The following is a 112,549-nucleotide window of genomic DNA, read 5'->3' as shown; positions in this document are numbered from 1 at the left end:
CCGCGCTGCGCCGCGTGCTGACCGACCGCGGCATCGCCTGGACCGAGGACCCGTCGAACGCCGACCCGACGTTCGAGCGGGTGCGGGCGCGGCAGGTGCTGGACCAGCTCGCGCCCCTGGGCATCTCGGCCACCGGGCTGTCGGCGGTGGCACATCACCTGGCCGGCGCGCGGGATGCCCTCTACGCCTGTTTGCGCGAGGCTGCACACGATATCGTGACCTTCCAGTCCGGTGACATGCTGGTTGCACGTGACGGCCTTGCCCGTCTGCATGACGAACTTGCCCGCAGGTTGCTTCAGGCGGGCCTGAGGTGGGTCGCCGGCCCGGGCCACGGTGCACGTGGCGTGGCCTTGGGTCGTTTGCTGGATGCGGCGCGCACCGGGCAGGGGATGACGCTGCAGGGTGCCCTCGTCACGCCGGAGCGCGACCGGTTGCGCATTGCGCGCGAACATGCCGCGGTCGCCGAAACTTCCGCGGCGCCCGGTGCACTTTGGGACGGGCGATGGCGGGTGACGGGCCCCGACAGCACCGGCGTGGAGATCCGGGCGCTGGGGCCCACGGGCCTGCAGGAGTGCCCGGGCTGGCGCGAGACGGGCCTGCCGGCAGCCTCGCTCACGGCGTCGCCGGCCGTCTGGCGCGGGCGACGACTCGTCGCGGCGCCGCTTGCGGGATGCCCGAACGGCTGGGAAGCCGCGCTCGAGCGGCCCCCCGACACGCTTTTCAGCAAGCTATTATCGCATTGAAGAGTGATGTATGATCTCTATTTAGAACCCGTGGGCCGCGTGATAGATGCGGACCACCGGAGAATTGAGGAGAGTTTCCTTGGGCAACGCTAGAAATATCGCCTTCTGGGTCGTGCTGTTCCTGCTGATCCTGGCGCTGTTCAACCTGTTCAGCGGGTCGGGCAATACGCTGCAAAGCCAGAGTATCAGCTATTCGGAATTCATCACGCAGCTCGAGGAAGGCAACGTCAGCCAGGTGACCCTGGACGGCGAGAACGTGCGCTTCCGTGGGGCCGACGGCAACAACTACACCACGATCAAGCCCGAAGACGCCGAGATCACCCAGCGTCTCATCGACCAGGGCATCGAGGTCAATGCCGAAAGCCAGGAGCAGTCAGGGTTCCAGACCTTCCTGATCTCGCTTCTACCGTTCCTGCTGCTGATCGGTGTCTGGATCTACTTCATGAACCGCATGCAGGGCGGTGGCAAGGGCGGCGCAATGGGCTTCGGCAAGTCCAAGGCCAAGATGCTCACCGAAAAGCAGGGGCGTGTCACCTTCGACGACGTGGCCGGCATCGACGAGGCCAAGGAGGAGCTCGAGGAGATCGTCGAGTTCCTGCGCAACCCCCAGAAGTTCAGCCGCCTGGGCGGACAGATCCCCAAGGGGGCGCTTCTGGTCGGCCCGCCGGGCACCGGCAAGACGCTTCTTGCGCGCGCCATTGCCGGCGAGGCGGGCGTGCCGTTCTTCACCATCTCGGGGTCCGACTTCGTCGAGATGTTCGTGGGCGTCGGCGCCAGCCGCGTGCGCGACATGTTCGAACAGGCCAAGAAGAACGCGCCGTGCATCGTGTTCATCGACGAGATCGACGCCGTGGGCCGCGCCCGCGGCGCCGGCTACGGCGGCGGCAACGACGAGCGCGAGCAGACGCTGAACCAGCTGCTGGTCGAGATGGACGGTTTCGAGGCCAACGAGGGCGTGATCATCGTGGCCGCCACCAACCGCAAGGACGTGCTCGACCCCGCGCTGTTGCGCCCGGGCCGGTTCGACCGCGAGATCAACGTGCCCAACCCCGACATCAAGGGCCGCGAGAAGATCCTGAACGTGCACGCCCGCAAGACGCCGCTGGGCCCCGACGTGGACCTGCGCATCGTCGCGCGCGGCACCCCCGGCTTTTCCGGGGCGGATCTTGCCAACCTTGTCAACGAGGCGGCGCTGGGTGCCGCGCGCGTCGGCCGCCGTTTCGTGACGATGGATGATTTCGAGGCCGCCAAGGACAAGGTCATGATGGGCTCCGAGCGCCGGTCGATGGTGCTCACCCCCGAGCAGAAGGAAAAGACGGCCTACCACGAGGCCGGGCACGCCATCGTCGGGATGGAGCTGGAAAAGTGCGACCCGGTCTACAAGGCCACGATCATCCCGCGCGGTGGCGCACTGGGCATGGTGGTGAGCCTGCCGGAGATCGACCGTCTGAACTGGCACAAGGACGAGTGCGAACAGAAGCTGGCCATGACCATGGCCGGCAAGGCCGCCGAGATCATCCATTACGGCCCCGAGCACATCTCGAACGGGCCGGCCGGTGATATCCAGCAAGCCAGCGGTCTGGCGCGCGCGATGGTCCTGCGCTGGGGGATGTCGGACAAGGTGGGCAACGTCGACTACGAACAGGCGCACGAAGGCTACATGGGCAACGCCGCTGGCGGCCTGTCGGTGTCGGCGCACACCAAGGAGCTGATCGAACAGGAGGTCAAGCGCTTCATCGACGAGGCCTACCAGCGCGCCCACGCCATCCTCATGGACAAGAAGGAGGAATGGGAGCGCCTGGCGCAGGGCCTGCTCGAATACGAGACCCTCACCGGCGAAGAGATCAACCGTGTGATCCGTGGCGAGCCCCCTGATTCGGGAGCCGATGCCGCCGAGTCGGCCGAAGAAAAACCGTCGGTCGCGGCGATCCCGAAAACCAAGCCGAAGTCGCCGCCGCGCGACGATGGCGGAATGGAACCCGAACCGACGTGAAGCGCCCGCCGCGAGACGATTGGAATCCCGGAGCCTACGCAAGGTTCCGGGATTTACGTTTGCGACCCGCACTCGATCTGCTTGCGGCCGTGGAACGCATGGGCGGGGGCGACGTGATCGACCTGGGCTGCGGAAGCGGCGCGATGGGCGGTGCATTGGCGGCCCGCGCGCCGGGCCACCGGGTGATCGGCGTGGATTCCTCGCCCGCGATGCTCGAGAAGGCGCGGCACGCCGCCGGCTACGATACGCTGCAGCAGGCCGACATTTCCGATTGGTACCCCTTGCGTGCGCCGGGGCTCGTCTTTGCCAATGCCTCGCTGCACTGGATAGGCGACCATGCAACCCTGATGCCGCGACTGGCAGAGATGCTGGGCCAGGGCGGCACACTGGCGGTGCAACTGCCGAACCAGAACAACGCACCGTCGCATCGCGTCTGGCTGAGCCTGGCCGAGGAATACTTCCCCGGCCGCGTCGACCGGGCGGGCACGCCCGCGATCCTGCCGCCCGTGACCTACGAGGAATTGCTGTCACCGCTGGGCGCTTTCCGGATGTGGGAAACGGAATATTACCAGCGCCTGAGCGCCGAGGGCGACGGCCACCCCGTGCGCCGTTTCACCGAAAGCACCTTCGCGCGGCCCGTCCTCGAGGCGCTGGCGCCCGACGAGCGCGCGCAGCTGATCGAAGCCTACGAGGCCGCGATGGCGCGGGCCTATCCGGTGCGCGCCGATGGCTCCGTTCTGTTCCCGTTCCGCCGGCTGTTCTTCACGCTCTCGCGTTAGCCCCTGCCACGTTTCGCGGGCGCCCTGCGGTCTCTCGTTTCCGATCCGAAACCGCGCTGCGGCATCCCGCCGCAAGCAAATCCGGAAATGTCGGAAACACGATCTGCCGCGCGTGACCGAGCAGCTATAGGGCGTGACAACATCACCCGTCTCCCGGTCAGCACGAGGATAGACCATGAGTTTCAAGTCCGACATCGAAATTGCGCGCGACGCCAAGAAGCAGCCGATCCAGCGGGTCGGAGACAAGCTGGGCATCCCGTCCGATCACCTTCTGCCCTTCGGCCACGACAAGGCGAAGGTCGACCAGGAGTTCATCGACAGCCTCCGGGAACGAGAGGATGGCAAGCTGATCCTCGTGACCGCGATCAACCCGACCCCGGCGGGCGAGGGCAAGACCACGACCACCGTGGGGTTGGGTGACGGGCTCAACCGTATCGGCAAGAACGCCGCGATCTGCATCCGCGAGGCCAGCCTCGGCCCCTGTTTCGGCATGAAGGGCGGCGCCGCGGGCGGCGGATATGCGCAGGTGGTGCCGATGGAGGACATGAACCTTCACTTCACCGGGGATTTCCACGCGATCACCAGCGCAAACAACCTGCTGGCGGCGATGATCGACAACCACATCTACTGGGGCAACGACCAGGACATCGACGAACGCCGCGTCGCCTGGCGCCGGGTGATGGACATGAACGACCGCGCGCTGCGCGACATCGTCGTGTCGCTGGGCGGGGTCGCCAACGGCTTCCCCAGGCAGGGTGGCTTCGACATCACCGTGGCCTCGGAGGTCATGGCGATCCTGTGCCTCGCGACCGATCTGGAGGACCTGCAGCGCCGGCTGGGCGACATCATCGTGGCCTACCGCCGCGACCGCACGGCGGTGACCTGCCGTGACATCAAGGCCGACGGCGCGATGACCGTGCTGCTGAAGGACGCGATGCAGCCCAACCTCGTGCAGACACTGGAGAACAACCCCGCCTTCGTGCACGGCGGGCCGTTCGCCAACATCGCGCACGGCTGCAACTCGGTCATGGCCACCAAGACGGCGCTCAAGCTGGCCGATTACGTGGTGACCGAAGCGGGCTTCGGCGCGGACCTGGGCGCCGAGAAGTTCATGAACATCAAGTGCCGCAAGGCGGGGCTGGCGCCCGATGCCGTCGTGCTGGTGGCCACCGTGCGCGCGATGAAAATGAACGGCGGCGTGGCCAAGGGCGACCTGGGCGAGGAGAACGTCGAGGCGGTCGAACAGGGCTGCGCCAACCTTGGCCGGCACATCGGCAACCTCAAGTCCTTCGGCGTGCCCGTGGTCGTGGCGATCAACCATTTCGCCGGCGACACCGACGCCGAGATCCAGGCGGTGCTTGATTACGTCGAAACCCAGGGCTCCGAGGCGATCCTGTGCAAGCACTGGGCCGAGGGCTCGGCGGGCACCGAGGAGCTGGCCCGGCGCGTGGCCGAGATCGCCGACAGCGGGGTCTCGCAGTTCTCGCCGCTCTATCGCGACGACCTGCCGCTGTTCGAGAAGATCGACCGCATCGCCAAGTCGATCTACCGCGCCGACGAGGTGATCGCCGACAAGAAGGTGCGCGATCAGCTCAAGGCGTGGGAAGACGCGGGCTTTGGCGATCTGCCGGTCTGCATGGCCAAGACGCAGTATTCCTTCAGCACCGATCCGAACCTGCGCGGCGCCCCCGCCGGGCACACCCTGCCCATCCGCGAGGTCCGGCTGAGCGCCGGGGCGGGGTTCGTCGTGGTCATCTGCGGCGAGATCATGACGATGCCCGGGCTGCCCAGCAAACCGGCCGCCGAGTCGATCCGCCTCAACGAGACCGGCGAGGTCGAGGGGCTGTTCTGACCGGCCCCGGCCGGGTTGCACCCCCGCCATGGCCGTGTTTGACCGTGGCGGGGGCGCGAAGCGGGATCTGCGAGGAAGGATTGAGATGACTGCGGAACTCATCGACGGCAAGGCCTTCGCGGCCACCGTCCGCGAAAAGGTGGCGCATCACGTCGCGCGGCTGAAGGAAGACCACCGGATCACGCCCGGGCTTGCCGTGGTGCTGGTGGGCGAGGACCCGGCCAGCCAGGTCTACGTGCGCAACAAGGGCAGGCAGACCGTCGAGGTCGGGATGGAGTCCTACGAACACCGGCTTGACGCCGATACGCCACAGGCTGATCTGCTGGCATTGATCGAGCGGCTGAACAACGACCCTTCGGTGCACGGCATCCTCGTGCAGCTGCCCTTGCCCGATCACATCGACGCCGATCTGGTCATCAACGCCATCGACCCGGCCAAGGACGTCGACGGCTTTCACATCTCCAACGTCGGGCTGCTTGCCACGGGCCAGAAGGCCATGGTGCCCTGCACGCCGCTGGGCTGCCTGATGATGCTGCGCGACCGGCTCGGCAACCTGTCGGGACAGGAGGCCGTGGTCGTCGGCCGCTCCAACATCGTGGGCAAGCCGATGGCACAGCTGTTGCTGCGCGACAGCTGCACGGTGACGATCGCGCACAGCCGCACCCGCGACATCGGCGAGGTCGTGCGCCGCGCGGACATCGTGGTGGCCGCGGTGGGCCGGCCGGGCATGGTCCCGGGCGACTGGATCAAGCCGGGCGCGACGGTGATCGACGTCGGGATCAACCGGGTCGAGGCACCTGAAAAGGGCATGAACGAGGACGGCACGCCCAAGACGCGGTTGGTGGGTGACGTTGATTTCGACAGCGCGGCCCAGGTTGCCGGGGCGATCACCCCCGTTCCCGGCGGCGTGGGGCCGATGACCATCGCCTGCCTGCTGGCCAACACCGTGACCGCCTGCTGCCGCGCCAACGGTCTGTCAGAGCCCGAGGGGCTGACGGCCTGAGACCATTTCGGCGCGGGCCGGTCGCGGGTCCGCGCCCTCAGCCGCCGGTCAGCACGGCGTGCATCACCCGTCCCGGCAGCAGCGTGAAAGCGCCTGCGCCGATAAGCGCGAACCAGACCAGTTGCAGCATTGTTCGCCGGTGATCGCGCACGCGGCGGCGGCGGGCCGCGTAAACGCCGTAGGCCAGCCCCGCCAGCGTGACCGCCGACAGCCCGTGAATCAGGCTGAACGGCCCGAACTGTCCGATGGTGTGGATACGGAAACTGCTGACGGCGATCACACCCATCGCGATCACCCATGTCCAGCCCAGGATGCGGTGCGCCCGCCGGCCGCGGGGCACTGCGAATATTGCCCCGGTCAACGCGAGCGCGCCGAGCGCGGTGAAGGCGTGAAGCTGGATCGCGGCCGTGCTATTGAGAAGCGGATCGAGTGTCATGGCGTGTCATCCCCTGTGCGCGTTCGGGTTGGGTTGGTGCCGTCATGGACCGGTCGCTTCGAAGCGCGCCAGACCGGTTGCGCGAAACGGAAACCGGCTACGTGGGTGACGCGGCATGCAATCTGCGCTTCGTGAACTGCACCGCTGGCGACTGCCGCTGGGAATTTGGGCGATCCTGAGCGTGCTCGCGGGGGTGGCGGGGCCCTTCGGCACCCTCGAGGCGCTCGCGCCTGTGCCGCGACTGGCCTACTGGACCGGGATCGTGGGGCTGTCGGTGTGTCTGGGCGTGCTGGCGGTGCGGCTTTCGTCCGGGCTTTCGGGGTGGCGGGGCGCGGTGGCGCGCCTCGGCTTCTCCTTCGTGCTCGCGCTCGCGATCCACGGTATCAACGCGGCCGTCTTCCTCGGCTGGGGCGGGTGGCGTGACCTGGCCTACATCGTCGGGCTGGTCGCCCTTGTCACGGTGCTTGTCGAGGCGGCGGCGCGGCTGTTGCAGCCCGTGCGGGCGCCGCGGGAAACGACCGCCCCGCCGCCATCGCCCGCGGACGCGTTCCAGCGCCGTCTGCCGCTCGACAAGCGGGGGCCGCTGATCCGCATCGAGGCGCAGGATCACTACCTTCTGGTCGTGACAGAGGCCGGGCAGGCCCTGATCCTGCTGCGACTGGCCGACGCCGAATCGGAACTGGAGGGGGCCGGCGGTCTGCGTGTCCACCGCTCGCACTGGATCTCGATCCGGCACGCCCGGGGGCACAGGCGCAACGGCAGCCGCGACCTGATCGAGATGTCGGACGGGGCCGCGATTCCGGTCAGCCGCTCATGCAAGCCCGCCGCGCGGGCGGCCGGCCTGCTCTAGCCCGTCTCGACCGGGATCATCGTGCCCGTCAGCAGCGCCACCTGGCGTTCGGCCCCGTCGTCGGGCCGCGCATGTACCTCCGCCTGCACCACGACCAGCCGCCGGCCCGGCTTGATCACACGGCCGCGCGCAACAAGCACCGGGCCGGCGGCGGGGGTGAGCAGGTTGATCTTCATCTCGGCGGTCAGCACTTCGCAATCGGGCGGCATTACCGTCAGCGCGGCATAGCCCGCCGCGCTGTCGCCGATCGCGAAGGTCAATCCGGCATGGGCATAGCCCTGCTGCTGGCGGCTGCCGGGCAGGATCGGCGCCTCGATCTGCGCGGTGCCCTGACCAAGCCCGGTCAGACGTGCGCCCAGCGTCTGCATCATGGACTGCGCCTCGAAGCTGGCGCGGATGCGTCCCTCGTCATCGGGGGTCATCTGCCGCGTCTCCCTGTTATTGCCTGCGGCCCCGATCACACAACATCGCGTTGCGTCGCGCCAGCGCTATATTATTATGCACGAACGAGATTTTGGTATTGCAAGTTTATGGTGTGGAGTTTCGAGTGCAGATTTCGCTTTGGAAAAGAATTCGCGCGTCCCTGTCGGACACCTTCCAGACGATCCTGTCGCCGCTGACGGTTTTCTTTTGGGGGATCCTGATCGTCATCGCCGTGCTGGCCCAGCCATTCGGCACCGACTGGCTGATGGCGCCGGTTGCGCGCGTGGCGTACTGGGCGATCATCGTCACGAGCGGGATCCTGCTCGGCTATGCCGTGCGGTCCGTGACAGCGGCGCTTGTGTCGCAGACCCGGCCGCTTCTCTTCGACGTGACGGCGATCGTGATGATGACCACGGTTTTCACCCCCTGGGCCTGGATCTGCAAGCGCTTGTTCATGCTGCCCGGGTTGGAGCAGGGGGGCGGCATCTGGCGCACGCTGTTGCATGTCGCGGTGCTGTCGCTGGCCGTCTTCGTGGGGCGTCGGCTGATCCCCGGGCTTGAACCGGGCAGCTACCTCAACCCCGTTGCCGCATCGGATACGCCGCGCGAACCGCGGCTGCATCGCCGACTCAGGCACGAGAGCCGCGGCCCCGTGCTGCGCCTGGCGGCGGACGGGCATTTCGTCGAGGTCGTGACCGAGGCGGGCACCGATCGGTTGCGCATGCGGCTTGCCGACGCCATCGAGGAGATGGAGCCCGTCGACGGCCTGCGCACCCACCGGTCGCACTGGGTGGCGGTGAGCGCCGTGGTTGCACTGGAACACGACGACAACGGCCGTCCAACGGCGGTTCTGCACAACGGCGACCGGGTGCCCGTCAGCCGGCGGTACCATGCCCAGGTCACCGAGATCGCCGGGTCCGGATGATCACCGCCGCATCGGGATGGGGCATGGCACCGGACCGGTGAGGACCGCCAGGGCCTCGTCGCGCATCAGGTCCGTCAATACCGCGTCATCGCTTCTCAGGCCGCCGGTATAGGTGCCGTAGGCCGGCATCACCACCCGGTCACCGTCGATCAGGAAAGCCCGCCGCGTGATGCGACCGCCCCTCAGGGTCAGCGTGACCTTGGGGTGATAGTGCCCCGAAAGTTCGCCGCTCGCGCCCGGCTGGGCGACGTGGCGGAAGGTCAACGGCGGCATGGGCATCTCGGCAATGTGGGTGCCGCCCAGGTCCACCGGGCCGGGGTCGTGGTTGCCTTCGATCCAGACCCACCTGCGGCCGGCCTGCAGCGACGCGATCCAGAGCTTCTCGTCCTCCGACAGTGCCGCGGCGGCGGCGCTGTCATCGAAACTGTCGCCCAGGCAGATGACGGTGCCCGCCCCGGTGCCGCGCAGGTCCGCCTCCAGCCGGGCCAGCGTGTCGCGGGTCTCGTAGGGCGGCAGCGGAGGCTCGCCCCGGCGTGCGCGGCGTTCGGATTTGCCCAGGTGCAGGTCCGAGACGCACAGCAACCCGCGGGCGGGCCAGTGCAGCGCCCCCGACCCCAACGCCACCAGACGCGCGCCTGCAAGGGTGAAATCGTAACCGTTCATGCTGCGTTCTTGTCGCGCGGTGCGCGCGGCGATGCAAGCCCGGCGTGGCCCGTGGGCGCGCGCGTCGCCGGTCTCAGGGCGCCAAGCCGGCCTCGGCCATCAGCTTTCGGGCTTCCTCGGTCAGAAGCCGTTCGGTCCCCGCGCCCTCCACCGGGGTGCGGCCGGCCTCCAGAAGCAGTGGCGCGGCCAGCGGCGTGACGCGCGGCAATGTTGCGTGGTCGATCCGGCCGGCAACCCGTGCCAGCATCTCCTCGATGCGCCCGAAATCGACGAGACCGCGCATCGCCTCGGTGCGGGTGACGCGCATCAGCAGGTGGTCCGGGTCGTATTTCGCCAGAGTGTCGTACAGGATGTCCGAGGAAAACGTCGCCTGGCGCCCCGACTTGCGCGTGCCGGGCGCGTTGCGCTGGATCAGCCCGGCGATGGTGGCCGAGGCGCGGAAGGTGCGTTTCATCACCGCGTTGCCCTGCAGCCACCGCTCCAACCCCTCGCGCAGCGCGTCAGGCTCCACCAGCGGGGCGGGATCGGTGACCTGTTCCAGCCCCCAGATCAGCGTGGCATAGTCTGTGGCGACGAACCCGAGCGGCGCGAGCCCGGTTTCCTCCATCCGCTTGGTCAGCAACAGCCCCAGTGTCTGTTGCGCGTTGCGCCCGGCGAAGCCGTAGACGCAGGTGTGCGCGCGGCCCGCGTGCGGGAAGCTTTCGACCAGCAGGCGGCCCCGGCGCGGCAGGTGCGACAACTCCCTTTGCAGCGCGAGCCAGTCGCGCGTGTGGGCCGGCAGATCCGGCCAGTCGTCCTGCGCCAGCTTGTCAAGAATCCGGTCGGACAGCTGCGTCGAGGTGGCGAACTTCGTGCCCATGAAGGTCGCGATCCTGGGCGGGCGGCCCCGGTCGCGGCTGACTTCGACCGTCATCTCGCGCAGGCTTTCGAAGCGCACCGTCTGGCCGCCGATCAGGAAGGTGTCGCCGGGGGTCAGCGTGGCCGCGAAGCCTTCCTCGACCTCGCCCAACGGTCGTCCGCCGCGGCTGCGCTTCATGCGCACCGCCACCGTGTCACTGTCCTGGATCGTGCCGATGTTCATCCTGATCAGCCGCGCCGCGCGCGGGTCACGCAGATGCCAGCGGCCGTCGCCGCCCTGTTTCAGCCGCCGCCACTGATCGTAGGCCCGCAACGCGTAGCCCCCCGTGGCGCAAAAATCGAGGCAGGCGTCGAAATCGGCGCGCGAGAGGCCGGCATAGGGGCCGGCGGTGGTGACCTCGTCGAAAAGCGTGTCGGCATCGAACGGCCCGGCGCAGGCGGCGATCAGGATGTGCTGGCACAGCACGTCGAGCGGCCCCGGCCCGCGCGGGGCGCCATCGAGCGCGCGGGCGCGGACGGCCTGCAAGGCGGCGTGACACTCGACAACCTCGAAGCGGTTGGCCGGCACCAGCAGCGCCCTGGACGGGGCGTTGTAGCGGTGGTTGGCCCGCCCGATCCGCTGCACCAGCCGCTTGACGTTCTTGGGCGCGCCCACCTGGATCACCAGATCGACGTCGCCCCAGTCGATGCCGAGGTCCAGGCTGCCGGTGCAGACGATGGCGCGCAGGTCACCACGGGCCATCGCGGCCTCGACGCGCGCGCGCTGGTCGCGATCAAGGCTGCCGTGATGGATTCCGATGGGCAGGCCCGCGTCGTTGGCCAGCCACAGATTGTGGAAGAAGATCTCGGCCTGTGCGCGGGTGTTGTGGAAAACCAGCGTCGTCCGGTGCGATTTTATCTGCTGCAGCACGGCATCGACGGCATGCGCCGCGCCGCCACCCGCCCAGGGCGGGGCGGCGTCGGTTTCCAGCATGGCGATGTCGGGCGCCGGGCCGGGATCGGCCTCGACCACGGCGCATCGGTTCGGCGCGCGGGCCAGCAGGCGTGCGACGTCCTGCGGATCCTCGACGGTGGCCGACAGCCCCACCCGGCGCAGCCCGGGGCACAGCGCGTCCAGCCGCGCCAGCGCCAGCGCCAGCTGGTCGCCGCGCTTTGATTCCGCCATTGCGTGGATTTCGTCGATCACCACCCGTTCGAGCCCCGCGAAGATGCGTGGCGCGTCGGGGTAGCTTGTCATGAGCGCGAGGCTTTCGGGCGTCGTCAGCAGGATCTGTGGCGGATCAGCCCGCTGGCGCCGCTTTGCCGAAGACGGCGTGTCGCCGGTGCGGTCCTCCACCCGGATCGGCAGCCCGGCCTCGGAGATGGGGGTTTCGAGGTTGCGGCGAATGTCCGCTGTCAGCGCCTTGAGTGGCGAGACGTAGAGCGTGTGCAGGCCCTGTCGGGGCGCTTCCGCCAGCTCGGCCAGCGTGGGCAGGAACCCCGCCAGCGTCTTGCCACCGCCGGTGGGCGCGATCAGCAGAAGCGCCGGTTCGCCCGCCCGCGCGAGCATCTCGCGCTGGTGGGGGTGCAACGCCCAGCCGCGCGCGGCGAGCCAGTCGGAGAGGGAATCGGGCAACCGGTCCATCCCGGTGATGTAGGCACCGGAAACGGATTTTCACAAAGTTCCTGGCCGGGCCTTGCGACGGGACGTGCGCGCAGCGGCGGGCGATGCGTTACTTCACGATCGTCTCGTCGCGGACGAACATGTTGCCCCAGGCCCGGTCGATCAGTTCCGGTGTCATCTGATAGGGGATTCCCTCGAACTCGCAGATGGCGATCATCTGGTCGATCAGGAAAACCGGCTGGTAATTGGCATAGACGTTGCCGATCTCGGGATACCTGTTCTGGAGCAAGTGCAACAGCGCCTTTTCGTCCAGCGGAATCTTCTTCTTGCGGGCCACCAGCGCGAAGATCTTGAGGAAATCCTCCTGGCAGGGGCCGTCGATCTTGATCTTGTAGAAGATCCGGCGCAGCGCGGCCTGGTCGAAAATCTCGTTGGGATGAAAGTTGGTGGAGAAGATCGCCAGCGTGTCGAAGGGCACCTCGAACTTCTCGCCCGATTGCAGGGCCAGGATGTCCTTGCTTTCTTCCAGCGGCACGATCCAACGGTTGACCAGGTTCTGCGGCGGCTCCGTCTGGCGGCCGAGGTCGTCGACGATGAAGATGCCGCCCGTCGATTTCAGCTGCAGCGGCGCCTGATAGGTCCGCGCCGTCGGATTGTAGACCAGGTCGAGCATGTCGAGCGTCAATTCGCCCCCCGTCACCACGGTTGGCCGTTCGCAGCGCACATAGCGTGCGTCGAAGGTGCGGCGCCGGCGCAGGGCGTTGGGGTCGTCGCCGCCCTGGTCCACCGCGGTGTGCACGATCGGGTCGTAAACCGTTATCACCTGCCCGGAGTACTCGATCGCGCGCGGCACGTAGATGTGATCGCCGATCGCGTCGCGGATGCCGTTGGAGATCGACGACTTGCCGTTGCCCGGGGGGCCGTACATCAGGATCGAACGGCCGGCGCCGACGGCCGGACCGAGATTGTCGAGCAGGTCCTTGGGCAGCACCAGATGGCCCATTGCCTGCTGCAGCTGTTCGCGCGTGATCTTGTTGTCGCGGATCGACTGGCGCTTGACCTGCACCGCGTAGTCGGACAGCGGCACCGGCATGGCCCCGAAGTATTCCGATTGCGAAAGCGCATCCAGCGCGCGCGATTTGCCGGCATCGGTGAGGTCATAGCCCATCTCGTTGCCCGAGTTGGCATTGAGCGTGCCCGTCGCCTGCAGCAACTGCTGGCCGCGCGCCATGTCGATGAGTTCCTGCGTGACCGCCGTCGGCAGGCAGATGGTCGCGGCGATGTCGGTGACGGTATCGACGTTCTTGCGGAAGATCGTCTTGAGCAGGATGTCGCGCATCATGACCGGCGGCAGGTTTATGTCCTGCAGCGTGGCGGGCGTCGGGGGCGGCTGCACGCCGCCTTTGGGCGCTTGCATGTTCATTGCCGTGGAACTCTCCGGTCGAGCTTGTTCGGTAAGGCGGCCTTGCCGGGGCTACCCGTAGCGGAAGGATCGCGGCGAAAGATGCAGAAATTATGGTTGCATGCGGGCGATCAAGCGGCGCGCTGCCTCAGCTGCCGTAGGCCGCGCCAAGGCCGAGGTAGATCGCCAGTGTGCCCGCCAGCGCCAGCCCCATCGGGAAGTCCCGGCCGCGTGACCAGCTCTCCCAGTCCGGCGCCAGCCGCCGCAGCGCGGTGTGCTTGGCCAGGCGGTGCGTGGCGAACGCGGCGAGAAGGCTCGCGGTGAAGATGATGCAAAGCAGCACGACGTCGCCCAAGGCGATGAAGGGGGCGGCGGCGGCGGCGAACTTGGCATCCCCTGCGCCCATCAGCCCCGCGGCGTTGGCGATGATGCCTGCCGCGAGAACCACGGCCAGATGCAAAAGCCGCCACGGATAGTCCGACAGCGGTATCGCCAGAAGCCCCACGGCGACGAAAACGCCGACCAGCGCCAGCACCGCCTTGTTGGGAATGCGCATGCGGCTCAGGTCGCTCCAGGCGACCCAGAAACAGATGGGCAGGACGAAGGGCAGGAACCAGAGCGCCTCGGTGCCGGTGATCTGCAGGGCCATGCGTGCGCTCCGAACCTCAGGCGCTTCAGGACTGCTCGAGCGCGCGCAGGCTGCGCACGGCGGCTTCGAAGTGTTGCGGGTGGGTTTCGATCGCGTCGCGCATGAGTCCCTTGCCGATCTCCGTGTCGCCCTGTTTCACGGCGGACAGCCCCATCGTGTAAAGCAGTTGCGCGCGTTCGGTCTGGTCGATCGGCAGGACCGGCATGGCGTATTTCTTCTGGGCCGCGCGCGCGAGGATCAGGTTGTTCTTGGCGGTGAAGATCGAATCGTCCTGGCGGATGGCATCGGCAAAGAGCTTCTCGGCCTCGGCGTAGTCGCCGCGGGTCAGCTTGGAATACCCCCAGTTGTTGAGGACGCCGGCCGGTTTCGTGGTCAGTCCGACGGCGGTTTCGTAGAAGCTGTCGGCCTTGTCCCATTCCTTGTTGCTGTCGGCGACCATCGCCTCCAGCCGGTAGCGCTTGTACGTCTCGAACGTCGGCGGCACCTCGTCGAGAACCGCGTCCGCCTTGTCCCAGTCATTGTTTCGGATCAGCGCGTCGGCCAGGTCCACCTTGTCCTCGTGCGTGGCGTCCTCGTGCGCGTTGACCTTTTTCCAGGCGGAAATGGCCTCGGCATGGCGCTTGGCGCGGACGAGGGATTTGGCCAGCCCGCGCCGCAGGTCGATGCGATCGGGCTGTTCCTTGCTGGCGCGCTGGAAATAGGTGACGGCCTCGTTGGGGTCGGCCACCTCGAGCATGACGTCGTTCAGGTTCGTTTCATCGACCACGTTGACGTTCTGGAACGCGCGGTCCACGTCGTTGCCGCCGGGTTTCTGGCAGGCGGACAGGGCAAGCGTGCCCGCCACACACAGGGTCAGGAGGATGGAGTGGCGCATTTCGCGTCCTTTGCTGCTCTCGCCTCGTCACGGTATCTGGCGGATCAGGAAGTCGCTGCTGCCCCGCCGTACCAGTTTGTATTCTTGTTCGCTGTCGTCATCATAATAGGAATTTTCGTTTTTTTCGAGGGCCAAGCGCAAATTATCGCGAATCGCCGTGCTCGCGCCGTTGTCGAGGGCGAAGGCGCGGCGGAACACCTCTGCCGCCTCGGCGGTCTCTCCCTTTTCCATCAGCACGACGCCGAGGTTGTTCCAGGCCTGGGGTGCCGTGTCGTCGCGTTCGATCGCGCGGCGCAACAGCCGCTCGGCTTCGCCCAGCCGGCCAAGACCGATGTTGGCGCTGCCCATTGCCGTCAACACGTCGTGCGTCATGCCGCGATCCACGGCGGCGCGTTCGAAGGCATCGAGCGCCGCCTCGTGCTCGCCCGCGCGCACCAGGCGGTGCCCCACCACCATCGGGTCCACCGTTTGTCCGCTGCGGGCCACGCCGGGGGCGAAGGGGCCGCTTTTGTCAGGCGGTGCCGGTGCCGCGTCGCATGCAGCGAGCGCGGCGGCGGCGGACAGAACGGCGGCGAACCTGCGTGCCATGCGTTTCCCGGGCCTACTTGGACATCTCCATCAGCTCCATGATGCCCAGCACCGACGGGCCGACCAGGATGATCAGCAATGGCGGCACTGTAAACATCATCGTTGCCAGTGTCATCTTCGTGGGCACCTTGTTGGCCTTTTCCTCGGCGCGCATGACGCGCTTGTCGCGCATTTCGCCGGCGTAGACGCGCAGCGCCTCCGCGATCGAGGTTCCGAAGGTCTGCGACTGGACCAGCACGGTGACGAAACTCGAGACGTCCTGCACCCCGCATCGTTCCGACAACTCGCCCAGCACGGCCGGTTTGTCGCGCCCGGCCTTGATCTGGTAGGCGACGATCTCGAATTCCTCCGACAACGCTGGGAAGGAGTTGCGGATTTCGCGCGCCACGCGGATGATCGCCTGGTCCATGGACTGCCCCGCCTCGACGCAGACAAGCATCATGTCCAGCGCGTCCGGAAAGCCGTTGGTGATTTCCTCCTGCCGCTCCTGCTGGCGCTTGGTGACCCAGTATTTCGGCAGGTAATATCCCACGCCCGCCGGGCCGAGGATGTAGAGGATCATCTGCTGCGTCGATGTCTCGCCCCCGGACTTGAACAGCAGGTAGTAGGTCACGCCGGCGACAAGGAGCCCCAACCCGAGGGCGAACTGCGCGAAGTGGAAATAACGCACCGCGTCGCGGTGACGGTAACCCGCCTGCATCAGCGTGGTGCGGATTGCCGAAAGCTGCTGTTCATCCTGCGGCTCGAGGAAGCTGGCGTATTTGTCCAGCTTGTCGTTGCGTCCCGACGCGCGCAGCCTCTGCTGGTCGCCGGAGGTCTTCCTGTCGGGTTCCTGTGATTTCTTCAGTTTTTCGAGCGGGTCATTCCGCCCGTTCAGCAGGTACGGCAGGGTCAGCAGGATCATCAGCACGCCCAGCGTGCCCACTGCGATCAGCGGTCCGAACGGGCCAAGCATGTCGGTCAGGATCTGCATCATGGTTCCGCGTGCCCCCTAGACCTTGATGTTGGTGAGAATGCGCATCGCCACCAGATTGGCGACGAGGAAAACACCCACGACGAGGCAGGCCGGCACGAAAAAGGGGTGCTCCATCGCTTCATCGTAGTAGTGCGGGTCGAGGATGTTGATGCCCACGAGCGCCACGAAGGGGAACCCCGAAAGGAACTTGCCCGACCATGCTGCCTCGGCCGTGAGGGCCTTGACCCTTCGGAACAGCCGGAAGCGCGCGCGGATCACCCGGGCCAGTCCGGCCAGGATCTCGGCAAGGTTCCCGCCCGATTGCTGCTGGATCGTGACCGCCACGGCAAGGAATCGCAGGTCCTGCAAGTCGAGCCTTTCGGCCATGTCCTTGAGCGCGTCACCCATCTCGCGGCCATAGGCGGCCTCATCGGCGATGATGCCGAACTCGGTCGCCAGCGGATCGGCGACTTCCTTGGCGACGATGCTGATTGCCGAGGAGAACGGATGGCCCACCCGCAGGCTTCGCACCATCAGTTCGATCGCGTCGGGCAGCTGCTCCTCGATCAGGCCCATGCGCTTCTTGGCCTTCGAGCTGACCCACATGAAAACACCGCCCACGCCCATGGCCACCGAGACCAGAAGGCGGACGGGCAGGGCGGTGCCGGTACCCAGCGTCAGCCCGATGAAGGCCACCACGCTAAGCGCGGCCATGATCATGACCAGTTGCTTGGGAGAAAAGGCGATCGCGGCCTTCTGCGCCTTTACCGACAGGATCGAGTAGAGCGGCACGCGTTGCGACTTGAGGTGCTGGCGCATCTCCTTGCGCAGTTGCTCCATCACCTCTTCGCGCCGGCCGCCCTTCTCGAGCATCTCCAGCCGGCGGTTCACGCGGTTGTTCAGGCTGATCGACCGGCCGAAGACGGTCAGGTACAGCCCTTCCACGAGGACGAGCACGCCCACGAAGATGAGCCCGTAGATAATCGGTTCCGCACCAAGCGTCATTTCCGCATCACTCCGGCGAGACCTGTTCGTAGATATCGGGTGGCAGGTCGTAGCCCCACAGCCTGAACCGCTCCGTGTAATTCGAGCGTACGCCGTTGCCGGTGAAGTGGCCCACGATCTTGTTTTCCGGTGTCATGCCGGTGCGCTGGAAGCGGAAGATCTCCTGCATCGAGATCACGTCGCCCTCCATGCCGGTGATCTCGGTGATCGAGGTCATCCGGCGCGAGCCGTCCTGCAGGCGGCTGGCCTGCACGATCAGGTTGACGGCGCTGGCGATCTGGCTGCGCACCGCCTTGATCGGCATCTCGATTCCGGCCATGGCCACCATGTTTTCGAGGCGGCTGATGGCGTCGCGGGCGTTGTTCGCGTGGATCGTGGTCATCGAGCCGTCGTGGCCGGTGTTCATGGCCTGCAGCATGTCGATCACCTCTTCGCCGCGTGTCTCGCCGACGATGATGCGGTCGGGGCGCATCCGCAGGGCGTTCTTGATACAGTCGCGTGCCGTGACCTCGCCCTTGCCCTCGACGTTGGGGGGACGCGTTTCCATCCGTCCGACGTGAACCTGCTGAAGCTGCAGTTCCGCCGTATCCTCGATGGTCAGGATCCGTTCGGAATGGTCGATGAAGCTCGACAGCGCGTTGAGCGTCGTGGTCTTGCCCGAACCCGTGCCGCCCGAGACGATCACGTTGAGCCGGCAGGCCACCGCCGCCTGAAGGTAGGCGGCCATCTCTTCGGAAAAGGCACCGAAACGCACGAGGTCGTCGATACCCAGCTTGTCCTTCTTGAACTTGCGGATCGACACGAGGCTGCCATCGACCGCGACGGGCGGCACCATGGCGTTGAAACGCGAACCGTCGGCCAGGCGCGCGTCGACATAGGGGTTGGATTCGTCGACGCGGCGCCCCACCGCCGAGACGATCTTGTCGATGATGCGCAGCAGGTGCTTTTCATCCTTGAAGGTGACATCGCTGAGTTCCAGCTTGCCGTCCCGCTCGATGAAGATCTGTTGCGGCCCGTTGACCAGGATATCCGAGACCGTATCGTCGTTGAGCAGTGTCTGCAGCGGGCCCAGCCCGCGCACCTCGTCATAGAGTTCCTGCGTGAGCTGACCGCGATCCTCGCGGTTCAGCACGATGCCCTTCTCCTCGAGCACCTCGTTGGCGATCGACCCGATCTCGGCGCGCAGATCGGCTTCGCTGGCGGTTTCGATCGCCGACAGGTTCAGGTTGTCGAGCAGGGAGCGGTGAAGCTCCAGCTTGATTTCGGCCAGGCGCTCCTTGCGCTTGCGTTCCTTGTCTTGCGGCGCGGGCTTCGCGGGCTGCGCCTGGGGAGGACGGCGCAGGATCTGACGTGGCGCCTCCTGCACCGTGGACGCCGAGGCTTCGGCCGGCGGCCCTTCGGCGGCTTTCGTCGCCGGCTTTGCCCCGGTTTGCGCGGCCTTCTTGTAGCGTGAGAACATGCCGGGCGTCCTTTCTATGCGGCGTCGGCGTCATCGCGGCCCAGCGCGTGCAACGACTGGGCCAATTTCGCGATCTCGCGGCGCAGCGGGTTCTTGGGCGCGGACTCGCCCAGCGGTTTGCCGTGGTCCGCGCATTGCGCGACTGTCCGGCCGCCATCGGGCAACTGCAACTCGATCCCGATCTCGAGGCTTTCCGCCATGCGTTTGACGCGTGCCTTGCCGTTAAGGTCGGTGAACTTGGGCGCGCGATTGAGGCAATAGCGCAGCTTGTCGAACGGCAGATCCTCGGATTGAAGTGCGCGCTTGAGCCGGAGCGTGTTCTGGGCCGATCGCATCTCGAGTTCGAGCGTCGCGAAATAGACATGTGCCGAGGTCAGAACCGTTTCGCTCCACTGCACCAGCGTCGTGGGCACGTCCACGAGCACGTAGTCGAAGCTCGCACGGGCCATTTCGAGCACACGGCCGACGTCCTCGGGCGTGATGAAGTCCAGCGGCAGGATGTCCGCCGGAGCCGTGAGCACCCACATGCGCTCCTCATAGGAGGACAGCGCCTGGCGGAACACGTCTTCATCGACCGACTCCATGTCCGACCACATCTCGTAGACGGCGTCGCGCCGGGGCAGGTCCAGGTAGGTGGCGACGGATCCGAACTGAAGGTCGAGGTCGATGATGCAAACCCGGGGCGGGTCCGATTTCTCGATGGTCGCCAGTTCCCAGCCGAGGTTCACCGCCAGCGTCGTGGCGCCGGTGCCGCCGGCCAGCCCGTGCACCGCCATGAGAACGCCGTCGCGGTTGTCGCCGCCGGGCGCTTGCTGCGCGGTCGTCGGTGCGGGCTCCTGCGGCGGGGCTGCGGGGGCCCGCAGGCGGTCTATGGCTGCCTGCAGTTCGTTCTCGGGAAGAGGGTAGGGAACGAATTCGTCCGCCCCCTGCCGCAGAAGCTGGTGCAGGGCCGCCGGGCTGACATCCTCGGCGATGAGGATGACCTTGATGTTCTTGGCCTTCGCGGCGGTGATGATCTCGCCCAGCATCAGCAGGTCGGCCTCGTCGGTCTCATCGACGGCCAGCGCAACGAATTCGAGGGCGTCGGCCTCCGGCTGCTTGAAAAAGGCCAGCGACTCGGAAAACCCCAGATCCCCCCAGGAATCGCCGAGCGCGGTTTCCATGTCCTCGATCAGCAGATCAAAGTTCTGCACGTCACGGCTGATCGTGCACGCGGTGATCGGATCCGGATCGTGGTGCTGCATGGCGCTACTCGTCAAATCCTTTCGGCCCGGCGGGCCTTTCACACGTCTGCCGCGCTTCCGCGACCGCCGAGCGCCATGGCAGCGCTGACGACGGTGGCGTTGGCGATTGCATCGGTCTGGGCCGGACTCACTCTTCGTTATGTCCAGAAAGTCGCTGACAATCTGGGCAACATTTGGGCTAAAAAACCGAAATTGTGCGAAGTGTCGGGACGATGGATGCCACTGTTCGGGCGTGCGCACACATCTCTTGCCGGTGCGGTTACTGCGCCGCCTCGCCCCCTGCGTCGTCACCCACCATCATCAGTTCAGATGCCGGTGCGGCACTCTTGACGTACTCGCGGTAGACGACCTCCGCGTAGCGGCCGTCCATGACGGTTGGGTGTGACCTGACGAAACCCGAGACCTCCGTCACGGTGCGGCGGTTGCGCCGCTCGCGCCCCTGGGCCACGATCAGCGGCTGCGTTTCGCCGTAGGAAACGACGGCCTCGAGCCGGTCCCTGCTGATGCCCTGGCTGCCCAGGAAGCGCACCACGGCCTGTGCACGGCGAAGCCCCAGCCGCTTGTTGTAGGCCGCGCTGCCCACCGCGTCGGTGTGGCCGTAGACCCGGAACCGCACCTCGGGGAACTGACGGATCCAGTGCGCCTGCTCGCGCAGGGTGTCGCGGGCGCCGGCATCCAGCTGCGCGGAGTTGAAGGCGAAGTTCACCGTGCTCATCACCTCGTTGGCGAACCGAGACGACAGGTCGAGCACGTACTGTTTCTCGCCGGTCATGAACTGTGTGTTGTTCATGTTCGCGGTGCCGAAACTGCCCCCGTCAACGAGCGACCCCGCCTCGGAATAGGAACGGTAGACATCGCCGGTGCCGCAACCGGCTACCGCGGCGACGGCGGCGAGTGACAGGAGATGTTTCATGGGCACCTGCATCGGGTCAGTCCATCACGTAGCCGTAGGAGCCGTCGAAATCCTGCTTGGCGACTTCGCCGGCGGGCCCGCCCTGCGGGGCGGCCTCGCGCGCGACCCGGCCGTTGAGGAACAGGTCGGCCTCCGAGGGCGGCCTGACGCGGTCGGTGGGCAGCGTCAGCGCCTCGCCGCGCGTGGGTGTCACGAGGTGCGCTGAAACGATGATCACCAATTCCGTCTGCGCGCGCTGGTAGTCGGCGCTGCGGAACAGCGCGCCCAGAACGGGCACGTCGCCCACCCAGGGCACCTGGCCGCTGCTGTCGCGGAAATCGTCCTTGAGCAGCCCGGCGATGGCAAAGCTCTCGCCGTCGCGCATCTCGACGGTGGTCGAGGTCTCGCGGCGCGTGAAGCCCTGGATCGAAAGCCCGTTTGCAAGCTGGATCGAGTTGGCGGCGTTGTTGTCGAGTTCGGAAACGGCGGCCGCGAGTTCGAGGTTGATCACGCCGTCCCCCACGACGCGGGGCACGAAGTCGAGTTCCACGCCGAAGGGTTTGAATTCCACGGTGATTTCGTCGCCTTCCTGTGCGACCGGGACCGGGTACTCGGCGCCGGCCAGGAACCGTGCCTCCTGTCCCGACAGGGCGGTCAGGTTGGGTTCGGCCAGTGTGCGCACCACGCCCTTTTCTTCCAGCGCCTGAAGCAGGATGCCCACCTGCGCCGCGCCCGCGTCGAGGCCGAAGAACGCCGCCCCGGTGTTGCTTCCCGGCGAGATGCTGGCCCCCCGCCCGGCGGTGGACAGGTTGTTGGTGGCCAGGCCGGCACCGCTGTCGGACTGCGTCGAGAACCCGTCGATCGCCAGGGATGTCGAGAACTTCTTGGACACGCTGCGCTGCATCTCCGCGAAGCGGACCTTGAGCATGACCTGCTGAACCCCGGCCACCGACATCAGGTTCGACACGCGCTCGGGCGCGTAGCGTTCGGCAAGGTCGAGCGCGCTTTGCATGTTGGACTTGCTTGAGACGGTGCCCGACAGCACGATGCCGTCGTTGGCCGTGCGGACCTCGATCTTTTCATCGGGAAGGATCTGGCGCAGGCGTTCCTTGAACTCGGAGACATCCGCGGACACGCGTACCGTGACATGGGTGATCAGCTGGCCCTGCGCGTCCAGCAGCGTCAGTGTCGTTCGGCCGGGCGCCTTGCCCAGGACGTAGATCGTGCGATCCGAAAGGGTGGAAAAATCGGCGATCGAGGGGTTGGCGATGCTCAGTTCCGCGAAAGGCACATCGCTTTCGACGACGACCGCTCGGTTCATCGGAACGCTCAGGTCACGCGCGGTTCCCTTGCGCACGACGTGCAGCGTCTCTGCGCCCGCGGGCACGGCAAGCGGCCCGGCACACAGGCACGCAAGCGCCAAGGCCTTGAAAAGTTTCCGCAATTTCATGTGACCTGCCTCTCGATCACGCCTCGTTGTCCGGGTCTTGCCGCCCGGTATTTTCATCATCATGCGGCAATTTCGGATTTTTTTCAAGAATCAATGGCTTTTGGGCCATTCTTTTGTCGCCGGCCGGAAACATGGCGCCGCCCGGCGGTCATTCGGCCGGGCGGCGATGCGGTGTCAGTTGGTGCAGGGAATCGGCATCTCGATCACTTCCGAGCCGCGGCGGGTGCGGATCGTGCACTCTTCCTTTTCGGGGGCGGGTTCGGGCGCGTCGCGCGCGATGCCGAGAAGCTTGCGCTGGTCCACCTGGATCGCCTCGGCGACGGTGTCGTCATTGGCCCCGACGAGTGACAGCGACAGCCGGCCGGTGGACTGGGCCTGCGCCAGCGCGGCCACCTGCTGGGGCGTGGCGGCCACCGTGACCGTGCGGGCGATGATCGCGCCGGTGGTGTCGTCGTCGGCGACCTGATCCACCGCGATCAGCTTCACGCCGGTCTCGATCAGTTTCGTGACGTCCTCGTCGGCGGCCTCGGCGAGCCCGCGGAGCTCACCCGTCCAGTAGATGTCCACGCGGTCACCGGGCCGCAGGAAGCCCGAAACGCCGCTGGAGACGTCGACCTTGATCGCGAAGGCGCGCATGCCCTTGTCGAGCCGCGAGGTGAGCCCCGCCTCCTGGCCGGGCTCGGTGATCTTGACGCGGCTGAGCGCCTCGTTCTTCTCGATCGTGCGCAGGACGACCCGGCGTTCGTTCCCGCTCTCGGGGAACAGGGTGTCCTTCTTCCGGAACACGCCCTCGGGCAGCGCCTGTTTGGGAAACAGGACCTGGCGAACGTCCTCCGGGGTGAGAGGCTGGCCATACTTGAGCGTGCGGTTCGCCACGAAGACCTGCACCGTCTCGACCTGTTTGTTCTGGGCGCGTTCGCGCGCCAGCTGTGTCTGGTAGCTGTCAATGTAGTTCTTCGCCATGTAGACGGCGAAACCCGCCAGCCCGAGGCCGACGACAAGAACCAGTCCGAAAACCATGCGCATTGTCGCGCTCCTTTCCGTTCCCCTGCGGTGTGGCCCCTGAGGGCGCCACGGCTCGGGCAACCTGCCACGCGATTGTGGCGAAACATGGGTGCCCGTGTGATCGGATTACGCATATCCCGCCGCTTGGGCGGCGCCCGGTCCGGCCCCGGGGCAGGGCCGTGCTATTGTTGCGGCGCGTTGGCCACTTCCGCCTTGATCGTCCCCGCCGCGTTTTCCGCGGACGTGGACACGAGATGCACGCTGGTCGCGGCGAGCGCGATGGCCGAGGCGCTGAGAACGATCCAGTCGACGGAAACCGTTCCGTCATCGTTCCGAATGCGCGTGGCGAGGCGGGCTGTCAGAAACCGGTTCATGGCGATGCTGTCCTTGTCTGGCGTGCGGCTGTGCAACGGGCCGAACAGCACCTTCTGTGCACCGGAAACCGCCACCGCCTGTTCAAGGCGCCGTCGCTTCGGCGGTCCTGGCAAGGCAAATGGCCGCAGATCCGGTGATCTGCGGCCAGATGCGATTTCGTCAGGCGGAGGGGCTATCAGTAGCCGCCGTCCTCGGTCGAGCTGCCGACGCCCGAGCCGCTCACGTTGCTCGAGATGGTGCTGCCCAGACCGGCAACGCCCGACTGCACGCTGGCCACGCCGGCGACGCCCAGGCCCACAACGGCTGCGGTCAGCACGACCCAGTCAACCGTGACAGCGCCGTCTTCGTCCTTGCGGAATTTGTTGATAAACTTCATCATGGTTTGGTCCCTCCAAAGGATCAGTCACTCAGGTTTGCATCCGCTCCGCCGGGGGTGGTGGCCGCCTCTCTCGTTTCGGCCGTCCAGCGTTGCGATGGGTATGATATAGCCAGCGAAATCGGGCAGGAATCGGGCACGTTTGGTGCGATTTCCGTTCGTTTCGATTTTTTCAGATCAGGCTATGATAACCAATTGGAAATAAATGATTAAATCTGCTTTGCGGCGCTCCGAGAATTGCCCGCAAGCCAGTTTTGCGTCAGATTCAGCGGGTGATTTCGCACATTACTGGCAATTGTCGCTGTTCGTTTGACCCGGTATTTGCGATACTGCCGGAAACCACCCGAGGCAGAGCAGGCACCGGGATGAAGCATTCGATATGGCCGGTCACCGGGTTGGCGGTTTTATTCGCGTTTTCTGCGCGGGCGGAGGATCCGCCGCCCTTCCCCGATTTCACCTTCAAGATGGGCAAGCCGCCGGCGGCGGACGCGAAAAAGCGGATCGACGTCCAGATCGAGCCGGCGGGCCCACAGGACGGACCGGCGGAGCAGCCCGGGCCGGCTGCGGCCTTGTCCGATCCCGCGCCATCGCGGCACGCATGGTTCTGGGCCGATGTGCCCGACGGCATGGAGACGGGCGCTGCACGTCGCCTCAAGGCGGCGCTCTCGCGTCTCTCGGCCGCTGCGCCGGGCAAGATCGCGCAGCCCCGCCTCGAGTCGTTGCGCGGGATCGCGCGCGAACAGGGGGCGCATGTGCTGCGCGCGACGATCGGCACGCGCGTTTCGCCCGCGCTCGCGCTCGCGGTGATCGCGGTGGAATCCGGCGGTGACCCCGCCGCGCGGAGCGAGAAGGGGGCGTTGGGCCTGATGCAGCTGATGCCGGATACCGCGGACCGCTTCGGTGTGACGGATCGGCGCGCGCCGGCCGACAGCATCGCGGGCGGCGTGGCTTACCTGGACTGGCTGATCGACGAATTTGACGGCGACGCGATACTGGCGCTGGCAGGCTACAACGCGGGAGAATCGGCGGTGCGCGCGCACGGCGGGGTGCCACCCTTCGCCGAAACGCGCGACTACGTTCCCAAGGTGCTGGCCGCCTATCGCGTCGCCGCCGCCCTGTGCCAGACACCGCCGGAATTGATCACCGACGGCTGTGCGCTCGCGGTGGCGCTCAAGTAGGCCACCGCGCGACCCGGGTCACACGATCGCCGCCTCGGTCTTCTCGATGATCTCGTCTCGGCTGACGCCGGGCGCGCATTCCTGGATGTGCAGCCCCTTGTGCGTGACATCGAGCACGCCGAGGTTGGTGATGATCCGGTCGACCACGCCCGTGCCGGTCAGCGGCAGCGTGCATTTCTTCAGCAGCTTCGATTCGCCGGCCTTGTTGGTGTGATCCATCACCACCACCACGCGGCCCACGCCGGCCACGAGGTCCATCGCGCCGCCCATGCCCTTCACCAGCTTGCCCGGGATCATCCAGTTCGCGAGGTCGCCGTTCTCGGCCACCTCCATCGCGCCGAGAATCGCCATGGCGATCTTGCCGCCGCGGATCATGCCGAAGCTGGTGGCGGAGTCGAAATACGAGGTATAGGGCAGCTCGGTGATTGTCTGTTTGCCGGCATTGATGAGGTCGGGGTCGGCTTCATCCTCGGTCGGGAAGGGGCCCATGCCCAGCATCCCGTTCTCGGATTGCAGCGTCACCTCGACGCCCTCGGGGATGAAATTGGGCACCAGCGTCGGGATGCCGATGCCGAGGTTGACATAGGTGCCGTCCTCGAGCTCCTGCGCCGCGCGTGCGGCCATTTCGTTGCGGTCCCAGGGCATGGGTTCACTCCTCCGTGTGACGTTTCGGGGCGTTTCGGGGCATTCTACGGCCCCGCGGTGGCGGTGCGCCAGCCCGACGTCTCGATGAGCGGGCTGCGAACGCATTCGGCAATCTCGTCGGCCAGGGCATCGCGCAGCCGCGCGACTTCGGCCGGCCGGATCGGGCGGGGCAGGGCACGGGCGCTGTGCGTGGCCTCGTGGGCGCGATGGCGCAGGGCCTTGGGTATCAACCGTCGCGCGACAGCCCTTAGCGCGGGGCTGGACCAGATCGCCTGCACCAGCCGGTTGCGCGGCAACACGGACTGGTTCTGCCGTTCGGGCGCCTGCAGCGGTCGTTCCGGCAGGTCAAGGAAACGGGCCACACGTGCCAATACGGCGTCGGGGTCAGAAAGCTCGTCATGATCGACGATCATGAGGGAATCGCCGAACCGGTCCGCGTAGCGGTGCAGGTCAGCGGCGACACGGCTGCGCCGGACATGCCAGAAAAGCGGCTGCCAGCCCGCGGCGATCCGGCCCGCCTCGGCGTCCAGCGCGGCCTCCAGCGATTCGTCGGCACCGTCGCGCAGCGTGTGACGGTATTGCGAGATCGCCCGGTCGACGGGATCCCGCGTGATGCACAGGAGGCGGACAGGGTGACGTTCGGCCAGCGCCGCGATGCGGTCGGGCGAGGCCGGGCACCACAAGTAGTCGGTCGAGGCATCCACCGCCCAGACCGCTTCGGGCTTGTTGTCGAAATTGGCCAGCCATCCCGCCTCGTCGGTGATCATCGTGGCGCGGAAGCGCTCGGCCCCCGGGCCGTGCCAGTCGCGTTCGGCCAGGTCCGACAGGAAGCGCGGCTCCTTCACCCGCCCTAGCACGACATCCTCGCGCGCACCCAGCCACGCGGACAGCGCGGAGGTGCCCGCCTTGGCGGTGCCGATGACGATCAGGAAGCCGCGCGCGTCGGTCATCCGGGCCTCAGCTTTCGCGCGTCGTCAGCTTCTCGATGCGCTTTTCGTGCTCGCCCTGGATCAGCCGGTGCACGTAGATGCCCGGCAGGTGGATGCAGTCGGGGTCAAGTTCACCGGGCTCGACGATCTCCTCGACCTCCATCACGCAGGTGCGCCCGCACATCGCCGCCGGCGGGTTGAAGTTGCGCGCGGTCTTGCGGAAGATCGCGTTGCCGGTGGTGTCGGCCTTCCACGCCTTGACGATGGACAGGTCGGCGAAGATGCCGCGTTCGAGGATGTAGGGTTCGCCGTCGAACTCCTTGACCTCCTTGCCCTCGCCGATCTGTGTGCCGTAGCCCGTCTTGGTGTAGAACCCGGGGATGCCGGCGCCTCCGGCGCGCATCCGTTCGGCCAACGTGCCCTGCGGGTTGAATTCCAGTTCGAGCTCACCGCTGAGGTATTGCTGCATGAAGGTGTCGTTCTCGCCCACGTAGGACGACATCATCTTCTTCACCTGCCGCGTCTGCAGAAGGATGCCGATGCCGAAGTCGTCCACGCCGGCGTTGTTCGATGCAAAGGTCAGATCCTTGACGCCGGCATCGCGGATGGCCGCCAGCAGCAGTTCGGGTATGCCGCAGAGCCCGAAGCCGCCCGCGGCGATCAGCATGTTGTCGTGCAACAGCCCATCAAGCGCCTCGGCGGCCGAACCATAGACCTTTTTCATGGAAAACTCCCCCTCGCGTTCATGGTTGGCGCAAGTTGTGGCCCGCGGCCTGCCCGGAGTCAAACGGAATGCTGCGGCGCGGCAGGGGAGCGCTGCCCGCGACGCCCCTGGCCCCGGGTGTCATCAGCCCTTGGCCGCCTTCTTGCCGCGCGACGGGGTCTTGCGGCCCTTGCCCTTCTTCGCCGCCTTCTGCGCGATCAGTTCCATGGCCATGTCCATGGTGACATCCGCGGGGTCCGTGCCCTTGGGAAGGGTGGCATTGATCTTGTCCCATTTGACGTAGGGGCCGTACTTGCCGTCCATCACGTTGACCGGGCCGCCCGATTCGGGATGTTCGCCCAGTTCCCTGAGCGGCTTGGCGGCGGCGCCGCGCCCGCCCCGCCCCGGGTTGGCGCGCTTCTCGGCCAGAAGCTCGACCGCCCGGTTCATGCCGATCTCGAACACGTCCGACGGATCCTTGAGGTTGGCATAGACCGGTTTCGCCTCCTCCGGGGCCTGGTGCATCACGTATGGCCCGTAGCGGCCGAAGTTGGCTTTCACCGTTCCACCTTCCGGGTGTTCGCCGATCTCGCGCGGCAGAGACAGCAGCCTGAGCGCCTTTTCCAGGTCCATCTCGGCCGGCGCCCACCCCTTCGGCAACGACGCGCGCGGCGGCTTGGGCACTTCGTCGGTCGCCTCGCCGCGCTGGACGTAGGGCCCGTAGCGCCCCGAGCGCAGCAGGATCTGCTCACCCTGGTCCTCGCCGAGGACACGGTCCCCGGCATCGTTCTCCCCACCACCCATCGGGCGCGTGTAACGGCACTCGGGGTAGCGCGAGCACCCGACGAAGCCGCCGGTGCGCGAGGTTTTCAGGTGCAGCCGCCCCTCGCCGCAGCGGGGGCAGATCCGCGGGTCGGTGCCGTCCTCGCGCGGGGGATAGAGGGTGGGTGCCAGCGCTTCGTCGAGGACATCGAGCACCTGCGAGATCCGCAGCTCCGAGGTTTCCTCGATCGCGGCGGAGAAATCGCGCCAGAACTGCGCGAGAACCTTCTGGTAGTCCAGCTCGCCCGCGCTGATCCGGTCAAGCTCCTCTTCCAGCTCGGCGGTGAACTCGTAGCCGACGTAGCGGCGAAAGAAATTGAGCAGGAACACGGTGACGATCCGGCCCTTGTCCTCGGGGATCAGCCGGTTCTTTTCCTTGCGGACGTATTCGCGCTCCTGGATCGTGGTGACGATGCTGGCGTAGGTCGAGGGCCGGCCGATGCCCAGCTCCTCCATCTTCTTGACCAGCGTCGCCTCTGTGTAGCGCGGTGGCGGCTGGGTGAAGTGCTGCTCGGGCGTGACGTCGCTCTTCTCGGTCGCCTCGCCCTCGGCCATCTGGGGCAGGCGCTTGTCGTCGTCGTCGCCGGCGGGCTCGTCGCGGCCCTCTTCGTAAACCCGCAGGAAACCGTCGAACAGCACCACCTGCCCTGTGGCGCGCAGGGCGACCTGCCCGTCCGCGCTGCCGATGTCGACGGTGGTGCGCTCGAGCCGCGCGGCTTCCATCTGGCAGGCCAGCGTGCGTTTCCAGATCAGGTCGTAGAGCTTGCGCTGGTCGGGCTCCACCCCTTTGAGCGCGCCGGCGTCGCGCGTCATGTCGGTCGGGCGGATGCACTCGTGCGCTTCCTGTGCGTTCTTGGCCTTGTTCTTGTACATGCGCGGCGACTTGGGCACGTAGTCCGGGCCGTAGCGGTCACGGATCGCGTCGCGAGCGGCGTGCACCGCCTCCGGTGCCATGTCGATGCCGTCGGTGCGCATGTAGGTGATGTAGCCGGCCTCGTAGAGGCGCTGGGCGGTCGACATGCACTGGCGCGCGCCCATGCCGAACTTGCGGCTGGCCTCCTGCTGGAGCGTCGAGGTCATGAAGGGCGCGGCCGGGTTGCGGTTGGCGGGCTTCGCTTCGACCGACGTGACCGACAGGTCGCGGCTGCGGATCGCCTGCACGGCCATCTCGGCCTGCGTTTCGTTTTCCAGATCGTACTTGTCGAGCTTCTTGCCGGCCAGAGCGGTCAGGCGCGCCTCGAACGCCTGCCCGCGCGGTGTCGTCAGCTGTGCCTTGACCGACCAGTACTCGCGCGGCTGGAACGCCTCGATCTCCATTTCCCTTTCGACGATCAGGCGCAGGCAGACCGATTGAACCCGGCCCGCCGATTTCGCGCCGGGCAGCTTGCGCCACAGGACGGGGCTGAGGTTGAACCCCACGAGGTAATCGAGCGCCCGGCGCGCGAGGTAGGCCTCGACCAGGTCGGAATCGATGTCGCGGGGGTTCTTCATCGCCTCGGTCACGGCCGATTCCGTGATCGCGTTGAAGACGACCCGGCTGACTTCGGTGTCCTTGCGGATCGCGCGGCGCTTGCGCAGGGCTTCCTCGAGGTGCCAGCTGATCGCCTCGCCCTCGCGGTCGGGGTCGGTGGCGAGGATGAGCTGGGGGTCGTCCCTGAGCGCGTCGGCGATCGCCTTGACGTGTTTGCGGCTGTCCGCGTCGACCTCCCACGTCATGTCGAAGCCGTTGTCGGGATCGACCGAGCCGTCCTTCGCCGGCAGGTCGCGCACGTGACCGTAGGACGCCAGAACCGTGTAATCGTTGCCGAGATACTTGTTGATGGTCTTGGCCTTGGCCGGGGATTCGACAACGACGACTGGCATGGACACTCCTTGCGACTCGGCCCGCGGGCCGTGGCGGCGCAACATGTGGGCCTGCGTGGCGGATTGTCAATGCACGTCGCATGGGGTGTCGCCGCCAGTGCGGCCACAAGTGCCCGGGGCTCGGTCAGCCGGTGCGCGACAGGAGGCCGCCGGGCCGGCGTTCGATCCGGCCGTCGAGTTCAAGGTCCACGAGCACCGGGGAAACGCTTTGCGCCGGTCGTCCCAGGTCACGGATCAGCTGGTCCTCGGCCAGCGGGCTGGGGCCGAGCCGGTCGAGGATCTCGGTGTGCAGCGCCGCCGTTTCGCGCAGGCCGCGGTTGCCCTTCGGCGAGGCCGGCGCGGAGGTCACCGCGGGCGCGGCGGCGGGGGCCTGCGCCGGTTCGGGCAGGGCGAGTTCCGGTGCCGTCTCCGACGGCTCGGCGACCGGGGGCAGGGCTGCGGCCACATCCTCGGCATTGCGCACGAGGGTGGCACCGTCACGGATGAGCATGTTGCAGCCCGCCGCGCGGGCGTCGAAGGGGTGGCCGGGTACGGCGAAGACCTCGCGCCCCTGGTCGAGGGCTGTGCGCGCGGTGATGAGGCTGCCGGACTTCGCGGCGGCCTCGACCACGACCACGGCTCGTGACAGCCCGCTGATCAGCCGGTTGCGCGCGGGGAAATGGCGTGCCCGCGGTGCCATGCCCACCGGCTGCTCGGACAATGCCAGCCCCGACGCGAAGATCGACTCCGCGAGCCGCGTGTTCTCGGCCGGGTAGATGACGTCGATGCCTCCGGCCATGACCGCCAGGGGCCCGGTGTCCAGGGTCGCGGCATGCGCGGCCGCGTCGACGCCGCGTGCCAGGCCGGAGACGACAGCAAGACCGCGTGCACCCAGATCGGCGGCCAGGGCCCGCGCCATCCGCGTGCCCAGCGAGGAGGCGTTGCGTGCGCCGACGAGCGCCACCGCCGGGCGGCGCAGCAGGGAAAGGTCGCCGCGCGCCCAGAGCAACGGCGGCGGGTCGGGGATGTCCAGAAGCTGCGGGGGAAACCCCGTTTCGCCGACGCACAGCAGCTGCGCGCCGGCAGCGCGCCCCTTGTCGAGTTCGGCGCGCGCGGATGCCTCTGGGCAGGGGGTGTAATTCTCAACGCCCGCGGCGCGGGCGACGCCGGGCAGCGCCGCCAGGGCGGCCTGCGCGCTGCCGTGTTCGGCCATCAGACGGTAGAATGTGGAGTTTCCGACGCGGTAGGATCGCAGCAGCCGAAGCCACGACACCCGGTCATCTTCCGTGGTGGGTGGGAGTGGGGGGTGAGTGGAAGGATGGGTATCCCCGGGCATCGTGACTCCGCTGCTTGCGGAATCATTGGTACGCGCGGCTGGTTAATCGCGGGTAAACCGAGCCAGACCACGCGCGAAATTCGTCACGATGCCCCGGGAACGGACGGCATTTCCCGCCGCGTCAGGCCGCCGCGCCACCCACCGTGAGCCCGCCGATCATGACGGTGGGCTGGCCCACGCCCACCGGCACCCACTGGCCCGCCTTGCCGCAGTTGCCCATGCCGGGATCCAGCGCCATGTCGTTGCCCAGCGCGCGGATCTTCTGCAGGGCGGTCGCACCGTCGCCGATCAGCGTGGCGCCCTTGACCGGCGCGCCGACCTTGCCGTTCCGGACCCGGTAAGCCTCGGTGCAGGAGAAGACGAACTTGCCGTTGGTGATGTCCACCTGGCCGCCGCCGAAGCCCACGGCGTAGATCCCGTCATCCAGATCGGCCAGTATGTCCGCCGGGTCGCTGTCGCCGCCCAGCATGAGCGTGTTGGTCATCCGCGGCATCGGCACGTGGGCGTAGTTTTCGCGCCGTCCGTTGCCGGTGGCCTCGACCCCCATCAGGCGGGCGTTCTGCCGGTCCTGCATGAAACCTGTCAGGACGCCGTCCTCGATCAGCGTGTTGCGGCGGCTCGGCGTGCCCTCGTCGTCGATGGTGATGGAGCCGCGCCTGTCGGGCATCGTGCCGTCATCGACAACCGTCACGCCCGGCGCGGCGATCCGCTGTCCCATCAGCCCGGCGAAGGCCGAGGTGCCCTTGCGGTTGAAATCGCCCTCGAGCCCGTGGCCCACGGCCTCGTGCAGCAGGATACCGGGCCACCCCGGGCCAAGGACGACGTCCATCACCCCGGCCGGCGCGGGCTCTGCGCGCAGGTTGACCTGCGCGATGCGCAGCGCCTCGCGCGTCCTGGCCTGCCAGTCGGCCGGATCCAGCAGCCCGTCGAGACCGAGGCGCCCGCCCCCGCCCGCGGTTCCGGATTCGCGCCGGCCGTCCTGTTCCACGGTGACCGAGACGTTCAGACGGGTCATCGGGCGCACGTCCCGCAGGTGGGTGCCGTCGGCGCGCAGGATCTCGACCTCCTGGCAACTGGCGGCGATGGTCGCCGAAACCTGGACCACGCGCGCGTCGAGGTCGCGGGCGAAGGCGTCGATCTCGCGCAGGGTGTCGATCTTGACGGGGAACGTCGCCCCGGCGATCGGGTCGGCATCGGTGTAAAGGCGCCGGTTCGTCGGGGCAGGGGCATCTGCCATGTGGCCGCCACCCTCGCCCACGGCCAGGCGAGCGGTATCCACGGCGCGTGCCAGCGCGGGCTCGGAGATGTCGGAGGAATGCGCGTATCCCGCGACCTCGCCGCGCACGGCGCGCAGACCGAACCCTTCGGCGGCATCGTAGGAGGCCGTCTTGACGCGGCCATCCTCGAACACCAGCGCTTCCGCCCGCCGGCGCTCGAGGAAGAGTTCGCCATCGTCGGCACCGGCCGTGGCCTCGCGCAGCTTCGCCAGCGCGCCGTCACGGTCCAGCGCCGTCTCGAAGGGGCGGAAAACCTCGTCTGACATGTGGGTCCTTTCCTTCTTTGCGCGGCGGCCGAATTTGATCTAGATCAAAAAAAGCGTCCGTTTGCCGCAACCCTCTTTCTTGTCTGGATGACCAGAATATGGTTTCTAGCGGTTCAAAGACAACGGACCTACCGCCCCGCACGCGGGTTGGCGCCGCAACAAGACCAAGCAACGTTACAACCGATCAGGGTACACAATGCGACTACTTTCCAGCCTGCTGGCCGCCATGGCCGCCTTTTCCGCCCTTCCCGCGCAGGCGCAGGAGGGTCTTGAGAGCATCGGCAAGCCGGAGCAGGGCGGCATGGGCTTCCAGCCGGCGGCGACCGAACTGGCCCGTGACCTGCAGTGGCTCGACGGCATGATCCTGGTGATCATCACCGCCATCACTCTTTTCGTCCTGCTGCTGCTGGCCATCGTGATCCTGCGCTACAACCGCCGTGCCAATGCCACGCCGGCCCGGTTCACGCACAATTCGCCGCTCGAGATCGCGTGGACCGTGATACCGATCGTCATCCTGGTATTCATCGGGGCGTTCTCGCTGCCGGTGCTGTTCAAGCAGCAGGAAATCCCCGAGGGCGACATCAATATCAAGGTGACCGGCTATCAGTGGTACTGGGGTTACGAGTACACCGACCACGATTTCGACTTCCAGAGCTTCATGCTGTCGCGCGACGAACTGGAGGAATACGGTTACAGCCAGGACGAATACCTTCTGGCCACCAACACCGCTGTCGTGGTGCCGAAGGGCAAGACCGTCGTGATGACGGTGACAGGGGCCGACGTCATTCACAGCTGGACGATCCCGGCCTTCGGCGTGAAACAGGATGCGGTGCCGGGGCGACTGGCGGAACTTTGGTTCACGCCTGAAAAGGAGGGCGTCTACTTCGGCCAGTGCTCGGAACTGTGTGGCAAGGATCACGCCTACATGCCGATCACCGTGAAGGTCGTCAGCCAGGACGAATACGAAAAATGGCTTGACGGCGCGATCGAGGAGTACGCGGGCACGCCGCGTGACGTCGAGGTCGCCTCGGCCGAGTAAGACCGCGGTGCCGGGCCTTGGAACCCGGCCCGCGACAACGCCGTAAGGCGGGGGACACCCGCCGTGCTTGGGAAATGACATGAGCGACGCGAGCTTCGACAGCACCAGCGCAGCGGTGACGCCCGGCGACGCGGGCTTCAGCGACTATTTCGCGCTGCTCAAACCCCGCGTGATGTCGCTGGTGGTCTTCACGGCGTTCGTGGGGCTGCTGGCCGCGCCGGGCAGCGTTCACCCCGTCGTGGGGTTGGCGGCGATCCTTTTCATCGCGCTCGGCGCGGGGGCCTCGGGCGCGTTGAACATGTGGTGGGATGCGGACATCGATCGCGTGATGAAGCGCACGCGGGGCCGTCCCGTCCCGTCGGGCCGCGTCACCCCGGGCGAGGCGTTCGGCTTCGGCATGACGCTGTCGGTGATGGCGGTGGTGATGCTGGCGCTGGCCAGCAATTTCGTGGCCGCAGGGCTGCTGGCGTTCACCATATTCTTCTACGTCGTGATCTACTCGATGTTCCTGAAGCGCTCGACGCCGCAGAACATCGTGATCGGTGGCGCGGCAGGGGCATTCCCGCCGATGATCGGTTGGGCCGTCGCCACGGGCGGCGTGGCGCCGGAGTCGCTGCTCATGTTCGCTTTGATCTTCATGTGGACGCCGCCGCATTTCTGGGCGCTCGCGCTGTTCATGAAGGGCGATTACGAAAGCGCGGGCGTGCCCATGCTGACCGTGACCCACGGGCGGCGGGCGACGCGGGCCCATATTCTTGTCTATACCATTCTTCTCGCACCGGTTGCCGTCGGTGCCGCGTTCACGTCGCTTGGCGGCCCAGTCTACCTCGCCACGGCGATCGTGCTCAACGTGCTGTTCCTGCGGCAGGCCGTTGCCGTGTGGCGGCGCGACGAAGCAACCGCGGCGGCCGATGGCTACCGCGGTGAAAAGAAGATGTTCGGCCTTTCGCTGACCTATCTCTTCGCGCATTTCGGTGCGATCCTTGTGCAGCAGGCGCTCGCACCGCTCGGACTTGGCCTGGGGGGCTGGTAGAATGGGCCTCGGGCGGCAGCACGAGTTGCACAAGCGCCGGTTCGGCCGGAACCTGGGCCTCGGCCTGGTGCTGGCGGGGTTTGTCGCGCTTGTCTTCGGGTTGACGGTGGCGAAGGTTGGCGACGACGGCTTTTCGATGCAGACGCAAAGTGGAGCGGAGAACTGATGGCGATGGATGGCAACACCAGGACGGTGACGAAACTGGCCGGCGTCGTCCTGCTCATGGGCGGGCTGGCGTGGGCGTCGGTCCCCTTCTACGACTGGTTCTGCCGGGTCACAGGGTTCGGCGGCACCACCGGCACCGCCGGGGCCGGGGCCGAGACGGTTCTGGACGAGACCATCACGGTGCGGTTCGACGCGTCCAAGGCGCGTGACATGCCGTGGGAATTCAAGCCGGTCGAGCGCGAGATGGACATCAAGATCGGCGAGACGGGTCTGGCCTTCTACGAAGCCTACAACCCCACCGACCGGCCCGTGGCGGGACGGGCGAACTACAACGTCACGCCCTACCAGGCCGGCGGATTCTTCACGAAGATCGACTGCTTCTGCTTCACCGAGCAGGTGCTGCAGCCCGGCGAACGCGTGGAAATGCCGGTGACGTTCTACGTCGACCCGGACATCGTGGACGACCGCGAGGGCCAGTACATCCATCGCATCACGCTGTCCTACACGTTTCACGAGATCGACCTGCCCGAGGAACAGCAGGCCGCCCTGGACTCCGGCGAGCCGGAAACCGGCGTGAACTGACACCGAAAAAGATAACAAGCCTTCCAATGAGGGACGCAACATGGCGCACGAGAAAAACCACGACTACCACATCCTGAACCCTTCGCTCTGGCCCTTCCTGGGCGCTCTGGCGGCGTTCATCATGCTGTTCGGGGCCGTCCTGTTGATGCACAACGAAGGGCCGTGGATGTTCCTGATCGGCTTCGTCGGCGTGCTCTACGTCATGTTCGGCTGGTGGTCCGACACGGTGAGCGAGAACCAGGCCGGCGATCACACGCCGGTGGTGCGCATCGGCCTGCGCTACGGCTTCATCCTGTTCATCATGTCCGAGGTGATGTTCTTCGCCGCGTGGTTCTGGAGCTTCTTCAAGCACGCCATGTACCCGCTGGGCGGCGACGCGCCGGGCTATGCCGACGGTCAGTGGCCGCCGGCCGGGATCGAGACCTTCGACCCCTGGCACCTTCCGCTGATCAACACGCTGATCCTGCTGTGTTCGGGCGCGGCAGCCACCTGGGCGCACCACGCGCTGGTGCACGAGGACAACCGCGAAGACGTGAAATGGGGGCTGACGATCGCCGTTGTCCTGGGTGTGCTGTTCACCATCCTGCAGGCGTATGAATACAGCCACGCCGCCTTCGGCTTCGCCGGCAACATCTACGGTGCCAACTTCTTCATGGCCACGGGGTTCCACGGGGCGCACGTCATCATCGGGACGATCTTCCTTTTCGTCTGCCTGATCCGGGTCATGCGCGGGCATTTCACGCCCGCGAACCACATCGGATTCGAGGCGGCCGCGTGGTACTGGCATTTCGTCGACGTGGTCTGGCTGTTCCTGTTCGCCGCCGTCTACATCTGGGGCGGCTGACCGTGTGTGAAGCGCGCTCGTCGCCGGGCGCGCTTGAAAACGGCCGGGCGATACGGATAAAGCAAAGCGCGCGGGTTCGCGCGCTTTTCCTTTTGAAAGGAGCCTGCATTGCGGCGTGTCATCATCCCCCTGCTGTTCGGCATCCTCGGCACCGCGGTGCTGGTCGCGCTGGGTGTATGGCAGGTTCAGCGCCTGGCCTGGAAGGAGGGGCTGCTCGCCGACATCGAGGCCCGGATCGCGGCAACGCCCGTCGCGCTGCCCGCCGAGCCGGACCCGGAACGCCACGCTTTCCTTCCCGTGGAGGTGACCGGCACGATGGAAAACCGCGCCCTGCGGGTCCTTGTCAGTCGCAAGTCCGCCGGTGCGGGATACAGGCTCGTGTCGCCGTTCGAGATCGATGGCCGTCGCATCCTTCTCGACCGGGGGTTCATCAGGGTATCGAAGGATATCCCCGCCCCGCCCGACGGGCGGGTCGCCATCATCGGCAACTTGCGCTGGCCCGATGACCGGAATGCATCGACGCCGGAAAACGATGTGGCGGGCAACACGTGGTTCGCGCGCGACCTGGGGGCCATGGCGGCGGAGCTCGGGACCGAGCCCGTGCTGGTCGTCGCGCGCGAGACGTCGTATTCCGACGGTCCCGTGACGCCGCTGCCGGTCGACACCTCGCACATTCCGAACGATCATTTGGGCTATGCCATCACCTGGTTCGGGCTCGCGGCGATCTGGGTGGTCATGACCGGGTATTTCCTCTGGCGCGGGCGCCGGACAGACAAGGGGACGACGCCGTGAAATATATCTCGACGCGGGGGCAGGCCCCCGAGCTGACCTTCGAGGACGCGATGCTGACCGGGCTGGCCCGGGACGGTGGCCTTTATCTGCCGCAGGCCATTCCGCAGATGACGCACGCGCAGATCGCCGGCCTAGAGGGACTCGCGTACGAGGACGCAGCGTTTCGCGTGATGCGTCCCTTCGTGGACGATGCGTTCACCGATTCGGAGTTCGAGGCGATCATCGCCCGCGCCTACGCGGGCTTCGGCCATGTGGCGCGCGCGCCGCTCAAGCAGCTGGCGCCGGGGCATTTCCTGCTGGAACTCTTCCACGGCCCCACGCTGGCGTTCAAGGACTTCGCGATGCAGCTGATCGGCCAGCTGTTCGAAGCGTCGCTTAAACGCTCGGGCCGCCGGGTGACGATCGTCGGAGCGACCTCGGGCGACACCGGATCGGCCGCGATCGAGGCATTCCGGGGGCTCGATTCGGTCGATGTCTTCATCCTTTTCCCCGACGGGCGCATCAGCGAGGTGCAGCGCCGCCAGATGACCACCCCGGTCGAGGACAACGTGCACGCGCTGGCCATCGACGGGCATTTCGACGATGCCCAGGCGCGCGTGAAGGACATGTTCAACGATTTCGATTTCCGCGATGCCGTGAACCTCGCCGCCGTGAACTCGATCAACTGGGCCCGCGTGCTCGCGCAGGTGGTCTATTACTTCACCGCCGCCGTCAGCCTGGGCGCGCCGCATCGCCCGGTCAGCTTCACGGTGCCCACCGGAAATTTCGGCGATATCTTCGCCGGCTACATCGCGCGGCGCATGGGCCTGCCGATCGAGCGGCTGGTGGTGGCCACGAACCAGAATGATATCCTGCATCGCTGCCTTGGCGCGGGAGAGTACCGGCCCGAGGGCGTGGCGCCCTCGATCAGCCCGTCGATGGACATCCAGGTCAGTTCCAATTTCGAGCGCGCGCTCTACTACGCCTACGGGCAGGACGGCACGGCGATTGCCCGTTTGATGGAGGAGTTGCAGGAGGGCGGCTTTTCCCTCAGCCAGGGCGCGCTGGAGTCGCTGCGCGAAACCTATGACAGCGGCCGCTGCGACGAGGATGAAACGCGTGCCACCATCCGCCGCGTGCTGGGCGAAAGTGGCGAGCTTCTTTGTCCGCACAGCGCGGTGGGCGTGGCCGTGGCCGACGCGCACCGCCGGCCGGGCACGCCGATGGTCACGCTGGCCACCGCCCACCCGGCGAAGTTTCCCGACGCGGTCGAGGCGGCCTCGGGCCGCCATCCGGCCTTGCCCGCGCGCCTGTCGGACCTGTATGAGCGGCCGGAGCGGGCGACGCAGGTGCCCAACGAACTTGCCGCCATCGAGACACTCATCAAGCAACGGACCCATCATTGACCGTCAACCTGACCACGCTGCCCAACGGATTCCGGATCGTCACCGAACACATGCCCGGCCTCGAGTCGGCCGCCGTGGGTGTCTGGGTGCTGGCCGGTGCGCGCAACGAGACGGCGCCGCAAAACGGCATCGCGCATTTCCTGGAACACATGGCGTTCAAGGGCACGCGGCGGCGCAGCGCGCTGCAGATCGCCGAGGCAATCGAGGACGTGGGCGGCTACATCAACGCCTATACCAGCCGCGAGGCCACGGCGTATTACGCGCGGGTCCTCAAGGCTGATGTGCCATTGGCGCTGGACGTGGTCGCCGACATCCTGCGCGAGCCCGTCTTCGACCCGCGCGAGATCGAGGTCGAGCGCGGCGTCATCCTTCAGGAGATCGGGCAGGCGCTGGACACGCCCGATGACATCATATTCGACTGGCTGCAGGAGCAGGCCTATCCCGACCACCCGCTGGGCCGCACGATCCTCGGCGCCGAGGAGCGGGTCAGTGCCTTTGGCCGCGACGACCTCATGGGGTTCGTCGACAGCCACTATCGCCCCGGGCAGATGGTTCTGGCCGCCGCCGGTGCGGTGGACCACGATGCGCTGGTGGCCGAGGCCGAACGCCACTTCGGGGACATGACGCCGGCGGCGCCAGTGGCGTTTGATACCGCACGGTTCCAGGGCGGCGAAAGCCGGCGGGTCAAGCCCCTCGAACAGGCGCACATGGCGCTGGCCTTCGAAAGCCCGGATTACGCCGACCCGCGGATCTACGCCGCGCAGATCTATGCGCTGGCGCTGGGGGGCAGCATGTCGTCGCGTCTCTTCCAGGAGGTCCGCGAACGTCGCGGGCTGTGCTACACGATCTTCGCGCAGGCCGGCGCGTATTCCGATACCGGCATGACCACAATCTACGCCGGCACCTCGGCGGACCAGGTGGACGCACTGGCCGGGATCACGATCGACGAGATGAAGCGCGCCGCCGACGACCTGAGCCGCGAGGAGGTGGAACGCGCCCGCGCCCAGATGAAGGCCGGTTTGCTCATGGGCCTTGAAAGCCCGTCGAACCGGGCCGAGCGCATGGCGCGCATGCTTCAGATCTGGGGGCGCGTGCCGCCGCTGGAGGAGGTGGTGGAGTGCATCGAGGCCGTGACCCTGCCGCAGGTGCGCGACCTCGCGGCCGAGATCGCCACCCGCGCGCCCTCGGCCATGGCGCTTTACGGCCCGGTGGAGGCCGCCCCCACGCTCCAGGCGCTTCAGGACAGGCGTGCGGCCTGATGGTCTTCCCGCGCCGGAAGTTCCGGATCGAGACCGAACGGCTCACCCTGCGCCTGCCCGCCCTGAGCGATTTCCGCGACTGGTCGTCACTGCGTCGCCAGAGCGCCGAGTTCCTCGTCCCTTGGGAACCCACCTGGGCGCCCGATCACCTGACGCGCAAGGCCTTCACGAACCGTGTCTACTGGGCGCAGCGGGCGATCACGCAGGGCACCGCCATGCCGCTGTTCCTGATCCGTCGGGACGACAACGTCCTGCTGGGCGCGATCACGCTCGACAACATCCGCCGCGGACCGGCGCAGTCGGGCACGCTGGGCTACTGGATCGGGGCGCCTCACGCCCGGCGGGGCTACATGCGCGAGACGATCCGGGCCGTGGTGCATTACGCCTTCACCCGGCTGGATCTCAGCCGCGTCGAGGCAGCCTGTTTGCCCGAGAACACGGCCTCGCGCGGGTTGCTCGAGAAGAGCGGCTTCAAGTACGAGGGCGTCGCCCAGAGCTATCTTCAGATCAACGGGCGCTGGCGCACGCATGTGCTTTACGCCGCGTTGCGCGCCGACCGCCGCGGCCGGGTCGAGGCCGGTTGGCAGGAGATTTCCTGACGGCCGCCCAGGGGGCTCCGCCCCCGTCGCGCTGGCGCGCGACTCCCCCGGAGTATTTCGGGGCAAGATGAAGGCAGGGCGCCGGGGATGACTTGCGGCGCACCCGCGCTATACCCTTTCCGAAAGAGGAGGGTGCCGCGATGATCCGTCTTGTCCTGATTTTCATCCTGCTTGCCGTGCCCGCCACCGCGCAGGAGCGCCGGCCCAGCCATTGCATCGCCCTGGCCGAGGGCGTGCCGGGCGTCCGTTACCTGCACAGGGCATCCTACCGGGAGCCGGTGGCAGAGCACACGGTGCGCATCCGCTACATCGCGCATGCCTCGTTCCTGATCCGGACCTCGGACGACGTGTCGGCGGTCACCGATTTTACCGGATTCGTCGGGAACGCCGATTTCATCCCCGACGCGGTGACGATGAACCACGCCCATTCCACCCACTGGACGGCCCACCCCGACCCGGCGATCGACCACGTGCTGCGCGGCTGGAGCGACGCGCCCGGCGGCGCGGCGCATCACCTCGACCTGGGCGGCATGCTGATCCGTAACGTGCCCACCGACATCCGGCGCGGCGCGGGCCGCGAGGAGAACGGCAACTCGATCTTCATCTTCGAGGCGGCGGGGCTTTGCATCGCGCACCTGGGTCACCTGCACCACGAGCCAACCCGCGCGCAATACGCGGCCATCGGGCGCGTGGACGTGGTGATGGCCCCGGTCGACGGCGGCTACACCATGCCGCTACCGGCGATGATACGGGTTCTCAAGCGTTTGCGCGCCTCGGTCGTGATCCCGATGCACTGGTTCACCGGGCGCACCTTGCGCGCCTTCGTGGACGGCATGCGCGACGATTTCGCGGTGGTGGACGAAGGCGCGCACCGGCTGGACGTGAGCCTGCGGTCGCTTCCGTCGCGGCCCACCATCGTGGTGCTGCGCCCGCGTTACCTGCGCGACCCCTAGACGGGGCGGTGCAGCATGCTAGACCGGTGTGCATGGATCTGAATCCCGCCGACGCCGCCTTCGTCGATCGACTCAAGGCGCGGCTGCCGCCGGCCGCGTTCCGGGCTCCGGAGCCGCGGTATTTCGAGGAACCGCGCGGCCGGTGGACGGGGCGCGCGGGTGCCGTTGTCGCCCCCGGCGATGTTGACGAGGCCGCGCGGATCGTGCGGTCGGCCGCCGAGGCGCGCGTGCCGGTGGTGCCCTATGGCGGCGGGACCGGGCTTGTGGGCGGGCAGGTCTGTCCCGAGGGGCCCGCGCCGTTGCTGGTCAGCCTCGAGCGGATGACGGCCATTCGCAAGCTCTACCCTGACGAGAACCTGATGGTGGCCGAGGCGGGCGCGATCCTGTCGGACATCCACGCCGCGGCCGAGGGGGGCGACCGGCTGTTCCCCTTGTCGATCGCGTCGAAGGGCAGCGCGCGGCTGGGCGGGCTGCTGGCAACCAACGCGGGCGGGGTGAACGTGCTGCGCCATGGCAACGCACGCGACCTGTGTCTCGGCCTCGAGGCGGTGCTGCCCGACGGGCAGGTCTGGCACGGTCTCAAGCGGCTGCGCAAGGACAACGCGGGATACGACCTGCGCGACCTGCTGATCGGCGCCGAGGGCACGCTGGGGCTCATCACGGCGGCGACGCTGCGGCTCGCGCCGCGGCCGGCGGGCGAGGGAACGGCGCTGATGGTCGTCGACGGCCCCGCTGCCGCGCTCAAACTGCTGGGGCTGGCGCGCGACCACATGGCCGAGGGCGTCAGCGCCTTCGAACTGATGCACCGGCAAGCGCTGGACTTCCTGTCAGAGACGCTGCCGGAGCTGCGCCAGCCCTTCGAGACCCCGCCCGACTGGTTCGTGCTGATCGATGTCGGGCTGGCGCGTGGTCTGGACCCGGCCGGCGCGTTGGAGACGCTTTTCGCCGAGGCTGCAGAGGCCGGGCTCGTCCACGACGGGATGATCGCGCAAAGCGAGGCGCAGCGCCGCGATTTCTGGGAGCTGCGCGAACAGATCCCGGAGGCCAACCGGCGGATCGGGGCGGTGAGTTCGCACGACATCTCGTTGCCGCTGGGCGCGGTCCCCGGGTTCATCGAGAAGGGCGCGGAAACCGTCGCGCGGTTGGGCAACTACCGCGTCAACTGCTTCGGGCACCTGGGCGACGGCAACCTGCACTACAACGTGTTCCCGCAACCCGGCCAGAGCCGCGACGACCACCTGGAGGCGCGGGCGGCGATCAAGCGCGCCGTGCACGACCTGGTGGACGAGATGGGCGGCTCGGTCAGTGCCGAGCACGGGATCGGGCGACTCAAGGTGGAGGACCTCGAACGCTATGGCGACCCGGCCAAGCTGTCGGCGATGCGCGCGATCAAGCGCGCGCTCGATCCGGCGGGGATCATGAACCCCGGTGCTGTCCTGCGTTGAAGTCCGGTACGGCGGACGCCCCGCCCCCGCGGGACGCAGGAGCGGGGGCCCTTCGCGATCTGGAGGGATCACTTGCAAGCAGGACCGCGATGCGGCCGCCCCTGTGGTAACCCGGGAAGGGTTGCCGAAGCGTTTACGCGCCCTCGAAATCGCAGACGCTGTGCACGGGCAGGCCCATCGCCTCGAGCCGGGCGCGACCGCCGAGATCGGGCAGGTCGACGATGAAGGCGCAGCCGGGAATCTCGCCGCCCAGCCGTTCGATCAGCTTGATGCGGGCCACGGCGGTGCCGCCCGTGGCGAGCAGGTCATCGACCAGAAGGACCGTTTCGCCCGGCTGCAGGGCGTCATCGTGCACCTCGACGATGGCCGCGCCGTATTCCAGCTCGTACTCTTCGGAAATCACCGGGCCGGGCAGCTTGCCCTTCTTGCGGATCGGCACGAAGCCCACGCTCAGCTGATGCGCCACGGCCCCGCCGAGGATGAAGCCCCGCGCCTCGAGCCCGGCGACCTTGTCGATCCGCGTGCCGGCGAAGCTGTGCACCATCTGGTCGACGGCCATGCGGAAGCCGCGCGCATCGTTGAAAAGCGTGGTCACATCGCGAAACATCACGCCTTCGCGCGGGAAATCGGCGATCGTTCGGATATAATCCTTGACGGTCCGGGGGTCGGGCATCGGCCATCCTTGTCTTGATCCGGGGCTGTCCCGGTTTGGCCGATGCGCACGCCCGGTGCAAGGGCCGGGCGGATCGAGCGGGGCCGAGTGGCCCCGTTCCTCAGTGCTTGGCCTGTGAGAAAAAGCGGTAGAAGCGGTTGGGAATCCAGCGCAGGTGCGGCTTGGTCCAGTCCATCCGGTCGCGCATGAGGAATCGTTGTGCAGTGTAGAGTGTCATTTCCGGCTTTCCCTTTTCGGTGCTTTTTCGTTATTGTGACAAGAGAAGGTATATGCAACGTATATACATCGCATATGCGGTCTTTTCAAGGTCCGGCGGGGAAGTCTCGTGAGCACGAAGGACGACAAGGCGGACAAGAAGAAATCCGGCAAGAAGAACAGCCAGTTGATCCTGCGCCTCGACAAGTCTGAACGCGACGATTTCATCGCGTTGTGCAAGCAGATGGACACCTCGGCCGCGCGCGAGATCCGTGCTTTCATCCGGGACTTCGTGCGCAGGCACGGCCGCGAATGAGCGGCGATGCCCGTCAGTTCGGTGTCGCGCCGAAACGATACTGTGCGATGGCCTCGACCAGCCGGTCCAGCGCCCAGATCACCGCCATGAAGGCTGCCATGCACAGCGCGTAGTTCACCAGCGTCTGTGTGATGCGTTTCCACCGTGCATCGCGGTGGGCAAAGATCGGCACTTCCGGGCGCAGCAGGAAGCGCGACGCGAGGTAGCCGAACAGCAGACCGGCCAGCACCCAGTAGATCACCTCGAACCAAATCGAGGACGCCTGTTGCGCGACATAGCGGGCGAACCCCACCAGAACCGTCCAGCGCAGCACGTTGAACGCCTCGTCGGTCAGTGCCTCGACGCGCTGGCCAAGTTGGGTGCGGAAGGATTCCTCGGACAGTCTTTCCAGCCAGTGGACCATGCCGTCACACCAGCATCGCCGCGCCAGCGTTGTCCAGCATGGCGCGCATCGCTCGCGCAACCGTGGTCGCTCGTGAGGTGCAGGATGGCGCCCGACCCGCTCAAAGCACCCGGCCGGCGATCGCGTCGAGCTTGGCCACCAGCGCGGGGTCACGTTTTTCCGGCGCCGTCAGGATCGCGTGGTCGAGCGCGCGGTCGCACCCCTGCGCGCAGGGGGCACGGTCGGCGCCCAGCCGGGCGGGCAGGCCGCGCACGGTGTCGCGGCCCTTTTCCGCGTTGCCCAGCAGCGTGGCGATGATCTGCGTGACGTCCACTTCGCCATGGTGCGCGTGCCAGCTGTCGTAGTCGGTGATCATGGCCACGGTGGCGTAGCAAAGCTCGGCCTCGCGGGCGAGCTTGGCCTCGGGCATGGCCGTCATGCCGATCACGTCGCAGCCCCATTGCTCGCGGTAGAGCTTCGACTCCGCGAGGGTCGAGAACTGCGGCCCTTCCATCGCGAGGTAGGTGCCGCCGCGGTGCACCGTGACGCCGCCCGCCGCGGCGGCCGCCGCGCAAGCCTCTCCGAGCCGCGAACAGGCCGGGTGGGCCATGCTGACATGGCCAACGCAGCCCGCGCCGAAGAAGCTGCCGGCGCGATGCCGGGTACGGTCGATGAACTGGTCGACGACCACGAAATCCCCGGGGGCCATCCCCTCGCGGAACGACCCGCAGGCCGACACGCTGACCACGTCGGTCACCCCAAGCCGCTTGAGCGCGTCGATGTTGGCGCGGTAGGGCACGTCCGAGGGGGAATGAACATGCCCGCGGCCATGCCGCGGCAGGAAAGCCATGGGCACGCCATCCAACCGGCCCGTCAGCAATTCGTCCGAGGGCGGCCCCCACGGCGTCTCCACCGCGCGCCATTCGGCATCTTCGAGCCCTTCCATGTCATAGATGCCCGATCCGCCGATCACGCCGATCATGGTGTCCGTCATGCTGTTCCCTTTCGTGCTGGCCGTCGCCGTCTTGCCCCGAGTGATACGGCGTCAGGTCGCGTTTGGGAACGGGTCATGGTCGTCAGGGCCATCGCCTTGCTGTTTTGGGCGCCCCGGGGCGGCGTGCCAACCGGCCCGATCCGGTTTGTGAAATGAAAACAGGCCCATTCGTGGACATCCCGCATCGTACCGACTCGAATCCGAAACCCGGTCAGTCGTCGGGCCGTGACAGCGTGAAGACGTCGCGAACGGTGGTGTAATCGCGATAACCCAGCCGTGCCAAGGGGTTGAAGCGGGTCACGTCGAAGCGGCCCTCGACAATGCAGTCGTCACGCAAATGAACGCCCGTAACCTCCCCGAAAACAACGAAATTGTCGTCTCCCTTCAGTTCGTGGATGTGGGTCGTGCGGCACTCCAGCGCGGCCGGCGCACCGGCCACCCGCGCGCAGGCAATGGTTGCGCATTCCTCGCGCTCCACCCCGGCGTGGTCGAACTCGTCCACGTCAATCGGCAGCGTCTTCGAGGTCGCGTTCATCGCGTCGCGCATGGCATTGGCCACGACGTTGACGCAGAACACAGCCGTCTCGCGAATATTGTGCAGGCTGTCCTTGCGCCCGGTCGAGGCGAACATGACTTGCGGCGGCACATAGGCGACCCCGTTGAAGAATGAATAGGGCGCAAGGTTGTTGACGCCGTCATTGCCGCGCGACGAGATCCAGCCGATGGGGCGCGGGGTGACGATGGCGTTGAACGGGTTGTGCGGCAGCCCGTGGCCGTCCTTGGGTACGTAGAACATCTGCCCTCGAATTGTCCGGGAAGCTTTGCGGTTTGTGCCCGACATAGCGCCGTGCTACGCGCGAATCCACCCGGAGGTTTAAGGATGCGCGGCCGGTGTTCAATCTTGTCCCGGAGACCGATGACGACTGGTGGGAGGTCGAGGCGCTCTACGACCTGTGTTTCGCGCCGGGGCGCGAGGCCCTGTCGTCCTATCGCCTGCGCGACGGGGTTGCGCCCGCTCGGGGGCTGAGCCTCGTGGCGCGCGACGCGGAGGGTATCCTGGCCGGCGCGATCCGCTACTGGCCCGTGCGCGTGGGCGAGTACCGGGCGCTGCTGCTGGGGCCTGTGGCCGTGCACCCGACGCGGCAGGGCGAGGGTTTGGGCGCCATGCTGATCCGCGAAAGCCTGCGCCGCGCCGCCCGCCTGGGCTGGAGCCGCGTGCTGCTGGTGGGCGATCTGCCCTACTACGGCCGCTTCGGCTTCGACCGGCTGGAGGGGGTGGAGATGCCGCCGCCCACCAACCCCGCACGGGTGCTCGGAAGGGCGCTCAGGCCCGGCGCCTGGACCGGCGTCCGCGGCCGCGTCGAAAAGGCGGCTTGAAAGCGGCGCGCGCCGTGCAGATCCTTGACACGGGTCAACGCACCGCGCGGAGGTCATGAATGGAATTGCTGGGCGCACCCCTGGACGACGACGCCGTCGAGGCACGGCTGGCCGAACTCGCGCGGCGTCATGCGCGCGCGGGCCACATCGGGGTCGAGATCCTAAATCTGCTGGGCGGGCAGGCCGAGGATCTGCTGGGGCGCCTGCCGCCTCAGGTACGCGCGCGGTTGGACGACGCGAGCGAGCGGGCGCTGAGGGCCGCGATCGACACCGCGCACCGGTCGCGCGGGGTGACGGGCGAGGCGCCCGGCTGGATGAGCCGGGCGGTGGGCACCGCGATGGGCGCGGCAGGTGGCTTCGGCGGTCTGCCCACGGCGATGGCCGAATTGCCGGTCACGACGACCCTGCTGCTGCGCACGATCCAGGACGCGGCGGTCGATTGCGGTTTCGACCCGGACGAGGCGGCGGTGCGCCACGACTGCGTGCAGGTGTTCTCGGCCGCCGGGCCGCTCACAGATGACGACGGCGCCGACCTCGGGTTTCTCGCCGCGCGCATGACGGTCACCGGGCCGACCGTGCAGGCCCTGATCGCGCGGGTCGCACCCCGGTTGGCGACGGTACTGGGACAGAAGCTCGCGGCGCAGACCGTGCCGGTGCTCGGCGCGGCGGCCGGGGCGGCCACGAATTACGTCTACACCCGCTACTACGGCGAGATGGGGCAGGTGCATTTCGGCCTGCGCCGCCTCGCAATCGACGCCGACCGCGACCACGCACAGCTGGTCGAGACATTCCGCAGGCGGCTGCGCTGAGCGCGGCCATCTTCACCTTGGGCCAAATACTCCGGGGGTGAAGGCCGAAGGCCGAGGGGGCAGCGCCCCCTGCGTCCGCGAAACGAGCGCGCCGAAGGCGCACCGCCGGGTCAGAGCTTGCCGCGCAGGTAGTCCATCACGGCGGGGCGGACAGACTGATCGCCGCGGTCGCGGGCGTCGGTGATGATGCCCCGCAACTCGTCGAGGTTGATGCGCCGAAGGATCGACTTCACCGGCCCGATCGAGGCCGGGCGCATCGACAGCGTGCTCAGCCCGATCGCCGCGAGGCAGGCCGCCTCGACCGGCCGACCGGCATCCTCGCCACAGAAGCTGAGCGGCGTGCCGGTCTTTTCGCAGCGATTCACGATGCGTTCCAGAAAGGTCAGGAAACTGACGTTGAGCGTGTCGTAACGCCGGCGCACGAGCTCGTTCTCGCGGTCGGCGGCGAAGAAGAACTGCTTGAGATCGTTGCCGCCGATGGACAGGAATCCGACCTCCTCGAAGAACTTGTCGGGCGCGAAGGCGAGGCTGGGTGTTTCCAGCATCGCGCCCAGCTCGACCGTCCCGGGCAGGGGATGGCCCAGGATCCGCTCGCGCGCGATGGCCTTGTCCATTTCCGCGCAGGCGGCCGCGTACTCCTCGCGCTGGGCAACGAACGGGAACATCACGGTCAACGGCCGGCCCGCCGCGGCGCGGATCAGTGCCTGCAGCTGCATGCGCATGACGCCGGGCTTGTCGAGGCCCACGCGCACCGCGCGCCAGCCCAGCGCCGGGTTGGGCTCGTCCGTGGGCTTCATGTAGGGCAGCACCTTGTCCGAGCCGATGTCGAGGGTGCGGAAGACCACGCGCTTGCCCTTGGCGGCGTCCATCACCCGCGCGTAAAGTTCCGACAACTCGGCGCGCTTGGGCATGTGGTTGCGCACCAGGAACTGCAACTCGGTGCGGAACAGGCCCACCGCATCGGCGCCGGAGCTTTCCAGACTGGGCAGATCGGCCATCAGCCCCGCGTTCATCTGCAGCGCGATCCGACGGCCGCACAAAGTCTCGGCCGGCTTGTCACGTATCGAGGCATAGCGCTCCTGCGCCTGTGCCTGCATCGCCATCTTGTCACGGAAGGCGGTGACGACCGTGTCGTCGGGCCGCAGGTGCACGACAGCGTTGTCGCCGTCCACGAGGATGTGGTCGCCGTTGAGTGCCTCGGTGGTGATGCGCTCGGCATGGATGACCAGAGGGATGGCGAGCGCGCGGGCAACGATGGCGGCGTGGCTGCCCACGGCCCCCTCCTCCAGCACGATGCCCTTGAGCCGGCGGCCATAGTCCAGCAGTTCCCCGGGGCCGATGTTGCGTGCCACCAGGATCGGGTCGGCCGGCATTTCGGCACCGGTTTCCTGCCCCTGTCCGGTCAGGATGCGGAGCAACCGGTTGCTCAGATCATCAAGGTCGTGCAGCCGCCCGCGCAGGTAGGCGTCGGTGACCTGGCCCATGCGCGCCCGCGCGGTGGATTGCTCTTTCTCGACGGCCGCTTCGGCGGACAGGCCGCGGCCGATGTCCTCCTCCATCCGCCGCAGCCACCCCTTGGAGTTCGCGAACATCCGGTAGGCTTCGAGCACTTCCAGCTGTTCGGCGTCGCCCGTGGCGGCGTTCGACAGCATCCGGTCCACGCTGACGCGCAGATCGTCGACGGCTGTGCGCAGGCGCTCCAGTTCGCTTTGCGGGTCCTCGGCGATCGGGTTCGTGACGACGACGCGCGGTTCGTGCAGCCAGACGTGGCCCTGCGCCGCGCCCTCCTGGCCGGTGGTGCCGCGGAACAGCACCGCCTGCTGGTGGCGCGCGGACATCGCCGCGCCTTCGCCGACGAACACGCCGAGTTCCGTCATCTCGGCGAGCACCATGGCCACGACCTCGAGCGCGTAGACCTCCTCCTCGGAGTAGAGCCGCGCCTCCTTCGACTGGACGACGAGCACGCCCAGCATCTCGCCGAGCCGCTGGATCGGCACGCCGGCGAAGGTCGAGAATGCCTCCTCCCCCGTCTCGGGCATGTAGCGGAAGCCCTTGGCACTGGGCGCGTCGTCGGTGTTGATGATCTTTCCGTTCCGGGCGACCCGGCCGACCAGACCCTCTCCCAGCTTCATCCGCGTCTCATGCACCGCGTCGGGGTTCAGACCCTGCGTGGCGCACAGTTCCAGCGTGTCCTCGTCGCGGAAAAGGTAGATCGAGCAGACCTCGGTCTGCATCTCGTCGGCGATCAACCGGACGATCTGGTCGAGCCGCGCCTGTCCGGCGGCATCCTCGGCCATGACCGCGCGCAGGCGGCCCAGCATCTGCCGGCTGTCTGTATCGTGCTGTGCGCTCATGCTGTTTTCGCTCTTCGCGCCGCTCGCGTGTACCGCGTGGCCGGGACGCCGGCCCGCGGGGGCCGGCGATCAGGCCGCGCCCTCCAGTTCGAAGGCATCATGCAGGGACTGGACGGCGAGTTCCATGTATTTCCGGTCGATCAGAACGGAAATCTTGATCTCGGAGGTTGCGATCACCTTGATGTTTATTCCTTCGTCGGAAAGTGTCCGGAACATCTTCGAGGCCACGCCTGACTGGCTGCGCATGCCGATTCCCACGGCCGAGACCTTGGCCACATCCGTGTCCGCGATGAGGTCGTGATAGTTGATCTGGCCCGCCGCCTTCGCGTCCTGCAGCGCCTTCTCGGCCCGCGCCACTTGGTTGGTCGGGCAGGAAAACGTCATGTCGGTGCGCCCCTCTTCCGAGATGTTCTGCACGATCATGTCCACGTTGACGCCCGCGTCCGACAATGGCCCGAAGATGGCGGCGGCGATACCGGGGCGGTCGGCGACCGATACCAGCGTCATCTTCGCCTCGTCGCGGGAATAGGCGATCCCGTTCACGACGTTCGATTCCATGATTTCCTCCTCGCTGCAGACCAGCGTGCCGGCCGCGTCCGACTGTTCCTCGAAGCTCGACAGAACCCGCAGCTTCACATTGTAACGCATCGCCAGTTCGACGGACCGGGTCTGAAGAACCTTCGCCCCGAGGCTGGCGAGCTCGAGCATCTCCTCGAAGGCGATGCGGTCAAGCTTGCGGGCCTTGTCGGCGATTCGCGGGTCGGTTGTATAGATCCCGTCCACATCGGTGTAGATGTCGCAGCGTTCCGCGCCGAAGGCGGCGGCGAAGGCCACCGCGGTCGTGTCGGACCCGCCGCGGCCCAGCGTGGTGATCCGGCCCTCGGGGCTTATCCCCTGGAAGCCGGCGACGACGGCCACGCGCATGCCTTCCGCGAACTTCGCGTTGATGTTGTCCGGCGGAATATCCTCGATACGGGCGGCGGAATGGGCGGAACTGGTGCGCAACGGCACCTGCCAGCCCTGCCAGCTGCGCGCGGGCACGTCCATTTCCTGCAGGGTCAGCGCCATCAGCCCGGCGGTCACGTTCTCGCCGGAACTCACGACGGCATCGTATTCGCGCGCGTCGAACAGCGGCGAGGTTTCCTCGACCAGGTTGACCAGCTCGTTCGTCTTTCCGGACATGGCGCTGACGATGACGATCACGTCGTAGCCCTTGGCCACCTCGACGCCGACCCGTTTGGCGGCGCGGCGGATGCGGTCCAGCGTGGCGACGGAAGTGCCGCCGAATTTCATCACGAGAACGGGCATGGCCGTGTCCCTGCCGGTTGAATCGGGCGGGGTTTACGCCCGCTGACGCCCGAGGGCAAGACGCGCGGCCCGCGCGAACGGCGATTTGTTGACGCCACGTCGGGAAACCGCGTGACCTGCCGTCCGGACGAGATCAGAACGGCAGGTCGCGGCCGTCCCAGGACTGGAAGCAACCGGCGGTTTCCGGGCCCAGCGCCGCGAACCTCTCGACCAGGCCCGCCGCGGACTCCTCCACGCCGATCTCTCCCGACGGGCCGCCCATGTCGGTGCGCACCCAGCCGGGGTGATAGACACCGACGGAGATGCCGCGGGGCGCCAGGTCCACGGCGAGGTTGCGCCCGAGGTTGAGTGCCGCGGCCTTGGAGGCGCGGTAGGCATAGCTGCCACCCTCGGCCATCGCCTGGCTGCCAAGCCGGCTGGACAGGATCGCGACTTTCGCGGCGCCCGCACGTTCCAGGTTGGGCAGCAGGGTCTGGACGGTCAGGAAAACGCCGGTCACGTTGGTGGCGAAGGTCTCTGCCCATATCGAGGCGGGAAACCCACCTTCAAGCGGCTGGCCCTTGTCGGGATAGATGCCGGCGTTGCAGATCAGCAGGTCGATCGGTCGCTCTTCGAGCCGGTTGGCCAGTGCCGCGTGGCTGGACGGGTCCGTCACGTCAAGCGGCGCCAACGCGCCCCCGCCAACCCGGGATGTGCCGGTTACCGTGTGACCGGCCTCGGCGTAGCGTTCGCTCAATTCCCGACCTATGCCGCGGCTGGCTCCGGTGATCACGACATGCATCGGACGGCTCCTCCGGTCAGTTGGACTTGCGGCGCGGCGTGAACGGAAGGGGGGCCACGGGCAGGCCGTCGTCGATCAGCTTTTTCGCTTCGTCGGCTCGGGCCTCGCCGTGAATCGACCGTTCCGGTGCCGCGCCCTCGTGGATCCGCCGGGCCTCCGTCACGAAATCGCGGCCCACATCCTCGGAATTCTCCTCGACATGACGGCGCAGCCGCGCCAGGGCCTGTTCGGCCGCACCGGAAGGTTGCGAAAGCGCGCGCTCGTCGGGCTGCGCGGCAGGGTCACGCCCGCCCTGCACATGCGGTGCCATCATCGCCTTCTCAACCTGCGTGGAACCGCATACGGCGCAGGCCACCTTGCCGCTGGAAACCAGTTTGTCGAACGCTTCGGTCGACCGGAACCAGCTTTCGAAGCGGTGATCTTCAGCGCATTTCAGAGTGAACTTGATCATGTCGAATACCTGAACCGAAACGTGACCATAGCCGCCCGGCGGGAGAATTCAAGCGCGGCCACGCGTGCGAGCGCGGCATCAGCCCTTGAGCAACTTCGGGTCGAAACGGCGCAGGATCTCGGCCAGTTCCGGTTCCTCGACACGCTCGGCCGCCTTGCGCGGGCGGAACCACTTGCGCCGGCGTTGACCGCGTTCGGGAAAATCGGCTGCCAGCCCCTTGACCTTGACGGGGTAGACCATCGCGACGCAGGGCACGCCCTGTTCCGGGCCGATGGCCTTGTGATAGGAAAACAGTCCCAGGCAAAGGTCGCGGGTGCGGCCGCGGACGCCGGCTTCTTCCCATGCTTCCTGCAATGCGCATTGACAGGGTGTCTTGCCATCCATCGGCCAGCCCTTGGGCACGATCCACCGGCGGGACGTGCGGCTGGTGATCAGCAGAACCTCCGGCTTGTCACGGGTGATGCGATAGCACAGCGCGGCGAACTGCGTCCGCACGTCCGTCTTGCGCGCTGCCTGCAATGACAACGGCAGCTGTTTGATCGACTGAAGGGTCATGCGTGCCCTGTGCCCGCCCTGCTGCTCTCGATTGCGCCTGTTGCTTGATGATAGCGCATCCAGGCCCCGTCAGGCCAGACACGAGTGGCGTGTCACGCCGAAAACGGGTTTCCGCTGCGGCCGTTTCACCACTTTCGGCGGGTGGACCCGGGTTATTGCCTATCAGTCAGGCAGTTGCCGGGGCCATTTCACATTCGGCGTGAACCGTCTTCATCCGCCGGGCGGTGGTAGACGCGTGGTGCGAGGTTGCTGCACGCAATCTGCGCGGTGGAGTCCCGATGCGTGCGCATATTCGCAATCGGGCGTCGAAAACTTGCGAAAACCCGATCAAACGCGAAGTCATCCACAGGAAGCCTGAGCGGTATTGAGCGGAAGGTGGCCCGGCAGTCGGATGTGACGAAGAAAAGGTGATGGAAAGAATCGGAATTGACGAATAAAAGTATTTCTGTCAGGAATAACTTGCCAAGCTACCGCGACACGGCCAGCCCGGCATGAAAACGACACATGAACCCAGGAGGTGGATGATGCGGGTCCTTTTCCCGAGCGCGGTCGATGGGCCGCCGGCCCGGCGCATGCCGGTCGAAAACGAGGCATGGCGCCGCGATGTCGTCGATGCTGCCCTGCAGGGCACGTTCCCTGTCGAGAGCCGGCTGGAAGCGTTGCTTGATCGTCTGGAGGGGCGGTCATGATTGCCGCGCGGTTCGCCTCGGACGCCAGCCCCGTCTCTGCGGCGGGCCAGGACGGTGCGGCCTGCCACGATGCGCGCGCGCTGACGGGCGGCGCGCAGACGGCGAATATCGTTCTGGACGGGCAGGTCTACACGCTGCGCATCACACGCGCGGGCAAGCTGATCCTGACGAAATGAAACATGTCCGCGACATGACCGGCGCCGCGCCCGTGGCCGTTATGGATGCGTTGCCGCAGACCGAACAGGCCCTGGTGCTGGCCCTGCGCGCCTGGCGCACTCAGGCAGGCCGGCCCGCACGCCCCGTGCCGGCGCTGTCTGGCGCTCCGGTCGCCGCCCTGGGCGAGATCCTGGAGATCCTCGACCGGTACGGGCGCCGCGCGCTGGCGTGTCATGCCCCGGGCTGCCGCCGTGTCGGGGGTGACGAAGCGTTGTTCGCGCATTTCGTGACGACCGCCGCCACCGGCGACCGCGAGGATGCCATGATGCTGGGCGCGCTGCTCGTGGATGCGGCAATGCTCTTGCCGTTGATGCACGCGGCACAGCAGCTGGGGCTTCAATTCGCACGCGCCATGCCGGGCGTCCACCGGGCCGCGTGCCGCCGCGATGCGGCCGCCATTCATTGACCCGTGTCAAGGACACGCACGCCCCGCGGTGCCACCCGGGCGCTGACGGTCAGCAGAAGGACGAGACAGAATGATCGTGTGCCATTGCAATTCGATCACGGACAAGGAGATCGAGGCTGCCGTCGAATGGATGCGCGCGGCCGATCCCGACACGATCATCACGCCGGGCCGCGTCTATCATGCCCTCGGCAAGAAGGTGGATTGCGGCGGCTGCCTGCCGCAATTGATTGACACGATGCGCCAAAACGACAAGTTTGCGGTACCCAGGGAACTGCGCGGCCTTCGCCGCGCGACATTGGAGGGAGACGCAAATGAAGGGCGACGATAAGGTCATAGAATACCTCAACAAGGCGCTCCGGAGCGAACTCACGGCGATCAATCAATACTGGTTGCACTATCGTCTCCAGGATGACTGGGGTTATGGGCGGATCGCGGCGAAGTCGCGCGCAGAGAGCATCGAGGAGATGCATCACGCCGACAAGCTGGTCGAGCGCATCATCTTCCTGGGCGGCCATCCCAACCTCCAAAAGCTCGATTCGCTGCGGATCGGCGAGACGCTGCGCGAAACGCTGGACGCGGATCTCGCCGCCGAGCACGAGGCGCGCACGCTTTACATCGAGGCGCGCGACCACTGCGAGAGCGTGAACGATTACGTCTCCAAGAACCTTTTCGAGGAGCTGATCGCGGACGAGGAAGGGCACATCGATTTCCTCGAGACGCAGATCGAACTCTACGACAGCCTCGGCGCCGAGCGGTACGGGCTGCTCAACGCCAGCCCGGCCGACGACGGCGACGACTGATCGGCACCCGCGGCAGGAGGGGCACGACCCTGCGGATCACTCCGCGAAATGGCAGGCGGCCTGCGTGCCATTCGGCAGGGTGCGCAGCGCGGGCCGTTCGGCGCGGCAGCGGTCCTCGGCCATCGGGCAGCGCGGCGCGAAGGGGCAGCCGGGCGGCATGTTGACGGGGTCGGGTAGTTCGCCCGGCTGGCGCGGCTTGTCGAAGGATCCGCCCTCGAGCTTGGGAATCGCATCCAGCAGCAGCTGCGTGTAGGGATGTTTCGGCGCCGAGAACAGCGTCTCGGTGTCGGCCAGTTCCATCACCCGGCCCAGATACATCACGGCGACCCGCGTGCCGAAATGTTCCACCACGCTCAGGTCGTGGGTGATGAAAAGGTAGGTCAGCCCGCGCTCGGCCTGCAGGTCGTTCATCAGGTTGAGTATCTGCGCCTGGATCGACACGTCGAGCGCCGAGATCGGCTCGTCCGCGACGATGAAGGCGGGGTTCGTGACCAGCGCGCGGGCGATCGCGATGCGCTGGCGCTGGCCGCCCGAGAACTCGTGCGGCAGGCGGCGCTGCCAGCTCTGGTCGCAGCCGGTGGCGTCCAGAACGGCCTCCACCTGGGCGCGTACGTCCTTGGCGGACTTCTCGGGCATCAGGTGCTGTACCGGCTCGGCCAGGGTGTCGAAGACCGTGCGCCGCGGGTTGAGCGAGGCGTAGGGGTTCTGGAACACCATCTGCATCTGCGCGCGGATGGGCTTGCGCGTGGCGTCGTCCATCGTGTCGATGCGCGCGCCCTTGAACCGGATCTCGCCGGCCGAGGGGGACAACAGGCCCATTATGGCCCGGCCGAGCGTGGTCTTGCCGCAGCCCGATTCGCCCACGACGCAAAAGGTTTCGCCCGGTTCGATCCCGACGTCCACGGTATTGAGCGCGTGCAGCACGGGCTTCTCGCGGCTCAGGAAGTGCGTGGGCAGCGGGAAACGGACCTCGATGCCCTTCGTCTCGACAATGGGGTCGCTCATGACGCTGCCTCGTCCTGGTCAAGCGGGTGAAAGCAGGCGACGCCGTTTTCCAGCGGCGGGATCGTCCGCTTGCACTCTGCCGTCGCGCGCGCGCAGCGCGGGTGATAGGCGCAGCCCGGCGGCAGGGCGGTGATCGGCGGCATCGAGCCGGGAATCTGGTAAAGCTTCGTGCCCCGCCCGGCGTGTTGTGGCAGCGCGCGCAGCAGGCCGTCGGAATAGGGGTGCGACGGCGCCTCGATGATGCGCTTGGTCGGCCCGTCCTCCACGCACAGGCCGGCGTACATGATCATGATGCGTTCGGTCACCTCGGCCACGACGCCGAGGTCGTGGGTGATCAGGATCAGGGCGACATCGTTTTCCCGGCACAGCTTGAGAATGAGCGCCATGATCTCGGCCTGGATCGTGACATCGAGCGCGGTCGTGGGCTCGTCGGCGATGATGACCTCGGGGTCGGTCAGAAGCGCGATGGCGATCACCACCCGCTGGCGCAGCCCGCCCGACAACTCGTGTGGATAGGCCGCCAGGCGCGACTCGGCCGACGGGATCGCCACCTGCTTGAGCTTGGCGATGCACAGCTTGCGGGCATCGGCGTCCGAGATGTTGCGGTGCGCCTTCAGGGTCTCCATCATCTGGGTGCCGATGGTCAGCACCGGGTTGAGCGTGACCATCGGGTCCTGGAAGATCATCGAGATGCGATTGCCGCGGATGCCGCGGATGTCGCGTTCGCTGAGGTCCAGCAGGTTCTCGCCGTGGAACATCACCTCGCCGTGGCTGACCCGCCCGGGCTCGGCGATCAGGTTGAGGATGGCGAAGGCCAGCATCGACTTTCCGGCACCGGATTCGCCCACCACGCCAAGGCGTTCGCCCTTTTCCAGGGTCAGGTTCACCCCGCGCAGCGCCTCGACCTCGTTCCGCTTGCCCTGCGGGAAGGCCACGTGCAGGTCGCGCACTTCGAGCATGGCCATCAGTCCTCTCCCCGCCGGAGTTTCGGATTGAGCACGTCGCGCAGCCAGTCGCCCAGAAGATTGAGCGCGAGGATCAGCACCACCAGCACGATCGCCGGGTAGAGGGTGATCCACCACGACCCGGAGAAGATGAACTCGAACCCCGAGCGGATCAGCGACCCCAGCGAAGGCCTGTCCGTGGGCATCCCCAGCCCGAGGAAGGACAGCGACGCCTCGATCATGATCGCCTCGGCCACCTGTATGGTGGAGATCACCAGCACCGGCGTCAGCGTGTTGGGCAGGATGTGCCCCCACATGATCTTGCGCGGGGGCAGGCCGATCACGCGGGCCGCGTCGACGTATTCCTTCTTCTTCTCGCCCAGCACCGAGGAGCGCACGGTCCGCGCGAACTTGGGCCACTCGGCCACGCCGATCACGAGGATCAGCATGATGATCGCGTAGTCGGCATAGGTGTTGGCATCGAAGGCCGCGTTGAACAGCGCCAGCGCGATGATCGCCATCATCAGGGTGGACAGCGACAGCTGGATGTCGGCCAGGCGCATCAGGAAGCTGTCGATCCAGCCGCCCTTGTAGCCGGCGATCAGCCCCAGCGTGATGCCCAACATCCCCTGCACGATCACCGCGCCCAGCCCGATCAGCAGCGAGATCCCGGTGCCGTACATGATCGTGCTGAGCACCCCGCGCCCCTGGGCGTCGGTGCCCAGCAGGAACCTGTCGTCGCCCCCGGGGTGCCACGCGGGCGGCATTTCGCTGTCCATGATCGACAGCTGCATCAGGTCATAGGGGTTCTGCGGCGCGATGATCGGCGCAAGCACGGCCATCAGCACCAGTATCAGCAGCACGACGCCGGCGCCGATGGCCACCGGGTCGGACAGGAAGCGTTTGAGAAAGGCGGAGAACGAGATCATGTCAGCCCTTGGCCCCTGGCAGTTTCACCATCGGGTTGATGAGCGTGTAGACGAAATCGACGATGGTGTTGACGATCACGAAGATCAGGCCGACGACGATGATGTAGGCAATGATAAGCGGTGTATCGACGCGGTTGACCGCCTCGAGGAACAAGAACCCCATGCCTGGCCACTGGAATACGGTTTCCGTCAGGATTGTGTAGGCGATCAGCGTCCCGATCATCAGCCCGCCGACGGTGACCACCGGCAGCAGCGTGTTGCGGAAGGCATGAACATAACGCACCCGGCGCTGGCTCAGCCCCTTGGCGCGCGCGAAGCGGACGTAATCGGTGCTCATGGCTTCCAGCATCTCGGCGCGGATCAGCCGGATGAACAGCGGCAGCATGATCGAGCTCAGCGTGATCGACGGCAGGATCAGGTGGCTCAGCCCGTCGAGTGTGAGAAAGCCCGTCTCCCAGCCCCAGGGCAGTTCGACCGTGTCGCCGCGGCCGAAGGCTGGCAGCCAGCCCAGTTCGACCCCGAAAAGCCAGACGGCCGCGATGGCGGTCAGGAACACGGGGATCGAGATGCCGACGATCGATCCGGTCATGATGATCCGCGTGAGCCAGGAATCGCGGTTGATCGCGCAATAGATGCCGGCGGGGATCGACAGTGACAGGAAGATGAACACGGCCCCGATCACCAGTTCGAAGGTGGCCGGGAACTTGTCCATGATGACGTCGACCGCGGGGCGCTTGAAGAAGTACGAGGTGCCCAGGTCGCCCTGGACGGCGTTGCCCAGAAACCGGACGTACTGGACGAGGAACGGGTCGTTGAGGCCCATCTCCTCGCGCAGGGCATCGCGTTCCTCCTCGGAAACGGACTGGCCCACGAGTTCGCGAAGCGGGTCGCCGAGATTGTCCTGGATCGAGAAACCGATCACCGAGATGACCAGCATCACGATCACGGCCTGCACGGCGCGGCGTATGAGGAAAGCGAGAATATGCATGGGGGGCGTGTGGGTCAGGCGGGCCGGTGAAACAACCGGCCCGCCTTTATCACATCACTGCTTGATGACAAGGTCGCCCAGGTAGGGGAAGTTCATCACGTTGACGACATCCTCGATCATCACGCCCTTGCGCGCGCCATAGGCCAGATCCTGCCAGTGGAAGGGGATGAAGGCCGCTTCTTCATAGAGGATCCGCTCCACCTCCTGCAGCATCTCGGCACGCTTATCCTGGTCCGTCTCGGTGAGCGACGCCAGCGTGAGCTCGTCCACCCGTTCGTTGGAGTAGTTGCCCGAGTTGTACTGGCCGCGGCCCGTTTCCGGGTTCGGCGTCATGGTCAGGAACTCGTTGAAGTTGGCCGAGTCCTCGGTGTCCGAATGCCAGCCGATCATCATGATGTCGGCCGCGCGCTCGTCGAACTTGGGCCAGTACTGCGCCTTGGGCATGGTCGTCAGGTCGATCTCGATACCGATCTTCGCGAGCATCGCGGCGGACGCCTCGCAGATCTTGAAATCGTTCACGTACCGGTTGTTGGGGCACATCATCGTGGCCTCGAACCCGTCGGGGTAGCCGGCTTCCGCCATGAGCTGCTTGGCCTTTTCGAGGTCGTAGCGGGGCTCGAGGTTCGGGTTGTGACCGACGTAGCCCTCGGGCGATTGCTGGGCGGCAACGGTGCCGAAACCCTTCATGATCTTCTCGACGATGCCCTCGTTGTTGATCGCATAGGCCATCGCCCGGCGCACCTTGGTATTGGCCAGCGCCTCGTGGCGCTCCTGGTTCATCTGCAGCGTGATGACCCGCGTGCCGGTCATCGTCACGAGCTTGGTGTTCTCGTTCTCGCGGACGCGATCCAGGTCGGTGGGCGGCACCGGCGCGATGAAGTCCACGTCGCCGGCCAGAAGCGCGGCCACCCGGGTGGGCGCCTCCTTGATCGGGGTCAGGATCGCGGTCTGAACGTCGCCGGGGCTGTCCTCGTCCCAGTAGGTCTCGTTGCGTTCGAACACCACGCGCACGCCCTGTTCACGCTCGGCGATGGTGAACGGGCCCGTCCCCGAGACGTTCTGGCTGGCGAAACTGTCGCCGTGCTTGGCGATCTCGGCGCCGCCTTCCTCGTAGAACTTCTTGTCCATCGGGAAGACGTAGGTGGCGGTGTGCAGCATCAGCGGGCTGGGGCCGTCCGTCTTGACCTCGACGGTGTGGGCGTCGATCGCCTCGGCCGAGACCCAGCCGTTGAAGATGCCCTTGAAGTCGGGCGAGGATTTCAGCCGCTCGATCGTCCAGACGACGTCCTCGGCCGTCATCTCGTTGCCCGAGTGGAACTGCACGCCCTCGCGGAGGTTGAACCGCATGGTGGTTTCATTCACCCGCTCCCAGCTCTTGGCGATGCGCGCGTCGAAACCGAGGTCCTGGTTCCAGCGCACCAGCGGGTCGAAGACCATGTGCGACAGTTGCAGCGTGCCGCCCGAAAGCTGCTCGTGCGGATCGAGCGACACGGGGTCGGCGTCGTAGGCGAATTTCAGCGTCTGAGCGGCGCCGACGCCGGCAGTTGCCAGCATCACCGCGCCAGCGGCTGCCAGGTTTCGTAGAAGTCTCATGATTTTCTCCCTGTAGGCTTGGGACACGCGGCCGCGCCCGAAGGGCGGCCGGTCCCGGACATGACGGGCAGCCTGTTCCGATTCTGCGCGACTGTAAACCCTTGCCGCGGCGTTTTGCCGCCCCGCCTTCCTTGACGTCATTGCGATGAAAACGGCGAATCGCGAGGCGCGAGATTTCTTACGAAATTTGTCTGAAATAGTTGACTTGCCGCGGGAGTGAATTTATCGACAAAAACTGTAGGAATTGCGACAGGGAGACCTCCTATGACCGATGACCAGAAAAAACCGCGCCGCGTCGTGGCCGCGCGCCGGACGCTGACGCTCAGCACCATCGCCGCCACCTCGCTGGCTGGCACCCTCACCGAAGCCGCCCCCAGCGTGGCCAAGCCGGGTGACGCGCCGGAGTGGGTGCAACTGGCCTCGGCCGAAGGCGAGGGTGAAGGCGAAGGTGAAGGTGAGGCCGCGTCAGGCGAGGGCGAAGGCGAAGGCGAAGGTGAAGGCGAAGCCGCGTCCGGTGAGGGCGAAGGCGAAGGTGAAGGTGAGGGCGAAGGTGAAGGTGAAGGTGAAGGTGAAGGTGAAGGTGAAGGTGAAGGCGAGGGGGCCTCGCTGCACCCGGATGCCGGCCTTATCCGTGACCTCGGCTTCATGCAGGGCCACCTGCGGGCGGGGCTGGCGCTCTACGAGGCCGGCGACCTCGACGCCGCCAAGACCCACATGGGGCACCCGATCGAGGAGAAATACGACGCCGTCGCGGGCGCGATGGAGGAGCTTGGGCTGGGCCGGCTCGAGGACCAGCTGAAATCGCTCGCGCAAGCGGCCGAGGACGAGGTGTCGATGGACGAGATCACCCCGCTTCACGGTGCCGTTGTGGCCACCCTCGAGAAGGCCCGCAGCGATGTGCCGATGGTTCGGCGCCTCGAAGGGCTGATCGCGCTGACCCGGGTTGCGGGCGACGAATACACCGTCGCCACAGAGGGCGGCGAGGTTTCCAACCTGCATGAGTATCAGGACAGCTGGGGCTTCCTGCAGGTCGTGGACGATCAGCTGGTGGAAATGGCCAAGGACGCGGACGAGACCACAGGCGCGGCCATCGGCAAGATGCGCCGGGCCCTGGAGGCCACCGAGGCCGTCTTTGGCGATATCCAGGGCGAGGGCGCGTTCGAGATGGATCCCGGCGTGATCTACGGCGCGGCGGCGCGGATGGAACTGTCCATGGCGGGGCTGTGACCGCATGTTCCTCGTCATAGGTAACGTCATGGACAAGCACGAGGTGGCGGCCCTGCGGGAGGCCGCCGCCGAGTTCGAGTACACCGACGGCAAGTCCACCGCCGGGCGCTATGCCCGCGACGTGAAGGCGAACCTGCAGGCGAAACCGTCGAAGGAGCTCGACGCGCTGTTCGAGACGGTGCGCCGCAAGCTCATGGCGCACGAGCTGTTCAAGTCGGCGGCGCGACCGCGCAAGTTCGCACGGATGCTGCTGTCGCGCTACCGCTCGGGGATGGAGTACGGGCTGCATGTCGACGACCCGATCATGAAGGGGTCGCGAACGGATTTGTCGTTCACCCTGCCTCTGAGCGACCCGGAAAGCTATGAGGGCGGCGGGCTGGTGATCGACGACCCGATGGAGGAGCGCGTGATCCGCCTCGGTGCGGGCGACATGGTGCTTTATCCCACCTCGGCGCTGCACCGGGTCGAGCCGGTGAGCGAGGGCGAGCGCGTGGCGATCGTGGGCTGGGTCACGAGCTGGGTGCGCGACCCGGCACGGCGCGAGGTGCTGCACGATCTTGACGTGGCCACGCGCGCGGTCTTCGACGATCACGGCAAGACGGCGACATTCGACCGGCTGTTCAAGGCGAAAAGCAACCTCTACCGGATGTGGGCCGACGACTGAGCCGGCGCCGTTTCGGCTGGACCCTGCCGCCGGGTTGTGGCAGCCATGCGCGCCGATGTCCCGAAGTCCGCGAGTGACGTAGATGAGCGAGCGCGTCCTGCAAAACCTGGCCTGGGTGGTCGTTGCCGTCTGCCTGGCCCCGATCCTTGCCGCGGCACTGGCCGCGTTCGCCGGGGACATGCAGACGTGGCGCGAGGTTCTGTCGTCGGTCCTGCCGCGTTATACCCGCACGACGCTGACGCTTGTGGCGATCGTCGGGGTCGGGACGGCGGTGATCGGGACGGCGACCGCCTGGCTGGTGACCGTCTACCGTTTCCCGGGTGTGCGGTGGCTCGAGATCGCGCTGGCGCTGCCGCTGGCCTTCCCGGCGTATGTGCTGGCCTATGCCTATACCCATCTGCTGGATCATCCCGGCCCGGTGCAGACGCTGCTGCGCGATGTCACCGGCTGGGGCGCGCGCGATTACTGGTTCCCCGAGATCCGCTCGCTCGGCGGGGCGGCGGTGATGCTGACGGTGGTGCTCTACCCTTACGTCTACCTGCTGGCGCGCGCCTCGTTCCGGCAGCAATCGTCGAATGCCTACCTCGTGGCGCGCACGCTGGGGCAATCGCCCTTCGGCGCGTTCTGGCGGGTGGCCTTGCCGCTGGCGCGCCCGGCGATCGCGGGCGGCGCGTTGCTGGCGGTCATGGAAACCATCGCGGATTTCGGCACCGTCGCCTTTTTCAACGTGCAGACCTTCGCCACCGGCATCTATCAGGCGTGGTTCAGCCTGGGCGACCGGGCGGCGGCCGCGCAGCTTTCGCTGTGCCTGCTGGCCTTCGCGTTGCTGCTGGCGGGGCTGGAGCGCGCGCAGCGCGGCAAGAGCCGCACCGCCGGGCAGGGCGCGCGCTTCGAGGCGCAGGAAAAGCCGGAATTGCGCGGGCTGCGGGGTTGGCTGGCCATGCTGGTGTGCCTGGCGCCCGTGCTCGTCGGCTTCCTGATCCCCGTCGTCATGCTGGGCGTCATGGCGCTGGGCTCGGGTCAGAGCCTGCTGGATCCGCGCTACATCGGTTTCATGAGCAACTCGGTCACCGTGGCCGCGGTGGCGGCCGGGTTCACGGTGCTGGGGGCGGTGCTGATCGGGTTCCGTGCGCGCACGCGGCCCGGAAGGCTGTCGCGCGGCCTCGTCGTGGGGGCCGGGCTGGGGTACGCGGTGCCCGGCGGGGTGATCGCGGTGGGGCTGATGGTGCCCTTCGCCGCGCTCGACAACGCCATCGACGCGTTCATGGAATCGCGCTTCGGCATCGACACGGGGCTTCTTATCACGGGCTCCATATGGCTGATGGTGCTGGCCTACGTCGCGCGGTTCATGGCCGCGGCGCTCAATGCCTATGACAGCGGGATGGCCACCGTGCCGATGCACTACGACGCGGTCGCGCGGTCGCTGGGCCAGTCGGCGCCCCGGCTGCTGTGGCGGGTGCACCTGCCGGTGGCGCGGACCAGCGTGATGACGGCGCTTCTGATCGTCTTCGTGGACGTGATGAAGGAGCTGCCGGCCACCCTGATCCTGCACCCCTTCGATTTCCAGACGCTGGCGGTGCAGGCCCACCGCCTCGCGGCCGACGAACGGCTTGGCGAGGCGGCGGTGCCCTCGCTCACGCTGGTGGCCTTCGGGCTGCTGCCGGTGATCCTGCTGTGCCGCACCATCGGGCGCGAGGGCGCCGCGCGCGCCTCGGCGCGCATGGGCCGGGCGATCAGCGTGGAATGACGCCCCGCTTGCCCTAGGTTTTCCCGCTCAGGGCGCGGGCAGGGGGACACGAATGCCAGAAAGCAACGACACGGGCCGGGCGGTGCCGCGCGGACGGCTGGCCAGGCTGGGCCGTCTGGGCGGCGTGGCAGGCGGGATCGCGGGCAGCGCGGCGCTGCGCGGCGCGGGCGACCTGGCCCGCGGGCGCCGGCCGGGCCTGTCGGACCTCGTGCTGACGCCTGCCAACGCGGCGCGCGTCGCGTCCGAGCTGGCGCGGATGCGCGGGGCCGCGATGAAGCTGGGCCAGCTTCTGTCTATGGAAGCCGGCGACATCCTGCCGCCCGAGATCGCCGCGGTGTTCGACCGGCTGCGCGATCAGGCGGACTTCATGCCGCCGCGGCAGCTCGACCGCGTGCTGGCGGCCAACTGGGGGGCGGACTGGCGCGGCCGTTTCGCCCGGTTCGAGGTGCGCCCCGTCGCCGCCGCCTCGATCGGGCAGGTGCACCGGGCGCGCACCCGCGACGGGCGCGACCTGGCGGTCAAGGTCCAGTACCCGGGCGTGCGCGACAGCATCGGCAGCGACCTGCGCAACCTCGGCGCGCTGATCCGCGTGGCGCGCGTTCTGCCCGAAGGCGTGGACCTCGACATCCTGCTGGACGAGGCGCGCGCGCAGCTTCTGGCCGAGGCCGACTACGAGGCCGAGGCCGAAAACCTGCGGCAGATGGGCACGCTGCTGGCCGACGATCCGGGCTTTGCCGTGCCGCGGGTGCACGCCGATCTGACGACGCGCGACGTGCTGGCGATGGATTTCATGCCCGGCACGCCGCTGGAGGCGCTGGCCGGTGACGCACCCCAGTCGCTGCGCGACGACCTGGCCGGGCGCTTGCTGCGGCTGGCCTGCCACGAGGTGTTCGGGTTCGAGCTCGTTCAGACCGACCCCAATTTCGCCAACTACCGCTTCGATCCCGAAACCGGCGCCATCGTGCTGCTGGATTTCGGCGCCACGCAGCGGTTCACGCCCGAGCGGGTGGCGGTGTTCCGGCAGCTTCTGCAGGCGGCGCGTGACGGCGGGCGCGATCGGCTGGCCGCGGCGATGCGTGCCGCCGGCTACCTTTCGGACGGCACGCCGGACGCACTGCGTGAAACGCTGATCGACATGGCACGGATGGCGAGCGCCCCGTTGCGCGCCACCGGATCGTTCGACTTCGCGCGCAGCGACCTGATCGCGCGGATGCATCGCGCCGGGCTGGCGCTGGGGCGCACGCCGCAGGGTGCGCCGGTGCCGCCAACCGACGCCCTGCTGCTGCAGCGCAAGGCCGCGGGGCTTTACCTGCTGGCCTGCCGGCTGGGCGCGCGCGTGGACCTTGACGCGATCATGGCGCCCTACGCGATGCCCGACGACCCGCGGGCTTGCGCCCCCGCGCCGCGTGGTGTCTGAAAGGCGCGGCAGACCACGGGGGGCAACATGCAGGCGGCACTGGCGGGATTCGCGTTGGGGTTCTCGCTGATCCTGGCCATCGGGGCGCAGAATGCCTTTGTCCTGCGGCAGGGGCTGCGGCGCGAACACGTCCTGGCCGTGGTCCTGACCTGCGCGCTGTCCGACGCGGTGCTGGTCAGCGCGGGCGTGGCGGGCTTCGGCGCGCTGGCCCGCGCGGTTCCGGGGCTGGAGGTGGTCATGCGGTTCGGCGGCGCGGCGTTCCTGGTCTGGTACGGGCTGCGCAACCTTTGGGCCGCCTGGCGCGGTGGCGAGGTGATGGAGGCCGGGACCGGCACCGGCAGCCTGCGCCGGGCGCTGCTGACCTGCCTCGCGCTGACCTGGCTGAACCCGCATGTCTACCTCGACACCGTCGTGCTGCTGGGCTCGGTCTCGGCGCAATACGCCGACAGGCTGGCCTTCGGCGCGGGCGCCGTCGCGGCCAGTTTCGTCTTTTTCTTCGCACTGGGCTACGGGGCGCGCGGGCTTGCCCCGCTGTTCCGCCGGCCGCAAAGCTGGCGGGTGCTCGACCTTGTCGTGGGGCTGACCATGTGGGCGATCGCCGCGAAGCTTCTGGCAGGCTGACGCCGGCGGCTGTCATGCCCCTTGTGCGCTTGCGGCGGCTCCAGCTTTGCAGCTTTCGGCGCCGTTCTGGCGCCGGCCACCGGTTCCATCCGGCCTGTGCGCCGTCGCGCCGCCCCCTGTGCGGCGCGGTCCCTCGACATTGCCGCCCGCCATGCGCTTAATGCGGCCATGATTCCCGACAGCACCGCAAAACCCGCGCTCGGCGTCTTCTGGATGGTGGTCACCGGGCTGTTCTTCGTCGGCGTTCAGGCGCTGGTCAAGACGCTGGGCACCCGGGTTCCGGCGGCCGAGGCGGCGTTCCTGCGCTACGCAATGGGCCTTGTCTTCTTCCTGCCGATACTGGAGAAGCTGCGGCGGCTGCGGCTGACGCGGCGCCAGCTTCGGCTTTTCGGGCTGCGCGGCGCCGCGCACACGGCGGCCGTGGCGCTGTGGTTTTTCGCCATGGCAAGGATCCCGATCGCGGATGTCACGGCGATGAACTACCTCTCGCCCATCTACGTGACTTTGGGCGCCGCGCTGTTCCTGGGCGAGCGGCTTGCCGCGCGCCGGCTGCTCGCGGTGGCCGCCGCGCTGCTGGGCGCGCTCATCATCCTGCGGCCGGGGTTCCGCGAGGTGGGGGCCGGGCACCTCGCGATGGTTTTCACGGCGATGTTCTTCGGCGCCTCCTACCTGCTGGCCAAGATCTCCTCGGACGACAGCGGCCCCGGCGTGGTCGTCGCCATGCTTTCGCTGACCGTCACCGCGGGGCTCGCGCCGCTGGCCGCGCTGAACTGGGTGATGCCCACCGGTTGGGAGCTGCTGATCCTCTTCGGGGTGGCCTGCCTGGCCACCGGCGGGCACTATACCATGACGCTGGCCTTCCGCGCCGCGCCGCTGACGGTCACGCAGCCGGTCACCTTCCTGCAACTCGTCTGGGCGGTGGCGCTGGGCGCGCTGGTCTTCGACGAAGGCGTCGACCCGTGGGTCGTGCTGGGCGGCGTGGTGATCGTGGGCGCGGTGAGCTTCATCACCTGGCGCGAGGCGCGGCTGCGGCGCCGGACGGTGGCGCCGCCGGTGCCCGCCGCGCAGGAATAATTCGCCCCGGCAGCCCCGGGATCAGCCGCGCGGGTCCAGCAGCTTGGCCAGGATGTCGTTGCGGGAGATGCGGCCCAGAAGCCGGCCGCCGTCCATCACGCCGACCGTGTCCTCGTGGTCGCGCGCGGCTTCCATGACACGCTTGATGGTGGCGTCGGGGGGCACGGTGATCTCGGGCGGGGCGCCGGCCCCGCCGTCGGGGCGCATCACGTCGCGTGCACACAGCACGCCCAGCGGGTTCATGTGTGCCACGAACTCGGCGACATACTCCGTCTCGGGGTTGGTGAAGATCTCCTGCGGGGTGCCGCACTGCACGATGCGCCCGCCTTCCATGATGGCGATCCGGTCGCCCAGCTTGAACGCCTCGTCCAGGTCGTGGCTGACGAAGACGATGGTGCGCGAGAGCTGATCCTGCAACTCGAGCAGCTCGTCCTGCAGGTGGGTGCGGATCAGCGGGTCGAGTGCCGAGAAGGGTTCGTCCATCAGCAGGATCGGCGCGTCGGTGGCGAAGGCACGGGCCAGGCCCACGCGCTGCTGCATGCCGCCCGACAGTTCGCTGACCCGCCGGTCGCCCCAGTCGGCCAGCCCCACGAGATCGAGCTGCCGGGCCACGCGTGCGTCGCGCTCGTCCCGGCCCAGCCCGGCGAGTTCGAGGCCCAGCCCGACGTTCTCGCGCACTGTGCGCCACGGCAGAAGGCCGAACTGCTGGAACACCATCGCCACGTGGTGCTGGCGCAGGCGGCGCAGCGTGGCCGGATCGGCGGTGGTGACGTCGACCATCCGATCGCCGTCGTTCACGCGCACTGCGCCGCGGGTCACAGGGTTCAGACCGTTGACCGCGCGCAGCAGAGTCGACTTGCCCGAGCCCGACAGCCCCATGAGCACCACGATCTCGCCCTGTGCCACCGTGAGGTCACAGTCGTGCACTCCAAGCACCTGGCCGGTGTTGGCCTGGATCGACGCCCGGTCCTGGCCCCTGTCCATCAGCGGCAACGCGGCCTCGGGATGGTCGCCGAACACGATCGAGACGGAGTCGAAGACAACCGTGTCAGTCATTGCCGCGCTCCAGCCTGAGCATCCGGTCGAGCATGATGGCCACAACGACGATGATGAGCCCGCCCTCGAACCCCAGGGCGATGTTGACGGTGTTGATGGCGCGCAGCACCGGCACGCCCAAGCCGTCGGCGCCCACCAGCGCGGCGATCACGACCATCGACAGCGACAGCATGATCGTCTGGTTCAGGCCTGCCATGATCTGCGGCAGGGCGTAGGGCAGTTCGACCTTGAACAGCACCTGCCGGCGGGTCGCGCCGAAGGCCTGCGCGGCCTCCAGCAGCGGGGTGGGGGTGGACGAGATGCCGAGGTGTGTCAGCCGGATCGGCGCGGGCACGACGAAGATCACCGTCGCGATCAGCCCGGGCACCATGCCGATCCCGAAGAAGACGATCGCCGGGATCAGGTAGACGAAGGGCGGCAGCGTCTGCATCAGGTCGAGCACCGGGCGCAGCCCGCGGTAGAGCGCGGGGCGGTGTGCCGCGGCGATGCCGATGGGCACGCCCAGCCCCATGCAGAAAACGCAGGCCGACAGCACCAGGGTGAGGCTTTCGGTGGTTTCCTCCCAGTAGTCCTGGTTGAGGATGAACAGGAACCCCAGCCCGACGAACAGGCAGGTCTTCCAGTTGCGCTGGAACACCCAGGTCAGGGCGACGAAGATCGCGCCGATGATCAGCGGATGCGGGGTTTGCAGCACCCAGAGGAAGGCCTCGATCAGTGTTTCCATGGCGATGGCGAGGCTGTCGAAGGCCCAGGCGGCGTTGTCCTGAAGCCAGAGGAAAAACGCCTCGGCGCCGTCGCCGATGGGGATCTTGCGGTCGGTGAGCCAGTTCATGCGCGCGCTGCTTTTCCTGGGGAAGGGGCGGGGCCGAGGCCGGCCCGCCGATCGGGCCAGACCTTACATCGCTGTCTGCGCGCCTCCATGAGCGCGCAGACGGGGTGCCGGGCCCTTTCCCGGCGCCCCCCGTGACCGGGGAACAGCCAGGGGGATGGGCCGTGGCATTTACATCCCGAGGCTGGCCTTGACGGTCTTCATCGCGTCGCCGCCATCGCGGGTGGTCACGCCGTCGAGCCAGGGGCCGAGAACGTCGGGGTTTTCCTTGAGCCATGCTTCCGCGGCGGCGTCGGGATCGGCGCCGTCGTTGAGGATCGCGCCCATGATCTCGTTTTCCATGGCCAGCGTGAACTTCAGGTTCTTCAGGAACTGGCCGACGTTGGGGCATTCCTCGACGTAGCCGGCTGTGGTGTTGGTGTAGACCGTCGCGCCGCCCAGGTTGGGCCCGAACCAGTCGTCACCGCCGGTCAGGTAGGTCATGTCGTACTTGGCGTTCATCGGGTGCGGCTCCCACCCGAGGAAGACGATCGGTTCGTCGCGGCGGGTGGCGCGGCCGACCTGTGCCAGCATCCCCTGTTCGGAGCTTTCCTTGACCTCGAAGTCCTCGAGTCCGAAGGCGTTCTCCTCGATCATCTCCATGATCAGGCGGTTGCCGTCGTTGCCCGGCTCGATGCCGTAGATGGTGTAGTCGAGCGCCTCGCCGTGCTCGGCGATGTCACCGAAACTGGTGATGCCCAGCTCGGCGCCCTCGGCGTTGGTGGCCAGCGTGTACTTCGCGCCCTCGAGGTTGGCGCGCACGGTATCGACGGTGCCGGCCTCGCGGTAGGGGGCGATGTCGCCCTCCATCGTGGGCATCCAGTTGCCCAGGAACACGTCTATGTCGCCCTCGGCCAGCGAGGTATAGGTCACCGGCACCGACAGCACCTTGGTCTCGGTGTCGTATCCCAGCGCCTCGAGCACGGTGGTCGTTGCGGCGGTGGTCGAGGTGATGTCGGTCCAGCCCACGTCCGAGAAGGTGACGGTGTCGCAGTCGGCGGCCAGCGCGGGGCTCGCGGCCACGAGGGCCAGGGCGGAAAGCGCGGATTTCAGTGTCATGGCGGTCTCTCCCGTTGTCGGTGTCTGGTCTTGATGTGGCTGCGCCGGCGCGGTGCGCCGGCGCGGTCTTGTCGTGCGAGGTTAACGGAAACCGCCGGTCAGGTCATCCACCAGCGTTCCATCCAGCGCTCGCCGTCCATCTCCCAGTTCGACGCCATCTCGCCGTGCGCCACCTCATCGGTCTTGGCGTGCACGTAATTGGCGAACATCGGGATGATGACGCCGCCCTGATTGGCGACGATATCCTGCATCTCCCAGTACATCTCGCGGCGCTTGTCCTGGTCAAGCTCGGCACGCGCCTTGACAAGCAGTTCCTCGAAGCGGTCGTTGCACCAGAAGCTGTCGTTCCACGATGCCCCGCACTTGTAGGCGGTGGAGAACATCTGGTCGGCGACCGGGCGACCGCCCCAGTAGACGGCCGAGAACGGCTTCTTCATCCAGACGTCGGACCAGTAGCCGTCCTTGGGCTCGCGCACGACCTTGATGTCGATCCCGGCCTCCTTGGCGGAGTTCTGGAAGAGGGTCGCGGCGTCCACCGCGCCCGAGAACGCCGCGGAGGAGGCATGCAGGGCGACCGAGACGCTGTCGAGACCGGCCTGCTTGAGATACCACTTGGCCTTGTCGGGGTCGTAGGTCTTCTGCTCCAGTTCGGAATTGTAGAAGCGCTGGTTCTGACCGATCGGGTGATCATTGCCGACCGAGCCGTAGCCGAACAGGATCTTGTCGACCAGTTCCTGCCGGTTGACGCCGTATTTCAGCGCCTGGCGGACGTTGTTGTCGGCGAACGGGTCGGCGCGGGTGTCCATGGCGAAGGTGTAGTGCTGGGTCCCCGCGAGCGTCTCCACGGTCACGCCGGGCTTGCGGCCCAGCAGGTCGGCCGCCTTGAGGTCCACGCGGTCGATCGCGTGCACGTCGCCGGAGACCAGCGCGGTCGTGCGCGCGTTCTGGTCCACGATCGACAGCATCTCGCAACTGTCGACCCAGGCGACGTCGTCGCGCCAGTGGTTCTCGTTGCGTTCGAAGCGCGAGGTGACGCCGGGGTTGAACTCGACCAGCTTGTAGCTGCCGCAGCCGTCGCCGGATTGCCAGTCGATGCCGCCGTCCTTGGCCGGGCAGATCGCGAGGTGGTAGTCGCTCAGGATGAAGGGGAAGTCGGCGTTGCCGCCCTCGAGCTTGAAGACCACCGTGTCGTCGCCTTCGGTCGTGATCTCGGTGATCGGCTGGACGATCGGCCCGGCGGCCGAGGTCGAGTCCTCGCCGCGGTGGTGGTTGATCGAGGCGACCACGTCATCGACCGTCACCGGCTTGCCCGAATGGAAGGTCACGCCCTTGCGCAGCTTGACGCGCCAGACCGAGGCGTCGTCGGAAGCTTCCCAGCTTTCGGCCAGTTGCGGCACGAGGCTGCCGTCGGCGGCGACCTCGGTCAGATAGCCGTGGATGCCGAAGCCGAGGGCAAGCATGTAGCCGTTTTCCCACTGGCCGGGATCGAGCGTGTCGGTCGTCTGGCCGTGGCCCTTGGCCACGCGAAGGTGCCCGCCGCGCTTGGGCTCGGCCCGTGCCATGCCACCCAGGGGCAGGGTCGCGGCGGCCGCGCCGGCGGCCGTGGTTTGCAGGAAGCGGCGCCTGTTGAGTGTGCCGTTTCGGATGATGGACATATGATGTCTCCCTGGTCAGTTGTTCTGTCTTCGGCTCCGGTCGGCGGTTGGCCACCACGTCAAGCAGTGCCTCGCGCGAAGGTTTTCCCGGGCCGGCCGTTGCCGCGCGGTCCGATCGCGGTTCGCTTTCGGGACCATGCGGGCTGGCGCACTGTCAAAGGTTAGTATGACGAACCGATGACGCGCAACGCCATTATGTCGTTTCGACGAAACGGAATGTCGCTTGGAGTCTCCTCCGTTTGTTGATTGACGAGTCAATTAAACATGGATAGGCCTTCGTGGCAACAACCGCCCGAGGAACGACATGCCGAAGCAGGGGATGGAACCGATACGCCGCACTGCCCTCGTGGAGGCGACGATCCACGAGATCGGCGCGCGCGGAACGCTCGACGTGACGGTCAGCCAAATCGCCAAGCGGGCCGGCATGTCCAGCGCGCTGGCGCATCACTATTTCGGGTCGAAGGAACAGATCTTCGCTGCCGCAATGCGCCACATCCTGACGCTCTACGGCGCCGAGGTGCGCGGCGCGCTGGCGATGGCCAAATCGCCGCGCCAGCGGATCGAAGCGGTGGTGCGCGCCAGTTTCGCCCCCGCGCAGTTCCGCCCGGAAACGGTTGCGGCGTGGCTGAATTTCTACGTGCAGGCGCAGAAATCGCCTGCCGCGCGGCGGCTGCTGCACGTCTACCAGACGCGTCTGCGGTCGAACCTGCTGTTCGCGTTTCGTCAGCTGGCCGGCCCGCAGGCGCTCACGCTGACGCGCGGAATGGCCGCGATGATCGACGGCCTTTACATCCGCCAGGCGCTGCGTGCCGAGCCGCTGGATCCCGACGCGGCGATCGACGTGCTGCTCGCCTACCTCGACACCTCACTGGGACAGAAGGCCAAGACATGACCTCGCGCAAGCCCAACATCCTGATCTTCATGGTCGACCAGCTCAACGGCACGCTGTTCCCTGACGGCCCGGCCGACTGGCTGCACACGCCGAACCTGAAGAAGCTGGCGGAGCGCTCCACGCGGTTCGCCAACGCCTATACGGCCAGCCCGCTGTGCGCGCCGGGGCGGGCGAGCTACATGTCCGGGCTTTTGCCGTCGCGCTCGCGCGTCTACGACAACGCCGCCGAGTTCGCCGCCGACATCCCCACCTATGCCCACCACCTGCGGCGGGCGGGTTACCAGACCTGCCTGTCGGGCAAGATGCATTTCGTCGGGCCCGACCAGTTGCACGGGTTCGAGGAACGGTTGACCACCGACATCTACCCGGCCGATTTCGGCTGGACACCGGATTACCGCAAACCGGGCGAGCGGATCGACTGGTGGTATCACAACCTCGGGTCAGTCACCGGGGCCGGCGTTGCCGAGATTTCCAACCAGATGGAATACGACGACGAGGTCGCCTTCCACGCCACGCAGAAGGTCTATGACCTTGCACGCGGGCACGACGGCCGCCCGTGGTGCCTGACGGTCAGCTTCACCCATCCGCACGACCCCTACGTGGCGCGGAAGAAATACTGGGATCTCTACGAGGATTGCGCGCACCTCGAGCCGCAGGTGCCGGCGATGGCCTACGGCGACCATGATCCGCATTCGCAACGCATATTCGACGCCAACGACTGGCGGTCCTTCGAGATTCGCGATGAGGACGTCCGCCGCTCGCGCCGGGCATATTTCGCCAACGTCTCGTACCTCGACGACAGGATCGGAGAGGTCATGACGGCGCTCGAGGGCACGCGGCAGGACGATCACACCATCATCCTGTTCGTGTCGGACCACGGCGACATGCTGGGCGAGCGGGGGTTGTGGTTCAAGATGTCCTTCTACGAGGGCTCGGCGCGCGTGCCGCTGATGCTCCACGTTCCGGGCATGGAACCGGGCCGCGTGTCAGACCCGGTCAGCACCATCGACGTCTGCCCGACGCTGTGCGACCTCGCCGGGGTCAGCATGGACGAGGTCAAGCCGTGGACCGAGGGGCACAGCCTGGTCCCGCAGGCGCAGGGCACGCCGCGCGACGCCCCGGTGGCCATGGAATACGCCGCCGAGGCCTCCTACGCGCCACTTGTCGCGTTGCGCGAGGGCAAGTGGAAGTTCACCCGCTGCGCGCTTGACCCGGACCAGTTGTTCGACCTCGACGCCGATCCCCACGAATTGACGAACCTCGCCGACGACCCGGCCCGTGCCGAAACGCTGGAACACTTCAGCGCCATGGCCGATGCGCGCTGGGATCTCGACGCCTTCGACGCGCAGGTGCGCGAAAGCCAGGCGAAGCGCTGGGTCGTCTACGAGGCGCTGCGGCAGGGCGGGTACTACCCGTGGGATTACCAGCCGCTGCGCGATGCCAGCGACCGCTACATGCGCAACCACATGGACCTCAACGTCGTGGAAGAGAACCAGCGTTTCCCCCGCGGCGAATGAGCCGCGCCACGCACGCGCACCCCCCGGAGGCACCATGACCCGTTCGACCCAGCCCGCGGCCAGCCACTTCGTGAACGGCGCCTATCTCGAGGACAGCGCCGGTGCGGCGATGGAGGTGATCTATCCCGCGACCGGCGAGGGCATCGCGAGGCTGCACGAGGCGACGCGCGATGTCCTCGACCAGGCGATCGACGGCGCGCGCGCCGCACAGGCGGAGTGGGCCGTGCGCTCGGGGATGGAGCGGGGCCGCGTGCTGCGGCGGGCCGCCGACATCATGCGCGACCGAAACCGCGCGCTCAGCGAGCTCGAGACGCGCGACACCGGCAAGCCGCTGTCGGAAACGCTGGTGGCCGACGCGACCAGCGGCGCCGACGCGCTGGAATACTTCGGCTCCATCGCCGCCGGGTTGACAGGCGAGCATATCCCGCTGTCGGGCGGCGACTGGGCCTATACCGTGCGCGAGCCGCTGGGCGTCTGCGCCGGGCTGGGGGCGTGGAACTACCCCACGCAGATCGCCTGCTGGAAGGCGGCGCCGGCACTGGCCTGCGGCAACGCGATGGTGTTCAAGCCCTCCGAGGTGACGCCGCTGTGCGCGCTGAAGGTCGCCGAGATACTCGTCGAGGCGGGCGCGCCGCCGGGGCTGTTCAACGTGGTGCAGGGCACGGGCGACGTGGGCGGCCCGCTGACGACGGATCCGCGGGTCGCCAAGGTGTCGCTGACGGGCTCCGTGCCCACGGGCCGCGCGGTCTACGCCGCTGCCGCCGGGGGAATGAAGCACGTCACCATGGAACTGGGCGGCAAGTCGCCCCTCATCGTTTTCGACGACTCCGATCTGGAGGACGCCATCTCGGGCGCGATCCTCGGCAATTTCTATTCCAGCGGGCAGATCTGTTCCAACGGCACCCGCGTCTTCGTGCAGGCCGGGATCAAGGAGGCCTTCCTCGCGCGGTTGACCGAGCGGCTGGAGAACGCGGTGATCGGCGATCCGCTGGACGAGGCCACGCATTTCGGTCCCGTGGTCAGCGAGACACAGTTGCAGATCGTGCTGGGCTACGTCGCGAAGGGCCGCGAGGAAGGCGCGCGGCTGGTCCGCGGGGGCGACCGGCTGGACCGGCCGGGCTCGTGGATCGCACCCACGGTCTTCGCCGACGTCACCGACGACATGACCATCGCGCGCGAGGAGATCTTCGGGCCGGTCATGAGCGTGCTGGATTTTGACGACGAGGACGAGGTGATCGCGCGCGCCAACGCAACGGACTACGGCCTGTCCGCCGGCGTCTATACCCGTGACCTGCAGCGCGGGCATCGCGTGCTGGGCCGGCTGCAGGCGGGCGCGTGCTATCTCAATTCCTACAACGACGCGCCGGTCGAGGTGCCCTTCGGCGGGACCAAGCACTCGGGCGTGGGGCGCGAGAACGGCCACGCGGCGATCGAACACTACAGCCAGCTCAAGTCGGTCTATGTGCGCATGGGCGCGACGGAGGCGCCGTATTGAACCGGCAGGGCCGTCGCCCCGGCGCGACGCCCGCCCACCCGCCCCGCCGCGCCAGGGCGACGGCGGTGCCGGGACCGAAGTGAAATCCCGATCCCGCAAGGGACGAACCGGGAGAGGTGGAATGGAAGCCGATTACGTGATCGTGGGCGCGGGCAGCGCGGGCTGCGCCATGGCCTACCGGCTCAGCGAGGCTGGCCGCTCGGTCCTTGTGGTCGAGCACGGCGGCACCGATGCGGGCCCCTTCATCCAGATGCCCGGCGCGCTGAGCTACCCCATGAACATGGCCCGGTACGACTGGGGCTACGAGACCGAACCCGAGCCGCACCTGGGGGGGCGGAAGCTGGCCTGCCCGCGTGGCAAGGTGATCGGCGGCTCGTCGTCGATCAACGGCATGGTCTACGTCCGCGGCCACGCCCGCGACTTCGATCACTGGCGCGAAACGGGGGCCGAAGGCTGGGGTTTTGCCGACGTGCTGCCGTATTTCAAGCGCATGGAGTGCTGGCACGACGGCGGGCACGGCGGGGACCCGGCGTGGCGCGGCACCGGCGGGCCCGTGCACGTCACCCGCGGGCGGCGCGACAACCCGCTGGTGCGCGCCTTCGTCGAGGCCGGGGTCCAGGCGGGCTATGAGCACACCGAGGATTACAACGGCGAGAAACAGGAAGGTTTCGGCCCGTTCGAGATGACCGTGTGGCGGGGCAAGCGCTGGTCCGCGGCGGACGCCTATCTCAAGCCCGCGCTCAAACGCGAGAACTGCGACCTCGTGCGTGGGTTCGTGCGCCGCGTGGTGATCGAGGACGGGCGCGCGACCGGGGTCGAGATCGCGCGCGGCGGGCGCACGGAGGTCGTGCACGCCCGCGCCGAGGTGATCGTCGCGGCCTCGGCGATCAATTCACCCAAGCTGCTGATGCTGTCGGGGATCGGGCCGGCGGCGCATCTTGCCGAGCACGGCATCGAGGTCGTGGCCGACCGTCCCGGCGTGGGCGAGAACCTTCAGGACCATCTGGAGCTTTACGTTCAGATGGCCGCCAGCCAGCCGGTCAGCCTCTACAAGTACTGGAACCTTTTCGGCAAGGCGCTGGTGGGCGCGCGCTGGCTGTTCACCCGGACCGGCCCGGGTGCGTCCAACCAGTTCGAAAGCTGCGGCTTCATCCGTTCGGCCGCCGGTGTGGAATACCCGGACCTTCAGTTCCATTTCCTGCCGATCGCCGTGCGCTACGACGGCAAGGCCTCGGCCGAGGGGCACGGCTTCCAGGCACACGTGGGGCCGATGCGCAGCGAATCGCGGGGACATGTCCGGCTGAAGGGTGCGGACCCGAAGGCGCCCCCCTCGATCCGGTTCAACTACATGAGCGTCGAAAGCGACTGGCGGGATTTCCGCGCCGCGATCCGGCTGACGCGCGAGGTTTTCGCGCAAGAGGCCTTCGCGCCTTTCGTCAAGCACGAGATCGTGCCGGGGCCGGGGGTGCAGAGTGACGCGGACCTCGACGCGGTGATACGCGAGCATGTCGAAAGCGCCTACCACCCCTGCGGCACCTGCCGGATGGGCCGCGCCGACGACGCGCGGGCCGTGGTGGACCCGCAGGCCCGCGTGATCGGCGTGGAGGGGCTGCGCGTCGCCGATTCGAGCATCTTTCCGCGGATCACCAACGGCAATCTCAACGCGCCATCGATCATGGTCGGCGAGAAGGCGGCCGATCATATCCTCGGCCGCCCGCCGCTGCCGCCGGAAAACGCGACACCGTGGATCCATCCCGCCTGGCGCACGGCGCAGCGTTGACCCTGCCGTTCGGCACCGGTTGACCGGCGCCCTGCGCGCGGCGAATTTAACCTTATGTTAAGGGTTTGTTCGCTGCTCGTTCTGTTCCTCGCGGTGTCCGTTGCCGCGTCGGCCGATCCGCGCGGGCGGATCGAGGTCGTCGATGGTGACACGCTGCGCGTCGCGGGCACCACGGTGCGCCTGCACGGCATAGACGCCCCCGAGGCGGGACAGCCCTGCCGTCGACCCGCCAGCGGCGCGCGCTTCGACTGCGGCGCCTGGGTGACGGACGAACTGCGCGCGCGGTTCGGCGGACGCGCCGCGCGGTGCCGGGCGCGTGGGCAGGATCGCTACGGCCGCACCATCGCCTCCTGCACCGTCGACGGAACCGATATCGCCCGCTGGCTGGTGACCGAAGGGCTGGCCTTCGCCTACCGGCGATACTCGATGGCCTATGACCTGGCCGAGAAACAGGCGGCCGTGACGGGCCGGGGCCTGCACGCGCTGTCCATGCAATCGCCCGCCGCCTATCGCGCGGACCAGCGACCGCAAGGCAACGACCCGCCGGGCGATTGCCGGATCAAGGGCAACATCTCGGCCGACGGCACGCGAATCTTTCACGTCCCCGGCCAGCAGCACTATGCACGCACGGTGGTGCGGCGGGCGGACGGCGAACGCTGGTTCTGCTCGGAGGCGCAGGCGCGCCGGGCCGGCTGGCGCAAGGCGCGTCGGTGACCGGCGGGTCGGTGTTGACCTTGGTCAAAGCGCGGGGGGCGCCGTGCCGGATAGCGTGGTGCGGCACACATGAGAAGGAGAGCCGCGCGATGTCGAACACGCCCCACGAGCTGCACGAGGAATTCCCGGAACACGCCCACAAGATCGCCGAGCTCAAGCAGAAGGACGCACATTTCTCAAGGCTTTACGAGGAATACCACGAACTCAACCGCGCGGTGCACCGGGCCGAAACCAACGTCGAGCCGGTCGAGGAACTTGCCGAGGTGGAGATGCGCAAGAAGCGCGGCGCCCTGAAGGACGAGCTCTACCGCATACTGTCCGCCTGACCGCCCCCCGGCCGGGTTTGCATCCCGGGCCCGTCGCGTGATGGGCAAGCGCCGGGAACTGCTGCCAGACCTCGACAGAAACGATGTGGCTGCAGCGGGCTGGGGGGCGCAGGCGCATGCCAGCACCTGCGGTGCAGGACCATTTGACCGGCGCGGTTCTGCGCAGTGTGGTTGCCTTCATTGGCATCGGCGCCACCGCCGCCGCCTTCGCGATTTCCTGCGCGGCGATCGTCCAAGGGGGGCTCTGGCCCCGTATCTCGGACCCGGCATCGGGTTGGCCCTGCCGTGCACGATCATGATGGGGCTGGCAGGGGCGGCGCTGTTTTCCTGTCGCGGTCTTGCAGCCGCAGAACGTGACAACGATCCTGCTGGCCGGTGCTGTCGGGGCGTTGATCGCTGGCCGTGAGCCGCCGGGCGTCGACGAGTTCCGGACCACGGTCACGGTCCTTGCGATCATCGTGACCGCGCCGCTGGCCACGGGTGCGCTGACCTATCTGGCCCGGCGGTTGCGCGCAGGGCGGGGCTGGCCCGGCTGGCTGATCCCGTATCCGGTGACCGGCGTCTTCCTCGCGGCCTCCGGTGACATGCTCCTGGCCGGTGCGCTCAGCATGACGCTGGACATCGACATGAGCGTTGAGGCGTTGCATGCCGTCGCGGCGCCGGAGCGGCTGGGCGACTGGCTGCCCCGGGCGGCGCGGCGGCTGGGCCGCAGCACCCGCCCGTTGCGCCACGCGGTGTTGTGGCCGCTCAGCCCACCTTGTAGGGCAGTACGTCGCGTTCGTCGGGGGGCACGCGCAGCGGCTGTTCCAAGGGGGGTACCGAGCGCTGGGGGCACTCGGTACGCTCGCAGATCCGACAGGAAATGCCGATGGGTTCGAACGCGCGGGCGATGGTGACATCGAGATCGTCCGCGTAGACCAGCGCGTCGGCGTGCTTCACCTCGCAGCCCAGCGCGATGGCGAAGCGGCGCACCGGCGCGCCGAACGCGCCACCGGGTTTCGACACGTCCCGCGCCAGGCTGATGTAGCGCACACCGTCCGGCGTTTCCGCCAACTGGCGCAGGAAGCGCCCCGGCGTCTCGAAGGCGCGGTGCACGTTCCACAAGGGGCAGGCGCCGCCGAAGCGGGCGAACTGGAGCCGGGTGGCCGAGTGTCGCTTGGTGATCGTTCCGGCCTGGTCGACCCGGACGAAGAAGAACGGAATCCCCTTTGCGCCGGGCCGCTGCATCGTGGACAGACGGTGCGCCACCTGCTCGATGGAGGCGCCGAAGCGCGTGGCGAGTATCTCCAGGTCGTGCCGCGTCTCCCGCGCGGCGTCCAGGAACAGACCATAGGGCATCAGGGCGGCGCCCGCGAAATAGTTGGCCAGCCCGATCTTGGCGATGGCGCGGGCGGCCTCGGTCCGGAAGCCGGCGAAATCTAGCGTCGCCTCGAGCAACGCGTCCTGCGACAACAGCGCCAGTTGCAGAAGGGTCTGGAAACTGCGGGTCTCGGGCGCCGCGCGGGCTGACAGGTTCAGGGTTCCGCCATCGCGATCGAATTCGCGCAGACGGCCGCTGTCGGACAGCGCCACGGTGATTCCCAGCGCGGCCAGCCTGTCCTGCGCGTAATCAGGAACCAGCCGCCCGGCGGTGCGCGCTTCAGCCGCGAAGCGTTCGGCCGCGTGGTCGACCGCGTCGATGTAGTTGTCGCAATAGTGGAAGAAGTCGCGGACCTCGTCCCAGGGGCTTGGCTGGGTGCGCGCGTCCTCGCGCCCCAGGGCCTCGTCGAGCGAGGCCAGGCGTTCATGCGTCTGACGGTAGGCGCGGTGCAGCTGCAGGAAGGCGCGTGCCATCGCAGGCGCGTTCGAGGCCACGAGGCGCAGATCGGTCAGCGGCGGACGGTCCTCGGCGAAAACCGGGTCCGCCACCGCTTCGCGCATGTCGCTGACCATGCGCTCGGCATCGCCGGTCGACAACTCGGTCACGTCGAAACCGAACTCCTGCGCCAGCGCCAGCACGACGGTCGTGCTGACAGGCCGGTTGTTGTTCTCCATCTGGTTGAGATAGGGCAACGAGACGCCGAGCTTGGCGGCAAAGGCCTTCTGGGTCAGCCCGAGGCGGCGGCGCGTCTCGCGCAGCTTGGCGCCGGCATAGAGCTTCTGGGCGGGCAAGCGAATCTCCCGTGATTTGCGAGTTTGCTGGCGACCCTCCTACCTTTGCAAACCATTCGGGCGCAAGGCTTGCCGCGGGGTCGTTGCCTGCCTGTTGCAGTGCACGGTGCGCCGGTCAGTGGTGGGCGAGCCGCCGCTCCCGGCGCATGACGAGCAGGATCGCGACCAGCCCGGCCATCGCGGTGGCGAACATGATCCACAACAGGGGGAAGGCGCCCCGACCGGGCACGAGGAGGGCGCCGGCCAGTGCGGAGAGTGCGCCGCCGCCGCCGATCATCAGCGCACCGGCCAGCCCGCTGGCCGTTCCGGCCAGGTGCGGCCGCACCGACAGCGCGCCGGACGTGGCATTCGGTATGATCATGCCGTTGCCCAGTCCCATCAGCGTCATCAGCCCGAAAAAGCCGAGCGCGCCACCGTGACCTGCGTGAAACAGCGCGAGGTTGATGCCGATGCCGCCGGCGTTGAACACCGTTCCCCACAGCACCATGCGGTTGACGCCGATCCGCACCGAAAAGCTCCCCGAGGCGAAGTTGCCCAGGAAATACCCCACCGCCGGGGCCCCGAAAAGCAGCCCCAGCTGCGCCGGGGGCAGGCCGAAGACCTTGTCGCCCACGAAGGGCGCCCCGCCAAGGTAGGCGAAGAAGGCCCCCGAGGAAAAGGCCGTGGCCAGCGCATAGCCCCAGAAACGCGGTGCCGTCAGCAACTCGGGGTATTCGCGGATCTGCTGGCGCATGCTGGCGTGCCGCCGCGGCGCGGTTTCGCCCATGTCCGCCCAGGCGAGCCAGAGCACCAGCGCCCCAAGGCCGATCAGCGCCCAGAAGCTGGCCTTCCAGCCGAAGAGTTCGTCGAGGAGGCCGCCGAAGGCAGGCCCGATCATCGGGACCACGGCCATGCCCATCGTGACATAGCCGATCATGCTGGCGGCCTCGTCCTGCGGGACCATGTCGCGCACCACCGCCCGCGACAGCACCATGGCCACAACGATCGTCGCCTGCATCATGCGGAAGGTCAGGAAGACGTAGACGTTGGGCGCGAGGATGCAGCCCAGCGTGGCCAGCAGGAAGAACGCGAGCCCGCCGATGATGACCGGCCGACGCCCCAGCCGGTCGGACACCGGACCCATGACCACCTGAAGCGCGGCGTTCACGCCGAGGTAGAGCGCGACCGACAGTTGCATCAGGCGGTACTCGGTATCGAAGTAGGCGGTCATGCCCGGCAGGCTGGGCAAGAAGATGTTCATGGCCAGCGCGGAGATGCCTGCAAGCAGGATCAGGGTCGCGATATGCGGAGGCGTGGAGCGGTCCAGGAAGCGGACCGGCGGCGTGTCGGGCATGGCCCGCCCTTACGCCCGCGCCGGCGGTTTGTCCATATGATCAAATCCGCGGCGCGGTGCCGGTGCTGTCCGCGGGCGGTTTCGGGGCGGTGCGGCTTCGCCGCGCATCATGGGCGGGGCGAGGGGTGCTGCCCCTCGCGCTCCCCGGAGTATTTCGGGCAAGATGAGGCGGGGCGAGGTTTTTCGCGGTCAGCCGCCGGTCGGCCAGGTGTCGGACATGCGGTAACCCTCGGGCCAGGGATCGTCGGGATCGCGCAGGATCTGGTGGGTGCCGGTGATCCAGGCGCGGCCGGTGATCTGCGGCACGATGGCCGGGCGACCGGCGACCCGCGTTTCCCGCAGCAGCCGGCAGTCGAACCGCCCGCCCAGCATCGATCGGCCGGTGTAGGCCTGCCCGGCGTGCAGGCGGCCGCGGGCGTGCAGCGTGGCCATGCGGGCCGAGCAGCCCGTTCCGGTGGGCGAACGGTCGACCTTGCCCGGGTCGATGACGACCGCGGAGAGACCGGCGAGCGCGCCGTTCTCTTGGGTCGTGTCCGCGGTGAACTGGCAGAAGGAAATGTGGCCCCAGTCCGCGGCGGGGTGGGCGAATCCCAGCTGTTCGTTGGCCGCCGCGGTCATGCGTGCGCCCAGCCCGGCGAGGTCCCGCGCAGTGTCGGGTGCAAGGCAAAGGCCGAGGTCGGCGGCACGCACCAGCACGAAGCTGTCGCCGCCGTAGGCGGTATCCACCATCACGGTGCCCAGCCCCTCGACTTCCAGCGGCGCGTCGAGCCGATCGGCGAAGGCGGGCACGTTGGTCAGGGTGATGGCCTCGGCCTTGCCCGCCCGGCAGCGCGCGGTGATCTCGAGGGGGCCGGCGGCGGCTTCGAGCACGAACCGGGTTTGCGGTTCGTGCATCTCGACCATGCCGGTTTCCAGCAGGACGGTGGCCACGCAGATGGTGTTGGAGCCGGACATCGGCGGGGTGTGTGCGGGCTCCATCGTCAGGAAGCCGGCGGCGGCGCGCGGCTCGCGCGGGGGCACCAGCAGGTTGACGTGAGTGAACACACCGCCGCGCGGTTCGTTGAGAAGCAGATCGCGCAGGCGCCCGTCGGCGTGCAGCCAGTCGCGCATGTCCCACAACGTCTCGCCCGGGGGTGGCGCGACGCCGCCTGTGACGACGTTGCCGACCTCGCCCTCGGCGTGGGCCGAGACCATCTGGATCACGAGATCGCTGCGCATCGGGCCTTTGCAGTTTCGCGAATTCGCGGATGACGATTTACAAGGGTTTGCAAATTTGCCGGATTCCGCTTTGTGCTCCGCCGCAGTTTCCCTATTGTCCCGCGAAATCGCAAGGGGAGTGCCATGAAAGACATCCTTCAGGAACTCGAGGATCGCCGCGCCGAGGCCCGTCTGGGCGGTGGTCAGCGCCGGATCGACTCTCAGCACGACAAGGGCAAGCTGACGGCGCGCGAACGCATCGACGTGTTGCTCGACGAGGGCAGCTTCGAAGAATTCGACATGTTCAAGGCCCACCGGTGCACGGATTTCGACATGGACAAGAACCGTCCCTACGGGGACGGGGTCGTTACCGGCTGGGGGACGATCAACGGGCGCCTTGTCTATGTCTTCAGCCAGGACTTCACCGTGCTCGGTGGCTCGGTCTCGGCCACGCACGCCCAGAAGATCTGCAAGATCATGGACATGGCCATGCAGAATGGCGCGCCGGTGATCGGCATCAACGACTCGGGCGGTGCGCGCATCCAGGAAGGCGTGGACAGCCTTGCGGGTTACGGCGAAGTGTTCCAGCGCAACATCGAGGCCTCCGGCGTGATCCCGCAGATCAGCGTCATAATGGGGCCGTGCGCGGGCGGTGCGGTCTACAGCCCGGCGATGACCGACTTCATCTTCATGGTCAAGGACTCGTCCTACATGTTCGTCACCGGTCCGGACGTGGTCAAGACGGTCACCAACGAGCATGTCACCGCCGAGGAACTGGGGGGCGCGCTGACCCACACCAAGAAGTCCTCGGTGGCCGATGCGGCGTTCGAGAACGACGTGGAGGCGTTGGCCGAGGTGCGCCGGCTGGTGGATTTCCTGCCGCCTTCGAACCGCGAGAAACCGCCCGTCCGGCCGTTTTTCGACGAACCGGGCCGCGTGGAGGAAAGCCTGGATACCCTGGTGCCCGACAATCCCAACGTGCCCTATGACATGAAGGAACTGGTCACCAAGGTGGCCGACGAGGGCGATTTCTACGAGATCCAGGAGGATTTCGCGAAAAACATCCTCACCGGATTTATCCGGCTCGAGGGGCAGACCGTGGGGGTCGTGGCCAACCAGCCGATGGTGCTGGCCGGCGTTCTCGACATCGACAGCGCGCGCAAGGCGGCGCGCTTCGTGCGATTCTGCGACTGCTTCGAGATCCCGATCCTGACCTTCGTGGACGTGCCCGGTTTCCTGCCCGGCACCAGCCAGGAGTACGATGGTGTCATCAAGCACGGTGCCAAGCTGCTGTTCGCCTACGGCGAGGCGACGGTGCCCAAGGTCACCGTCATCACGCGAAAGGCCTATGGCGGCGCCTACGTCGTGATGAGTTCCAAGCACCTGCGCGGCGATTTCAACTATGCCTGGCCGACGTCCGAGGTGGCCGTGATGGGCGCGAAGGGCGCGACGGAGATCCTGTACCGCTCGGAGCTCGATGACCCCGACAAGATCGCGCGGCGCACGCAGGACTACGAGGACCGTTTCGCCAACCCCTTCGTGGCGGCGGAGCGGGGCTTCATCGACGAGGTGATCCAGCCGCGGAGCACGCGCATGCGCGTCGCGCGGGCCTTTGCCTCGCTGCGCAAGAAAAAGCTCAGCAGCCCGCGGAAAAAGCACGACAATATTCCGCTTTGACGGGCAGGCCGGGCCTGTTCCGGCATCCGCGGTAGACCGGGAGACACCATGCGCCGCAACGGTTGGCACATCCTGCGCGACGACGCTGGCCTGACGATGGCCCGCCAGTTGCCCGTGCGGTTCGACCTGGCGGTGCATACGCGTTTCCCGGCCTGCGACCGGCTGCGGCTGGCCCGCCAAGTGCGGCAGGACGTCTGGCGCGCCCTGCGGGGTCTTCGTGGTTTTGCGCCCGCCGTCCGGGTGGTCGCCACCGGCCACGGGTTCGAGGTGACCGCCGGCGGGCGGCTCGATGGTGCGGGCCCGCGCGACGCGGCGCAGGCGCGCATCGCCGCGGTGCTGGAGGATCCCGGGCGTCGCGCGCGCTGGCTGAGGTGGGCGACCGAGTGATGTCCGTGGCGCCCCATACCGCTGCGGCCCTGCTGGCCGGTCCCGGCGGCGCCCCTGCCCGGGCTGCGGCGTTGGCGGCCAGTATGCTGGCCGCCGCCCCGGCCGCGGGGCAGGAGACGGCGCCGGTGGTCCTGCCCTCGGGGCTGGAAGCACGGCTTCAGGAGGTGATCCGCACCGGCACGGGCGAGGGGCGCGTGGCACGTTTCCGTTTCGTGGCGCCCGGGCTCGAGGCGGGTGGCGCTCGTCTGGAGGCGACGATGAACGATCTCGAGTTCCTGTGCCGCACATACGCGGCGCCACGCCTCGACTCGGTGGTGCCCGGAGCCGCGCGCGTCGTGATTTCGCTGGCCGACCGTCCATCGGAGTTCGGTGTGACGGACGCGGACATGACCCAGGTCTTCGAGGCCTATCGCGTCGTGGACGGCTCCTGTATCTGGGAGATGTTTTGATGCCCACACAATATCTTGCGCGTCAAAGCTCATCCGGTGGCCAAGTTGCGGTTTTCACGCCACAGGCGAAACGCCGGGCGGATTGTGGATATATTTTCGTGCGTAAATCAGGTAGTGTCCCGGTCGGTTGCACTCATGCGACCGACACCTCGCAGTTCGGGCGGGGCGGAAAAGCAGTTTGCCGTGCGCCCGGAGACACAGACAGGAGAAACGGATGTCGAACAGTCTCAAGATCCTTCTGGCCCTCGGCCTCGTCGGATTCGTCGCCGCCTGCGCCCAGCAGGAAGAAGAGTACGTCGTGGTCGAGCCCGAGCCGATCACCGAAGAGCCGGAGCCCACGGGCAAGTACGGCGGCAAGTACTGAGCCCCCGGGCTTTGCCGACGCGGCGGGACGGGCCTGCACGCCCGTCCCGGCCGCAAACCTGTGCCCCTTTGATCCGGGGGGCGTGCCATGTTGAAGCACCGCGGGTTTCCCGGGCGGTTGCCCGGCACGGATCTCCATTTCACCATTCGCAGGGCCAACCCCAAGGGCGCCACGCCCATAGTTCGGCGCGAACGTTACCGCGATCGCAAGCCGGTCGACCGCGCGGCCGACGCGACCTTCCTTGCCGCGTTGTGGGACCATTTCGGTGACCGGCCGTTCGAGCGGGGAAACCTGGACGCCGGCCGGCTGAGCTGGGTGTTCGGCCGCGAGGTGGTGCCGGCCGACGACCCGTTCGATCCGGAAAGCTACGAGGCGCGTCTGAAGATCGACGTGGCGACCGCGCGGCGCAACTTCCCCGATGTCTTCGACGCTGAAGGGAACACGCCATGACGTCGGGCAGCCGCTTCGACCTGGCCCGGTTCGGTGTGGCACCGCGTCTGCAGACGCGGTGCCATGGCGGATCAGAAGTCGAACCGCGTCGAGAACTGGAGCCGGTCGGCTTCGGCCGTGGTTCCGTTGCCGAGCTTGTTCTCGCCGTAGAAATACTCCAGCCCGAAGGTCAGCGATTCGCGCGGAGAGTAGAGAGCGGTCACATGGACCGACTGCAATTCCTTGGTCGCCAGCGCGGGCGCGCGGTCAAGCTCGGTCAGGCCGTAGTTTGCGCTCAGGGTCCATTTCTCGTTGATCTGCTGGCTGATGCCGACCGTGGCGCTTTCGGCCTCGACCTCGTCGGCGCCGAAAAACAGCGCGTTGGGATTGGCGACGCCGGTGCCGAGCGCGAAGACGAGGTGATCGGCCAGCCCGTCGCCAACGTGGTAGTTGCCCAGAATGCTGCCGCCCTGCCAGAGTTCCGCGGTCCCGGCCAGACTGACGCCCCAACCGTCGATGTCGTTGCCGAGATTGTCGGTGATGTCGCGGGAAATCCCGGCGAGGCGGATTGCGCCGCGATCGAAATCGTACTTGGCCGCGGCGGTGTAGCTAGGCTCGGTGGCGTTTCCGTTCTTGTCCTCTTCGATCGCGGCCGAAAAGCTGAACCCGTTGCCAGTGTCGTAGGTGTAGCGCGCCTGCATCACGCGTGCGAACGGCATGCCGGCCGGTCCCTGAAAATCGAGCGTGGCCGGGTAGCTGAACAGGGGGCCGAAGTTCGACCACGACTGCCCGACCAGAAGCCCCTTGTATTCCCCGTAGGCGTGCCGCAACCGGTATTCGTCGGTTCCGGGGGTGCCCCCGAAGAAATCACCCTCGATCTTGGCGTCGAAGGCGCCATTGGAAATGTCGACGCCCAACCGCGTCTGCTTGGCATGTCCCTGGAAGTTGTCATTGGACGGCGCCCCGGGTGCAAGGTTCTTGAGCCCGAATGTCGTGGTACCGAGATTGGCGTCGTCGTCGTAGATCAGATCGCCCTTGATGTAACCGTAAATGCCGACCGTTGTGCCGTTCCGGAAACTGAAGGTGAACGGGTCCTCGGCCGTTTCGGCCTCTTTGGCCCGTTCGGCCTCGAGCGCCTCGACGCGTGCGCGCAGTGCGTCGAGCTCGGTTTGAGATTTCTCGTCCGGGCCGGCGTGGCCGGGGCCGGTGGCCAGCATGCCGGCCAGCGCCGCCGCGATTGTCGTGGATATCGGTTTCATGAGGTTGTTTCTCCCTTGTGCGATGAATGCGACAAGGCTGGCACGCCGCGCGGTGACACCCGTGTCATGTCCGCGGGAGAGTTGTTGACCGCGCGGACAAGTCCGCGTGGTGGCGTGTTACAAATACTTCAAGAGAGCGGGAGCGCTTCTGCAAATAGGCGGATTGGCGGAAGAATTCGGCCGAAACGTGTTGGGCGGCGGCCGCACGGACGGGGCGGCCCCCTGGTTCATTTGCACGGCCATGTCGGAAACGGACGCCATCGTGTCGCCCACCGGGGTGGCTTGGTTGCAACAGTCTGCCCCGATCCGGCGGTAGGAGGGGGCGCGATCTCACGGGCGGGCGCCTGCAGGCTCACGCGGTTTCAACAAAGCGACATGCGGGCACCCGTCAGGCCTTCGTCCGTGCGTCGGGGCGCACGGGGCGGCACGTTCTTGCCAATGCCGTCGCGCGGTGCGCGAATGCCTGCCGAAAGCGTTGCGCCCCAGATTGCCCGCTTGGCGTGCGTCAACTTCGGCGCCACCGTATCGCGTGTAGTGGCGGCCCCGCGTCCCCGGGCCGAGACAGAACGTCTTTTCCGTTACCCTTCCCCCTACCGGGCGGTTCTGTGGTGTCATCCACGGTCCGCCCGTTTTTTTCCGGCGGCTCCGGGCGCCGGTCGCCCGCCGCGACACACACGTGCGCGGTGCATCTTTTCCAGCATTCAACCCGCACCGGCCCGGTCGGAGCCGCGCGCGCCGATCCGGCCGCGTCCCCGCCCGCCTGCCCAAGAGCAAGAAGGACCAATACATGTTCAATAAGATCCTGATCGCCAACCGCGGCGAGATCGCCTGCCGGGTCATCAAGTCGGCCCGCGCCATGGGGATAAAGACCGTCGCCGTCTATTCCGACGCGGATCGCAATGCGCTGCACGTGGCCATGGCCGACGAGGCCGTTCACATCGGCCCCGCCCCGGCCGCCGAATCCTACATCGTCATCGACAAGGTGATGGACGCGATCCGCCAGACCGGCGCCGAGGCGGTGCACCCCGGCTACGGCTTCCTGTCGGAGAACCCGAAGTTCGCCGAGGCGCTGGAGGCCGAGGGCGTCGCCTTCATCGGCCCCCCCAAGGGCGCGATCGAGGCGATGGGCGACAAGATCACTTCCAAGAAGATCGCCAAGGAAGCCGAGGTCAACACGGTGCCCGGTGTCATGGGCCTGATCGAGGACGCCGAGGAGGCGATCCGCATCAGCCAGGAAATCGGCTATCCGGTCATGCTCAAGGCCAGCGCCGGTGGCGGCGGCAAGGGCATGCGCATTGCCTGGAACGACGAGGAAGCGCGCGAGGGTTTCCAGAGTTCCAAGAACGAGGCGGCGGCCAGTTTCGGCGACGACCGGATATTCATCGAGAAATTCGTCACCCAGCCCCGGCACATCGAGATCCAGGTGCTGTGTGACCAGCACGGCAACGGCGTTTACCTGGGCGAGCGGGAATGCTCGATCCAGCGGCGCAACCAGAAGGTCATCGAGGAGGCCCCAAGCCCCTTCCTCGACGAGGCCACGCGCAAGCGCATGGGCGAGCAGGCCCTCGCGCTGGCCCATGCCGTGGGCTATTCCAGCGCCGGCACGGTCGAATTCATCGTGGACGGCGACAAGAATTTTTATTTCCTCGAGATGAACACGCGCCTTCAGGTGGAGCACCCGGTGACGGAACTCATCACCGGCGTGGACCTTGTGGAGCAGATGATCCGGGTGGCCGCCGGCGAGAAACTGGGCCTTGCGCAGAGCGACATCACGCTCAATGGCTGGGCGATGGAAAGCCGGCTCTATGCCGAGGATCCCTACCGCAACTTCCTGCCCTCGATCGGCCGGCTGACGCGCTATCGCCCGCCGCAGGAGCTGGCCGTCGAGGGCGCGGTGGTGCGCAACGACACCGGCGTCTACGAGGGCGGCGAGATCTCGATGTACTACGACCCGATGATCGCCAAGCTGTGCACCTGGGGCCACACCCGCGCGGAGGCGATCGAGGGGATGCGCAACGCGCTCGACGCGTTCGAGATCGAGGGCATCGGCCACAACCTGCCGTTCCTCAGCGCGGTGATGGACCACCCGCGCTTCGTTTCGGGCGAGATAACGACAGCCTTCATTGCCGAGGAATACCCCGATGGCTTTTCCGGTGTCGCGCTGCCCGAGGACATCCTGCGCCGCATCGCGGCAAGCTGCGCGGCGATGCACCGCGTGGCCGAGATCCGGCGCTCGCGCATTTCGGGCCGGATGGACAACCACGAGCGTCATGTCGGCGAGAACTGGGTGGTCAGCCTGCAGGGGCATCGCTTTGCCGTGACCATCGATGCCGACCGGGACGGCTCCACCGTGACCTTCGCGGACGGCGACATCATGCGCGTGGCCAGTGACTGGACGCCGGGCGACCAGCTGGCCGAGCTCGAGGTCGAGGGCAGCCCGCTTGTGCTCAAGGTCGGCAAGATCTCCGGCGGCTTCCGGATCCGCAACCGCGGCGCGGACCTGAAGGTTCACGTCCGAACGCCGCGTCAGGCGGACCTGGCGGCCTTAATGCCCGAGAAACTGCCGCCTGATACCTCGAAGATGCTGCTGTGCCCGATGCCCGGCATGATCGTGAAGATCGACGTCTCCGAGGGGGACGAGGTGCAGGAGGGGCAGCCGCTTTGCACCGTCGAGGCGATGAAGATGGAGAACATCCTGAGGGCCGAGCGCCGAGCGAAGGTGTCGAAGATCAACGCCGGGCCGGGCGACAGCCTGGCCGTGGATGACGTGATCATGGAGTTCGAGTGACACGATGACCGCCGCATGCCGCCACAGCCTGCGCGCCGCCGGGCCCGCCCTCGTGGCCGGGCTCGTGCTCGCCGGCTGCCGCGGCGGCGAGGAGGCGGCGCTGCGCGAAGGGTTGGCGCGGTGGTTCGCCCTGGGCGACACGGTGTCCTTCGAGTCGCGCTACGGCTGCATGGCTGGCGTTTTCCGGCTGACCGACATGCAGGTCAAGGCGCCGCTGCGCGTGACAGACAGTGCGGCGGCCGCCGCCGTCGCGCTGGAGCGTCGCGGGGCAACGGCGCTGGACGTGCCCGGGCAGGCGCCGGATGCGGCGATCGTTGCATTGGCGAACACCGAACGCGACACCGGGATGGCCGTGCGGCGCGCCGCGCTCGAGGGGCGGGCGTGCATGGATGACCGTGCCGAAAGCGCCTTCCGCTACGCGCTGGAGAATCCCGGCGCCGTGCTGGCCTATGACGCGGTGGCCCGCCGGGTCATGCTGCTTGATCCGGCCACGGGGCTGCTGGTGGTCGTGCAGGGGTCAAGATGAGGCCGGCAGCCGAACCGCACGGGGCCGTCATGGCGGCGCGCGCTCAGCTCTCGCCGCCGCGTCGGTCCTCGATCTCCTGCTGGCGCATCGGCATCTTGTCGATCACCCGGCCGATCTCGCGCACGTCCCACGGCACCGGCTTGCGCAGGTATATCTTGCCGTCCTTGCCGACCAGGACGATGGCGAATCCGCGTGGGTGCAGTTCCTCGCGCAAGGCCGAATCGGCCTCCGGGTCGGTATCGGTCAGCACGACCACGTCGCGCTCGGTCAGGTCCTCCGGCCGCTTCCGGATGTTCTTCATCTGCTGGACATACCGCGGATCCGCCGGGCTGTCGGCGAACACCACCAGAGGGCGCCGTGTCCAGATGAAATCCTTCAGGTCCGTATCGTCGGCCGGCCGGATCAGATCGGCCAGAAGGGCCTCCGTTCCCTCCGCAGAGTCGGCGGGGGCACTTTCCGCGGCGTCCTGGGCCGCGGCGGGCAGGGCGGTTAGGCCTGCAAAAACAAGGGCTAGGATGGGTCTCATGTATTCTCCCGTCGGGCAAGATATAGGCCGAGGGGCCGCGTTTGCGAAGGATGAACTGGAGTGCGACCCGGAAAATTCTAGCTTTAAGCCCATCGTCAGGACCGGAGGGGCAGCATGACGGCGCTGACCCTTCCATCGCCGCCCCGGGCGGCCCCCTGGCGAAAGGCAAAGGCGATCATGGACGTCATCCTGCATCTGGGCGCGCACCGCACGGGCACCACCAGCCTTCAACATTACCTTGCGTGCAACGCCCGCCGCCTGGCCGCCCAAGGCGTGCGTGCCTGGGGCCCGCGGCGCACCCGGAACGGCCTGCTGACCGGCGTGATGCCGACCCCCGGCGTGCTGCCGCCGGAGCGGCAACTGGCCCGCGCCCGCGGCCGGCTCGCGCTGGCGCTCGAAACAGCCCGCGCCGAGGGCGTGCAGACGTTGCTTGTCAGCGACGAGAACATGATCGGTGCGGCGCGCCGGAACCTGCGCGCCGGCCGTCTCTACCCGGACGCGGGCAGGCGGATGGTTCGGTTCGCGCGGGCCTTCGAGGGGCGCATCACGCGGCTGGCCCTGTCGGTGCGTGCACAGGATGCCTACTGGGCCTCGGTACTGGCCTACGCCGTGGCCCGTGGCCACCGCATGCCCGACACCGATGACCTTGACAGGCTGGTCACCGCGCCGCGCCGCTGGCGCGACGTGATCGCCGATGTGGCGCGGGCCGTGCCCGGCGCGGAGCTGCGTATTCTGCCGTTCGAGGTCTATGGCGGACGACCGGAACTGTTCGGGCGGCGCGTCGCCGCCGGGCCGGATTGGCCCGATGCACACGCGCGTGAGGCGCGAGGCGCATCGCCGAGGCTGCCGGCCCTGCGCGGCATCCTGGCCGAATGCGGGCGCGACCCGGCCCGCCTGCCGGCCGGCGACGGGCGCTGGCGCCCCTTCGATGCCGCGCAGGCCGCGGCGCTGCGCGCCGCCTATGCCGAGGACATGGCCTGGCTGCGCGCCGGTGCCGACGGGATCGCCCGTTTGATGGAGGAAGACCGACCACAACAGACGGCGCCGCAAGCGCCGCAACGGTCAGCGACAAGAGGACGACGAGATGACGGACAAGAAAGACGAATGGCGTAAGCGCGCCGAAAAGGAACTGCGCGGTCGGCCGCTGGACGATCTGACCTGGCACACGCTCGAGGGCATCGAGGTGCAGCCGCTTTACACCGAGGAGGACGTCGAGAACCTCGATCATCTGGGCTCGATCCCCGGCGCGCCACCCTTCGCCCGGGGCCCGCGGGCGACGATGTACGCGGGCCGCCCCTGGACGATCCGCCAGTATGCGGGCTTTTCCACGGCCCAGGAATCCAACGCCTTCTACCGCAAGGCGCTGGCGGCAGGGCAGCAGGGGGTCTCGGTGGCGTTCGACCTGGCCACGCACCGCGGTTACGACAGCGATCACCCGCGCGTGGAGGGTGATGTCGGCAAGGCCGGCGTGGCCATCGACAGCGTCGAGGACATGAAGATCCTCTTCGACGGCATCCCGCTCGACAAGGTAAGCGTGTCGATGACGATGAACGGCGCGGTGATACCGGTGCTCGCCAGCTTCATCGTCGCCGGCGAGGAACAGGGCGTGTCCCGCGCGGACCTGTCCGGCACCATCCAGAACGACATCCTCAAGGAGTTCATGGTGCGCAACACCTACATCTACCCGCCCGAGCCCTCGATGCGGATCGTCAGCGACATCATCGAGTACACGGCGAACGAGATGCCGCGCTTCAACTCGATCTCGATCTCGGGTTACCACATGCAGGAGGCCGGGGCTAACCTGGTGCAGGAACTGGCCTATACCCTGGCCGACGGGCGCGAATACGTGAAGGCCGCGATCGAGGCGGGCATGGACGTCGACCGGTTCGCCGGGCGCCTGAGCTTCTTCTTCGCCATCGGCATGAACTTCTTCATGGAAGCGGCGAAGCTGCGCGCGGCGCGGCTGCTGTGGCACGAGATCATGACCGAATTCGGCGCGCGGGACGAACGGTCCAAGATGCTGCGCACGCACTGCCAGACCTCCGGCGTCAGCCTCGCCGAACAGGACCCCTACAACAACGTGGTGCGGACCGCGTACGAGGCGATGTCGGCGGCGCTGGGCGGCACGCAGAGCCTGCACACCAACGCGCTGGACGAGGCGATGGCCCTGCCGACCGAGTTCTCGGCGCGGATCGCGCGCAACACCCAGCTCATCCTGCAGGAGGAAACGGGGATCACCAACGTCGTCGATCCGCTCGCCGGGTCCTATTACGTCGAAAGCCTCACCAGCGAGCTGGCCGAGAAGGCCCGCGCGTTGATCGAGGAGGTCGACGAGATGGGCGGCATGACCAAGGCCGTGGCCAGCGGGCTGCCCAAGATGCGCATCGAAGAGACCGCCGCCACCCGGCAGGCGATGATCGACCGTGGCGAGGAGGTGATCGTCGGGGTCAACAAGTATCGCCGCGAGGACGAGGATCCGATCGACCTGCTGGAGGTGGACAACACCAAGGTCCGCGACGGACAGGTCCGGTTTCTCGAGAAGATCCGCGCCGAGCGCGACGACGCGGCCTGCACCGCCGCGCTCGAGGAACTCACGCGCCGCGCCGGCGAGGGCGGCAATCTTCTGGAGGCGGCCGTCGAGGCCGCGCGCGCACGCGCCAGTGTGGGAGAGATCAGCATGGCGATGGAAAAGGAGTTCGGCCGCCACAGTGCCGAGGTGAAAACGCTCGCCGGCGTCTACGGCAAGGCCTACGAGGGCGACGAGGGCTTCGCCGCGATCCAGAAGGCGGTTGAAGGGTTCGCGGAGGACGAGGGGCGGCGCCCCCGCATGCTGGTCGTGAAGATGGGTCAGGACGGTCACGACCGGGGCGCCAAGGTGATCGCGACGGCCTTTGCCGACATCGGTTTTGACGTGGACGTTGGCCCGCTGTTCCAGACCCCCGAAGAGGCCGCCCAGGACGCGGTCGACAACGACGTGCACGTCGTCGGCATCTCCAGCCAGGCGGCCGGCCACAAGACGCTGGCGCCGCGGCTTATCAAGGCACTGGAGGAGCGCGACGCGGGCGACATCATCGTGATCTGCGGCGGCGTGATCCCGCAGCAGGATTACGCGTTCCTGCAGAAGGCCGGGGTGAAGGCGATCTTCGGGCCGGGCACGAATATCCCCGAGGCCGCCCAGGACATCCTCAAGCTGATCCGCGCGGCGCGGGGTTGAAACGGGCGGGGCCGTCTTGCCACCGGCGCCGGCGCGGTTGACAGTGCCATCGGCCCCACCGAGGGTATGCGTGCCAAGAACAGGGCGGGTCGGGCATGGGTGAGCAAGCGAAGATCGCGATCGGCACGGCAGGGGGGCTGGTTTGGGCCGTTGCCCTGCTGGTCGGGGCCGCGGCATTCGTTGATCTTCCGGTGTTCACGCTCATGCCGACGATCATGACGGCCTTCCTGGCACCGGGGCTGGTGATGGCGGCGATGATCGGGCGGGCCGCGGCGCGGCGTTTCTTCGACCCGTCCCTGATCGAGGGTGCGATGCCGCTTCCTGGCAGCGCCGCCGCCACGGACCAACGCGTTCTGGCGAACACCGTGGAACAACTGATGCTGGCCCTGTGCGTCTGGCCCGCGGCCGCGGTGATCCTGGGTGCCAACGGGCCGGGGGCGATCATGACGCTTGGCGTCGGCTTCGCGCTGGCGCGGCTCGTTTTCTGGTGGGGCTGTCATGCTTCCGGTCCGGTTCGGGCCTTCGGGTTCGCCGCCACGTTCCTTCCAACGGTTCTCGTCGCGGTTTGGGCGCTGTGGGCTCTCGTGTCCGGGTCCGGTTCCTAGGGGGGCGTATGCTGGCACTCGATCACCTCGCGGTGGCGGCGCAAACGCTCGAGGCGGGCCGTGAGACCGTCGAGTCTGCGCTGGGCGTTCAGTTGCAGCCGGGCGGCAGCCATCCGCATTTCGGCACCCACAACATGCTGCTGGGGCTGGGCGACGGGCTGTATCTCGAGGTCATTGCCATCGACCCCGAGGCCCCGCCACCGGGGCAACCGCGGTGGTTCGGGCTCGACCGTTTCGCCGGCCCCCCGCGGTTGACGAACTGGATCTGCCGCACCGGGGACATGCGCGACGCTCTGGCCCACTGGCCGGAGGCCGGCCGTCCCACGGCGCTGGCCCGCGGCGATCTGCGCTGGCAGATGGCGGTGCCGGATGACGGATTGCTGCCCTTCGACGGGCTGTTCCCGGCGCTGATCGAATGGCAATGCGCCGAGCACCCGGCGCAAAGGCTGCCCGATGCGGGCTGCCGGCTGGTGCGCCTCACGTTGCATCACCCCCGGGCCGAGCGGCTGGCCGCCCTCCTTCAGCCCGGGCTGGCGGACGCACGGGTGGCGGTCTTGCCCGGTGCGCCGTGCCTGCGCGCAGAGATCGAGACGCCGTACGGCCTGCGGGTTCTGACGTGATCGCGGGGCTGCGCGACGCCCGCGCCGAGGATGCTGCCGGGATCGCCGCGCTCTGGAACCCGGTGATCCGGGATACCGCGGTGACCTTCACGAGCCTCGAAAAGACGCAACGGGACCTCTCGCGCGATATCGCCATGCGGCAGGCCGACGGCAAGGCCTTCCTCGTGGCCGAGAATGAGGGCCGGATCGTCGGCTTCGCGACGTATTTCCAGTTTCGCGCGGGGCCGGGCTATGCGCGTACGATGGAACATACCCTCGTCGTGGCCCCACAGGTCCGGGGGGCGGGCGTGGGCCGCGCCCTGCTTTCGGCGCTGGAGGATCATGCCCGCGCCGGCGGTGCGCACGCGATGTTCGCCGGCGTCAGCGCCGAAAACCCCGCCGGTGTCGCCTTCCACGCGCGGCTTGGCTATCGGACCATCGCGCGTTTGCCGCAGGTGGGGCGCAAGTTTGGCCGCTGGATGGACCTCGTGCTGATGCAGAAATGGCTCGACGGCGACCCTGACATCCCCCCGGAAACCGGCTAGGTTCGGGCGCGTGTCGATCTGGACCCGGATAACCGAGGCCGTCTCGGCCCTTGCGAAAGGGGAGGGGCTGAGCGCGGTCTTTGACCGGCTGCGCACGCCGCCCGAACGCACCGTGGGCTTCACCATCGCCGTGATCGCGCTGAGCGCGAAAATGGCCAAGGCCGACGGGCTGGTCACCCGCGACGAGGTCACCGCGTTCCGCGAGGTGTTCCGGATCGCGCCGCAGGACGAGGCGGGGGCGGCCAAGGTCTTCAACCTTGCACGGCAGGATGTGGCCGGCTTCGAGGAATATGCAACCCGGATCCGGCGCATGTTCGGCGACAACGACGACTCCCTTTGCGACCTGATGGAGGGGCTGTTTCATATCGCGCTGGCCGATGGCCGGTATCATCCGCAAGAGGATCGTTTCCTGGAACGGGTGGCCGAGATCTTCGGGCTGCCTGAGGCCAAGTTCCGCCGGTTGCGCAGCCGCTTCGTGCAGGACGCGCGCGACCCCTACGTCGTTCTGGGCGTGACGCCCGACATGCCCCTCGACGAGATCCGCAAGGTCTGGCGGCGCGAGGTGCGCGAATGCCACCCCGACCGGATGGTCGCCCGCGGCGTACCGGAGGAGGCGGTCAAGCTTGCCGAGAAACGCATGACCGACATCAACCGCGCGTGGGAGGAGATCAGGGAGGCGCGCGCGTGATGCGGCTGGCCACCTACAACGTCGAATGGTTCGATGCGCTGTTCGACGATGACGGGGAACTGCTGGACGACGGGGAGCGGTCGGCCCGGCACGATGTGACACGCGCCGACCAGCTGACGGCGCTGGGCATCGTCTTTACCGCGATGGACGCCGACGCCGTCATGGTGATCGAGGCGCCCGACAATGCCCGCCCCCGGTCCACAGTTCGGGCGCTTGAGCGCTTCGCCGAGGTCATGCAACTGCGCGCGCGCCGTGCGCTCATCGGCTTTGCCAACGAGACGCAGCAGGAAATCGCCCTTTTGTACGACCCCGACGTCCTGCGCGTGCGCCACGATCCGCTGGGCCAGCCCACCGGCAAGAAGGGCGCCGTTGGCGCGCCGCGCTTCGACGGGACCTTCCGGATCGATCTCGACATCGACGCGACAGAGGACCGTGTGGTCTTTTCCAAGCCTCCGCTGGAAATCGCGGCGGAAACGACCGGCGGGGTCGTCCTTCGGCTGATCGGGGCGCATCTGAAATCCAAGGCGCCGCACGGCGCCGCAACGCGCGACGCGGCGATGCGGATTGCCATCGCCAGTCGGCGCAAGCAACTGGCGCAGGCAATCTGGCTGCGCCGCCGCGTCAGCGCACATCTTGCAGCGGGCGAGCCGTTGATCGTCATGGGGGACCTGAACGATGGCCCCGGCCTCGACGAGTACGAAAACCTGTTCGGCCGTTCCTCGGTCGAGATCGTCATGGGCGAAGGGGATGGCCCCGCGCTTTACGACCCGCACGCGCGCCGCGCGCTGACTCAGCGCGTCGGTGCGATCAACACGACCGCGCGGTTCTACCTCAAGGATGAGGGCAGGTATCTTCAGGCGTTGCTCGATTATATCCTCGTGTCGCCGGATCTGGCCGCCCGACATCCACGTTGGCGCATCTGGCACCCGTTCGACGATCCCGGCTGCTTGCGCGTGCCCGAGTTGCGAAATGCGCTGGTCACCGCCTCGGATCACTTTCCGGTCACGGTCGAGATCGACATCTGATCTTCAACGGGGACGCTCGGGTCACTATATTGGCTTTCATGAAACGTTTCGTGTCCGTGGCCGCCATCGCCTGCCTGACCGCTCTGCCGCTCTACGCGGAGGAAGGAAGCGGCACGCCCGAGGACGGGCGTTCGCTGATGGAGCGCGGTGCCGAGCTTTTCTTCGAGGGCATGCGCCGCGAGATGGCGCCGGCCATGGAGGATCTGCGCGGCATGGCCGAGCAGATGGGGCCTGCGCTGCGCGAGTTCTGGATGGAAATGGGGCCGGCTTTTGCCGAGCTGATGGACAAGATCGACGACATCAGCGCTTATCATCCGCCCGAGATGCTGCCCAACGGCGACATCATCCTGCGCCGCAAGACGCCCGAAGAAATGGAAGAGCCTCCCGCCCCCGGCGAAGAGATCGAGATCTGACGGGCGCCGCCTCAGGCCGCGCCGACCACGGCCTCGGCCCCCAGCGAGTCGGCGAGAGAGCGGAACCGCGCCTCGGCCACCTCGCCGAACAGCGGTGCGGCCTCTTCGGACAGATGCAGTTCGAGCCGCTTTTTCTTCGACACCCAGCGCATCTCGCCAAGGTGCGCGTCCTTTTTCAACCATAGCATCGCGCCGAAACGCATCGCCTTGCCCAGCACCTCGGCCTGCCGTTTCTCTTCTTCACCGATCAGGTCGTAGAGATGCTCGAACCGGGTTCCGGCCCGCTTGTTGGAATAGCGGTGCAGCAGCGCGAGGCCCAGGAAGACCCGCTCCGAATGCTTCAGCCCGCCCAGGTTCGCGCGCGTCGCGTTGTCGAAACAGACCTCGGCGCGGTAATCGGGATGCGCGCGCCAGCTGACGTCGTGCAGCAGGCAGGCGGCCTTGATCAGCCGTCGCCGGTCGGGCCCGGCACCGGGAAAGAGCGGCGAGATGAAATCGTACAAGGCGCGGCCGAAGCCCGGAACACGCGCGTCCTTGGCTTCCGCGAAGCGGCAGGATTCGATCAGCGGGTCGCGGTCGCGCAGTTGCCGGGGCATCTGTTCGTACAGCATGCCTTCGCGGATGCCGTAGCTGGACACGGCGATGTCGCGTGGCCGGAAGGTCTTGACGACTTCCCGCAGCACCTCGGCGGCATGCGGCACGAGCGCCATGCGCGCAGATGACACGCCCACGCGGCCGCGCAGCGCATCGGGGTCGGATTTCTCGATATGTTTCGCCGTTTCGCGGACGGCGTCGGGCGTCATGCGGTATTCGTGCAGGACGTGCAGCGGGTAGCCGCGCCGGTCCATGTCGATCTTGGCGATCGCCCGCCACGAGCCGCCGACGAGGAACAGCCGGTTCTTCTGCTCGCCCAGTTGCGCCTGAAGGTCGGCGAGAACGCTCTGGATGTGCTTGCGCCGGGCCTTTCGGCCGCCCGCGATGTCCTGCAGCTTGAGCGGCCCCAGCGGCGAGCTGACGCGCCGGCCGACGCGGCCGTCGTCGATCTCGGCAAGCTCCATCGAAGAGCCCCCGATGTCGCAGACCAGCCCGTAGGAGCCGGGCCAGCCCAGAAGAACGCCCTGCGCGGACAGGCGCGCCTCCTCGTCGCCGTCCACGACCCACAGGCGGATGCCCGTTTCTTCCAGGACCTCCGCGCGGAATTCGGCACCGTCGCTCGCCTCGCGCACGGCCGCTGTCGCCACCGCACTGAGGGGGCCGGTGCCCATGCCCTCGCACAGCATGCGGAAGCGGCGCAGCGCGTTTAGCGCGCGGTCGCGCCCCTCGGGATTCAGCCTGCCGGTTTCCGACATTCCGGCCCCGAGGCCGCACATGATCTTTTCGTTGTAGAAGTAGGCAGGACTGCGCGCAGCGCCGTCGAACACGACGAGACGGACCGAGTTCGAGCCGACGTCGATGACCCCGACCCGGCTGAGCGCCCGGGCTGACGGCTTGTTGAACAGCGGCCGCCCGAACGGGCCGTCGTCCTGCTCGGCGGGATTGTCGCTGGCGTCCATGTTCACCCCGGCTGTGCGCGGTCATGTATGCGTCAGCCGCGCGGGGGGGTCAATCATCCGGCTCCGCCGCAGGACGGTCTTTCCCTGAACGCGCGGACGACCATCGCGATCCCGCCGAACCCGACGCCGCCTGCGATTATGGCAAACACGAGGAAGGTCAGCGCCCAGCCAAGCACGGATACCTCCGTTCACTGCCGGACAAAGACACGGGCATGCCCGTCCGGGGGGCAGGGCGGGCGCCCCAAGTCGGCGAACCGTTGCCGGATCAGTCGTCGGTGTGGGTGAGCTTCGGCACGTCGGCGGCACCGGCGGTGCCGCGGCCCGACAGCGACGGGTTTTCCATGAAGAACCGGTGGCAGTTGAAGGCGAATTCGCCCTCGGGCACCGGCGTGCGGGTGAAAGTGCCGTCGGGTGACATCACCCAGGTTTGCGCCACATCGGCCAGGTTGGCGGCCATGATCTGTTCGGTGATCTGGGCCTTGACGGTCGGGTTGGTGGCCTCGACCAGCGTCTCGACCCGGCGGTTGAGGTTGCGCCCCATCCAGTCGGCCGAGCTGAAGAACACCCGCGCGTCCTGTGACGGCAGTTCGTGGCCGTTGCCGAAGCAGACGATGCGCGAATGCTCCAGGAAACGGCCCACGATCGACTTCACGCGGATGTTGTCAGACAACCCCTTCACTCCCGGCCGCAGGCCGCAGATACCCCGGATCACGAGGTCGATCTTCACGCCGGCCTGGCTGGCATCGTAGAGCGCGTCGATCACGTCGGGCTCGATCAGCGAGTTCATCTTGGCCCAGATCGCGGCGGGCTTGCCGGCGCGTGCGTGCTCGGCCTCGGCCGCGATCAGTTCCAGCAGGCGCGGCTTGAGCGTGGTGGGCGAAATCGCCAGGTTCTCCAGCCCCTCCGGTTCGGCGTAGCCCGAGACGTAGTTGAACACCTTGGTGGCGTCGCGCCCCAGCGCCGTGTCACAGGTGAAGAAACTCAGGTCGGTGTAAATCTTGGCGGTGATCGGGTGATAGTTGCCCGTGCCATAATGGGTGTAGGTTACCAGGCCGTCGCCCTCGCGGCGCACCACGGTCGAGATCTTGGCGTGGGTCTTTAGATCCATGAAGCCATAGACGACGTGTGCGCCCGCCCGCTCCAGGCGACGCGACTGGCGGATGTTCGCGGCCTCGTCGAACCGCGCCTTCAGCTCGACCAGCGCGGTCACCGATTTGCCGTCCTCGGCCGCCTCGCACAGCGCTGCCACGATGGGGCTGTCCTTGGAGGTGCGGTAGAGCGTCTGCTTGATCGCCACCACGTCGGGGTCATTCGCCGCCTGCTGCAGGAAGCGGATGACCATGTCGAACGTTTCGTAGGGGTGATGCAGCAGCATGTCCTTCTGCCGGATCGCCGCGAGCATGTCGCCGTCGTGGTCGTGCACGCGCTCGGGCACGCGCGGCGTGAAGCTGGTCCACAGAAGGTCGGGCCGGTTGTCCAGCACCAGTTCCTTGAGGTCGGCCAGCCCGATCATTCCGTCCACCTCGACAACCTCGTCGGGGGTGACGTGCAACTCCTCCATGATGACGCTGCGCAACGCCTCCGGCGCGCCCGAGGAGATCTTCAGCCGCACCACCTCGCCGCGGCGGCGGCGCTTGAGGGCCACCTCGAAGCCGCGCACGAGATCCTCGGCCTCCTCCTCGACTTCCAGGTCGCTGTCACGCAGCACGCGGAAGGAACAGTGGCCGATGTGGCGGTAGCCGGGAAACAGGCTGTCGAGATGCAGCAGCAGCAGTTCTTCCAGCGGCAGGAACCTCTGATATCCGTCACGGCCGGGCAGCGTGACGAAGCGGCTGATCTGATGCGGGATCGGCAGCAGCGCCTGAAGCGGCTTCTGGTCCCGCTTGCGTTCGAGTTGCAGCGCCAGCGAGTAGCCCAGGTTCGGAATGAAGGGAAACGGGTGCGCCGGGTCGATCGCCAGCGGCGAGAGCACGGGAAACACCTTCGCCATGAACACGTCGGCAAGGAACGTCTTGTCGGCCGGCGTCAGTTCCGTGCGGTCGAGGATCGAAATGCCCTCGCGTTCCATCTCGGTTTCAAGATCCCTGAGGGTCTGCTGCTGTTGATGCAGGAGATTGCGGGCATTCTCGTTGATCAGAACCAGCTGCTCGGCAGGGGTGAGGCCGTCGGCGGCGGGGGTCGTGTTGCCTTCGCGGGCCAGTTCCCGCAGGCCGGCCACGCGGACGTTGTAGAACTCGTCGAGGTTCGTGGCCGAGATCGACAGGAAGCGCAGCCGTTCCAGCAGCGGCACCCGCGGGTTCTGGGCCTCCTCGAGGACACGCAGGTTGAAACCGAGCCAGCTGAGCTCGCGGTTGAAGAAACGCCCCGGCCCGGTCAGGTCGAGGTCCGGCATCTCGACCGGGTCAGGGCGCGGGGCTTTCAGGAAATCTGCGTTGGTCATCGGGGCCCTTGTCGCGATTCAAGGTAAAGAAGGAATGACAAACTGTGTCGTCAAGCGCCCGGGTTGTCCAGAACCCGCGCCGCCAGGGCACGGCTCACGGGGCGGCCGGTTTCCAGGGCGGTGGCGTCAAGTTGCGCCACCACGCGGCCGGCCGCCGCGAATGACCGGTCGATCCGTCGCACCAGATAGGGAATCGTGCCCGGGGTGGGAACCAGTTGCCGGTCGGCCAGGAGTTTCATTATCACGGCGGCGAGCAGGTCATCGTCGGGGTCTTGCAGGCGTGCCACCGGGGTGGCCGCGACGCGGCTGGCCAGGTCCGGCAGGGAAAGCTGCCACGCCGGCGGCGCGGTGTCGGCGGTCAGCAGCAGGCTCTGCCCCTCGGCCAGCGCCATGTTGTGAAGGTGGAACAGCGCGGCTTCGGCGGCGTGATCGCCGGCGATCGCGGAAACATCCTCCACCGCCACGGGCCGGTCGGTCAGGGCGCCGATCTCGCGGTCCGCCAGATCCCGCGCGGCCACGATACGCGCCTCGGCCAGCGCTGACCAGACGTGCGCCAGGTGGGTCTTTCCCGATCCCGGCGCCCCTGTGAGCACCAGCTTGCGCCCCGGCCACTCGCGCCATCCCTCGATCTGCGCCACGGCCTCGGCGTTGGCCGGCGACACGAAGAAATCCTCGCGACCCCGGGCTTCGCGCACCGGCAGATCGAAACTCAACTGACGGGCCGTCACGTGTCGTCCTGCCCCGACAGGCCCTGATAGAGGCGGCTGTCGAGATACTGTTCCGTGGCGAAGCGGGCCAGCACCCCGATGGCCGCCGCCACCGGCACCGCCACGAGAAGCCCCACGAAACCGAAGAGCGCACCGAATACCGAAAGCGCGAAAATCAGCCAGACCGGGTGCAGCCCGACCGAGCTGCCCACCAGCCGCGGGGTCAGGAAATTGCCCTCGGCGAACTGGCCCAGAACGAAGATCACGGCGACCCCGGCGATGGTCAGCCAGTCGCCCCAGAACTGGAACAGCGCCAGCCCGATGGACAGCGCCCCGCCCAGAAGCGCGCCAAGGTAGGGAATGAAGGTCAGAAGCCCCGCGAGTGCACCAACGACGAGACCGAACTGCAAGCCCATGAACATCAAAGCCACGGCATAATAGGTGCCGAGGATCAGGCATACCGTCCCCATGCCCCGGATGAAGCCGGCCAGCGTCGCGTCGATTTCCCCGGCAAGCCGCCGGATCACCGGTGCGTGGTCGCGCGGCAGAAGCTCGTCGAGGCGTGAAACGAGGTTGTCCCAATCGTAAAGCAGATAGACCGAGACCACGGGCACGATCACGAACATCACCGCGACGTTGATGATGGATGCGGCCGAGGTGACCACCGAATCGAGCAGCTGAACGCCGCGTTCCTGGATGGTGGCACCCACCGACTGCAGCGACTGGCGCAATGTCGAATCCGCGTCCATCAGCTCGGGGAAGCGGTCCGACAGGAAGGCCTGCAGATCGTGGAACAGTTTCGGCGCGATGTTGAACAGGGCGATCGCCTGCTGCACGAGGCTGGGAATGATAAGCAGGACCGCGATCACGAAAAAGAGAATGCCGATCGCGGTGATGACGGCCACCGCAACCCCCCTTGACAGGCCGAGGTCTTCCAGCCGGTCGGCCACCGGATCAAGGAAATAGGCGATCGCTCCGCCCAGGACGAAGGGCAGGATCACGTCGCCGAGATACCAGAGCGCCACGAGGAACACCGCCGAGGCGATGCCCCAGTATTTGAATTGAACCTTGACCGGCAGTGCCATGCGCGCCTCGGGGTGGGACCGGGGCACACATCGCCCATGCAGCCGCCGCTTTCAAGTGCGGCCTGCGAGATCGGAGTTCTTCTAGGCTTTCACGCAACGGCCGGCCGGCCGGCGCCCGGCAATGGCTTGTCTGTGCCCGTTCAAGGCCATACACGGGTGCAAACGGATCATCCGCCGAGGTTTGCCATGCGCCTGTCCCGCTATTTCCTGCCCGTGCTCAAGGAAACGCCCGCCGACGCCCAGATCGCCAGCCACCGGCTGATGCTGCGCGCCGGCATGATCAAGCAGGCCAGCGCCGGCATCTATTCGTGGCTGCCGCTGGGCTACAAGGTGCTGCGCAACATCGAACGGATCGTGCACGAGGAACAGGAACGGGCGGGCCACATCGCGATGCTGATGCCCACGCTGCAATCGGCCGACCTGTGGCGCGAGAGCGGGCGCTACGACGACTACGGCGAGGAGATGCTGCGCATCGCCGACCGGCAGGGCCGCGACATGCTGTATGGCCCCACCAACGAGGAACTGATCACCGACATATTCCGCAGCCACGTGAACAGCTACAAGGACCTGCCCCTGACGCTCTACCATATCCAGTGGAAGTTCCGTGACGAGATCCGCCCGCGCTTCGGCGTGATGCGCGGGCGCGAGTTCTACATGAAGGACGGCTACAACTTCGACCTCACCCGGGAGGACGCGCTGCACGCCTACAACCGCCACCTTGTCAGCTACCTGCGCACCTTCGAGCGCATGGGGCTGCAGGCGATCCCGATGCGCGCCGAAAGCGGCCCCATCGGCGGCGACGACACGCACGAGTTCCTGGTGCTGGCGGATACAGGTGAGTCCGAGGTGTTCTACGATAGCGAGATCACCGACCTGCGCTTCGGCGAGCGCGACATCGACTATGACAGCCACGAACAGTGCCAGGCAGTCATGGAGGAATTCACCAGCCGCTACGCGCGCACCGACGACACCCACGAGGAAGCCGTGTTCCACGAACGCGTCCCCGAGGACCGCCGCCGCCACGGCCGCGGCATCGAGGTCGGTCAGATCTTCTATTTCGGCACGAAGTATTCCGAGCCGATGGGCGCCACGGTGCAGACAAGGGACGGCGAGACGGTGCCGGTCCACATGGGCAGCCACGGCATCGGCGTCAGCCGCCTTGCCGGCGCGATCATCGAGGCCAGCCACGATGACGCGGGCATCATCTGGCCCGAGGGCGTGACGCCCTTCCATGTGGGCATCGTGAACCTCAAGCAGGGTGACTCGCAGACGGATGGCGCCTGCGCGGCGCTGCACGATGCGGTCGAGGCGCTTGGGCTCGCACCGCTTTACGACGACCGCGACGAACGGGCCGGCGCCAAGTTCGCCACCATGGACCTGATCGGCCTTCCGTGGCGGATCACCGTCGGGCCGCGCGGCCTGAAGAACGGGGTGGTGGAGCTGACCTGCCGCCGCACGGGCAAGGTCGAGGAAATGACGCCGGAGCAGGCGGTGGAACGTGTGTCGCACATCTACGCCCCGCATCACCACCTGCGCCCGATGACCGAACCGATGGCCAAGCGCTCCTTCCACACCTGGCTGTAATCGGCAAGCGTTCGCGTCGAACGGTGGGGCGGACGCATGATGGTCGCGATGGCGCGCGGCCTGGCGGAAGCCCGCGCCGGGGCAATGAGCGATGGCATGGCACGCCACCGCGAGCCGGGTGGCGAGCTGGCCGCTCTGAAGGGCGCCGGCGCGACCCGTAAGATCGTGGATGCCTGGCGTTTCACGGAGCACGAACCGGCGATCGACACGCGGGCCGAAGACCGGCGGCGCGATACCGCTGACATGGCAGGGTGCAATCTTCGCGCTTGCGGGCTTGCTGGGCGGATCCGGGCTTTTCGTCCGGCATCGCGGGCGGGCCCTGATGACCGCGCGACGAGAAAGGCCGCCGCCGCTCAGACGAGGCCGCGAAGCGCGAAGCCGGCCAGTGCGAGAGCAAGCACCACCAGGATCAAGCCGACGGACAGGCCGATCCGGCGGCGGGACGACAGCCTTTGGAGGGGCTCAATAATAGACGAACTGCTCCGAAAGAATGTTGGCGGCCGGCACCCCCAGTGCGATCAGGCTGTCCTCGACGTTGCGCAGCATGGGCGGCGGTCCGCACAGAACGTAGAGCCAGCCGTGCCGCTCGGGCCGGTCGAAATGGGCGCGCAGCAACGCGGCGTCGATCATGCCAGTGGGTCCGGTCCAGTCGGCGGGTGGCTCGCTGAGCACATGGACGACTTCGGTGCCGTGGTGCTGTGAGAGCGTCTCGAGTTCGTCGGCGTACGCGATCTGGCCGGCGTGGCGGTTGCCGTAGATCAGGACGGTCGGCCGCGGATCCTCCGTGGCCGCAAGCTCGCGCAGAATGCCAAGAAGCGGTGCCACCCCGACCCCGCCGGCGATGAGCGCGATGCCCCGTGCATCGTCGCGGCCGCCCAGTGTCAGATGGCCGTGCGGCCCCTCGACCCAGGCGCGGGTGCCGTTGGCCACATTGCCGATCTGCGCCGTGGAATCGCCCAGCTCCTTGATCAGGAATTCGAGCCGATTGCCCGCCGACGGGGCAGAGGCGATGGAGAAAGGGTTCTCGTCGAGGGAAAAGACGCTGTGGCCGATGTTGAGCCAGGCGAACTGGCCCGCACGATAGCGGAACGGACCCTTGAACTGCGGTGCGAGCGTGACCGACCAAGTGCGCTCGGCCACGCGGGTCACGTCCGCGACCCGCCAGGGCCGGCGGCTGCGCAGCAGCGGCGCCGCGACATAGACCCACAGCAGCGCGCCAAGGGCGATCGCAAGCATCGCGACCCACATCCAGCCGAGGACGGGATCCGCGCTGTATCGGCCCGCGCGCAGCGCGTGCAGCACGCCGACCCCCGCGAGCACCGCCGCGCCGAGCCCGTGCAGCAGCCGCCAGTGCTGATACCGGACGCCGCAAACGTCGCGCCCGATCGCCATGGCGACCACCCCGCCCAGAAGCAGCCAGGCCGCGATGCCCGGCCAGAGCCCTTCCCAGCTGTAGTCCACCACCGTCTGGCGGCTCGCGTCCCAGGCCGGCGCCGCGTCGCGGGGCGAGACGTAGAAAAAGGGATGCAGCACGGCGAAGACCAGCGCCGCCCGGGCCAGCAGTTGGTGACTGCGCATGATCACGTCGCTGCCGACGCGTGCGGTGACGGCACGGAAACGGCCCAGTTGCAGGAACTCCACCAGGATCATCGCCAGCGCCAGGAGTCCGAGGCCGCTGGCCAGCTCGTCCCACGGCGTGCGTGGTGCAAGGCCCTGTGCCCAGGCCGCGCCGAGCGGGGCGAGGACGATTGCAAGATATGCAAAAAACAGCAATCCGGCCGGCATCGGGTCCTCTCATGGTGCTCGCGGGGTCACCGCGCACATCGCCTTCGTGCAAGCGATAGCCCATTTTGAAGGCTTTCGACAGCGATTTGACGCCGCAGCCCGAGCTTGACCATCGGGGGGATTGTCGCCACTGTCCGCGCGACGCGGATTTGCGAGGTCAACACGTGGCCAATACGCCGGCCCCCTTCGCCCCTTTCGAATGGATGATCGCCTGGCGCTACCTGCGGGCCAAGCGGGCCGAGGGCGGCGTGAGCGTGATGACCTGGATCAGCCTGGTGGGCATCACGCTGGCGGTCTTCGCGCTCATCGCCACGCTCGCGGTGCGCTCGGGCTTCCGGGCGGAGTTCGTGGACACGATCCTCGGCGCGAATGCGCATGTGACGATCTACAGCGCCGGCCACGTGGACCAGCAGACCGGCCGGATCGACCGCACCCTGCGCGACTACGAGTCCATGGCCGAGCGCGTCCGGGACGTGCCGGGTGTCACGCGGGTTGCGCCGCTGGTCAAGGGGCAGGTCATGGCCAACGCCCGCAGCCGCAATGCCGGTATCGAGGTTTTCGGCATCAAGCCCGAGGACCTGCGCACCATCCCGCGCATCGCGAACCCCGAGGACGCGCGCGGCGCCATCGGGGATTTCGGCGGCACCCGCATCGCCATCGGCTCGGGCGTGGCGCAGCAGCTCAACGTCGGTGTGGGCGACAGGATTCGCATCATCTCGCCCGGGGGCGTCAAGACGGCCTTCGGCACCACGCCGCGGGTTAAGGCCTACGAGGTTGCCTACATCTTCACCGCCGGACGCTACGACATCGACCGAACGCGCGTTTACATGCCGTTCGCCGAGGCGCAGGGCTATTTCAACCGCGAGGGCCGCGCCGACGAGCTGGAGGTCATGATCGAGCAGCCGGAAAAGGTCGAGGACATCACGCTCGACCTGCTGCGCGCGGCCGGCGAGGCCGCACAGGTCTGGACGTGGCGCGACGCGTCGGGCGGGTTCCTGCGCGCGCTGGATGTCGAGGACAACGTGATGTTCGTCATCCTGTCGATCCTCGTCCTGATTGCCGCGATGAACATCACCTCGGGCCTCATCATGCTCGTCAAGAACAAGGGCGGGGATATCGGCATCCTGCGCACCGTCGGGTTGACGGAAGGTTCCGTTCTGCGCGTCTTCTTCATTTGCGGGGCCTTCACCGGGCTGATCGGCACCGCGGCCGGGGTGGTGCTGGGGTGTCTTTTCGCGATCTACATCGACCCCGTGTTCGCCACGGTGAACTGGTTGATGGGCGGGCAGGTCTGGGATCCGGCCATCCGCGGCATCTATCACCTGCCGGCGAAACTTCAGCTGGCCGACGTGCTGTCGGCGGTGGCATTGTCGCTGGGGCTGTCCTTCATCGTCACCATCTTTCCCGCCCGTCGCGCGGCGCGCATGAACCCGGTCGAGGCGCTGCGCTATGAGTGAGGTCATGCTCCGGCTTGCCGGCATCGAGAAGGTCTACAATCGGGATGCCGTGAACGAGGTTCGGGTGCTTACCGGTGCCGACCTGGCCCTGAACGCGGGCGAGATGGTCGCGCTCGTGGCGCCTTCGGGCGCTGGCAAGTCCACCCTGCTGCACATCGCGGGGTTGCTGGACACGCCTGACGCGGGCACCGTCGAGATCGCGGGCACGGACATGACCGGCCTGTCGGACCGCCGCCGCACGATTGCCCGGCGCCGCGACGTGGGCTTCATCTACCAGTTCCACCACCTTCTGCCCGAGTTCAACGCGCTCGAGAACGTCCTGCTGCCGCAGCTGGCCAACGGAGTGCCGCGCGGAGAGGCCGAAACGCGGGCCTACGACCTGCTGGCCCGGGTCGGCGTGGGCGCGCGGGCCGATCATCGCCCGTCTGCCTTGTCGGGCGGCGAACAGCAGCGCGTGGCCTTCTGCCGGGCGCTGGCGAACGAACCGCGGTTGCTGCTGGCCGACGAACCCACCGGCAACCTCGACCCGGCGACGTCCGAGACGGTGTTCGAAACGCTGGTCGACCTTGTGCGGGGCACCGGGCTGGCGGCGCTGGTCGCGACGCACAATCCCGCCTTGACCGAGCGGATGGACCGCGTGCTGCGCCTCGATGCCGGTGGGCTGACAGCGGACTGAGGGTTTGCGCCGCGCAACGAATTGCGGTTCCCTGACGGTGACCGGGAAAAGGGAATCAGGCCATGTGTCCGGTTGTCGGGCGCGCGCCGGGCGCGCCGCATGCCAAGATCCACGACTGGTGGCCGCCGCCGCACGCGGGCCGGCCTGCAACACGCTGATATTCCGAAAACAATCACGGATCATGGACCATGGAACTCACCGACCGCGCCGAGGCGCGCATGATTTCCCTGTGCTGGCCTGACGGCACTCGGGGCGATTTTCCCTACATCTGGCTGCGCGACAACTGTCCCGGCGGCTTTCACCCCGACACCCGGGAACGCACGTTCGACCTGATGAGCGTGCCACTCGACGTTGTGCCAGAAACCTCCCGGATCGAGGCGGACGCCCTGATCGTCGAATGGCAGGACGGCCACGCGAGCCGGTTCGAGACCGACTGGCTGCGGGCGCACCGTCCCGGCGCGGCCGCGGATGATCCGGCGCAGGTGCCGCCCGAGGTCTGGCGCGCCGACGTCGGCGCGGCGGCGATCCCGCGCGTGTCGGCCGACGCGGTGATGGACGATGACGCGGTGCTGGCCGATTGGCTGCGGGCCGCGCGCGCCTGGGGGGTGTCCATCGTGGAGCGACTGGCCGACAGCCCCGAGGCCGGGATGGACGTGGCCCGCCGCGTCGGTTTCCTGCGCGAGACGAACTTCGGCAAGACCTTCGAGGTCCGGTCGAAGCCCAACCCGAACAACCTGGCCTATACCGCCGATGCCTTGCCGCTGCACACGGACCTGGCCAACCAGGAGATGCCGCCGGGCTGGCAGTTCCTGCATTGCCTCGTCAACGAGGCCGAGGGCGGCGGCTCTGTCTTCGCGGACGGCCTGGCGATGGCCGAGGACCTTCGCGCGGAGGATCCGGACGCCTTCACCCTGCTCAGCACGGTCTCCATCCCCTTCCGGTTCCACGACGAGGGCTGCGACATCCGCCGCCGCCAGTACGTGATCACGCTGGATGGCGACGGCGCGGTGAACGAGATCTGCTACAACGCGCATCTGGCGGGTGTCTTCGACATGGGCGCTGACGTGCTTGACGCCTATTATCGCGCCTACCGGGCCTTCATGGCCAAGACGCGGGACCCCGCTTACCAGCTGACCCTGAAACTGGAGGCGGGCGAGATGGCGGTCTTCGACAACCGCCGTGTTCTGCATGGCCGCGACGTGTTCGATCCCTCCACCGGGGCGCGTTACCTGCACGGCTGTTACGTCGACCGGGGCGAGTTCGACAGCCGCTTGCGGACGTTGGTGCGGGCCGCCTGACCTTTGGCGCGGGGCGCCCCGCACGCCTCGCGTCATGCATTGACCTGGCCGCAAAAGGCGTCGAACATCGCCGCTGCAATCACGCGAGGGGAACGCCATGGCCCAGGTTGAACTCGACGACATCGAGGCCGTGACGGCGCGCGCGCTGATCCGGCACGGCGCCGCCGGCTGGGTGGCCGCCGAGGTCGCGCGCGCCGTACGCAAGGCCGAGGCGGTGGGCAACCGTATCTGCGGCCTTTATTATCTGGAGAGCTATTGCACGCAGCTGGAAACCGGCCGGGTGAAGGGTGACGCGGAACCCGAGGTCACCCGGCCGCGCCCCGGCGCCGTGCATGTCGACGCGGGTTTCGGCTTCGCACAGCCCGCCTTTGCCCGCGGCTTGCCGGTGGCCACCGCTGCCGCCCGCGAGAACGGCG

110 protein-coding genes (2 of these 110 cut by a window edge) are annotated in these 112,549 nt (G+C 67.5%); 59 read left to right on the top strand and 51 right to left on the bottom strand.

Annotation, left to right across the window (positions count from 1 at the left end; translation table 11 throughout):
- The 5 genes from tilS to folD all read left to right on the top strand — a co-directional run.
- Nucleotides 1-743 carry the 3' portion of a tRNA lysidine(34) synthetase TilS gene (tilS, locus tag CEF10_RS07225; RefSeq protein WP_101067457.1) on the top strand. The gene continues 517 nt to the left of window position 1, outside the view, so only the last 743 of its 1,260 coding nucleotides appear in the window; its start codon lies beyond the left edge, outside the window; its stop codon occupies nt 741-743.
- Nucleotides 744-822: 79 nt separating this feature from the next.
- Nucleotides 823-2,736, top strand: a complete 1,914-nt coding sequence (gene ftsH / locus CEF10_RS07220) for an ATP-dependent zinc metalloprotease FtsH (protein WP_101067456.1) — start codon at nt 823-825, stop codon at nt 2,734-2,736.
- Nucleotides 2,733-3,515 (top strand): methyltransferase domain-containing protein, encoded by a 783-nt coding sequence (locus tag CEF10_RS07215; protein WP_101067455.1) that lies wholly within the window; start codon nt 2,733-2,735, stop codon nt 3,513-3,515. Before ftsH ends, CEF10_RS07215 begins: the two co-directional genes overlap by 4 nt.
- Nucleotides 3,516-3,690: 175 nt before the next feature.
- Complete coding sequence (locus tag CEF10_RS07210; protein ID WP_101067454.1) at nt 3,691-5,367, top strand: formate--tetrahydrofolate ligase; 1,677 nt, start codon at nt 3,691-3,693, stop codon at nt 5,365-5,367.
- 85 nt (nt 5,368-5,452) lie between these two features.
- Nucleotides 5,453-6,370, top strand: a complete 918-nt coding sequence (folD, locus tag CEF10_RS07205) for a bifunctional methylenetetrahydrofolate dehydrogenase/methenyltetrahydrofolate cyclohydrolase FolD (protein WP_101067453.1) — start codon at nt 5,453-5,455, stop codon at nt 6,368-6,370.
- A 37-nt stretch (nt 6,371-6,407) separates the two neighbouring features.
- Here folD and CEF10_RS07200 read toward each other — a convergent pair whose 3' ends face one another.
- Nucleotides 6,408-6,806 carry a DUF2306 domain-containing protein gene (locus CEF10_RS07200; RefSeq protein ID WP_101067452.1) on the bottom strand — a complete coding sequence of 133 codons (399 nt, stop codon included), beginning with the start codon at nt 6,804-6,806 and terminating at the stop codon, nt 6,408-6,410.
- A gap of 115 nt (nt 6,807-6,921) precedes the next feature.
- On the opposite strand from CEF10_RS07200, the gene CEF10_RS07195 reads away from it, so the two are divergent.
- Nucleotides 6,922-7,656 (top strand): LytTR family DNA-binding domain-containing protein, encoded by a 735-nt coding sequence (locus tag CEF10_RS07195; RefSeq protein WP_101067451.1) that lies wholly within the window; start codon nt 6,922-6,924, stop codon nt 7,654-7,656.
- Here the strand turns inward: CEF10_RS07195 and CEF10_RS07190 are convergent.
- Nucleotides 7,653-8,078: a PaaI family thioesterase gene (locus CEF10_RS07190; protein ID WP_101067450.1), complete on the bottom strand. Its 426-nt coding sequence runs from the start codon at nt 8,076-8,078 to the stop codon at nt 7,653-7,655. The two genes, CEF10_RS07195 and CEF10_RS07190, sit on opposite strands and share 4 nt — an antisense overlap.
- A 125-nt stretch (nt 8,079-8,203) precedes the next feature.
- Here CEF10_RS07190 and CEF10_RS07185 point away from each other — a divergent pair, with 125 nt between their 5' ends.
- Nucleotides 8,204-9,004, top strand: coding sequence for a LytTR family DNA-binding domain-containing protein (locus tag CEF10_RS07185; RefSeq protein WP_101067449.1), 801 nt, complete (start codon nt 8,204-8,206; stop codon nt 9,002-9,004).
- Here the strand turns inward: CEF10_RS07185 and pdeM are convergent, their stop codons facing one another.
- The 15 genes from pdeM to CEF10_RS07110 all read right to left on the bottom strand — a co-directional run bounded on the left by pdeM (nt 9,005) and on the right by CEF10_RS07110 (nt 24,405).
- The gene (gene pdeM / locus CEF10_RS07180; RefSeq protein WP_101067448.1) at nt 9,005-9,667 is read right to left on the bottom strand and encodes a ligase-associated DNA damage response endonuclease PdeM; all 663 of its coding nucleotides are present in this window, start codon (nt 9,665-9,667) and stop codon (nt 9,005-9,007) included.
- A gap of 73 nt (nt 9,668-9,740) precedes the next feature.
- Nucleotides 9,741-12,149 (bottom strand): ligase-associated DNA damage response DEXH box helicase, encoded by a 2,409-nt coding sequence (locus tag CEF10_RS07175; protein WP_101067447.1) that lies wholly within the window; start codon nt 12,147-12,149, stop codon nt 9,741-9,743.
- An 88-nt stretch (nt 12,150-12,237) separates the two neighbouring features.
- Nucleotides 12,238-13,551: an ATPase gene (locus tag CEF10_RS07170; protein WP_101067446.1), complete on the bottom strand. Its 1,314-nt coding sequence runs from the start codon at nt 13,549-13,551 to the stop codon at nt 12,238-12,240.
- A 127-nt stretch (nt 13,552-13,678) separates the two neighbouring features.
- Complete coding sequence (locus tag CEF10_RS07165) at nt 13,679-14,179, bottom strand: prepilin peptidase (protein WP_101067445.1); 501 nt, start codon at nt 14,177-14,179, stop codon at nt 13,679-13,681.
- A gap of 25 nt (nt 14,180-14,204) precedes the next feature.
- Entirely contained in the window at nt 14,205-15,053 is an 849-nt protein-coding gene (locus CEF10_RS07160; RefSeq protein ID WP_101067444.1) for a tetratricopeptide repeat protein, read from the bottom strand.
- Nucleotides 15,054-15,080: 27 nt separating this feature from the next.
- Nucleotides 15,081-15,641 (bottom strand): tetratricopeptide repeat protein, encoded by a 561-nt coding sequence (locus CEF10_RS07155; RefSeq protein ID WP_101067443.1) that lies wholly within the window; start codon nt 15,639-15,641, stop codon nt 15,081-15,083.
- Nucleotides 15,642-15,654: 13 nt separating this feature from the next.
- Nucleotides 15,655-16,617 carry a type II secretion system F family protein gene (locus CEF10_RS07150; RefSeq protein WP_101067442.1) on the bottom strand — a complete coding sequence of 321 codons (963 nt, stop codon included), beginning with the start codon at nt 16,615-16,617 and terminating at the stop codon, nt 15,655-15,657.
- 15 nt (nt 16,618-16,632) lie between these two features.
- Nucleotides 16,633-17,601, bottom strand: coding sequence for a type II secretion system F family protein (locus CEF10_RS07145; RefSeq protein ID WP_101067441.1), 969 nt, complete (start codon nt 17,599-17,601; stop codon nt 16,633-16,635).
- Nucleotides 17,602-17,608: 7 nt separating this feature from the next.
- The gene (locus tag CEF10_RS07140; RefSeq protein ID WP_101067440.1) at nt 17,609-19,060 is read right to left on the bottom strand and encodes a CpaF family protein; all 1,452 of its coding nucleotides are present in this window, start codon (nt 19,058-19,060) and stop codon (nt 17,609-17,611) included.
- Nucleotides 19,061-19,074: 14 nt separating this feature from the next.
- Complete coding sequence (locus tag CEF10_RS07135; protein ID WP_101067439.1) at nt 19,075-20,304, bottom strand: AAA family ATPase; 1,230 nt, start codon at nt 20,302-20,304, stop codon at nt 19,075-19,077.
- A 259-nt stretch (nt 20,305-20,563) separates the two neighbouring features.
- The gene (locus tag CEF10_RS07130) at nt 20,564-21,217 is read right to left on the bottom strand and encodes an OmpA family protein (protein WP_101067438.1); all 654 of its coding nucleotides are present in this window, start codon (nt 21,215-21,217) and stop codon (nt 20,564-20,566) included.
- Between the two features lie 16 nt (nt 21,218-21,233).
- The gene (locus CEF10_RS07125; RefSeq protein ID WP_101067437.1) at nt 21,234-22,646 is read right to left on the bottom strand and encodes a type II and III secretion system protein family protein; all 1,413 of its coding nucleotides are present in this window, start codon (nt 22,644-22,646) and stop codon (nt 21,234-21,236) included.
- A 174-nt stretch (nt 22,647-22,820) separates the two neighbouring features.
- A complete protein-coding gene (gene cpaB / locus CEF10_RS07120) occupies nt 22,821-23,672 on the bottom strand; it encodes a Flp pilus assembly protein CpaB (protein WP_101067436.1) in 852 nt (283 codons plus the stop codon).
- Between the two features lie 161 nt (nt 23,673-23,833).
- Nucleotides 23,834-24,076 carry a hypothetical protein gene (locus CEF10_RS07115; RefSeq protein WP_157932972.1) on the bottom strand — a complete coding sequence of 81 codons (243 nt, stop codon included), beginning with the start codon at nt 24,074-24,076 and terminating at the stop codon, nt 23,834-23,836.
- Nucleotides 24,077-24,201: 125 nt separating this feature from the next.
- Nucleotides 24,202-24,405 carry a Flp family type IVb pilin gene (locus CEF10_RS07110; protein ID WP_101067434.1) on the bottom strand — a complete coding sequence of 68 codons (204 nt, stop codon included), beginning with the start codon at nt 24,403-24,405 and terminating at the stop codon, nt 24,202-24,204.
- A 362-nt stretch (nt 24,406-24,767) separates the two neighbouring features.
- Here CEF10_RS07110 and CEF10_RS07105 point away from each other — a divergent pair, with 362 nt between their 5' ends.
- Nucleotides 24,768-25,580: a lytic transglycosylase domain-containing protein gene (locus tag CEF10_RS07105; protein WP_101067433.1), complete on the top strand. Its 813-nt coding sequence runs from the start codon at nt 24,768-24,770 to the stop codon at nt 25,578-25,580.
- An 18-nt stretch (nt 25,581-25,598) separates the two neighbouring features.
- Here the strand turns inward: CEF10_RS07105 and CEF10_RS07100 are convergent, their stop codons facing one another.
- The 6 genes from CEF10_RS07100 to tldD form a co-directional block, all read right to left on the bottom strand.
- Complete coding sequence (locus CEF10_RS07100) at nt 25,599-26,225, bottom strand: 3-oxoacid CoA-transferase subunit B (RefSeq protein ID WP_101067432.1); 627 nt, start codon at nt 26,223-26,225, stop codon at nt 25,599-25,601.
- A gap of 44 nt (nt 26,226-26,269) precedes the next feature.
- Nucleotides 26,270-27,175, bottom strand: a complete 906-nt coding sequence (locus CEF10_RS07095; RefSeq protein WP_101067431.1) for a sulfotransferase — start codon at nt 27,173-27,175, stop codon at nt 26,270-26,272.
- Between the two features lie 7 nt (nt 27,176-27,182).
- Nucleotides 27,183-27,878, bottom strand: a complete 696-nt coding sequence (locus CEF10_RS07090; RefSeq protein WP_101067430.1) for a CoA transferase subunit A — start codon at nt 27,876-27,878, stop codon at nt 27,183-27,185.
- A 123-nt stretch (nt 27,879-28,001) separates the two neighbouring features.
- Nucleotides 28,002-30,542, bottom strand: coding sequence for a type I DNA topoisomerase (topA, locus tag CEF10_RS07085; protein WP_101067429.1), 2,541 nt, complete (start codon nt 30,540-30,542; stop codon nt 28,002-28,004).
- Between the two features lie 124 nt (nt 30,543-30,666).
- Nucleotides 30,667-31,857, bottom strand: a complete 1,191-nt coding sequence (gene dprA / locus CEF10_RS07080; protein WP_101067428.1) for a DNA-processing protein DprA — start codon at nt 31,855-31,857, stop codon at nt 30,667-30,669.
- 121 nt (nt 31,858-31,978) lie between these two features.
- A complete protein-coding gene (gene tldD, locus CEF10_RS07075) occupies nt 31,979-33,400 on the bottom strand; it encodes a metalloprotease TldD (RefSeq protein WP_101067427.1) in 1,422 nt (473 codons plus the stop codon).
- A 196-nt stretch (nt 33,401-33,596) separates the two neighbouring features.
- Here tldD and coxB point away from each other — a divergent pair, with 196 nt between their 5' ends.
- The 11 genes from coxB to CEF10_RS07025 all read left to right on the top strand — a co-directional run bounded on the left by coxB (nt 33,597) and on the right by CEF10_RS07025 (nt 43,496).
- Nucleotides 33,597-34,439: a cytochrome c oxidase subunit II gene (coxB, locus tag CEF10_RS07070; RefSeq protein WP_101067426.1), complete on the top strand. Its 843-nt coding sequence runs from the start codon at nt 33,597-33,599 to the stop codon at nt 34,437-34,439.
- 79 nt (nt 34,440-34,518) lie between these two features.
- Nucleotides 34,519-35,472 (top strand): heme o synthase, encoded by a 954-nt coding sequence (gene cyoE, locus CEF10_RS07065; protein ID WP_101067425.1) that lies wholly within the window; start codon nt 34,519-34,521, stop codon nt 35,470-35,472.
- 1 nt (nt 35,473) lies between these two features.
- On the top strand, nt 35,474-35,638 hold the full coding sequence (locus CEF10_RS17070; RefSeq protein WP_198586160.1) for a hypothetical protein: 165 nt from the start codon (nt 35,474-35,476) through the stop codon (nt 35,636-35,638).
- Complete coding sequence (locus CEF10_RS07060; protein ID WP_101067424.1) at nt 35,638-36,219, top strand: cytochrome c oxidase assembly protein; 582 nt, start codon at nt 35,638-35,640, stop codon at nt 36,217-36,219. Before CEF10_RS17070 ends, CEF10_RS07060 begins: the two co-directional genes overlap by 1 nt.
- Before the next feature lie 40 nt (nt 36,220-36,259).
- Nucleotides 36,260-37,063, top strand: a complete 804-nt coding sequence (locus CEF10_RS07055) for a cytochrome c oxidase subunit 3 (protein ID WP_101067423.1) — start codon at nt 36,260-36,262, stop codon at nt 37,061-37,063.
- Nucleotides 37,064-37,171: 108 nt separating this feature from the next.
- Nucleotides 37,172-37,855, top strand: coding sequence for an SURF1 family protein (locus tag CEF10_RS07050; protein ID WP_101067422.1), 684 nt, complete (start codon nt 37,172-37,174; stop codon nt 37,853-37,855).
- Entirely contained in the window at nt 37,852-39,240 is a 1,389-nt protein-coding gene (gene thrC, locus CEF10_RS07045; protein ID WP_101067421.1) for a threonine synthase, read from the top strand. Before CEF10_RS07050 ends, thrC begins: the two co-directional genes overlap by 4 nt.
- On the top strand, nt 39,237-40,499 hold the full coding sequence (locus CEF10_RS07040; protein ID WP_101067420.1) for a M16 family metallopeptidase: 1,263 nt from the start codon (nt 39,237-39,239) through the stop codon (nt 40,497-40,499). Before thrC ends, CEF10_RS07040 begins: the two co-directional genes overlap by 4 nt.
- Entirely contained in the window at nt 40,499-41,098 is a 600-nt protein-coding gene (locus CEF10_RS07035; protein WP_101067419.1) for a GNAT family N-acetyltransferase, read from the top strand. Before CEF10_RS07040 ends, CEF10_RS07035 begins: the two co-directional genes overlap by 1 nt.
- 140 nt (nt 41,099-41,238) lie before the next feature.
- Nucleotides 41,239-42,051, top strand: coding sequence for an MBL fold metallo-hydrolase (locus CEF10_RS07030; protein WP_101067418.1), 813 nt, complete (start codon nt 41,239-41,241; stop codon nt 42,049-42,051).
- Nucleotides 42,052-42,083: 32 nt separating this feature from the next.
- Nucleotides 42,084-43,496, top strand: a complete 1,413-nt coding sequence (locus tag CEF10_RS07025; protein WP_101067417.1) for an FAD-binding oxidoreductase — start codon at nt 42,084-42,086, stop codon at nt 43,494-43,496.
- A gap of 133 nt (nt 43,497-43,629) precedes the next feature.
- Here CEF10_RS07025 and CEF10_RS07020 read toward each other — a convergent pair whose 3' ends face one another.
- A complete protein-coding gene (locus CEF10_RS07020; protein ID WP_101067416.1) occupies nt 43,630-44,169 on the bottom strand; it encodes an adenine phosphoribosyltransferase in 540 nt (179 codons plus the stop codon).
- A 325-nt stretch (nt 44,170-44,494) separates the two neighbouring features.
- On the opposite strand from CEF10_RS07020, the gene CEF10_RS07015 reads away from it, so the two are divergent.
- Nucleotides 44,495-44,680, top strand: coding sequence for a hypothetical protein (locus CEF10_RS07015; protein WP_101067415.1), 186 nt, complete (start codon nt 44,495-44,497; stop codon nt 44,678-44,680).
- Between the two features lie 13 nt (nt 44,681-44,693).
- On the opposite strand, the gene CEF10_RS07010 is transcribed toward CEF10_RS07015, so the two are convergent.
- From CEF10_RS07010 to CEF10_RS07000, 3 genes are all read right to left on the bottom strand, one after another.
- Entirely contained in the window at nt 44,694-45,083 is a 390-nt protein-coding gene (locus tag CEF10_RS07010) for a hypothetical protein (RefSeq protein WP_101067414.1), read from the bottom strand.
- A 100-nt stretch (nt 45,084-45,183) separates the two neighbouring features.
- Nucleotides 45,184-46,056, bottom strand: a complete 873-nt coding sequence (locus CEF10_RS07005) for an S-methyl-5'-thioadenosine phosphorylase (protein ID WP_101067413.1) — start codon at nt 46,054-46,056, stop codon at nt 45,184-45,186.
- Between the two features lie 211 nt (nt 46,057-46,267).
- Complete coding sequence (locus CEF10_RS07000; protein ID WP_101067412.1) at nt 46,268-46,852, bottom strand: flavin reductase family protein; 585 nt, start codon at nt 46,850-46,852, stop codon at nt 46,268-46,270.
- A gap of 95 nt (nt 46,853-46,947) precedes the next feature.
- Between CEF10_RS07000 and CEF10_RS06995 the strand changes: the two genes are divergently transcribed.
- A complete protein-coding gene (locus CEF10_RS06995; RefSeq protein ID WP_101067411.1) occupies nt 46,948-47,433 on the top strand; it encodes a GNAT family N-acetyltransferase in 486 nt (161 codons plus the stop codon).
- 59 nt (nt 47,434-47,492) lie between these two features.
- The gene (locus tag CEF10_RS06990) at nt 47,493-48,242 is read left to right on the top strand and encodes an EcsC family protein (protein WP_101067410.1); all 750 of its coding nucleotides are present in this window, start codon (nt 47,493-47,495) and stop codon (nt 48,240-48,242) included.
- Between the two features lie 110 nt (nt 48,243-48,352).
- Here CEF10_RS06990 and ptsP read toward each other — a convergent pair whose 3' ends face one another.
- The 5 genes from ptsP to CEF10_RS06965 all read right to left on the bottom strand — a co-directional run bounded on the left by ptsP (nt 48,353) and on the right by CEF10_RS06965 (nt 53,691).
- Nucleotides 48,353-50,596: a phosphoenolpyruvate--protein phosphotransferase gene (gene ptsP / locus CEF10_RS06985; RefSeq protein WP_101067409.1), complete on the bottom strand. Its 2,244-nt coding sequence runs from the start codon at nt 50,594-50,596 to the stop codon at nt 48,353-48,355.
- Nucleotides 50,597-50,665: 69 nt separating this feature from the next.
- The gene (locus CEF10_RS06980) at nt 50,666-51,904 is read right to left on the bottom strand and encodes an aspartate kinase (protein ID WP_101067408.1); all 1,239 of its coding nucleotides are present in this window, start codon (nt 51,902-51,904) and stop codon (nt 50,666-50,668) included.
- Nucleotides 51,905-52,037: 133 nt separating this feature from the next.
- The gene (locus tag CEF10_RS06975) at nt 52,038-52,685 is read right to left on the bottom strand and encodes an SDR family oxidoreductase (protein ID WP_101067407.1); all 648 of its coding nucleotides are present in this window, start codon (nt 52,683-52,685) and stop codon (nt 52,038-52,040) included.
- 16 nt (nt 52,686-52,701) lie between these two features.
- Entirely contained in the window at nt 52,702-53,136 is a 435-nt protein-coding gene (locus CEF10_RS06970; protein WP_101067406.1) for a DUF1178 family protein, read from the bottom strand.
- 78 nt (nt 53,137-53,214) lie between these two features.
- Entirely contained in the window at nt 53,215-53,691 is a 477-nt protein-coding gene (locus tag CEF10_RS06965) for an NUDIX hydrolase (protein ID WP_101067405.1), read from the bottom strand.
- 524 nt (nt 53,692-54,215) lie between these two features.
- Here CEF10_RS06965 and CEF10_RS17170 point away from each other — a divergent pair.
- From CEF10_RS17170 to bfr, 5 genes are all read left to right on the top strand, one after another.
- Complete coding sequence (locus CEF10_RS17170) at nt 54,216-54,380, top strand: hypothetical protein (RefSeq protein WP_232796432.1); 165 nt, start codon at nt 54,216-54,218, stop codon at nt 54,378-54,380.
- On the top strand, nt 54,377-54,556 hold the full coding sequence (locus CEF10_RS06960) for a hemin uptake protein HemP (RefSeq protein ID WP_101067404.1): 180 nt from the start codon (nt 54,377-54,379) through the stop codon (nt 54,554-54,556). The genes CEF10_RS17170 and CEF10_RS06960 overlap by 4 nt, the downstream gene beginning before the upstream one ends.
- Before the next feature lie 14 nt (nt 54,557-54,570).
- Nucleotides 54,571-55,002: a hypothetical protein gene (locus tag CEF10_RS06955; RefSeq protein ID WP_101067403.1), complete on the top strand. Its 432-nt coding sequence runs from the start codon at nt 54,571-54,573 to the stop codon at nt 55,000-55,002.
- Nucleotides 55,003-55,072: 70 nt separating this feature from the next.
- On the top strand, nt 55,073-55,330 hold the full coding sequence (locus tag CEF10_RS06950) for a (2Fe-2S)-binding protein (RefSeq protein ID WP_101067402.1): 258 nt from the start codon (nt 55,073-55,075) through the stop codon (nt 55,328-55,330).
- Nucleotides 55,314-55,802, top strand: coding sequence for a bacterioferritin (gene bfr, locus CEF10_RS06945; RefSeq protein ID WP_101067401.1), 489 nt, complete (start codon nt 55,314-55,316; stop codon nt 55,800-55,802). The genes CEF10_RS06950 and bfr overlap by 17 nt, the downstream gene beginning before the upstream one ends.
- A 36-nt stretch (nt 55,803-55,838) precedes the next feature.
- On the opposite strand, the gene CEF10_RS06940 is transcribed toward bfr, so the two are convergent.
- From CEF10_RS06940 to CEF10_RS06920, 5 genes are read right to left on the bottom strand one after another with little or no spacing between them, the layout of a single operon-like run.
- Complete coding sequence (locus tag CEF10_RS06940) at nt 55,839-56,807, bottom strand: ABC transporter ATP-binding protein (RefSeq protein WP_101067400.1); 969 nt, start codon at nt 56,805-56,807, stop codon at nt 55,839-55,841.
- Nucleotides 56,804-57,772, bottom strand: coding sequence for an ABC transporter ATP-binding protein (locus CEF10_RS06935; RefSeq protein WP_101067399.1), 969 nt, complete (start codon nt 57,770-57,772; stop codon nt 56,804-56,806). Before CEF10_RS06935 ends, CEF10_RS06940 begins: the two co-directional genes overlap by 4 nt.
- Entirely contained in the window at nt 57,772-58,680 is a 909-nt protein-coding gene (locus CEF10_RS06930) for an ABC transporter permease (RefSeq protein WP_101067398.1), read from the bottom strand. The genes CEF10_RS06935 and CEF10_RS06930 overlap by 1 nt, the downstream gene beginning before the upstream one ends.
- 1 nt (nt 58,681) lies before the next feature.
- Nucleotides 58,682-59,662, bottom strand: a complete 981-nt coding sequence (locus CEF10_RS06925; RefSeq protein WP_101067481.1) for an ABC transporter permease — start codon at nt 59,660-59,662, stop codon at nt 58,682-58,684.
- A gap of 60 nt (nt 59,663-59,722) precedes the next feature.
- Complete coding sequence (locus tag CEF10_RS06920; protein WP_101067397.1) at nt 59,723-61,261, bottom strand: ABC transporter substrate-binding protein; 1,539 nt, start codon at nt 61,259-61,261, stop codon at nt 59,723-59,725.
- Between the two features lie 264 nt (nt 61,262-61,525).
- Between CEF10_RS06920 and CEF10_RS17065 the strand changes: the two genes are divergently transcribed.
- The 6 genes from CEF10_RS17065 to CEF10_RS06885 all read left to right on the top strand — a co-directional run bounded on the left by CEF10_RS17065 (nt 61,526) and on the right by CEF10_RS06885 (nt 68,011).
- Complete coding sequence (locus CEF10_RS17065) at nt 61,526-62,488, top strand: hypothetical protein (RefSeq protein ID WP_198586159.1); 963 nt, start codon at nt 61,526-61,528, stop codon at nt 62,486-62,488.
- 4 nt (nt 62,489-62,492) lie between these two features.
- On the top strand, nt 62,493-63,152 hold the full coding sequence (locus tag CEF10_RS06905) for a Fe2+-dependent dioxygenase (RefSeq protein WP_101067395.1): 660 nt from the start codon (nt 62,493-62,495) through the stop codon (nt 63,150-63,152).
- Between the two features lie 82 nt (nt 63,153-63,234).
- A complete protein-coding gene (locus CEF10_RS06900) occupies nt 63,235-64,899 on the top strand; it encodes an ABC transporter permease (protein ID WP_101067394.1) in 1,665 nt (554 codons plus the stop codon).
- Nucleotides 64,900-64,951: 52 nt separating this feature from the next.
- Nucleotides 64,952-66,316, top strand: coding sequence for an ABC1 kinase family protein (locus CEF10_RS06895; protein WP_101067393.1), 1,365 nt, complete (start codon nt 64,952-64,954; stop codon nt 66,314-66,316).
- Nucleotides 66,317-66,343: 27 nt separating this feature from the next.
- Nucleotides 66,344-66,937: a LysE/ArgO family amino acid transporter gene (locus CEF10_RS06890; protein ID WP_101067392.1), complete on the top strand. Its 594-nt coding sequence runs from the start codon at nt 66,344-66,346 to the stop codon at nt 66,935-66,937.
- A 168-nt stretch (nt 66,938-67,105) separates the two neighbouring features.
- Complete coding sequence (locus CEF10_RS06885; protein ID WP_232796430.1) at nt 67,106-68,011, top strand: DMT family transporter; 906 nt, start codon at nt 67,106-67,108, stop codon at nt 68,009-68,011.
- A 21-nt stretch (nt 68,012-68,032) separates the two neighbouring features.
- On the opposite strand, the gene choV is transcribed toward CEF10_RS06885, so the two are convergent.
- From choV to CEF10_RS06865, 4 genes are all read right to left on the bottom strand, one after another.
- The gene (gene choV, locus CEF10_RS06880) at nt 68,033-69,067 is read right to left on the bottom strand and encodes a choline ABC transporter ATP-binding protein (protein ID WP_101067391.1); all 1,035 of its coding nucleotides are present in this window, start codon (nt 69,065-69,067) and stop codon (nt 68,033-68,035) included.
- On the bottom strand, nt 69,060-69,899 hold the full coding sequence (gene choW / locus CEF10_RS06875; protein WP_101067390.1) for a choline ABC transporter permease subunit: 840 nt from the start codon (nt 69,897-69,899) through the stop codon (nt 69,060-69,062). The genes choV and choW overlap by 8 nt, the downstream gene beginning before the upstream one ends.
- Before the next feature lie 168 nt (nt 69,900-70,067).
- Complete coding sequence (locus CEF10_RS06870; protein WP_101067389.1) at nt 70,068-70,994, bottom strand: choline ABC transporter substrate-binding protein; 927 nt, start codon at nt 70,992-70,994, stop codon at nt 70,068-70,070.
- Nucleotides 70,995-71,092: 98 nt separating this feature from the next.
- The gene (locus CEF10_RS06865) at nt 71,093-72,649 is read right to left on the bottom strand and encodes an ABC transporter substrate-binding protein (protein ID WP_101067388.1); all 1,557 of its coding nucleotides are present in this window, start codon (nt 72,647-72,649) and stop codon (nt 71,093-71,095) included.
- A gap of 304 nt (nt 72,650-72,953) precedes the next feature.
- On the opposite strand from CEF10_RS06865, the gene betI reads away from it, so the two are divergent.
- The 6 genes from betI (at nt 72,954) to CEF10_RS06835 (ending at nt 79,373) form a co-directional block, all read left to right on the top strand.
- Nucleotides 72,954-73,541: a transcriptional regulator BetI gene (gene betI, locus CEF10_RS06860; RefSeq protein ID WP_198586158.1), complete on the top strand. Its 588-nt coding sequence runs from the start codon at nt 72,954-72,956 to the stop codon at nt 73,539-73,541.
- Nucleotides 73,538-75,058, top strand: a complete 1,521-nt coding sequence (betC, locus tag CEF10_RS06855) for a choline-sulfatase (protein ID WP_101067387.1) — start codon at nt 73,538-73,540, stop codon at nt 75,056-75,058. Before betI ends, betC begins: the two co-directional genes overlap by 4 nt.
- Nucleotides 75,059-75,092: 34 nt before the next feature.
- Nucleotides 75,093-76,553: a betaine-aldehyde dehydrogenase gene (gene betB / locus CEF10_RS06850; protein ID WP_101067386.1), complete on the top strand. Its 1,461-nt coding sequence runs from the start codon at nt 75,093-75,095 to the stop codon at nt 76,551-76,553.
- Nucleotides 76,554-76,674: 121 nt separating this feature from the next.
- Entirely contained in the window at nt 76,675-78,333 is a 1,659-nt protein-coding gene (gene betA / locus CEF10_RS06845; RefSeq protein ID WP_101067385.1) for a choline dehydrogenase, read from the top strand.
- 93 nt (nt 78,334-78,426) lie between these two features.
- Entirely contained in the window at nt 78,427-79,047 is a 621-nt protein-coding gene (locus tag CEF10_RS06840; protein ID WP_332870142.1) for a thermonuclease family protein, read from the top strand.
- 89 nt (nt 79,048-79,136) lie between these two features.
- Nucleotides 79,137-79,373 carry a YdcH family protein gene (locus CEF10_RS06835; RefSeq protein ID WP_101067383.1) on the top strand — a complete coding sequence of 79 codons (237 nt, stop codon included), beginning with the start codon at nt 79,137-79,139 and terminating at the stop codon, nt 79,371-79,373.
- A 747-nt stretch (nt 79,374-80,120) separates the two neighbouring features.
- Here the strand turns inward: CEF10_RS06835 and CEF10_RS06830 are convergent.
- From CEF10_RS06830 to CEF10_RS06820, 3 genes are all read right to left on the bottom strand, one after another.
- On the bottom strand, nt 80,121-81,524 hold the full coding sequence (locus tag CEF10_RS06830; RefSeq protein WP_101067382.1) for a helix-turn-helix domain-containing protein: 1,404 nt from the start codon (nt 81,522-81,524) through the stop codon (nt 80,121-80,123).
- Nucleotides 81,525-81,639: 115 nt separating this feature from the next.
- A complete protein-coding gene (locus CEF10_RS06825; protein ID WP_101067381.1) occupies nt 81,640-82,857 on the bottom strand; it encodes a multidrug effflux MFS transporter in 1,218 nt (405 codons plus the stop codon).
- 189 nt (nt 82,858-83,046) lie between these two features.
- Nucleotides 83,047-84,075: a trans-3-hydroxy-L-proline dehydratase gene (locus CEF10_RS06820; RefSeq protein ID WP_101067380.1), complete on the bottom strand. Its 1,029-nt coding sequence runs from the start codon at nt 84,073-84,075 to the stop codon at nt 83,047-83,049.
- A gap of 123 nt (nt 84,076-84,198) precedes the next feature.
- Between CEF10_RS06820 and CEF10_RS06815 the strand changes: the two genes are divergently transcribed.
- From CEF10_RS06815 to CEF10_RS06800, 5 genes are all read left to right on the top strand, one after another.
- Nucleotides 84,199-85,731 carry an acyl-CoA carboxylase subunit beta gene (locus CEF10_RS06815; RefSeq protein WP_101067379.1) on the top strand — a complete coding sequence of 511 codons (1,533 nt, stop codon included), beginning with the start codon at nt 84,199-84,201 and terminating at the stop codon, nt 85,729-85,731.
- A 48-nt stretch (nt 85,732-85,779) separates the two neighbouring features.
- Entirely contained in the window at nt 85,780-86,118 is a 339-nt protein-coding gene (locus tag CEF10_RS06810; RefSeq protein WP_101067378.1) for a hypothetical protein, read from the top strand.
- A complete protein-coding gene (locus CEF10_RS06805) occupies nt 86,118-86,567 on the top strand; it encodes a DUF6497 family protein (protein ID WP_232796429.1) in 450 nt (149 codons plus the stop codon). Before CEF10_RS06810 ends, CEF10_RS06805 begins: the two co-directional genes overlap by 1 nt.
- A 214-nt stretch (nt 86,568-86,781) precedes the next feature.
- On the top strand, nt 86,782-86,931 hold the full coding sequence (locus tag CEF10_RS17060) for a hypothetical protein (protein ID WP_198586157.1): 150 nt from the start codon (nt 86,782-86,784) through the stop codon (nt 86,929-86,931).
- 87 nt (nt 86,932-87,018) lie between these two features.
- Nucleotides 87,019-87,381, top strand: coding sequence for a hypothetical protein (locus CEF10_RS06800; protein ID WP_101067376.1), 363 nt, complete (start codon nt 87,019-87,021; stop codon nt 87,379-87,381).
- Between the two features lie 71 nt (nt 87,382-87,452).
- On the opposite strand, the gene CEF10_RS06795 is transcribed toward CEF10_RS06800, so the two are convergent.
- On the bottom strand, nt 87,453-88,619 hold the full coding sequence (locus CEF10_RS06795; RefSeq protein WP_101067375.1) for a DcaP family trimeric outer membrane transporter: 1,167 nt from the start codon (nt 88,617-88,619) through the stop codon (nt 87,453-87,455).
- A 787-nt stretch (nt 88,620-89,406) separates the two neighbouring features.
- Here CEF10_RS06795 and CEF10_RS06790 point away from each other — a divergent pair.
- The gene (locus CEF10_RS06790) at nt 89,407-91,407 is read left to right on the top strand and encodes an acetyl-CoA carboxylase biotin carboxylase subunit (protein WP_101067374.1); all 2,001 of its coding nucleotides are present in this window, start codon (nt 89,407-89,409) and stop codon (nt 91,405-91,407) included.
- Between the two features lie 4 nt (nt 91,408-91,411).
- On the top strand, nt 91,412-91,933 hold the full coding sequence (locus CEF10_RS06785; RefSeq protein ID WP_101067373.1) for a hypothetical protein: 522 nt from the start codon (nt 91,412-91,414) through the stop codon (nt 91,931-91,933).
- Between the two features lie 43 nt (nt 91,934-91,976).
- Here CEF10_RS06785 and CEF10_RS06780 read toward each other — a convergent pair whose 3' ends face one another.
- A complete protein-coding gene (locus CEF10_RS06780) occupies nt 91,977-92,459 on the bottom strand; it encodes a DUF4174 domain-containing protein (RefSeq protein WP_101067372.1) in 483 nt (160 codons plus the stop codon).
- A gap of 114 nt (nt 92,460-92,573) precedes the next feature.
- Here CEF10_RS06780 and CEF10_RS06775 point away from each other — a divergent pair, with 114 nt between their 5' ends.
- From CEF10_RS06775 to CEF10_RS06740, 8 genes are all read left to right on the top strand, one after another.
- Entirely contained in the window at nt 92,574-93,572 is a 999-nt protein-coding gene (locus tag CEF10_RS06775; protein WP_232796428.1) for a hypothetical protein, read from the top strand.
- Nucleotides 93,544-95,673, top strand: coding sequence for a methylmalonyl-CoA mutase (scpA, locus tag CEF10_RS06770; protein ID WP_101067370.1), 2,130 nt, complete (start codon nt 93,544-93,546; stop codon nt 95,671-95,673). Before CEF10_RS06775 ends, scpA begins: the two co-directional genes overlap by 29 nt.
- A 95-nt stretch (nt 95,674-95,768) precedes the next feature.
- Nucleotides 95,769-96,278, top strand: coding sequence for an MAPEG family protein (locus tag CEF10_RS06765; RefSeq protein ID WP_101067369.1), 510 nt, complete (start codon nt 95,769-95,771; stop codon nt 96,276-96,278).
- A gap of 8 nt (nt 96,279-96,286) precedes the next feature.
- A complete protein-coding gene (locus tag CEF10_RS06760) occupies nt 96,287-96,898 on the top strand; it encodes a VOC family protein (RefSeq protein WP_101067368.1) in 612 nt (203 codons plus the stop codon).
- On the top strand, nt 96,895-97,422 hold the full coding sequence (locus CEF10_RS06755) for a GNAT family N-acetyltransferase (RefSeq protein ID WP_232796427.1): 528 nt from the start codon (nt 96,895-96,897) through the stop codon (nt 97,420-97,422). The genes CEF10_RS06760 and CEF10_RS06755 overlap by 4 nt, the downstream gene beginning before the upstream one ends.
- Before the next feature lie 10 nt (nt 97,423-97,432).
- Entirely contained in the window at nt 97,433-98,110 is a 678-nt protein-coding gene (locus CEF10_RS06750; protein WP_101067367.1) for a molecular chaperone DjiA, read from the top strand.
- On the top strand, nt 98,110-99,135 hold the full coding sequence (locus CEF10_RS06745; protein ID WP_101067366.1) for an endonuclease/exonuclease/phosphatase family protein: 1,026 nt from the start codon (nt 98,110-98,112) through the stop codon (nt 99,133-99,135). The genes CEF10_RS06750 and CEF10_RS06745 overlap by 1 nt, the downstream gene beginning before the upstream one ends.
- A gap of 38 nt (nt 99,136-99,173) precedes the next feature.
- The gene (locus tag CEF10_RS06740) at nt 99,174-99,548 is read left to right on the top strand and encodes a hypothetical protein (RefSeq protein WP_101067365.1); all 375 of its coding nucleotides are present in this window, start codon (nt 99,174-99,176) and stop codon (nt 99,546-99,548) included.
- Nucleotides 99,549-99,559: 11 nt separating this feature from the next.
- Here CEF10_RS06740 and CEF10_RS06735 read toward each other — a convergent pair whose 3' ends face one another.
- The 4 genes from CEF10_RS06735 to CEF10_RS06720 form a co-directional block, all read right to left on the bottom strand.
- Nucleotides 99,560-101,101, bottom strand: coding sequence for a Ppx/GppA family phosphatase (locus CEF10_RS06735; protein ID WP_101067364.1), 1,542 nt, complete (start codon nt 101,099-101,101; stop codon nt 99,560-99,562).
- Between the two features lie 265 nt (nt 101,102-101,366).
- On the bottom strand, nt 101,367-103,541 hold the full coding sequence (locus CEF10_RS06730) for an RNA degradosome polyphosphate kinase (protein WP_101067363.1): 2,175 nt from the start codon (nt 103,539-103,541) through the stop codon (nt 101,367-101,369).
- A 50-nt stretch (nt 103,542-103,591) separates the two neighbouring features.
- A complete protein-coding gene (locus CEF10_RS06725) occupies nt 103,592-104,269 on the bottom strand; it encodes a P-loop NTPase family protein (protein WP_101067362.1) in 678 nt (225 codons plus the stop codon).
- Nucleotides 104,266-105,333 carry an AI-2E family transporter gene (locus CEF10_RS06720; protein WP_101067361.1) on the bottom strand — a complete coding sequence of 356 codons (1,068 nt, stop codon included), beginning with the start codon at nt 105,331-105,333 and terminating at the stop codon, nt 104,266-104,268. The genes CEF10_RS06725 and CEF10_RS06720 overlap by 4 nt, the downstream gene beginning before the upstream one ends.
- 186 nt (nt 105,334-105,519) lie before the next feature.
- Between CEF10_RS06720 and proS the strand changes: the two genes are divergently transcribed.
- Nucleotides 105,520-106,917, top strand: coding sequence for a proline--tRNA ligase (proS, locus tag CEF10_RS06715; RefSeq protein ID WP_101067360.1), 1,398 nt, complete (start codon nt 105,520-105,522; stop codon nt 106,915-106,917).
- Between the two features lie 462 nt (nt 106,918-107,379).
- On the opposite strand, the gene CEF10_RS06710 is transcribed toward proS, so the two are convergent.
- Nucleotides 107,380-108,690: a ferredoxin reductase family protein gene (locus tag CEF10_RS06710; protein WP_198586156.1), complete on the bottom strand. Its 1,311-nt coding sequence runs from the start codon at nt 108,688-108,690 to the stop codon at nt 107,380-107,382.
- 176 nt (nt 108,691-108,866) lie between these two features.
- On the opposite strand from CEF10_RS06710, the gene CEF10_RS06705 reads away from it, so the two are divergent.
- The 4 genes from CEF10_RS06705 to CEF10_RS06690 form a co-directional block, all read left to right on the top strand.
- A complete protein-coding gene (locus CEF10_RS06705; protein ID WP_101067358.1) occupies nt 108,867-110,159 on the top strand; it encodes a lipoprotein-releasing ABC transporter permease subunit in 1,293 nt (430 codons plus the stop codon).
- Nucleotides 110,152-110,835 (top strand): ABC transporter ATP-binding protein, encoded by a 684-nt coding sequence (locus tag CEF10_RS06700; protein WP_101067357.1) that lies wholly within the window; start codon nt 110,152-110,154, stop codon nt 110,833-110,835. Before CEF10_RS06705 ends, CEF10_RS06700 begins: the two co-directional genes overlap by 8 nt.
- A gap of 188 nt (nt 110,836-111,023) precedes the next feature.
- On the top strand, nt 111,024-112,133 hold the full coding sequence (locus CEF10_RS06695; RefSeq protein ID WP_101067356.1) for a TauD/TfdA family dioxygenase: 1,110 nt from the start codon (nt 111,024-111,026) through the stop codon (nt 112,131-112,133).
- Nucleotides 112,134-112,230: 97 nt separating this feature from the next.
- Nucleotides 112,231-112,549, top strand: partial view of an Ldh family oxidoreductase gene (locus tag CEF10_RS06690; RefSeq protein ID WP_101067355.1) — the beginning only. 665 nt of this gene lie beyond the right edge of the window; only the first 319 of its 984 coding nucleotides appear in the window; it begins with the start codon at nt 112,231-112,233; the stop codon falls past the right edge of the window.

Source organism: Roseovarius salinarum (genome assembly GCF_002834145.1).
Lineage (GTDB): Bacteria > Pseudomonadota > Alphaproteobacteria > Rhodobacterales > Rhodobacteraceae > Roseovarius > Roseovarius salinarum.
This window is presented reverse-complemented; position numbering and strand designations above follow the sequence as displayed.

Coding starts and splice junctions, on each gene's coding strand:
- CEF10_RS07010 (WP_101067414.1), bottom strand. CDS start 45,083: ATGGTCCACTGGCTGGAAAGACTGTCCGAGGAATCCTTCCGCACCCAA.
- pdeM (WP_101067448.1), bottom strand. CDS start 9,667: ATGAACGGTTACGATTTCACCCTTGCAGGCGCGCGTCTGGTGGCGTTG.
- CEF10_RS07000 (WP_101067412.1), bottom strand. CDS start 46,852: ATGTTCTACGTACCCAAGGACGGCCACGGGCTGCCGCACAACCCGTTC.
- CEF10_RS06980 (WP_101067408.1), bottom strand. CDS start 51,904: ATGCCCGTTCTCGTGATGAAATTCGGCGGCACTTCCGTCGCCACGCTG.
- betB (WP_101067386.1), top strand. CDS start 75,093: ATGACCCGTTCGACCCAGCCCGCGGCCAGCCACTTCGTGAACGGCGCC.
- CEF10_RS07145 (WP_101067441.1), bottom strand. CDS start 17,601: ATGACGCTTGGTGCGGAACCGATTATCTACGGGCTCATCTTCGTGGGC.
- CEF10_RS06895 (WP_101067393.1), top strand. CDS start 64,952: ATGCCAGAAAGCAACGACACGGGCCGGGCGGTGCCGCGCGGACGGCTG.
- CEF10_RS07030 (WP_101067418.1), top strand. CDS start 41,239: ATGATCCGTCTTGTCCTGATTTTCATCCTGCTTGCCGTGCCCGCCACC.
- cpaB (WP_101067436.1), bottom strand. CDS start 23,672: ATGCGCATGGTTTTCGGACTGGTTCTTGTCGTCGGCCTCGGGCTGGCG.
- choW (WP_101067390.1), bottom strand. CDS start 69,899: ATGAACTGGCTCACCGACCGCAAGATCCCCATCGGCGACGGCGCCGAG.
- folD (WP_101067453.1), top strand. CDS start 5,453: ATGACTGCGGAACTCATCGACGGCAAGGCCTTCGCGGCCACCGTCCGC.
- dprA (WP_101067428.1), bottom strand. CDS start 31,857: ATGCCCGGGGATACCCATCCTTCCACTCACCCCCCACTCCCACCCACC.
- CEF10_RS06765 (WP_101067369.1), top strand. CDS start 95,769: ATGGGTGAGCAAGCGAAGATCGCGATCGGCACGGCAGGGGGGCTGGTT.
- CEF10_RS06700 (WP_101067357.1), top strand. CDS start 110,152: ATGAGTGAGGTCATGCTCCGGCTTGCCGGCATCGAGAAGGTCTACAAT.
- CEF10_RS06730 (WP_101067363.1), bottom strand. CDS start 103,541: ATGACCAACGCAGATTTCCTGAAAGCCCCGCGCCCTGACCCGGTCGAG.
- CEF10_RS06990 (WP_101067410.1), top strand. CDS start 47,493: ATGGAATTGCTGGGCGCACCCCTGGACGACGACGCCGTCGAGGCACGG.
- CEF10_RS06790 (WP_101067374.1), top strand. CDS start 89,407: ATGTTCAATAAGATCCTGATCGCCAACCGCGGCGAGATCGCCTGCCGG.
- CEF10_RS06890 (WP_101067392.1), top strand. CDS start 66,344: ATGCAGGCGGCACTGGCGGGATTCGCGTTGGGGTTCTCGCTGATCCTG.
- betC (WP_101067387.1), top strand. CDS start 73,538: ATGACCTCGCGCAAGCCCAACATCCTGATCTTCATGGTCGACCAGCTC.
- CEF10_RS06805 (WP_232796429.1), top strand. CDS start 86,118: ATGTCCGTGGCGCCCCATACCGCTGCGGCCCTGCTGGCCGGTCCCGGC.
- choV (WP_101067391.1), bottom strand. CDS start 69,067: ATGACTGACACGGTTGTCTTCGACTCCGTCTCGATCGTGTTCGGCGAC.
- CEF10_RS07140 (WP_101067440.1), bottom strand. CDS start 19,060: ATGTTCTCACGCTACAAGAAGGCCGCGCAAACCGGGGCAAAGCCGGCG.
- CEF10_RS06885 (WP_232796430.1), top strand. CDS start 67,106: ATGATTCCCGACAGCACCGCAAAACCCGCGCTCGGCGTCTTCTGGATG.
- CEF10_RS06820 (WP_101067380.1), bottom strand. CDS start 84,075: ATGCGCAGCGATCTCGTGATCCAGATGGTCTCGGCCCACGCCGAGGGC.
- CEF10_RS06735 (WP_101067364.1), bottom strand. CDS start 101,101: ATGGACGCCAGCGACAATCCCGCCGAGCAGGACGACGGCCCGTTCGGG.
- CEF10_RS06940 (WP_101067400.1), bottom strand. CDS start 56,807: ATGAGCGACCCCATTGTCGAGACGAAGGGCATCGAGGTCCGTTTCCCG.
- CEF10_RS06955 (WP_101067403.1), top strand. CDS start 54,571: ATGACCGGCGCCGCGCCCGTGGCCGTTATGGATGCGTTGCCGCAGACC.
- CEF10_RS06745 (WP_101067366.1), top strand. CDS start 98,110: ATGCGGCTGGCCACCTACAACGTCGAATGGTTCGATGCGCTGTTCGAC.
- CEF10_RS07160 (WP_101067444.1), bottom strand. CDS start 15,053: ATGCGCCACTCCATCCTCCTGACCCTGTGTGTGGCGGGCACGCTTGCC.
- CEF10_RS06900 (WP_101067394.1), top strand. CDS start 63,235: ATGAGCGAGCGCGTCCTGCAAAACCTGGCCTGGGTGGTCGTTGCCGTC.
- CEF10_RS06960 (WP_101067404.1), top strand. CDS start 54,377: ATGATTGCCGCGCGGTTCGCCTCGGACGCCAGCCCCGTCTCTGCGGCG.
- CEF10_RS06695 (WP_101067356.1), top strand. CDS start 111,024: ATGGAACTCACCGACCGCGCCGAGGCGCGCATGATTTCCCTGTGCTGG.
- CEF10_RS06775 (WP_232796428.1), top strand. CDS start 92,574: ATGACGGCGCTGACCCTTCCATCGCCGCCCCGGGCGGCCCCCTGGCGA.
- bfr (WP_101067401.1), top strand. CDS start 55,314: ATGAAGGGCGACGATAAGGTCATAGAATACCTCAACAAGGCGCTCCGG.
- CEF10_RS06760 (WP_101067368.1), top strand. CDS start 96,287: ATGCTGGCACTCGATCACCTCGCGGTGGCGGCGCAAACGCTCGAGGCG.
- CEF10_RS17060 (WP_198586157.1), top strand. CDS start 86,782: ATGTCGAACAGTCTCAAGATCCTTCTGGCCCTCGGCCTCGTCGGATTC.
- CEF10_RS06930 (WP_101067398.1), bottom strand. CDS start 58,680: ATGATCTCGTTCTCCGCCTTTCTCAAACGCTTCCTGTCCGACCCGGTG.
- betA (WP_101067385.1), top strand. CDS start 76,675: ATGGAAGCCGATTACGTGATCGTGGGCGCGGGCAGCGCGGGCTGCGCC.
- CEF10_RS17070 (WP_198586160.1), top strand. CDS start 35,474: ATGGGCCTCGGGCGGCAGCACGAGTTGCACAAGCGCCGGTTCGGCCGG.
- CEF10_RS07155 (WP_101067443.1), bottom strand. CDS start 15,641: ATGGCACGCAGGTTCGCCGCCGTTCTGTCCGCCGCCGCCGCGCTCGCT.
- CEF10_RS07005 (WP_101067413.1), bottom strand. CDS start 46,056: ATGACGGACACCATGATCGGCGTGATCGGCGGATCGGGCATCTATGAC.
- CEF10_RS07055 (WP_101067423.1), top strand. CDS start 36,260: ATGGCGCACGAGAAAAACCACGACTACCACATCCTGAACCCTTCGCTC.
- CEF10_RS17065 (WP_198586159.1), top strand. CDS start 61,526: ATGACCGATGACCAGAAAAAACCGCGCCGCGTCGTGGCCGCGCGCCGG.
- CEF10_RS06920 (WP_101067397.1), bottom strand. CDS start 61,261: ATGAGACTTCTACGAAACCTGGCAGCCGCTGGCGCGGTGATGCTGGCA.
- CEF10_RS07095 (WP_101067431.1), bottom strand. CDS start 27,175: ATGACCGACGCGCGCGGCTTCCTGATCGTCATCGGCACCGCCAAGGCG.
- CEF10_RS06780 (WP_101067372.1), bottom strand. CDS start 92,459: ATGAGACCCATCCTAGCCCTTGTTTTTGCAGGCCTAACCGCCCTGCCC.
- CEF10_RS06975 (WP_101067407.1), bottom strand. CDS start 52,685: ATGCATGTCGTGATCACCGGAGCCAGCCGCGGCATAGGTCGGGAATTG.
- CEF10_RS07175 (WP_101067447.1), bottom strand. CDS start 12,149: ATGGACCGGTTGCCCGATTCCCTCTCCGACTGGCTCGCCGCGCGCGGC.
- CEF10_RS06865 (WP_101067388.1), bottom strand. CDS start 72,649: ATGTCCATCATCCGAAACGGCACACTCAACAGGCGCCGCTTCCTGCAA.
- CEF10_RS07110 (WP_101067434.1), bottom strand. CDS start 24,405: ATGATGAAGTTTATCAACAAATTCCGCAAGGACGAAGACGGCGCTGTC.
- CEF10_RS07105 (WP_101067433.1), top strand. CDS start 24,768: ATGAAGCATTCGATATGGCCGGTCACCGGGTTGGCGGTTTTATTCGCG.
- CEF10_RS06785 (WP_101067373.1), top strand. CDS start 91,412: ATGACCGCCGCATGCCGCCACAGCCTGCGCGCCGCCGGGCCCGCCCTC.
- CEF10_RS06905 (WP_101067395.1), top strand. CDS start 62,493: ATGTTCCTCGTCATAGGTAACGTCATGGACAAGCACGAGGTGGCGGCC.
- CEF10_RS07020 (WP_101067416.1), bottom strand. CDS start 44,169: ATGCCCGACCCCCGGACCGTCAAGGATTATATCCGAACGATCGCCGAT.
- tldD (WP_101067427.1), bottom strand. CDS start 33,400: ATGTCAGACGAGGTTTTCCGCCCCTTCGAGACGGCGCTGGACCGTGAC.
- CEF10_RS06800 (WP_101067376.1), top strand. CDS start 87,019: ATGTTGAAGCACCGCGGGTTTCCCGGGCGGTTGCCCGGCACGGATCTC.
- CEF10_RS06825 (WP_101067381.1), bottom strand. CDS start 82,857: ATGCCCGACACGCCGCCGGTCCGCTTCCTGGACCGCTCCACGCCTCCG.
- CEF10_RS06795 (WP_101067375.1), bottom strand. CDS start 88,619: ATGAAACCGATATCCACGACAATCGCGGCGGCGCTGGCCGGCATGCTG.
- CEF10_RS07100 (WP_101067432.1), bottom strand. CDS start 26,225: ATGCCCTGGGACCGCAACGAAATGGCCGCACGCGCGGCGCAGGAGCTC.
- CEF10_RS07200 (WP_101067452.1), bottom strand. CDS start 6,806: ATGACACTCGATCCGCTTCTCAATAGCACGGCCGCGATCCAGCTTCAC.
- CEF10_RS07195 (WP_101067451.1), top strand. CDS start 6,922: ATGCAATCTGCGCTTCGTGAACTGCACCGCTGGCGACTGCCGCTGGGA.
- CEF10_RS07135 (WP_101067439.1), bottom strand. CDS start 20,304: ATGCAGCACCACGATCCGGATCCGATCACCGCGTGCACGATCAGCCGT.
- CEF10_RS06935 (WP_101067399.1), bottom strand. CDS start 57,772: ATGGCCATGCTCGAAGTGCGCGACCTGCACGTGGCCTTCCCGCAGGGC.
- CEF10_RS17170 (WP_232796432.1), top strand. CDS start 54,216: ATGCGGGTCCTTTTCCCGAGCGCGGTCGATGGGCCGCCGGCCCGGCGC.
- CEF10_RS06965 (WP_101067405.1), bottom strand. CDS start 53,691: ATGACCCTTCAGTCGATCAAACAGCTGCCGTTGTCATTGCAGGCAGCG.
- CEF10_RS06720 (WP_101067361.1), bottom strand. CDS start 105,333: ATGGCACTGCCGGTCAAGGTTCAATTCAAATACTGGGGCATCGCCTCG.
- betI (WP_198586158.1), top strand. CDS start 72,954: ATGCCGAAGCAGGGGATGGAACCGATACGCCGCACTGCCCTCGTGGAG.
- CEF10_RS06950 (WP_101067402.1), top strand. CDS start 55,073: ATGATCGTGTGCCATTGCAATTCGATCACGGACAAGGAGATCGAGGCT.
- CEF10_RS07090 (WP_101067430.1), bottom strand. CDS start 27,878: ATGAAAAAGGTCTATGGTTCGGCCGCCGAGGCGCTTGATGGGCTGTTG.
- coxB (WP_101067426.1), top strand. CDS start 33,597: ATGCGACTACTTTCCAGCCTGCTGGCCGCCATGGCCGCCTTTTCCGCC.
- CEF10_RS07060 (WP_101067424.1), top strand. CDS start 35,638: ATGGCGATGGATGGCAACACCAGGACGGTGACGAAACTGGCCGGCGTC.
- CEF10_RS06835 (WP_101067383.1), top strand. CDS start 79,137: ATGTCGAACACGCCCCACGAGCTGCACGAGGAATTCCCGGAACACGCC.
- CEF10_RS06740 (WP_101067365.1), top strand. CDS start 99,174: ATGAAACGTTTCGTGTCCGTGGCCGCCATCGCCTGCCTGACCGCTCTG.
- CEF10_RS07165 (WP_101067445.1), bottom strand. CDS start 14,179: ATGGCCCTGCAGATCACCGGCACCGAGGCGCTCTGGTTCCTGCCCTTC.
- scpA (WP_101067370.1), top strand. CDS start 93,544: ATGACGGACAAGAAAGACGAATGGCGTAAGCGCGCCGAAAAGGAACTG.
- CEF10_RS07125 (WP_101067437.1), bottom strand. CDS start 22,646: ATGAAATTGCGGAAACTTTTCAAGGCCTTGGCGCTTGCGTGCCTGTGT.
- proS (WP_101067360.1), top strand. CDS start 105,520: ATGCGCCTGTCCCGCTATTTCCTGCCCGTGCTCAAGGAAACGCCCGCC.
- CEF10_RS06810 (WP_101067378.1), top strand. CDS start 85,780: ATGCGCCGCAACGGTTGGCACATCCTGCGCGACGACGCTGGCCTGACG.
- CEF10_RS07150 (WP_101067442.1), bottom strand. CDS start 16,617: ATGATGCAGATCCTGACCGACATGCTTGGCCCGTTCGGACCGCTGATC.
- cyoE (WP_101067425.1), top strand. CDS start 34,519: ATGAGCGACGCGAGCTTCGACAGCACCAGCGCAGCGGTGACGCCCGGC.
- topA (WP_101067429.1), bottom strand. CDS start 30,542: ATGCCAGTCGTCGTTGTCGAATCCCCGGCCAAGGCCAAGACCATCAAC.
- CEF10_RS07025 (WP_101067417.1), top strand. CDS start 42,084: ATGGATCTGAATCCCGCCGACGCCGCCTTCGTCGATCGACTCAAGGCG.
- CEF10_RS06815 (WP_101067379.1), top strand. CDS start 84,199: ATGAAAGACATCCTTCAGGAACTCGAGGATCGCCGCGCCGAGGCCCGT.
- CEF10_RS06870 (WP_101067389.1), bottom strand. CDS start 70,994: ATGACACTGAAATCCGCGCTTTCCGCCCTGGCCCTCGTGGCCGCGAGC.
- CEF10_RS06970 (WP_101067406.1), bottom strand. CDS start 53,136: ATGATCAAGTTCACTCTGAAATGCGCTGAAGATCACCGCTTCGAAAGC.
- CEF10_RS07035 (WP_101067419.1), top strand. CDS start 40,499: ATGGTCTTCCCGCGCCGGAAGTTCCGGATCGAGACCGAACGGCTCACC.
- CEF10_RS07190 (WP_101067450.1), bottom strand. CDS start 8,078: ATGACCCCCGATGACGAGGGACGCATCCGCGCCAGCTTCGAGGCGCAG.
- CEF10_RS07210 (WP_101067454.1), top strand. CDS start 3,691: ATGAGTTTCAAGTCCGACATCGAAATTGCGCGCGACGCCAAGAAGCAG.
- CEF10_RS07170 (WP_101067446.1), bottom strand. CDS start 13,551: ATGAACATGCAAGCGCCCAAAGGCGGCGTGCAGCCGCCCCCGACGCCC.
- CEF10_RS07130 (WP_101067438.1), bottom strand. CDS start 21,217: ATGAAACATCTCCTGTCACTCGCCGCCGTCGCCGCGGTAGCCGGTTGC.
- ptsP (WP_101067409.1), bottom strand. CDS start 50,596: ATGAGCGCACAGCACGATACAGACAGCCGGCAGATGCTGGGCCGCCTG.